The following is a 115,343-nucleotide window of genomic DNA, read 5'->3' on the forward strand; positions in this document are numbered from 1 at the left end:
CAACCACCGGATCCGAACCACCCGCGACGCCCACGGCGACCCGCGCGTCCCGGTCGGCCGTCGCGTCCACGGCGGCCGCACCCTCCGAGGCGGGTGCCGCGTGCGGCGCGCTCGGGGCGGCCGAGCCCACCGTCCCGCCCATCACCCCCGCCCGGCCGTGACCGCCGTCCGCGTGCTTCTGGAGGCGATCCCATGCGACTGACCATCACCGTGTCCGAGCCCGCGCGGGGGCGGCGGGAGTCGATCCTGGTCGACGCCCCGGCCGAGAGCACCGTTCGGGACCTGCTCGAACACCTCGCCGATACGCACGATTTGGGCGCGCCCGGCCTGCCCTGTCGGCTCGCGGACACCGTGCTCGACCACGACGAGCCGCTGTCCGCCTGCGGCATTCGCGAGGGCAGCGAACTCACGCTCGGGGCGGCCTCGGCCGACCCGCCCCCGTGCCCCGATCCGCCCCTCGTCGAGTTGCACCTCGCGGCGGGGCCCGGGGCCGGCCGGATCTGGCCGCTGCCGATGGGTACATACGACATCGGCTCGGCCCCGGAATGCGCGATCCGGATCGACGAACCCGGCGTACCGGCGCACGGGATCCGGGTCACGGTCGGCCCGAACGGCCGGGTGCGGGTCGCCGCGCCGGCCGGGAGCGAGATCCGGCTCGGGCGGGTGTACCGGACCGGGGACGACACGCCAGAGCAGCCAATCGACCCCAAGGAGAGGGAGTTCGCCGACGAGCCGCCGCCGGACCCGGAGGCGCCGATCGTCGACGAGGTCGCCTGGGACCTCGGCGTGGGCCTGACCGTGGGGCCGGTACTGCTGCGCCCCGCCGCCCCGTTCGACGCGGGCGCGGACATCGTGCCCTCGGCCGACGGCGCGGGCCTCGACTTCAACCGGCCGCCGCGGATCGTGGAGCCGGTCCAGGGCGGCCGGTTCCGGATCCCGACCCGGCCGCGCGGCTCGTTCCGGCAGCCGTTCCCGATGCTGGTCACGCTCGCGCCGATGTTGCTCGGGCTGGTCATGGTGAAGGTCTTCCACTCCTATTTCTTCCTGATCTTCGCGATCTTCAGCCCGATCATGGCGCTGGCCAACTGGATCTCCTCGCGACGCAGCGGGCGCAAGCAGTTCGTCAAGGACCTGGCCGCCTACCGGGTGCGCAAGGCGGAGGTGCTGGCCGATGTGGCCGCGAGCACGGAGATGGAGCGGCAGGGACGGGTGGACGCGATCCCGGACCCGTCCACGACCGGCCTGTTCGCCACCGGCCCGGGGCAGCGGTTGTGGGAGCGGCGCCGGGTCGATCCGGACCATCTGGTGTTGCGCGTGGGCACGTCGGCGCACACTTCGCTGAACGAGGTCGAGGATCCCGATTCGCGGTCGTTGGAGCGGCGCGCGTCGTGGACGGTGCCGGACGTGCCGACGGCGGTGGATCTGCCGCAGCAGGGTGTACTCGGCGTGGCCGGGCCCGGTGGGCCGGCGTTGCGGATGGCCGGGTGGCTGGTCGCGCAGGCGGCGATCCTGCACAGTCCTCGCGATGTGCAGGTGCGGTTGCTCACCGGGGCGGCGGGGGCCGAGGAGTGGGGGTGGCTGGCCTGGTTGCCGCATGCGCGCGGCACGGTGCCCGGCGGGCCCGAGGTGTTGCTCGGCAGCGATCCGGAGACGATCGCGACGCGGGTCGCCGAGTTGGTCCAGGTGGTTCGGGCGCGCCGGGCCGCCGCCGAGACGCTGTTGCGCAACGCGGTGTTCGCGGAGCCGGACATCGTGCTGGTCGTGGACGGCGCCCGGCGGTTGCGGGAGATCCCGGGGATGACCCAGGTGTTGCAGGAGGGCCCGCAGGTGCGGGTGTTCTCGATCTGCGTGGACACCGAGGAACGTTTCCTGCCGCAGGAGTGCACGGCGGTGATCGGCCTCGCCGACGCGGGTCCGGCACGTGGTCCGGTCGCGACGTTGCGCCGGCACGGGACGCCGACGGTCGCCGACGTGCGGCCGGATCTGCCGACGGTGGCGTGGTGCGAGTCGATCGCGCGGGCGTTGGCGCCGGTACGGGACGTGACCTCGCCGGACGAGGGCGCGCTGCCGGATCGGGTGTTGTTGCCGGAGTTGTTGGCGCTGGATCCGCCGGACCCGGCGACGATCGGCGAGCGCTGGCGGCGACGACCCGCGTCCACGCGGGCGTTCCTGGGTGCCGGCTACGACGGTCCGGTCTCGTTCGACCTGGTCCTCGACGGTCCGCACGCGTTGATCGCGGGCACCACGGGATCGGGCAAGTCGGAGCTGTTGCAGTCGTTCGTGGCCGCGTTGGCGGCGGCGAACCGGCCGGACGAGTTGACCTTCGTGCTGGTCGACTACAAGGGCGGCTCCGCGTTCAAGGACTGCGTCGAGCTCCCGCACACGCTCGGCATGGTCACCGACCTCGACGCCCAGTTGGTACATCGGGCGATGGCCTCGCTCGGCGCCGAGCTCACGCGCCGTGAGCTGCTGTTGGCGATGGTGGGGGCGAAGGACCATGCGGAGTATCGGGGCAAGCGCATGCGTGACGCGGAGTTGCCCGCGCTGCCGCGACTGCTGTTGATCGTGGACGAGTTCGCCACGCTGGTCCGCGAGGTGCCGGACTTCATCCCGGGTCTGGTCGGGATCGCCCAGCGTGGTCGTTCGCTGGGCATCCACATGGTGCTCGCCACGCAGCGTCCGGCCGGGGTGATCACGGCGGACATCCGGGCCAATACGAATCTGCGGATCGCGTTGCGGGTGACCGACGCCGGGGAGAGTTCGGACGTGATCGACACCAAGGACGCGGTGGCGATCTCCTCGTCCACGCCGGGCCGGGCGCTGGCCCGGACCTCGCATCACACGGTGATCCCGTTCCAGACCGCGTACGCGGGCACCGAACGGGTGGACACCAAGGCCGATCCCGAATCGATCCGGGCGCTGCCCGTTCCGGTGGAGCCGGTACGGCCGCAGACCTCGGTGTTGTCCTGGAGCCGGTTGGGTCGACCCCGTCCGCCCGCCGTCGAGGTGGAGGTCGAGCCGCAGCCGCAGCCGGGGGACGCCGAACCGACCACCGACCTCAAGGAGTTGGTCACCGCGATCTCGGCGGCGGCCGCGGCCCTGCCGGACTTCGTCAAGCCGCCGAGCCCGTGGCTGGACCCGCTGCCGCATCGGGTGCTGCCCGCGGACCTGCCGCCGGCCGCGCCGGGTGCCGAACGGCCGCCCGGCGCGCTGGAGCCGGTGGCGTGGGCGATGGAGGACGTACCGCATCTGCAGGCGCGCAAGCCGGTGTTGCTCGATCCGAGCACGTTCGGCCACCTGTTCGTGGTGGGCGCGCCGCGCACCGGGCGCAGCCAGTTGTTGCGCACGATGGCGGCGGCGCTGGCCCGCCGGCACTCCTGCGGTGTCGTGCACATCCAGGCGATCGACGCCGGGGGTGGGGCGTTGGCCGCGCTGGCCGATCTGCCGCACTGCGGAACGGTGGTACCGCGCAACGACCTGAGCCGGATCGACCGGTTGATCTCCCGGCTCGGCGAGGAGTTGAGCAGCCGTCAGGAGCTGCTGTCCCGGCAGGCGTGCGCGAATCTGACCGAGTTGCGGGCGAGCGACGCGCGGGGGTGTCCGGCGCATGTGTTCCTGCTGATCGACGGGTGGGATCCGCTGGCGCCGACGTTGTACGAGTACGACGACGGCCGGGTGATGAACGAGGTGGTGCGGCTCTTGCGCGAGGGTGCGGCGGCGGGGATCCATCTGGTGATGACCTCGGAACGCGCCTTGATCAACGGGCGGTTGTCCTCGGTCAACGACGACATGGTGTTGTTGCGGCTGGCCGATCGGGCCGAGTATTCGGGCGCGGGGGTGCCGCGAACCGCGATCCCGGGGTCGATGCCGCCGGGGCGGATCCTGGTGTCGGGTTCGTGGACCGAGGCGCAGGTGTGTCTGCTCGGCCCGGGTGAGAGCGGGCGCGAGCAGGTCGAGGCGCTGCGCCGGATCGCGGTGGACGCGCGCGAGCGGGACGCGGGGGTGGATCCGGCGCGGCGGCCGTTCGTCCTGGCGCCGCTGCCCACCTCGATCACCTTCGCCGAGGCGTACGAGGCGGTGACCGAGGAACAACGCCGCCCGTTGTGGGGGCTGTTGGGGATCGGCGGCGACGCGGTGGGCGCGGTCGGCGCGGATTTCGCCGACGCGCAGCACACCTTCGCCGTGGTCGGGCCGCCCGGCAGCGGGCGCAGCAACACGCTCGCGACGATGGCGGTGTCGCTCCTGGCGAGCGGAACCCGGGTGGTGGCGATCACGCCGCGCGATTCGCCGCTGCGTCTGTTGCGGGCGCATCCGCTGGTGACGCTGGTGGAGGGGGCCGACTCGGACGGGTCGCGGACCTCGGCGGCGGTGGCGGAACTGGCCGGTCCGGCGGTGGTGTTGATCGACGACGCGGATCTGCTGTCGGAGATGGGGTCGATGGTCGGGTACGCGCTGCGCGACGTGATCGGTTCCGGCCGCGACCGGGGCATCGGGTTGGCGTACGCGGCGACGGCCGAGACGTTGTTGCAGTCGCTCAGCGGGTGGTTGGGCGATGTGCGGCGCAACCGGCAGGGCATCCTGCTGTCCCCGCAGCTCGGTGGGGAGGGTGATCTGATCGGCGCCCGGTTGCCCACCGAGCGGGTTCGCCAGCCGCTGCGGATCGGCCATGCCTGGATCCGGGACCGGAAGGGTTTCCTGGCCCCGGTGCTCGTGCCGCAGACGCAACTGCGCCCCGCCGCCGAATGACGGCGGGGGGCGCGAGGGGCGGACGGCGCGGTTCCCGGTGGTCGATCCACGCGGGAACCGCGGGCCGGGTCAGGTGGTGTGCGCCGGCGGGGGCTTGACGTCCTCGCCGTCGAGGCTGCGCAAATTGCTCACCACGACCTGGAAGGTGTCGCTGAACTGCTTGATCGAAACCATTGCCTTGTCGAGCGAAGTGGTCAGCTCGTCATAGGACTGGGTCATCTGCGGGCTCGTCTTCCGCAGATAAAGGCCACCGTCGGGGTTCAGCAATGCCGTCACGACGCCGCGCAGGCTCTGCAATGCGTCCTGGGTGCTCTTCGCACTGGTCACCATGTCGGTGGCGACGTGTTCGACCTCGGTGATATTGACATCGACATCCGTGCCGGTGGGAGTGGCCATGTCCATCCTTTTCGTGGTGCGGGAGCGGGGGTGGTGGATTCGGTCAGCCGGACTTCTGCAGCGCCGCCTTCATCGACGAGTCGAGCTTCTGCGCCGCCTCGACAATCTTGTCGAATTGCTGGGAGAAGGTGATGATGTTGAGGATCGCCTTTTCCAGGTCCGCGCTCAGCGTCTTGTATTTGGTGTTCAGTTCGTCGCTGCTGAGCTTGAGCCACAGACCGGATCCGGGCTTCAGCAGCGCATCCACCTTTCCCTGGAGTCGGCGAATCTCCAGGACCGCCGCGTCGGACACCTTCTTCATTTCCAGCTGGGCGGTGTGCACCTGGTCGTAGGTAATCTTGAAATCGCTCGCCATGGAGAATTCCTCACTGCGCCGTGATGATGTTTCGAAAACGATTGCCGAACGTGGGTCGGGCTACCTCCGGTCCCGTCCGCCGCCGCCTCCACCGACCGGCGGTCGGTACGGGGGCTCCTTGACGACCTTGGTCCACGGGGATTCGGGGTCCTTGATGTTCGGGTTGGTATAGACCGTGGTGCCGTCTTTGTCGGTGATCGTCTTGGTGCCTCGACCGGCCCCGTCCACCTCGACCTTCTCGGTGCTCACCGAGCCGTCCCGACCTGTGGTGACGGTGTTGTAGGCACCGTTGTCGCCGTAGGTGGTGTGCTCGGTGTAGGTGGTGCCGTGGTCGGTGATGGTCACGGTCTGCTCGGTGACGTTGTAGTTGCCGTCGACCTTGACGGTGACGTCGGTGGTGACGCCGTTCTTGTCGGTGTTCGTGTAGTGCAGGGGTGGCTGGTCGCTCGGTTTCTCCGGCGCCGTCTCACCCTCCTTCGGCTTTCCGTCCGGGTGGGTCCTGAGCCATTCGTCCCAGGCTTTCTTCTGCTGGATCCAGCGATCCAACGGATTACGCCCCGGCGTCGCCGCGAATTGCGCCGCGACGCCGTCGTCCCACGCTTCCGCGCCGTCCGCGACATAACCGAGGAGTTTCGAAAGGGCACCCAGACCGTCCACCGCCTTGCCCATGGGTCCGGACCACGCGGTATAGAAGGAACCGAGCGGGGCGGCCACACCACCGATGTCCGCGGCCGGGATCGTACCGTATTGGCCGGGCACTCCGGTGCCGTAGGTACGAAACTTCGCGGCATCGTCCTTGAACGTATTGGCGAGCAGCGTCAGGGCGGTCGCCATTTTGCGAAGCTCGGTGTAATCGAGGGAAATATCGGGCAAAGCGAACTCCATTCGACAGATCGGCGTCGGGTTCGGTCCCGCACTGCACCCGAACACTGGCGCCGCGTCTCATCATCGGCCAAGATTGCCGGAGAATAAAGAGCCGCAGCGCCCCGTCCCGATATCGCCGATGCGCTGCACCGCCGCCACGAGAGCACCGACATCCGACGCGATCGAACTTCCGCCCGGAGGGCCCATGCCACGCAATGTCGATGCCGCGACGTTGAAAAAGCTGGGATACACGGGCGATCAGACGCCGGGTGATCCCGACTCGATCCGGGACGCCTCGCTGTATCTGGCCGCGTTGGCCAAGAAGGCCGGCGACGCCTCGCTCAAGCTGGCCGGACTGGTGCAGGACGACGCGAAGGCGCCGCTGATGGGCGAGGCCGCCACCGAGTTGCGCAGCCACGTCAAGGACCAGTTGAAGCTGTTCGTGGACAAGCTGGCCCAGGCCACCCAGATCGCGAGCACGGCGCTGTCGACCTACGCGACGGACCTGCTCGCGGCCCAGCAGAAGGGCCAGGAGGCGCTGAACGCGGCGGCCCCGCTGCCCGAGGGCGACCCGGGCCTGGCGGCGGCGAAGTCGACCATGGCCACGGCCCGGACCATGTACCTGGAGGCGGTGGAGAAGGCACGCAAGGCCCTGGCTCCCGCGACCGCGCTCAAGACCAGCCCGAAGACGGTGGCCGAGGAGTTCTGGGACTTCTTCAAGATCTTCACCATCGTGCTGACCGTGCTCGGCGTGCTCTTCGGCGGACCGCTGGGGCTGCTGGCCTTCGGCGCCAACCTGGTCGTGCTCGGCAAGACCATCGCGGACTTCGCCAACGGCAAGGCCACCGGGCTCGAACTGTTCCTGAACATCCTGGGCGTGCTGTTCCCCTCCACCAAGGCACTGCTGCCGGCGCTGCTCAGCGGCCTGAAGAACCTCCTGGTGGGTCTCGGCAAGGGCGCGGTCAACCTGTTCAAGGGGGCCGGCAACCTGCTGTCGCTGCTGAGCACCGGCCTCAAGGGATTCAACCTGTCCGGCTGGCGGTTCGCGCTCGCCTACGCGGGTCTGCTCACCGGCGCGCTCGCGTTCAAGGGCGGGGTACTGGTCGGCAAGTTGCTGGTGTTGCCGTTCAAGGCGATCGTGTGGGTGGGCAAGACCGCGTGGGCGGTGGGCAAGAAGGGCTTCGGCGAGCTCAAGGGTTGGGGCTCGCTCGGCATCCTCCTGCCGGTGGCCGGCGACGAGATCGCCAAGCTGGGGCTCGCTCGGGCACTGAGGATCGGCTTCTGGGAGCGCGGGGTCCTGGGCAGCCAGAAGGACTTCATCCGAGCCGGACTGGCCGTGCCGCCGGCCGCGGCCGGGACCGCGGGCAAGATCGGCGGGCACACCCTGGACAAGCTGCCGATGCCGCCGGGGCTCGGCGCCGGTCGGGACCTGTCCTCGTTCACGGGCTTCGGACTGCACGACATGCCCAGGCTCGGCAGCTCGTTCGACACCGCCGTGTTCGTGCCGGCCGCGAGCGGGTTGTACACCGCGCACCACGGGCTCGGCGTGTACAGCTTCGGCAACACCCTGCTCGGGCACGAGGGTCTGCAGTCGCTCGGCACCACGATCGGTCACGGCGTCACGCCGCAACTCCAGTGGAACTCGCTGCACGACGTGCTCGACCAGGCCGTGGGCGGGACGTCCGCGCTGCACGGCCTCGACGTGGGCGCCCTGTCCCCGCACACGCTCGGCGGCGCGGTGGAGAGCACCCAGTCGTTCGCGAAGAGTGCGATCGGCGTCGGCGAGGAGGTGCGGATGACGCCGCTCCCGGAGATCCGCCGGCTGACCCACGGCGACACCACGCTGACCACGTCCGGCATGGATCGGTTCGTGGCGACGCACACCGACGCGCTCACGAACAAGGTCACGGTCGCGAACGCGGTGCCTGCGCCGGCCCTGCCGAACGCGGTACACACGCCGGGCGCGCCCGCGTCGGTACACGCGCCGAACTCCGGGCAGACGCCGGGTGCGGTCCACACGCCCAACGCGGGCGCCGGAATCGGTGCGGGTGCGGGTGCGGCCAAGGTCGACGTCTTCGACCTGCTCGCGCCGGGAGCGGGCAAGGGCGGCTCGACTCCGCCGCCCCCTTCCGTACCGCCGACGACGCCGGTCGCGCCCGGTGTGTCCGCCCTGCACCAGGACAACGCGCTCAACCTGCTCGCCGGCGGATCCCGCACCGGCGATCAACTCCCGGCCGCCTCGGCTCGGTTCACCCCGGTGGATCTCGCCGGCGGCAACTCGGCCGGCGCCCTGCGGCCGGACCTGGCGGGCGGGCGGAAGGCGATCGACACGGTGTCGGCACTGGTCGGCGAGAAGATCCCGATGCGGGCCGACCCGCCGCCGGTCGGCCACACTCCCCCACCGCCGGCCACACCGACCGCAGCGCCCCCGCCGCCCGTCGTGCCCGGCCGCGAACCGCTGCCGCCGAACGCGCTGGCGAACTTCGGCGCGGAGCAGCGCACGGTCGTCACCAGGGCGCTGGACGACGTGGCGACCGGGCCGGGGCCCGGGGGCAAGTCCACGCAGGGGCTGCCCGGTTCACGGTTCGAGGCATGGCACGACTACTCGCGGGCCCAGTCGGCGTTCGACCGGGCCGCGACCACCGAGCAGGCGCTTCGGACCCGACTGCTCACCGGCGACACCAGTTCCGGCACGGTGCGGGCACAACTGATGCTCGCCACCGCGGAGCGGGCCAACGCCCGTCTGGCGCTGGAGGATGCCACGACGGCGTTGAAGGCGTGGGGCGTGGATCCCCTGCACGCGGCCCCCGCGGTCGCCGAGGCGGTGTCGAAGCTGCGCGGGCTGCCCGGCGGCATGACGCCGGTGGAGCACGTTCTCGACGCGCGGGTACGCGTGCCCGACTCGTGGCCGCGGGGCGGCGGTGCCGTCGGACGCAACGATCCCGTCGTGCACATGTTCCGCAGCGGGGATACGGTCGACCACTTCGAGGTGCTGGGTCCGATGGGCCCGGGTGGGACCCGGCCGCTGCTGCACGACGGCTATCTCCTGTCCGACGGCACCTACCAGGTGTTCCACGGGGAGTTCGGGGCCGACAGCGCCTTCGACATCTGGGCGGACACCTCCGGCACGCTCCGCGCCGCCGGCGAACTTCGCGGCGGGGGACCCAACTTCACGGTCACCGCGGTCGACGGAGACTTCCGGATCTGGGGGCCTCGCGGCGCCGACGGCGGCCACCCGCTGCTCGCCGACGCGCGGCTTCTGGACGACGGGACGTTCCGGGTCTCCGACGGCGCGCCGGGCGACCACAACGGCTTCGAGATCTGGGCGCACGCGGACGAGCAGGTGCTCAGGACCGCGTACCCGGGGCCGGACGGCACGTTCCACGTCCACGAGGGCCCGCGCGGCAGCAGCGACGACTTCGGCATCTGGGGACCTCGCGATCCCGACACCGGCCTCCATCCGGTCCTGGGCGAGGCGCGCCGCCTGCCGGACGGCACCTGGCGGGTCGAGAACCCGGCGAACCGTCCCGCGGGCGACTTCCGGATCCTGGGACCACGCGGCGCCGACGGCGCCCACCCGGTCCTGCGCGACGTGCACGTCGCGGGCAACGGCACACATCACGTCTACGACGGGCCCCTGACCGATCCCGGACGCAACTTCGAGATCCGCTCCGCGGCCGACGGCAGGCTGCTCGGCCGTGCCGAATTCCGGGCCGGTACCGACGATTTTCGCGTCACCAACGTCGGCGACCGGCACTTCCAGACCTGGGGACCCCGCGATCCCGCCACCGGCGCCCACCCCCTCCTCGAGGACGCCCGGGCCCGGGCCGACGGCACGTATCACGTCCATGCCGGCCCTCACTCCGCCCCCGGACAGAGCTTCGAGATCTGGTCCGACACCGAGGGCACCGTCCTCAGGAACGCCGAATACCGCGCGGCCACCGACGACTTCCATGTCACCAACGTCGGCGACGAGCACTTTCAGACCTGGGGACCCCGCGACCCCGACACCGGCGTGCACCCGGTGCGCGAGGACGGGTACGCGCTCGGCGGGGATCGTTTCCAGGTGTTCGAGGGGCCGCGCGGGAGCGCCGAGCGGTTTGGGATCCATGGTCCCGCCGACGCGAACGGTGTCCGGCCGCCGGCGACGCGGCACGGGTACGCGCTGGGCGACGGCACCTGGCAGGTCTACGAAGGAGCCGCGCACGGTCGGCTGGACGACTTCCGAATCTGGGGCGCGGACAACGCCCCGCTCCGGACCGGGACCCGCATCCGGGCCACCGAGCGTTTCCGGGTCACCGACGAGGGAGGCGACCACTTCCAGATCTGGGGCCCGCGCGGCGCGGACGGCACCGCACCCGAGGTGTTCAGGGACGCTCGCCGGCTGACCGACCGGCGGTATCAGGTCTTCGAGGGCCCGCCCACGGCCGCCGACCGCAACTTCGAGGTGTGGGCGAGTGATGCGTTCCGGATCGACCGGAACGGCACCGTGCACGGCGGCAAGGTCACGCACGTCGGGGAACGGGTGGGCGAGACCGGTCACTTCCGGGTCACCGACCGGCTGCGCGACACCTGGGAGAAATGGGACGGCGCCGACCTGGCGAACCATCGGCTGCTGGAGTACCCGCTGAACGGACCGATCCCCGGCGTCGTACGGCGCATCGACCACACGAACGGCACCTGGCAGGACGTACGTCCCGCCGACGCCCCGCTCGGCCACGACGTCGGCTGGGAGCACATGCCCTTCCGCAAGGGCACGGTCGAGCAGTGGCCCGCCGGGCCGAACGGTGAGTACAAGGGCATCCGCACGCTCACCGACGGCAACGGCAACATCGTGCACACTCGCGACCCCTCGGTCGCCGACGGCCACTGGATCGAGGCGGTGCGCGACCACGCCGGCAAGTGGAGGTGGCTGGAGAAGACCGGCGAGGGTCGCACGATCGCCTCCGGTCGGCGCTACGTGCGCTGGGACACCACCGCGTACGACGTGATCGACGGCGTCTTCGACCTCAACGCCCGGCACCTGTTCGGCGGCAAGGTCCGGGACATCTTCCCGCAGCTCGACGGGGGTCGGTTCGTCGCCGAGAAGAACGGCCTCACGGACTGGCGCTGGCAGAAGTGGGACGCCGACGGCGCGCTCCAGGCCAGGGGCCGGCTGGAATATCGGGTCGACCCGAACCTGGGGTTCCGCGCCCGGGTCGCCGAAGTCCGGCTCCCCGACGGTACGTTCCACCGGCTCACCGACGCCGACCGTCCCCTCGTCGCCTTCGAGCGGTTCGCGCCCATGCGCGGCAGCACCAAGGGCGACAAGTTCTTCTCCGCGCCCGACAAGGCCCGCGGCACCCGGCAGTTCACGTTCGACGCGAACGCGCGGCCCGCGGACCAGTTCAAGTACTCCGTCGAGCGCAACTACGTGAACGAGGAGGCGGCCACCTTCACCAAGTTCGGCGAGACCGAGCTGAAGGTCCGGCGGATCTGGCAACAACGCTTCGACACCCCGTTCTTCCCCGGGCGGGTGGACTTCCCCGGCAACCCGGTCACCGGCGACAGTCGGCTGTACCGGTACTGGACCGTCTCGGAGAAGAGCGGCGGGGAGACCACCGCCCGCACGCTGCGCGTGCAGCGTCTGGACGGCACCTGGCAGGACTTCACCGCGAACCGCGAGTTGGTGCGGGAGAGTCGGGTCCTGGCCGACGGCCGCAGGATCGAGTTCACCGCCGACGTCCCGGGGCGCGGCGGCACCTGGCGGGAGGTGGGCGGCACCGGCACCGGGCCGCGGGTCTTCGACGACAACCGGGGCTGGATCGACTACGCCGACGAGGCCCGCACGATCGAGGTCCGCAAGACCGTCGACGCCCAGGGCACGGTGCGCGAGTATCCCGGCGCCGCGGGCGACGCGGGCGCCTGGGTGGATCGCAACCGCTTCGGCCAACTGGTCGCGCGCCGGGACGAGATCACCGGCGGCTTCCTCGAGGCCCACATGCGGAAGGGGCCGGACGGCGAGTTCACCTGGACCAAGCAGGCCACACCCGGCAACCCGCCCTTCGAGGGACCGACCACCGGCACCCGCACCACCAATCGCGCCGGCGCGCGGATGTGGGGCGAGGGATTCGACGACGCGTTCAAGGACTACGCCCGGATCGACGGGCGGAACGTACTGGTCCACGAGCGCAAGTCGCTGGCCGACGGTCGCACCGCGATCATCGAGCGACACGGCGCCGACGACTACCGGACCACGGTCGTCGACCGGAACGGCGCCCCCGACCCGGCCCCCGGCGGTGGTGACGTGCGGCATGTCGGCGCCGACACGAAGATGTGGCGCGACGAGTACACCGACGCCGCCGGCAACGTGCACACCCTCCGCGAGGGGCGCGGCGACGCGATCCGCGAGTATCACGTCGTCGACGGCAGGGCCGATCCGCGGCACTGGGACGACGTCCGCAACGGCACCAGAATCCGCTCCTACGAGCCGATCACGCACGGTGGGCAACCGGTCGGCTACCTGGAGAAGGACATCGCCTACCTCCAGCAGCGCATCTACGACGGCGACGGCAACCTCGTGGTCCACCAGGGCCTGTCCACCCGGATCTTCGAGAAGACGCGGACCGCGGACCCGAGCGTGGTCAACCGGATCGAGTCCAAGCTGCACCCCGACAAGGCCCTGGCCAAGGGCGTCGACTCGCGGTTCAAGCTGGTCGGGCGCGGGGTGGACCATCCCGGCGCGCTGAACGACTTCCGCGGCTACAACCGGGCTCTCGCGGACACCAACCGGCGGCACTGGGGTGCGTACGACCGGCTGACCGGCTCGGCGGAGTGGACCTTCGAGCAGAAGGTGTGGACCAAGGTCGGCATGGAGTTCATGCAGGACTTCGGCTTCTCCGTGCTGGCCGGCATGATCACCGAGTGGATCAACGACGGGAGCATCTCCGGTTCCGACTGGGGGAAGATCTTCCTCAACTCGGCGGTCTCCGCGTCGTTCGCCGGTCTGATGGCCCGCTTCCACGAACTCAAGCTGAAGCCCGGGTCGTTCTCCCCCAAGCAGTTCAAGGACGGGCTCACCGCCAACGACTTCGGCAAGCCGTTCAACACGAACCCCTACTTCGGCGACAACTGGAAGACCGACTGGTCCAACTTCGACACCGCGTTGCGCTGGCGCTCGGGGATGTACAAGTACAGCCTGGGACTTGCGGTCAACCCGATCGTCGCGTTCGTCAACGGGTCGATCAACGCCGCGGTGTTCGGCGACAAGAACGGCGTCAAGCACTACGGCCTGGACGCGCTGAAGTTCGGCGGGGTCGCGGCACTCGGCTCGCTGGCCGGTTCGGCGTTCGGCCCGGGGGCGTTCAAGTTCGCCTACGACGCCTACGCGGCGGGCCGGTTCTGGCGCAAGTCCGGGATCCTGGACCTCGGCATCAAGTTCGGTGAGAAGTTGATCGACGCCCAGCTCAACAAGCTCTTCCAGAAGGCGCTCGGGCTGAACGAGAAGTATCTCTACCCGCCCACGCCCGAGAACGGACAAAAGCCGTGAGTGTGTTCGGCAACCGCGGCAATCGCGGCCCCCGGGGCGACCGCCCCCAGCGTGGTGGTCGACCCGTCACCACCGGTCGCACCATCGCGGAGCTGATCGGTGCCGCGCCCGACGGCGCCCGCGTCCTGATCGCCCCCGGCGAGTATCGCGAGCACGTCGTGCTCGATCGCGGCGTGGTCCTGGTCGCCGAACAGGGGCCCGGCAGCGTACGCCTGACGGGTGCTCACGACGTCGCGCTGACCGTCTCCGGCGGGGTCGGCGTCCGGGTCGAGGGGGTAGTCCTGATCGCGGCCGACGCGGCCGCCCCCGCCGTGCGGGTCACCGGTACCGCCGAGGTCGCCTTCGACGACTGCCGCGTCCTGGGCGGCCGGGTGGAGATCGTCGACACCGCCCGGGTCCGGCTGGGCGACTGCCGAATATCGGCCGCCGGGGTGGCCGGGGTGTCGGTGGCCGACGACGCGCGCCTGTCCATGACGGGCTGTCGGATCTGCGCGGTGGACGGCGCGGGTGTGCTCCTGACCGGGTCGGCCACGGTGACCCTCGCCGATTCGGTGGTCACCGAGGCCGGCGTCGGCCTGAACGTGCGGGACACCGCGAGCGTGCAGGTGCGCGGCTGCGCCTTCGTCCGCTGCACGCACAACGCCGTCCTGGTGGAGAACGAGGCCATGGCCGGCCTGGACGCCTGCCGCTGCACCGAGAGCGGCGAGGACGCCGTACTGGTGCGCTGCGTCGCGAAGTTGACCATGCGGGGCAGTGCGGTCGACCGCGCCGGGGCCTCCGGGGTGGCCGCGATCGGGCAGGCCTCGGCGAACGTCCTGGACTGCCAGATCGTCGGTGCCGCGCTCAGCGGCGCGGTCGCCGACGAGGAGTCCCGCCTCGACCTGGTCGGCGGCCTGATCCGGGCCACCGGCGCCAACGGCGTCTTCGCCCGCGGGTCGGCCCGGGTCGGCCTGGACGGCGTCGTGATCGCCGACACCGCGTTCACCGCCGTGCACCTGGACGAGCACGCGCACGGCGAACTGGCCGCCGTCGTGCTCGGCCCCACCCCCGAGCACGGCCTGTGCGTCGCGGGCGCGGCCGGCGTCACCGCGACCGGCCTGCTGGTGCGCGCCGCCGAGATGACCGGCATCCACCTCGGCGGCACCGGTACCGCCCGAGTGCACGCGTCCGCGGCGCACCGCTGCGGGATCGGGCTGCGCGTGGACGAGGGGATCGACGCGGAGATCGAGGACGGCACGTTCGCCGCCACCGGGCGGGCCGGGATCGAGGTGGGTCCGGACGCCCGGCCGACGTTGCGCCGGGTCCGGGTCGCCCGCGCCGGCACCGCCGGGGTGGTCGTGCACGAACGCGCGGCGCCCGTCCTGGAGGACTGCGCGGTCACGGACAGCGCGGGCTCGGCGATGGTGGTGTGGACGGACGCCGCGCCCGTGGTCCGGGCCGGCGCGCTCACCGGCGCGGGCAAGAACGGCGTGTACCTCAAGGGCGGCGCGGGCGGCGAGTTCACCGACTGCGTGCTGGGCGGCTCGGCCTATCCGGCGGTCTACGTGGCCGCCGGCGCGGCGCCCGTGCTGCGCGCGTGCACGTTCCGGGACTGCCCGGGCGACGCGACCATCGAGGATCCGGAGCAGACCTCGGCGGTGTTCGCGGACTGCGTGGCCCGGGGGGTCGCCGAGGTCCTGGTGTCCGGCCGGGGCACGGCGCCGCCGGCGGGCCCGAACGGTGTCGTCGAGGGCTCCGACGCGGCGGGCGACGCGCCGGAGCCGCCGGCGGATCTGGGCACGCTGCTCACCGAGCTGGACGCATTGGTCGGACTGGCCCGGGTCAAGCACGATGTGGCCACACTCGTGCAGTTGATGCAGTTGGTCCGCCGCCGCGAGGAGGCCGGTCTGACCCCGCCGCCGCTGAGTCGACACCTGGTGTTCGCCGGCAATCCGGGTACCGGCAAGACCACCGTGGCACGTTTGTACGGGCGGATCCTGGCCGCGCTCGGCATGCTCTCGCGCGGTCACCTGGTGGAGGCCGATCGCGGTGCGCTGGTCGGCGAGTACGTCGGGCACACCGCACCACGCACGACGGCGATCTTCCGCAAGGCGCTGGGCGGCGTGTTGTTCATCGACGAGGCGTACTCGTTGACGTCGGCGGGCGGCAGCGACTTCGGGCAGGAGGCGATCGCGACACTGGTCAAGCTGATGGAGGATCACCGCGACGACATCGTGGTGATCGTCGCCGGCTATCCGGACGAGATGCATCGCTTCATCGACTCCAACCCCGGTCTGGACTCGCGGTTCAACCGCACCGTGGTGTTCGAGGACTACGCGTCGGTGGATCTGGTGCGCATCGTCGAACACCAGGCCGCGGCCTACGAGTACACCCTCGACGAATCGGCACGCGCGGGCCTGTTGGCCTACTTCGAATCGGTCCCGCGCGACCGGCGGTTCGGCAACGGGCGTTCCGCGCGACAGGCCTTCCAGGAGATGACCGAGCGGCATGCCCGACGCATCTCCGCCATCGCCGAGGTGACCCCCGAGGATCTGGTCTCCCTGCGCGCACCCGACCTCCCCGATCTCGTTCCGGCCGCCGGCGATCCCGCCCGGGCGGCCGAACCGACTGCGAAAGGCTGAACATGGCCGAACCACCCAACCCGAACGCGGACTTCCAGCGCGCGTTCGCCCGCTCGGTGCGCACGCCGATGCGACCGCTGCGGCCCGGCCGCCGGGTCTGGGCCGTGAGCCTGGGCATGCCGGTGCTGGCCGCGGCCGGTCTGGCGGCGGTGACCGTCGTCTCCGCGATCGACCTCGGCGGCGACGACGGCGCTCGGCGCAAGCCGGTGGCGCAGGCCGCGCCGATGCAGGACAAGCCCGTGGAGGTGCTGCCGAGCGGTGGCTCGGCGGCGCCGCAGAGCGCTCCGAGCGCCGGGAGCGGCACCGGCGACCCCGGCCCGACCGGCGCGGGCACGCCCGGCGGCGGCGCGGCGTATCCGCCGGGCTATCCGTACCCGAACGGCGGCTCCTCCGGCGGGGGCGCGTCGGGTGGCGGCGGCGCGTCGGGTGGTTCGGCGGCGGGCGGCTCGACCGGCACGTTCGGCGGCGGCGGTTCGACGCCCGACGCGCGGAACCCGGCCACGGGTTCGCCCGGCGGCGGGGGCGGTACGGCGCCCGCGCCCGGTGGCGGCAGCCCCGGCGGTTCCGGCAACAAGCCGGCCCCACCGCCGGTGCAGCCCGATTCGTTGGCCCCGAAGCAGACCTTCGTGGGCACCTCGGGCTACGGCTGCGCGAACAACGGCGCGAGCGGTTTCGCCGAGGTCGGCCGCTACAGCGACGGCTCCAAGGGCTGGTACACCGTGGGCAGCGGCGGGTGGAACAAGGACGGCTGCAACGGGAAGTTCGACGCGGTCCCGATGTCCGGGGACAAGAACAAGGACGACTCGAGCGCGCGCGTGTTGTGGTGGTTCGACGTCGGCAACGCCTCCAAGCGCTGCCAGTTGAGCGTGTACGTGCCCTCGGGCAACGGCCGCGACGTCGGCGGGAACCCGGCCCAGTACTACGTGCTGCGCTCCAGGGACGATGACAAAACCGGTGCCTGGTACGGCCAGTTCCAGGTCGACCAGGTGGGCAACAAGGGACGTTGGGTGAGCGCGGGCACCTTCCCGGTGACCAACGGCAAGGTCGCGGTGAAGCTGGTCACGCGCGGCGTCGACTGGGGCGGCACCGCGGGTGCGCACCTGGCGGCCGGTCAGGTCCAGGCGAGCTGCACGGGCTGATCCGAGGACGCGGCCGGCGCCCGGCCCAAAACGACGATGTCCGTGCTCGATCCCCACGATCGGGCACGGACATTCGCACGTCTCGGTGTAGCCTCGGCCTCAGGACACCTCTTCGGCCAGCGAGTCCCCCGCGTGCCGCTGCGGGGGCAGCAGGCGGGTCGGATCCACCGGCGAGTGGGTGATCGGCCCGCTCCAGACGATGGGTCTGGGCAGCGGGAACGCGTCGGTGCGCGGGGTACGCACGGGCGCGGGGCGCGGCTGCTGCTTCGCCTCGGCCGAGGTGCCGGTCTCGGCCGAGGCCGGCACCGGGAAGCCCGGGTTGACCCCGCCGGCGGCGGTGATCCCGGACGGGCGCAGCAGTACCCCGACGGTGCGCCACAGGATGACCAGGTCGAGCCGCGCGCCTCGGTTGCGCACGTACCACAGGTCGTACTCGATCCGTACCGGCCAGCTGAGCGCGTTGCGGCCCTGGACCTGCGCCCAGCCGGTCAGGCCGGGGCGCACGTCCAGTCGGCCGCGCTGGCGTGGGCTGTAGTGCACGACCTGGCTCGGCAGCGTCGGCCGGGGGCCGATGATGCCCATGTCCCCGCGCAACACGTTGATCAGCTGCGGCAGTTCGTCCAGGCTGGTGGTGCGCAGGAGTTGCCCGACCCGGGTGATCCGGGTCGCGTCGGGTTCGTCCGGATATCGCTGGTCGAGCATGGTGCGGAACTTCAGGATCTCGAAGTCGCGGCCGTGTAGGCCGCTTCGGGTCTGACGAAACAACGCGGGTCCACCCATGGTCGCGCGGATCATCACGTGGATCGCGAGCAGTACCGGTCCCAGTAGAACCAGTGCCACCGCGGCCACGGTGATGTCGAACAGTCGTCGCATGCCATGCCCCTCCCCTGGTGTGGCGTTGGATTGTGGTGTTCTGCGGGCGCCGGTGGCGTCTCCCTCACCGGCCGGCGCCTCGTGTGTGCCTCAGTGCCTCGGTGCCTCACGTCCAGCCCAGGCCGCGGCGCGCGGCCACGGCCCGGTAGGTGTCGATCGAGACGCGGGCCACGCGTCGTTGGTCGAACTCGGCCAGCGCGCGGCTCCGGGCCGCGGCGCCGAGTGCGGCGCGCAGGTCCGGTTCGCCGATCAGGCGGTCGATCGCGGCGGCCAGGGAGCGGGACTCCCCGGCCGGCGCGAGCAACAGGTGTTCGCCGTGGGTGCCGATCTCGCGGCAGCCGCGGATGTCGCTGAGCACCATGGGCAGCGCGCACGAGGCGGCCTCCATGGCGGATCGTGAGAAGCCCTCGCGGTGCGAGGGCAGTACGAAGACGTCGAGCGCGTTGTAGACGGCGGGCATGTCGGCGCGCGCACCGACGAATTCGACGGGCGAGTCGTGCGCGGCCCGGGCGATCGCGTCGGGCTTGTCCGGGTCCTCGGGTCCGATCCAGACGAATCGGGCCTTGCCCGCGAGCAGTCCGGCTGCTTCCACGTATTCGAGGATGCCCTTCTCCGCGACCTGCCGCCCGACTCCGCCGACGAGGAGTTCGTCTTCGGCCACCCCGAGTTCGGCGCGGATCGTGGCGCGGGCGACCGGATCGGGGCGAAAGCGGGTGAGGTCGGTGCCGTTGCCGACCACGCGCGAGCGCCACCCGGGCACGGCCCGGCGCAGCGTGGCGTGGTCTGTGGCGTTCTGGTACAGCTCGGCGTGCGAGGCACGGGCGGCCAGGCTCTCGGTGCCGAGGACGAACGCGCGCCGGGCCCACGGGTCGCCGGGGCGGATCCACAGGCCGTGGCAGGTGTTGACCACGACGGGCACCTTGGCGGCGCGGCCGAGCAGGCGGCCGAGCACGCCGGTCTTGGGGTTGTGGGTGTGCAGCACGTCCAGGCGCAACCGGCGCAGCGTGCGCACGAGTTCACCGGCCGCGGCGGCGTCGCGGCGCGGATTCCAGGCCCGGGTGAGCGAGTTCAGCGGGACGTGGGTGACGCCCAGCGCCTCGATCCCGGGCACGTAGGGGCCGGCCGCGCTGATCCCGAAGGTCTCGAAGCCGGCGGCGACGTCCTCTTCCAGTTCGGTGCGAAGCAGCAGCGCCAGGCTCATGTCGATGGTGGTCAGGTGGGCGATCCGCAGCGGGCGCCCGCCCGGTCCACGTGGCTCACGCATGCGCACCGGCCCTCTTGCCGAGGCCGACCACGGCCGCGTAGGCGCGTTCCTGGCCGAGCCGGCCGCCGAGCTTGGCTCGGAAGAACGCGGGCGGATCGGTGCGCCGGACCGGGACCCGGCGCAGCCGGATCGGATCGCAGCCGGGCCGGTTGCGGCCGAGCACACCGGTGGCGGCGCTGCGGAACCGGCAGCGCAGCGCGTGTTCCATGTCCGGGACGGCGACGCCCCAGGTGTAGGCGAAGTGCGCGGGGCGGCGGCCGAGTCGGCGTTCGATGTCGTCGGAGGCGTCGTCGAGTTCGGTCGCGGTGAGCGCTTCGGGGCGGGCGTGGCTGCGGGTGTGGTTGCCGATGGTGGCCAGTCCCGAGTCGGCCAGTTCGGCCACCTGGTCCCAGGTCAGCGCGGCGGATCCGCCGCTGGTGCCGGTGGAGCCCTCCCAGCGCATCTCGGCGTCGATGCAGCCGGTGGCCAGGTAGAGGGTGAACGGCAGCTTGCGGGCCCGCAGTTCGGGCCAGGCGTTGGCGTACACGTCGGCGAAGCCGTCGTCGAAGGTGAGCACGATCGACGGGGTGGGGTCGCCGGCCGCGAGGCGGTCCACGGCGGTGTCCAGGGAGACCACGTGCCGGGCGGGCAGCAGGTCGAGCTGGGTGCGGAACGCGTCGGCGGGCAGGTCGAGTTCGTCCCGGGTGCCGCCGCCGACGCGGTGGTAGATGAGCAGGGTGGCACCGGGTGCGGGGTCGCGGGCGAGGGCGGTGGCGGCCAGGCCGCGCTTGAGCGTGGTGCGCACGCGGTCGCCGCTGATGGCGGTCATCGGGTCGTGCCCTTCGAGGTGAGGCGGGTCGGGCCGGTGCGGGCGACCGGCCACGGAACCGGTTCCGGTTCCCGGCGCAGGGGCGTGCCGGGGGTTCCGGCGGGGTCGGGCAGGTACAGGCGCAGCGTCTCGCCGAGGGCGGTGGCCACGCTGCGTGCGGCGTCCTGCGGTTGCCGGTCGTGCGGCCGGGTGCGGTCGGCGCCGAGGGCGGCGACGGTGTGCACGGTCCGGTCCGGGCCCAGGTGTACGAGGGTGTGCGGTTCCTCGCCGACCAGCCACCAGGTCTCGCCGCGGGCGCGGCCGGCGTCGACCGTGTCGGTGCCCCGGTAGCCGCAGGCGAGCGCGATCGCGCGGTTGTCGGCGAGGCCGGCCTCGTGTACCGGGTCCGGTTTGTCGCCGCCCTCGTGGGGATTGATCGCGGGTGGGATCACCGTCTCGGCGACCAGGTCCGGCTCGACCGGGGCGGTCTTGGCGCGCCGTACCCGCAGGTGTTGCTCGACCGACATCCGGGTGGCCCGGGCGAAGCCGCGCGCGGGCAGGGTGATCGCGAGCAGGCGTCGGTCGCGGACCGCCTCGACGTCCCACAGGGCGGGGCGTTCGGGGGCGAGTCGCAACTTCTGCGGGGTGCGGGTGGGCATCAGGTCGACCAGGCGCGGCCGGGTGCCGGCGGGCCAGGGTTCGGCCAGGACGAGTTCCTGGGCCTGCCACTGCACCACGGTGCCGATGCCCAGGGCGGCGAATCGTTCGTCGTAGGCGGTGGAGTGCCAGGTGGCCACGTCGCCGAGGCGGAACCACAGGTGCATCGCGGCCGGCACCCCGTCCACGCGCAGGATGTACAGCCGGGCCCAGTCGTGTCGCGCGGCGCGGGCAATCAGGTCGCGCCGCGCGTCGGCGGCGGCGGGTTGGAGCGGGCCCTTCCAGCTGCGGGCGAACAGGTCGGTGTAGACGGCGAAACCGGCGTCGAAGTCGTGTTCGCGGGTGCCGGGGCCGCCGATCCGGTCGACGGTCAGGTCCCACTGCGCGCGGACCCGGGTGGCGAAGCGGTGCGCGTAGCGGTCGAAGCTGCGGAACCGGGCCCGGTGGCCGGCCCAGCCGCCGTCGACCCCGGCGAGCATGTCGCAGGCCTTCTCCCGGGCGTCGACGGTGTAGCCGCAGGCGCGCAGCCCGGCGATCAGGCGGTGCGTCTCGGGGTCCCGGCTGGGCATGCGGTGCAGGCGCAGTTCGCGCACGCCGGTGCGGGCGAGGGCGTCGGCGATCGAGTCGGCGCCGTGCGGCTCGTCGGGGTGTACCACCACATGGCTGCGGGGACGGCGGTGTGCGGAGAAGACGCCCCAGCGGTCGGGGCCGATCCGCTCCAGCGGGAGCAGCGCGCGCGGTTGATCGGCGGCGTCGAGCACGGAGACCACGCGGATGTCGTCCAGCGGGTCGTGGTGGCCGTGCAGGGTGGAGGCGAACCAGGCGTGTGTGTCGAACGGGTCGGCGTGCACGCCCCGCGCGGCGACCAGGCGGTCCCAGGAGGTGGCGAAGGCGCCGTCGATCTCCAGGGGGTGCATCGGGCGGGCCCGCATCAGGCCCCCTCGGCCCGGCTGAGCGCGCCGGGTGCTCCGTGTGCTTCGGGGACGCCGGCTGCGTCGGGTGCTCCGGGGACTCCGTGCGCTCCGGGTGCGCCGTGCGCTCCGGGTGCGTCGGCGGCCCCGTGCTCGCCGTGTTCCCGGCCGCCGGGGTCGGCTTCGGCGTCCGGGGCGGCGGCCGCGTGGTCGGCGGCGTCGGGGTCGGCGTGACCGAGGGCGGCGTGGTCGACGACGCCGGGATCGAGCCCGGTCCAGGTGCGCGGCCAGCGCAGGCGGGGGTCGCGCACGGGTACCTCGTCCAGGTAGCGGACGGGCGACGCGAGCAGGTCGGCGAGCATCAGCGCGATCGCCTCCAGGGTGTATGCCGGGTCGTAGCGCACGACCTCGCGCAGGGTGGGCACCGGCTCACCGATGTCGACCCGGGCCACAGCGAGGGGGCCCGCGCCGATCCGATACCAGCGGTCGTCCGGTCCCCAGTCCGCGCGCATCTCCTCCGGGCCCCGGCGCGCGCAGGCCACGGTGAGCAGGCGCAAGGTGGGCTGGTCCAAGGTCAGTTCGGGGCTGGGTCGGGCCGGCACCTCGGTCGCCGGCCGCGCCTCCAGCCGGCGGGCGGTGCCGGCGTGGCCGGGCGGGACGGCACCGACCCGGGCGCGCAGCCGGCCCATCCGGGCGCGCGTGGCGATCGGTACGGCGCGCTGCACCTCGCGGGCGCCGCGCAGCAGCGGCAACACCCGGCGCGGTACCCGGGCCGCGCACACGTCGAGCAGCGCGGGTCGTTCGCTGCTGACCCGGTCCTTCAGCGGGCTCGCCCCCGGCAGCAGGTCGATCAGCGTCAACCCGCCCTCGGCGAAGGCGAGTTCCTGGGCGCGCCAGTGCACCACGTTGCCCGGCGACAGCAGCGCCGCGGCCGGGTCGTAGGCGACGGTGTGCCAGTGCATCACCGGGCCGATCCGCACGCCGAGGCAGGACGCGATCGCGCGGTCCTCGGCGTAGAGCACGTACAGCCGGGCCAGGCCGCGTTCGTCGAGCGCGCGGGTGAGCAGCCGGCGGCGTTCCGGGGCGGCGCCGAGTCGGCCCTTCCAGCTCAGGTCGAACAGTTCCTCGTGGTCGGCCAGTCCGGCGGTGAGCGGCGGGCCGCCCGGGGCGCCGTACGCGACGACCCGCAACTTCCACAACTGGCCGGCGCGGCGCGTGGTCTGTCCGACGGCGCTGTCGAAGCCGCGATGGCGCGCCCGGTAGCCGGACCAGCCGTCGGGGGTGGACTCGATCATGTCGGTCATGCGCTCGCGCACGTCCACCGCGTACCCGGCCTCGCGCAGCGCGCCGAGCAGCGCGTGTGTGGCCGGGTCGCGGCTGGGCACGCGGTGCAGCGTCAACTCGCGGATGCCGAGCCGGCGCAGTTCGCCCGCGAGCGCGCCCAGCACGTCGGGGCGCGGTTCGGGAGTGCCGATGACGACACGTGTCCGTTCGCGCTGGCCGCGGCCGAGTTCGTGGGCGCGGCCGGTCGAGTCGAGTTCGAGCGGCAGCAGGGCCAGTGGCCGATCGCCGACGAACACGGCGGGCACACGCACGTGTTCGGCGCGTCGTGGTCGGGTCGCCAACCACGACGACGCCCACGCGTGGGTGTCGAAGACGTCTGCCTGTACCCCCCGTCCGACCACCATTTCGTCCCACGCGCGAGCGAGATCGCCATCGATCTCCTCGGCGCGCAGGGTCGATGCACGATTCATCGCCCGGCCCCCACCTCGCGGTCCCGATGTGAGCAGCATCGGAACGTTTGTGCCCGACCGGCGCCGCCGCCCCCACACGGTCGGGGCTCGGGTCGCCCGCCGACCAGATTAGGCCGGATGGGTCACGCGTGAAGGGTGTTTCGCGATCCGTCCACGAGTCGTGGGTGATGTTCCGCGATATCCGACGTTCACGACCTTGCCATGACGTGGCGGGAGTTCGGGCGGATGTTCGGTGTCGGCCGGGCGGACGTTCGGTGTCCGGCTGACGAGAGGTGACCCCGCTGTTACGGTTCCGGCAGCGGGGGCCGAAAGGCCGGGGAGCCGCGGGACCGGGGAGGCGCGGGTGGGCGGTTCGAGGGTGGGGATGTTGCGGTCGTCGGTGCGGTCGTCGGTGCGGGGCGGTGGTGACGCGCTGTTGCGCCGGTCGCCGGCGCAGGTGTGGTTCGCCCGCCGGTCCCGGTTGCGGCTGGCCGTGCTCGGGTATCACGGGATCTCCGATCCGGCCGTGTTCGCCGGGCAGTTGGACCGGCTGCTGCGGATCGCCCGGCCGGTGTCGCTGGACGAGGTGGAGGCGGCGCTGGGCGATCGACGCCCGCTGCCCGCCCGGGCGGTGTTGTTGACCTTCGACGACGGCGAGCGCAGCATCCTGGAGCGGGGTCTGCCGCTGTTGCGCGAGCGCGGCATCCCCGGGGTGGCCTACGTGGTGGCCTCGGCGATCGATTCGCGCACGCCGTTCTGGTGGCACGAGGCGCACCGGTTGGTCGCCGCCGGGGCGCGCGTGGCGGGCGAGCCGGCGCGGTCCCCGAGCGGGTGGGTCGCGTATCTCAAGACCGTGCCGCAGGAGCGCCGGTTGCGCCTGCTCGCCGCGCTGCGCGAGGGGCACGAGCCGGTGCTCGGCGAGCAGTTGACCGGCGCGGACCTGCGCACGCTGGAGTCGGGGGGAATCCGGGTGGAGAACCACTCGCTCACCCATCCGCTGCTCGACCGCTGCTCCGACGCGGACGTGCGGGCCGAAGTGGTGGACGCGCACGAGCGGTTGACCGGGCTCCTGGGTCGGGCGCCGAGTTCGTTCGCGTATCCGAACGGCAACTGGGACGTGCGCGCCGAGCGGTTGCTCGACGAACTGGGTTACCGTTCGGGCTTCCTGTTCGACCACCGGCTCGGACCCCGGCTTCCCGACCACCCGTTGCGAATCTCCCGCCTGCGGGTCGGCTCGAACACCCGCCCGGATCGGTTCGCCACCATCGTCTCCGGGCTGCATCCGGCCGTGCACGCGTTGCGCGGCGGGCGGTGAGGGGTCCGGTCCGGTTCGGCGTCGGCTTCGAGGTCCGGGGGGATCGTCGTGCTTGCTCTGCCCACGTTGTTGCGCTCGCCCGGGGAGTTGGCGGCGCTGGTGCCGTCCTGGCGCGCGCTGGTCGCCGAGACACCCGGGACGTCGTACTTCACCACGCCCGACTGGGTGCTGGGCTGGACCGAGTCGCTGGGCCGGGAGCAGGCCGGGCGGGTACTGGTCGCGGTGTGGCGCGGGGCCGACGGCGCCGCCGAGGCGGTCGTCCCGCTGCTGCGCACCCGTGAGCGGCTGCATCCGCGGCTGCCCGGCGGGGTGCCGGTGTGGACGGTACTCGGCAGCGGGACCGGCGCCGCGGACCACTGCGGGTTCGCCGTGGCGCCGCACCTGCACGAGGACGTACGGGCCTGGTTGGCCGCGTTCGCCCGGCGGCGCAGCATGCTTTTCCCGCACCTGGACCCGGGCACCGGCGATCCGTATCTACCGCCCGGCGCCCGGGAGATCGAGCGCACCGCCTGTCCGGTGATGCCCGCCGACCCGGACGCGTTGGGCTCGGCCCGACACCGCCAGGGGGTGCGGCGCAAGGCGCGCCGGCTCGCGGCCGACGGGGTCGTGTTCACCTGGGCGGGGCCCGGCGAGCTGACGCCGCAGGTGTTCGACGACCTGCTGCGGCTGCATCGGCTGCGCCGGGACACGATCGGCGGCTCCAGCGCGTTCGACGCCTCCCGGCGTCCGCTGCACGCGGCGCTGGCGGCCCGGGCCGAGCCCGGGCGCGGGCCGTGCGCGCTGGTGGCCCGGGAGCCGGGGGGCGCGGTGGTGGGGGTCCTGTACGGGTTCCTGTGGCGGGACACGTTCGCGTACTACCAGTTGGGCTGGGATCCGGCCTATGCGAAGGCGAGCCTGGGCACGGTGTTGTTCCACGAGACGCTGACCGCGCTGGCCGAGCGCAAGGTGGCCACGTTCGACTTCCTGCGCGGCGCCGAGGAGTTCAAGCATCGATTCGGCGCGACCGATCGATACGACACGACATGGTTGGTGGCCCGCGGTGCGGCCGGCGCGCTCCTCGGCGCGAAGGCCGCGGCCCGCCGGGCCCGGGATCGCCGGCGGCGACCGGCGCGGGGGGAATCGTGAAGGAGCGGATCAGGCTCGTCCACGTGGTGTGGCGACTGAGTGTCGGCGGTGGCATCCCGCAGGTGAGCCGGCAGGTGCTCGCCGGGCTCGACCCGGAGCGCTTCGACTGCCACGCGATCAGCGCCCGACCGGCCTGGGAGGAGGACGAACTCGACGAGCTGGGCCCGAACGTGACGGTGCACGCGCTGGACCACACCGGGCCCACCGGGCCCCGGGACGAGGTGCGGCTGGGCCTGCGGATCGCGGCGAAGGTCCGGGAGTTGCGCCCGGACGTGCTGCACGCGCACAGCGGCACGGCCCGGCTCTCGCTGCCCGCCGCACTCGCCTGCCCCCGGCTGCCCCGGGTGATGGAGGTGCACGAGCCGCTGAAGGACGGGCTGCACTCGCGGTTGACCAACGGCATCGAGGTCGGCATGGTCAAGGCGGCCGGGTTCCGGCCGTTCGCCCACTCGACCCACGTCCGCGACGCGACGGCGGCGATCGTGCGCCGGCGGCCCGAGCGCATCCCGCTGGTCCCGCTGGGGGTGCCGGTCCACGAGCCGGATCCGGCCGCCGGGGCCGCGCTCCGCGCCGAGTTGGGCATCGCGCCCGAGGCGCTCGTGGTGGTCGGGGTGGGCCGGGCCGCGCAGAAGAACATCCCGCTGATGGTGCGGGTCGGCGCCGACGTGGTGCGCAAGCTCGGCGACGCCGGACCGCCGGTGGTGTTCCTGATCATCGGCCGCCAGGAACCGGAGATCCCGGCGCTGATCGAGCAGTTGGGGGTGGGCAGGCACGTGCGGGTGGTGCCGCCGCTGCCTCGGCTGGGCGACGCGTTCGACGCGGCCGACCTGTTCCTGTCCACGTCCCACTACGAGGGTTTCGGCCTCGCGGTCGCCGAGGCGATGGTCGCGGGCGTGCCCGTCGTGGGCACGGCGGTGGGCGGGGTCACCGACGTGGTCGCCGACGGGGTCACCGGGCGACTGCTGCGCGCGGGCGATCGGGGCGGACTGGTGATGGCCTGCCGGGAGCTGCTCACCGACGCGGACACCCGGGCCCGGATGGGCGCGGCCAGCCGGGAGCGGGTGCTGGCGCGCTTCACCCGGCAGCACATGCTCGACGGCTTCGCCCGGGTATACGAACGCGCGGCGCTGCGCCGGGACTAGGCGCCTCCCCGCGGATCGGAGCGGGCCCGGCGGCGAGGGGAACGTCGCCGGGCCCGGCTTCACGCGATCGGCGGCCAGTCCCAGTGCGGGACTTCGCGCAGCGGGTGCAGTTCGTCGTCGGTCTCGGCGTGCGAGTTCTGCTTGGCCACGTGGGTGCCGAACTCCACGTGCGAGCGCAGCGCCTCCCGAAACGGTTCGTCGGGGGGCAGTTCGGCTCTGTCGGTCGCGGCGAGATAGAGCTCGACGAAGCGTCGGCGCTGTTCCTCGGAGATCTTCAGGCCGCGATGGACCTCGATCAGATGGGTGAAGCCGCCCATGGTCCGGGTGAAGTCGTCCGGTCCGCCGAAGGTTTCGGCGGTGAAGGCGGTCAGATGGTCCACGTGCTCCGGGCGTCCCGCGCCGAACAGGGGCTGCAGGAGCGGGTCGGCCAGGACGTCGCCGTAGAAGATGTCGATGAACCGGCGCAGGCCCTCGTGTCCGCCCGCGTGCTCGAAAAGCGTCTCCATACCGCCTCATCCCAGACCGGGACGAAGCGGCTGTCAACGGCCGGCGACCGGCCGTCACCGAACCGCTATCCGCGCAGTTCCGCCAGAATGTGCGCGGCTACCGTCGGCCACGTCATCGTCGCCCGCAGTTCCTCGCCGCGGACCGCCGCACGTTTACGGAACGAGGGGTAGTCGGCGCTCAGTTGGCGCAGCGCGACGACCAAGGCGTCCTCGTCGCCCGGCGGTACGGTCAGGCCCGCGTCGCCGATGATCCAGGGCTGGTTGCCGACGGTCGACGCGACGCACGGCAGCCCCCGGATCAGGCCCTCGATCAGGGCTATCCCGAACGCCTCCATGTGCGTGGGGATGACCACCGCGTCGGCGGCGGCGTACGCGGCGCCCATCGCGGTGTGCGGCACCCGGCCCAGCGCGGTCACCCCGGCCGGCAACTCTCCCGCCGGACCGCTGCCGACCAGCGTCAGCCGATGGCGCGGGTCGCGGGCGTGAAGCCGGGCGAAGGCGGCGAGCAGGAGCGGGCCGCCCTTGAGCTCCCACTGGGTGCCCACGAACAGCAGCCGGGGCGGATCCGCGCCGCCCGGCCCGGGATCGGCCTCCGGCGCGGGCTCGGCGTTGGTCCCGGAGCCGACCACGTGCACCCGATCGGCGGCCAGGCCGTAGTCGCGCACCAGCACGTCGGCCGTGCTGGGCCCCATCACGAACACCCGGTGCGCGCCCAGCAACAACCGCCGCTCCCGGGCCAACCACCCGTCCGAGTACCGGGATCGGTGCACGCCGCCGACGGCCGCGCCCTCCAGGCCGACCCGGTCGGTGTACACGCCGTAGCGCACGCCCGGCGGCGGGGTCAGGGCGGGCAGCGTCTGCACGATCAGTACCTGCCGCCCGGGGTCGAGCAGTCCGCGCGAGCGCACCCGGCGGTCCAGCGCCGCCGTCCAGGCGCCGGTCTTGGTCCACGGCGTCCCGGGACCGGCCAGCCGCGCCTCGTGCACCGCCCGCAGCCGGGCGGCGGCCAGACCCGGCGCGCGGGCCAGCGGCATCAGGTCGTGCGCGGCCACCTCCGTGCGCTCGGCGAGCGCCCGGCACAACGCCGGCACCGACCCGGAGAAGGCCCCGACGTGCAGCAGGGTCAGCCCCGCCGGCCGGGTCATTGGGCCGAGGCTCCGCGCCCGCCCCGGGTGCGCCGGCGCAGTGCCTGACCGCGCTGCCCGGCCTTGAAGCCGACCAGGCGTCCGCCGACACGCACCGCCTCACCGACCCGGCCGCGGGCGGGCGGGTGGTCGGCACGGGCCTGTTCGTACCAGTCGACGAGTCGCAGCGCCTGGCTGTCCAGCGCGAAGCGCTCCCGGACCAGGTCGAGCGACCAGGCGCCGATGCGCTCGCGCTCGGCTTCGTCGCCCAGCAGCGCGGTCAACTGACCGACCAGCGGGTCCTGTTCGACGGGCATTCGGCCCGTGCCCAGGCCGTAGAAGCCGAGCCCGTCGAACCCGTCGATCGTCTCGGGTGTCACCGGCTCGCTGAAGCCCTGCTCGCCGACCACCACGGTGGGTTTGCCGAAGGCCATCCCGCGCAGCGCCGAACTGCCCATCCCGACCACCACGTCGGCCAGCGCGTACGCCGGTCGCGGGTCGGCCATCTCGCCCGTCAGGACGATCGCGCGCCGGCCCAGTTCGGCGTTCGCCGCCGCGGCCCGGGCCTGGAGTTCGCTCTCGATCGAGCCGCCGCCGACCAGCACCAGCCGCAACCCGGGCAGTTCCGGGGACAGCCGGGCCACCGCGTCGACGGTGCGTTCCAGGTGTTCCTGCTTGAGGTGGCGGGCCAGCCGCGAGACCAGCACCACGGTGGGCGCGGGCTTGAGCAGCCCGTGTTCGGCGGCGAAGGCGTCCACGTCCACCTCGGCGTCGGCCCCGTCCGCGACCGGGTGGTCGATCGCGGTGTCCACCGGCGGTTCGAGGAGGTGCACGCGCGCACCCTCCAGGCCGCGCACCTCGCCGGTCTCCTCGTACAGGTCGCCGTAGCCGAGGGTGAGCGGCACGCCGGTGCGCGGGAAGTACGGCGGCAGGCTGCCCATCGACATGATCGTGCCCAGCACGGGCGTGCCGCGCGGCACGAACGCGCCCAGGAACGCCTCGACCAGCGGCCAGTATTCGTAGGTGTGCACGACGTCGATCCGATGCCGACGCACCGCCGCCGCGATGGCGCGCGAGACGGCGGGCGAGGGACGTACGTGCGCCCGCTCGGGCAGCGCGAGCAGCGGCAGACCCGCGGCGGCGACCCTTTGTCGCAGCGGGCCCTGACGGCCCATCACCCACACCTCGTGGCCGAGGTCGCGCACCGCGCGGGCCAGGTCCACCGCGTTGATCGAGCTGCCGCCCAGTTGCATGTCGTGCGGACACACCAGGATGCGCACGGTCGTTCACCCCTCCCAGGTGTGGTCGACGTAGACCGGCGCGGCGAGCACGACCGCGCGCGGCGGGGTGTCGAGTTCGGGACCGGCCACGTCGAACTGTTTGGCCGGATGCCAGGCGGTCAGCGGGTGTCCGTCGCCGTCGTAGACGCCGATCCACAGCGCGTAGCGCCCCCGGGGCAGCGGCAGTCGGTCCAGGGTGCACTTGACCCGGGTGCCCGACGGGCCGAACCGCACGTCGCGGCGGGTGGTGAAGACCGGGCTCGCGGTGCCCTCGGTGACGCCGATGTGCACGGTGGCCGAGCCGCGGAAGTCGCCGACGAAGTCGGCCTCGACGACCATCGACCGGTTGGTCGTGGCTCCGGCGGTGTCCACCCCGCGCACGTCGACGTAGGTGGTGCGGATCGCCTCGTCGGTGCGGGTGCGCGCCTCCGTCTCCTCCTCGACGCTGTCCCGATATCCGCGCAGCGCCTGCCGGATCGGGCCGTCGGTGCGGATCTCGCCCTGCTCCAGCCAGATGCCGCGCGTGCAGATCGACTCGACCGACGCCAGGTCGTGCGAGACCAGGACCAGCGTGGTGCCCTGTTCGAGCACCACCCGCATGCGGTCCAGGCACTTTTGCTGGAACAGCGCGTCGCCGACGGCCAGTACCTCGTCGACGAGCAGCACGTCGGGCTCCAGGAACGCGGCGACCGCGAAGCCCAGGCGCATCTGCATGCCGGAGCTGTACCACTTGACCTGCCGGTCGATCGCCGTGCCCAGTTCGGCGAAGTCGACGATGTCGTCGAAGCGTTTGGCCACCTCGGCCCGTTTGAGGCCGAGCAACGAGCCGTACAGGAAGGCGTTCTCACGTCCGGTCAGGTCCGGGTGGATGCCCGCGCGCACCTCGATCAGCGCGCCGACCCGGCCACGCACCTGGAGGCGGCCGGCGTACGGGTACATCACGCCGGTGAGCATCTTGAGCAGCGTCGACTTGCCCGACCCGTTGGAGCCGATCAGGCCGACCGCCTCGCCGGGGTCGATGTGGATGTGGATGTCGCGCAACGCCCAGCGCCAGTCGGCCTGATCGCGGCCGGACAACTTGCGCGCGATGCGGCCCAGGTTGTCCCGGAGCAACATGCGTTGGCTGTCCGCGCGAAAGCGTTTCCACAGGTGCTCGGCCTGGATCGTGCCCGGCGCGAGGGTGCCCGGCTTGGCCGGCGCGAGCGTGGTCGACGTGCGGTCAGGCGACATCGGCGATCCCCGCCTCGAGCTTCTTGAAGATCTTGTACCCGACGATCAGCAGCACGGTCGCCGACGCACCGGCGGCGCCGGTGAGTTCCCAGTCGGGTTGTTGTCCGTACAGGATCGAGCGCCGGTAGCCGTCGATCACCGCGGCGAGCGGATTGCTGATCACGTAGGGCAGCAGCCAGTCCTTGGTGATCTGGTCCATGCCGTAGGCGACCGGGGTGGCGAACATGCCCATCTGCATGAGCAGCGGCAACACGTGTCGGATGTCGCGGAAGTAGACCACCGCCGCGGACAGCACGAGCACCACGCCGAGGGTGACCTCGAATTGGATGAGCAGCAGGATCGGCAGCGCCCACATGGTCGCGGCGGGCGGGGTGGTGTAGGCCGCGAACAGCACCACCAGCACGCTCGACGCGATCAGCATGTCGACGGTGGCCACGATCACGGTGGCGAACGGGAAGACCTCGCGCGGGCAGTAGACCTTGTTCAGCAGCGGTCCGTTGGACACCAGCGAGGACGAGCCCTGGGTGACCGAGGACATGAAGAACGTCCACGGGAGCAGGCCCAGGTAGCTGAACAGCGGGTAGGGCACGTCGTATTTGTGCGCGGTCTCGCTGAGGTTGCCCACCCGCTGGAAGACGATGGTGAACACCAGCATCAGCAGGACGGGCGTGATGATCGCCCAGGCGAAGCCGAGAACGGCTTGTTTGTAGCGGGCCTTGAGGTCGCGCTCGGCCAGCGTGCGGACGAGTTCGCGCGAGTGCCACAACTCCCGGATGCCGCGGAACAGGCTGGTGCGGCGCTTGAAGCGCAGTTCCGGCGGCGGTCCCTTGACCTCCGGGTCGGGCGCCTGGGCGGCGGCGATGCGGCCCGTGCCGCTGCCGACGCCGGCCGCGGGCGCGGCGTGTCGTCCGGTACCGGTGCGACTGTCGATGGTCGGCGTGGTCGCTCCCCCGTGGCCCGCGAGGGGCGCTCCGTTGACGTGTGTTCGGTGATCGGCGGGTTCGTCGACGCTGCCACCGGGCCGGGCGTGCCGGCTCGCCCGGCCGAGATCGCCGATTCTGCTCACGCCGTCGCCGGGCATGCCGACGGCACCCCCCACATACTCCCCCACGGACTCCCCCTCCCTGGTTCGACAACAACCTTGGCACATGCGATCTCCCCACGAGTCGCATTCGGCCGTACGGGAATCGGGGCTCGCGCCCCGTCCCGAGTCCTGCGTTCGACGCCGAGGCGTCGTCCCGATCCTTCCCTCGACGCCGCGGTGTCAGCGCGTGTGTTCGTCGAGCAACGCGGTCCACGCGTCCACCACGGTCTCCATCGCGTGTCGTTCCAGGCAATGGGCCCTGGCCGCACGCCCCATCGCTTCCCGGTCGGCCAGCACCCGGCGGATCGCGGCGACCAGAGGGGCCGGATCCCCGGCGCCGGGGCCCACCTCGGCGAGCGCCCCGGTGACCCCGTCCACCACCACGTCGCGGACGAACCCGACGTCGGTCGCGGCGGCCGGGATCGCGGTCATGCCCGCCTCGACCAGGACTCCCGGCACGCCCTCGCTGGTGCTGGAGAGCACCAGCACGTCGCCGGCGCGGTACACCGGGCCCAGGTCGGCGAGGTTGCCGGTGAAGGTGACCCGCCCCGGGGCACGCCGCGCGGCCAGCGCCTCCAGGGCCGCGCGCTCGGGGCCCTCACCGGCCACGAGCAGGTGGTAGTCCGGGAGTTCGGTGGGCCCCGACGTCGGGGTTTCGGCGCGCTCCGACGTCGGAGGCTCGGCGCGCTCCGTGGTCGTGAGTTCGGCGCGGTCCGAAGTCGGGGGTGCGACGGGCTCCGAAGTCGGGGGCTCGGTGGGCTCCGAAGTCCGGGGCTCGGCGGGCTCCGAAGTCACCTCGGGAGGCTTCGCTGCCACCTCGACGCGCTCCGAAGCCGCCTCCACGAGCCGTGCGAAGGCCTCGATGGCCAGCGCGACCCGCTTCTCCACGGCCAGCGCACCGACCACGACGAGCACCGTCGCACCCGTCGGCAGCCCCAACTCGGCGCGTGCCTTGGACCGATCGGTCGAGTCGGGTGGCCGGAACCGCTCCGGACGCCGCCCGTTGGGGATCGCCCGTACCCGCCCGGGCGCCAACCGGTAGGTCTGCAGCAGGATTTCCCGACCCGTCGGCGACACCGAGGCGATCGCCGCCGCCCGGCGCAGCAGCAGCCCCACCCGCGCCCGGCGCAGCGAGTCGCGCGCCCAGTGCCGGGGATCGCCGATGTTGACGTAGACGAACGGCGTGCCGGTGCCCGCGAGGGCGATCCCGCACGCGTCCAGCGTGGTCGAGCCGTGCGCGATCACCACGCCCGCGCCCGCCGCCCGCCGACGAAGTTCGCGCAGCGTGCTCGGGTGCAGTCGCCCCGGCCCGAGCACGGGGAAGTCCATCTCCCCGGTGCCGGACAGCGCGACGACCGCTGATGATCGCCCTCGTTCGCGCAGCGCCGCGTCCAGATCGTGCGCGAACGCCTGTGAACCCCGTCGTCGGGGGTCGGTCACGACGTGCAGGACCCCACGCCGACCCGTCGTTGTCCCCATGGGGTGACAGGTTGTCACGAATCCCGCCCCGCCGGGGGCGTATCGATGACATGCTCGGCGGTGCGGGGTGGGGGCGTCCCGTGACCGACGGCCGCGTCGGGAGAGCGCGGGGGATGGCAGGGGTGAGGCAGTGCACGTGCTGCAGGTGATCGACAGCGTGGATCGGGTCGGCGGCGCCGAACGCGCGGCCGTGGCGATGGCTCCGGGACTGATCCGGCGCGGCGTCACCCTGGATGTCGCGTATCTCCTGGATCTGGACGGTTTTCAACCGGAGTTGGTCGAGGCGGGCGCATCGCTGTTCGGGGTGCATCGCGGCTCGCGGGTCGGTTCGGTGCGCGGATTGGCGCGGGTGATCCGTGATCGCCGGCCCGATCTGGTGCACACGACCCTGTACGAGGCGGACATCGCCGGGCGAATCGCCGCACTGGCGACCGGTGTTCCGGTGGTGTCGAGCCTGGTCAACACCTCCTACGGGGCGGAGATGCGGACCCAGCCCGGCATTCGGCCGTGGAAACTGCGCGCGGCACAGGGTCTGGACGCGGCCAGCGGGCAGGGGGTGCGCCGGTTCCACGCGCTGACCGAGCACGTGGCCGACGTGATGTCGCGCCGATTGCGCGTGCGCCGCTCGCGGATCGAGGTGGTGCCGCGCGGACGCGATCCCGAGGCGCTGGCCGCCGCGCGCGAGCGACGGGCGCACACCCGAGCCGAGTTGGGCCTGGGCGCCGACGTCCCGGTGCTGGTCACCGCGGCCCGGCAGGAATACCAGAAGGGACTGGACGTGCTGCTCGCGGCGTTCGCGTCGGTGCGCCGTGAGGTGCCGGACGCGGTGCTGCTGCTGGCCGGTCCGCCCGGTGGGCAGACCGAGTCGTTGCGAAGGACGGCGGCCGGCCTGGCCGGGGATTCCCCGGACGGCGCGGAACCCGTACGGTTCCTGGGATACCGCGACGACGTGCCCGATCTGATGGGCGCGGCCGATGTGTTCGTGCTGCCCTCGCGCTGGGAGGGTTTGGGCAGCGTGCTGATCGAGGCGATGGGGGTGGGGACGCCGATCGTCACCAGCGACCTGCCCCCGGTGCGCGAGATCACCGGGGCGGGCGACTGCGCGGCCCTGGTGCCGCCGGATTCGCCCGAGGCGCTGGCGACGGCGCTGGTCTCGGCCCTGACGGAGCGGGAGAAGACCGCGATGCGCGCGGATGCGGCGTATCGACGTTTCGGCGAGGAGTACACGATCGACAGCGTTTGCGACCGGATGGTCGCGTTCTACACCCGGGCACTCGGCCCCGGAGCGGGCCGTGACGGGTTGTCAGGTCCGGTGCGGTGACGGCCGTGCGAACACGGCAGGTCGGATCTCGACGGAATCTCCACACTTCCGGCACAGTCGAGGGGTCGTTCGGCACCCCGCGTGCTCTACGTTTGGCCTGCCCCGCGGTCCCATCGCGCGGTGGCACCTCGAACCGGAGGGGGACCGGTGGAAACCTCTAGCTACTTCTCCGTTCTCCAGCGTCGTTGGCCGCTGGTGCTCGCCTGTCTGGCGATCGGACTGCTCGCGGGGCTGATCCTGACCCCATCGGACCCCAAGGGCACGGGCAACCAGTGGACCGCCTCGGTCAACGTGCTGCCCGCGCCCAACTCGGCGAAGGAGTTCAACCTCGCGCCGGTACAACTGATGACCGACGGCGGCGAGGTGGCCCGCCGGGTGGCGAAGCGGCTGAACAACCCCGATCCGGCGGTGCTCGCGGCCAAGGTCACCTCGCAACTGAACCCGAACCTGGGCCTGGTGACGATCTCCGCGAAGGCGCCCAACCGCAAGGCCGCCGAGGAGCTGGCGAGCGCGTGGGCCCAGGAGACGGTGGCCGCGTTCGGCGACTCGCAGCGCAAGACCCGGCAGGGTCAGGCGGACAGCATGACCGCACAGTTGGACAAGCTCAAGGCCGACATCGACGCGCTGGACAAGAACACCACCAAACGTGCCACCCTCCAGGCGGAGTTCGACGCGAAGCGGACCCAATACACCACCCTCGTGGGGCAGCAGCAGGAGTTGGTCAACCCGCTGAACGACCCCAAGATCGAGGTGATGGACGGCCTCAAGAGCACGGCGGACTCCACCACCAGCATCCTGGCGCCGACCTCGCGGCCGTTGCGGATCGCGCTCGCGGCGGCGCTCGGCCTCGCGCTCGGGTTGATCGCCGCGCTCATGGTCGACCGGATGGACGTGCGGCTGCGCGGACGGATCCAGTTGGAGGACGCGTTCGGCCTCCCGGTGATCGCCGAGGTGCCCAGGGCCCCGCGCCGGCAGCGCGCCGGACACGCGGTGTTGGTCGCGGGGCGTCCGGACAGCCCGGTCGCGGAGGCGTATCGCACGCTGCGTTCGGCGCTGCTGCTCACCGGTCCGCCCGGGCTCGCCTATCGGCTCGGCGGCACCGACCCGCGGCAGACCCGGGCCACCGCGATGCCGGTGCGCCGGGTCAGCGATCCGGCGCCGGTGATCCTGGTGGTGTCCTCGAAGCCGGGCGACGGGCGAACCAGCACGGTGGCCAACCTGGCCGCGGCGCTGGCCGAGGCGGGCCGCTCGGTGCTGGTCCTGGACTGCGACTTCCGCAATCCGGCCACCCACCTGTACCTGGGCGCCAAGCCGGGCAAGGGCATGTCGGAAGTCCTGCTCGCCGAGCAGGAGATCGACCTCGGCGACGTGGTGCGCGGGACGAACATCCCGAATGTGCGGCTGATCACCGCCGGGGCGCCGGCCGCCTACCCGGCCGCGCTGCTCCTGCGTGCCGGCGAGGTGGTCCAGCGGGCCCGACACCACGCGGACGTGGTGCTGGTGGACAGCGCGCCGCTGATGTACGCGAACGACACCAACGACCTGGTACAGCACGCCGACGCGATGCTGGTGGTGGCCCGCAGCGGCAACCTGACGGCCGATCAGGCGTCCCGGGTGGGCGAGCTGTTGACCCGGACCGGGGTACCGATCGCCGGCGTCGCGCTGCTCGGCGTGGATCCGACCGGGGCGATGGGCGGCGGCCTCAAGCGCGGGCCGCGGATCGGCTCGGTGGGCCGAATGGGCGCGGTCGGCGGCCTGGTGCTGCGCGGTCGCTCCGGCGGAGCGCCGACCGAGCCGGAGGAGGACGCCGAGCGGCCCGCGCCGAGTTGGGCCAAGCGCAACCAACTCACCGAGGGCGAGCCGGAGTCGACCGAGCACGGCCACGGCTCGCAGCGCACCGACCCGCCCGCCCCGAGCGAGGACGGCGGCGCCGGCTTCCGGGTGCAGTCGGCCGCCGAGCGGGCGCTGCACGGCGGCGCGGGAGACGGCGCCCAATTGGGTCCGCACTTCGACACGTGGTCCACCGTCGAACTCGGCTCGGAGGATCGCTGATGGGAGAGCGCGTTCGCGTCCTGTGGCTCGCCAAGGGTCTGGGGCGCGGTGGTGCCGAGCAGTTGCTGGTCAACTGCGCCCGTCACCTGGACGACGAACGCTACGAGGTCGAGGTCGCCTACGTGTTGCCGTGGAAGGACGCGCTGGTCCCGACGCTGCGCGGACTCGGCATCACGGTGCACTGCCTGGGCGGCGGCCGGACCTGGCCGCTGCGGCTGCGCACGCTGGTGCGGGCACGCGGCTACGGGCTGATCCACACGCACATGCCGGTCCCGGCGGTCGCCGCGCGCGTGGTGGCGGCCGGCGTACCGATCGTGCACACCGAGCACAACATGTGGCCGCGCTATCGGCGGCCCACCCGGCTCGCCAACGCGTGGACCTACCGGCGCAACAGCGGCGTGATCGCGGTCTCGACGGCGGTGGCCGAGAGCATCGTCCCGGGCCGGTTGCGGCCCGGAGTCAGCCCGACGGTGATCCACCACGGCCCGGATCTCGGCGATGCGTTCGCCGGTCCCGGCGCCCGGGAGCGGGCCCGCCGGATGCTGGACCTGGACCAGGACGCCTTCATCGTCGGCACGGTGGCCAACTTCACGCCCAAGAAGGACCAGTTGGGCCTGCTGGACGCGCATGCCCGGGTCCGCGAACGGCATCCGGGCGCGCTCCTGGTGCTGATCGGCTCGGGGCCGCTGGAGGCGACCCTGCGCGAGCGGGCCAACCGGGCCGACCTCAAGGGCTCGGTGGTCTTCACCGGCTCGCGCGGCGACGTACCGACCCTGCTGTCCGCCTTCGACGTGTTCGCGCTGAGTTCGCGTCAGGAGGGGCTGCCGGTCTCGTTGATGGAGGCGATGACGGTGGGCCTGCCGTCGGTGGTGACCGCCGTCGGGGGGATGCCGGAGATCGTCACGGACGGAATCGAGGGCGCGGTGGTGCCGCCGGGCGACCCCCGGGCGTTCGGCGACGCGCTGGCGGCGTTCGCCGCGGACCCGGCGCGCCGGCGGGCGTGCGGCGAGGCGGCGCACAAGCGTTCCGCCGAGTTCGACGTCGCGGGCGCCCAGCGACGGATCGAGGATGTGTACGCGAGAGTGCTGGAGGGGTCGCGGTGAGTGGGCAGGAACGCGGGAATTCGCCTTTCACCGTCCGGGAGTTGGGCAAGCACGACGAGCCCCGGGTGTTGGATCTGCTGGGCGCGGCGCTGTCCGGCGGGCCGACCGGCGAGCGCACCTCGGAGTTCTTCCGCTGGAAGCATCGGGACAACCCGTTCGGCGCCAGCCCGGGCCTGGTCGCGGAGCGTGCCGACGGTCGGGTGATGGCCGTACGGCTCTTTCTGCGCTGGGAGTTCGTATTCGGCGGCGAGGTGATCCGGGCGGTGCGCGCGGTGGACACCGCGACCCATCCCGACGTCCAGGGCCGCGGCCTGTTCCGCCGGCTGACCACCGATCTGCTGGAGCGGATCGAGGCGGACACCTCGCTGGTGTTCAACACCCCCAACGGCAACAGCCTGCCCGGCTATCTGAAGATGGGCTGGCAGGAGGTCGGGAAGGTGCCGATCGCGCTGCACCCGATCCGGCCGCTCGCCTTCGCGCGCGGGCTCAAGGAGTTGCGCGCCTCGGGTGATCCGACGGGCACTTCCCAATCCTGGAACTCGGACGACCCGGCGGCCCGTTGCCGCTTCCCCACCGCCCGTCAGTTCTTCTCCGATCCCCGGGCCGCGGTGGGCTTCGACGAACTGGTCGCCGAGGCCGACGCGGGCGACGCGGCGATCGGGCACGACAAGCTGCGCACCGCGCTCACCGGCGACTTCCTGCGCTGGCGCTACGGGGAGGCGCCGGGCCTGGACTACCGGGTCGTCGCCTCCTACAAGAACGGCGAGTTGACCGGCGTGGTGTTCGGCCGACCGCGCCTGCGCGGGCCGTTGGTCGAGTTCACGCTGTCCCAGATGGTGGTCCGCCCGGGCGACCGGGACACCGCGCGCAAGCTCTTCTCCGGGGTCGCCATGTCCGGGTGCGACCACGTCGCGACGCACCTGGCGCGCGGCTCGGAGGCGGCCCGCGCGGCCCGCTACGCGGGCTACGCCACACCGCCGCGCACCGGCATGCTCCTGGTCGCGCGGCCCGTGCACCCGCACCCGATCGACGTCCACGACCTGCGCTCGTGGCAGCTCTCCCTGGGGGACTTGGAGGTGTTCTAGCCCCGCGGTCGATGCCGCCGGTCCGGTCCGAGCCGGTCCGTGCGCCACCGCCGTCCTGCGTCGCGCCGGTTCGCCGTTCCTGCAAGGAGTTCCGTTGTCGTCCCGACTCGCGTGGTTCACCCGGTGGACGGGTCGTTCGCCGCGGCTGCCGTGGGGTTCGCTGCTCGCGCTCGCCGCCGTGGGTGTCTACGTCTCGGTGTTCGCGTGGGCGATGGAGTACCGCCCGTACGACACCTGGGGCGCGCTGATCGTCTTCCCGCTGCTGCTGACCATCAGTGTTCCGCTGCTGTCCCGGTTCTCCCGCGACGAGCCGCCGTGGGTACGGCGGTTGGTGATCGGCGCGCTGGTCGCCAAGCTGCTCGCGTGCTTCGCCCGCTACTGGATGTCCTTCGTGCTCTACGAGGGTCGCGCCGACGCGGCGACCTACGACCTGGTCGGGCGGGCCATCGCGCCGCACTTCCGGGACGGCGACTTCACCGTGGACATCGGCCGCAAGGTGATCGGCACCGGCTTCATCATGATCGTCACCGGGATCGTGTACGCGATCGTCGGCCAGTCCCTGCTCGCGGGCTACCTGGTCTACTCGTGGCTCGGGTTCTGGGGGCTGTACCTGTTCTGGCGCGCGTTCAACGTGGCCTACCCGGACGGCGATCGGCGCCGCTACGGCAAGCTGCTGTTCTTCCTGCCGTCCCTGCTGTTCTGGCCGTCGGGGATCGGCAAGGACACCTGGATGATGTTCACGCTGGGGATGGCCGCCTACGGCGTGGCGCTGCTTCTGGTGCGCAAGCGCGGGGCGTTCGTGTTCCTGATCCTGGGCGCGGTGGGCACCACGATGGTGCGACCGCACGTGACGGTGCTGCTCCTGTGCGGGCTGTGCGTGGGGTATCTGCTGCGCAACCGGCCGCAACAGGCTTCCGCACTCGGCCCGTTGCGCGCCGCCTTCGGCATCGTGGTGCTCGGGGTGGGCTGCGTGCTCGCGCTCCAGCAGGTGGGCACCTTCTTCGGTACGCCCGGCATCGGCGCCGCGCAGGCCAACCAGGTGATCGCCAAGACCCAGACGCAGACCGCGCAGGGCGGTTCGGCCCAGGCGGTGGACGACCAGGCGGCGTTGGCGATCTCGCCGGCCGCGTTGCCGCAGTCGCTGGTGACCGTGCTGTTCCGGCCGTTCCCGTTCGAGGCGCACAACATCCAGGCCCTGGTCGCGTCGCTGGAAGGCGTCGTGTTGATGGGCCTGTTCGTGGTGGCGTTGCCCCGGTTGAAACGCATTCCGGGTCTGCTGATCCGAAGACCCTACGTGGCCTTCGTGATCGTCTACACACTGGTGTTCGCGCTCGCGTTCGCGAACATCCGCAACTTCGGCATCCTCACCCGCGAACGGGTCCAGGTGTTCCCGTTCGTGCTGGTGTTGCTCGCGGTGTCGAAACCGGAACGGACCGAGACCGCGACGGGCGGTGGTTCGGAGCGGAGACGGCGGCGTGTGCCCGTGCGGCAGACGATGCCGGTCGCGGCCGATTCCGAGTCGGTGGGGACAGGTTCGACGGATCCGGGGTATCCCGGGGAATTCAGGGGGGATGGGACATGGCGGTGACCGGCAAGCCGGCGGTGCTCGGCGGAACGGCGCTGTTCGCGGAGGGCCTGCCGCTGACGCGCGTGCGGGTGCCCGAGCGGGAGGAGTTGGCGCGGCGCCTGGACACGATCTTGACGAGTGGTCAGCTGACCGACGGGTCCACGGTGCGCGAGTTGGAGGAGGCCGCGGCGGCGCAACTCGACGTGCCGTACGTGGTGGCGGTGTCGAACTGCACGAGCGGGCTGATGCTCGCGCTCCAGGCGATGGGGGTCAACGGCTCGGTGGCGATGCCGGGCTTCACCTTCTCGGCCACCGCGCATGCGGCGCACTGGGCCGGGGCGGCGCCGGTGTTCGCCGAGGTCGACCCGGACACGCTGACCCTGGACCCGGCGGACGCGGCGAAGTTGCTGGCCGAGTCCGGGGCTTCGGCGCTGATGGCCACGCACGTGTACGGAACCCCGTGTCGGGTCGAGGAGTTGGCCCAGGTCGCCGACGACGCGGGGGTACCGCTCCTCTACGACGCGGCACACGCACTGGGCAGCCGGCGCGCCGGCACCCCGATCGGCGGCTTCGGCGCGGCGGAGGTCTTCTCGCTCAGCCCGACGAAGGTGGTCGTCGCGGGCGAGGGCGGCCTGATCGCGACCCGCGACGAGGGCTTGGCCCAGGCGTGCCGATTGGGGCGCGGGTACGGCAACCCGGGCGACTACGACTGCGTCTTCCCGGGCCTGAACGCCCGGATGTCCGAACTCCACGCGGCGCTGGCCCTGGTCTCGCTGCGGGGTCTGCCGGAGCGGGTACGCACGCGCACCGAACTGGTCGCGGCGTTCGCGACGGCGATCCGGGACGTCCCGGGCGTGCGGTTGCCGGTGCTCGCCGAGGGCGACGTATCGACGTGGAAGGACCTGACGCTGGTGATCGACCCGGAGCCGTTCGGCCTCGACGTCCCCACGCTGGCGCGAGCGCTGAAGGCGGAAGGCATCGACTCCCGCCGCTACTTCCACCCACCGGTCCACCGCCAGAAGGCCTACGCCCACCTGCCGGCCCGGGACCTGCCGGTAACGGACGACATCGCGAGCCGGGTCCTCACACTGCCACTGTGGTCACACATGGACACAGCCACGGTCACCAGGGTGGCGGAGGCAGTGACCCGCCTGCACGAACACGCAACGGAGGTGCGGTCGACCCGGTAGGGGGTGGACCTCGGGGCCGGGTTCGGGCGAGCGACACCCCCCGCCCGACCCGGCGCCCGACCCGGCGCCCGACCGGCGTCCTCCCCGACTCGGCTCCGCCGAACCTGCCCGGCTACCCGGGTGGGTCGGTTACTCCCGGCGCTCGCTGCGCTTCCGGTGACCGGGCACCGGTGCGGGGTTGACCTGGGCCACGAGGCGGGCCGCCGCAGGCGTGCGGGACTCCGAGACTCCGGCTTCCGGCGAGATGGGTGTGTTGCTCACCGAAACCCGGCCTGCAGCGGCGGGGAGGGTGGGCGCTCGGGTCGAGGCTGCCGGGGCGCCTTCCCGGGTGGGTCGGCCATTCCCGACGAGCGTTGCGCCTGTGGCTGCGGAGGGCCGGTCCGGGGCTCGTTACAGTCGGTGGTGGGCCGCCAGGCGTGCGGGACTCCGAAGCCTGGGGTTCCCGACGAGACGGGCACGTTGCTCACCGAAAACCGGCCTGCAGCGGCGGGCAGGGTGGGTGCTTGGGTCGGGGCTGCCGGGGCGCCTTCCCGAGTGGGTCGGGTGATTTTGTGTGTGGTGGGTGTGTGGGTGGCGCCGGTTCACGAAACGGGATCCCGTGGGGTGCCGCAGCCTTTGTGTGAGAGAAAACCGCAGGTCAGCGTTGATGGGAGCAGTTTCGGGTGCCTTGAGATCCGGTTTCGACCCCCACCTGGCACTTTCGGTCTCCTAGACAGCCTCCGTGACGTCACGGCACGCGAAGTCGACTTCCACTACACAGTTTCGGTCTCCACACCGGCTTGACGGGGACGGCGTGCACGAAACCGGCACTCGGCGCCCGACTTTGCCCCCGACCACGCAAAACCGCAGGTCAACGAAGCTCAAAGCCCAGAGACACCCACCGCGATCCGGTTCCGAACCCCAACTCCTTCCCAAACGCCTCCGCAACTCCCCGACCCACTCGGGAAGGTGCCCCGGCGGACTCGACCCGAGCGCCCACCCTCCCCGCCGCTGCTGGCCGGTTTTCGGTGAGCAACACACCCATCTCGCCGAAAGCCGGAGTCTCGGAGCCCCGCACGCCTGCGGCGGCCCACCGTCGACGCTGACGAGCCCCGGACCGGCCCTCCGCAGCCACAGGCGCAACGCCCGCCGGGAACGCCCGACCCACCCGGGAAGGCGCCCCCGCAGCCCCGACCCGACCACCCACCCTCCCCGCCGCTGCTGGCCGGTTTTCGGTGAGCCACGTGCCCGTCTCACCGAAAGCCGGCGTCTCGGAGCCCCGCACGCCCGCGGCGGCCCACCGTCGACTCTGACGAGCCCCGGACCGGTCACCCGCAGCCACAGGCGCAACGCCCGCCGGGAACGCCCGACCCACCCGGGAAGGCGCCCCGGCGGCCCCGACCCAAGCACCCACCCTCCCCGCCGCTGCAGGCCGGTTTTCCCCGACCAACACACCCGTCTCACCGAAAGCCGGAGTCTCGGAACCCCGCGCGCCGGCAGCGGCCCACCACCACCCCGCCCCCGTTCCGCCCCCGGATGGGTGGCTGGGATCGCGCGGGGGCGGTGGGCGGGTGAGCGTGGGGGGATGGGTGTTGGTCGGTGGGTGGTGGTGCTTCGGGGGGTTGCCGCGCTGGTCTTGGTGCTGGCCGTGGTCGTGTTGGGCTCGGCCGGGATCGCTCGGAGCACCGTGCTCAATCGGGCCTTCTATCAGGGGGCGCTCGACGACGAGCGGGCCTACGAGCGGATGTACGACGAGGTGCTGGTCGATCCGGCCGCCGCCCGGGTCACCCGGGACCTGCTGGCGCGGATGCCCGTGCCGCCGTCGGTGGTCACCGCCAACCTCAAGACCGTGCTGCCGCCCGCGACCCTGCGCGGCATCGTCGACACGCAGATCGCGAACACGATCGGCTACCTGCGCGGCGAGCAGCCCGAGTTGCGGCTGGTCCTGGATCTGCGGCCGATCCTGGCCAACGTCGGCGGCGTCGCCGAGTTGTACCTCGGGGACCTGATCGCCAACGTGCAGGGCCGCCCCTCCGCCGACTTCGCCGCGTTTCGCGAGGGCCTGGACGCCACCCTCGACGACCTCGCCGCGGGCCGCCGGCCGGCCGACTTCCCCACCTTCGTGCTGGACGCTCCGAGCATGGCCGCCACCGTCGACGCCCTGGTCGCGGTGGTTCCGGCGGACGCCCGGTTCGGGGTGCGCGCCCAGGTGACCGCCGCGCTCGCCACCGGCGACATCGCCGGAGCGCTCGCCGTGGTCGGGCCGTACGTGCTGGGCGGCGGCGCCGGTTCGGCCTCCTCCGACCTGGCCGAGCGCACCGACGACGGGCAGTGGGACGTGCTCCCGGACCTGCGCCGGGCCGGCCTGAACCTGAGCAGCGTCTCCACCGCCCGCGGCTTCACCAAACTCGCCCTCGGCCCGATCCAGACGCTGGCCACCGTGCTCGGCATCGCCGCCGTGGCCCTGCTGTGGCTCACCGGGCCGCCCTCGTGGACACGCCGCGTGCCCGTGATCGGCTGGTCCCTGGCCGTCGGCGGAGCGCTGACCGGCGCGCTGGTCCTGCTCGTCCGCGGCCGGCTGCCGAACGTACTGGCCCAGCCGTCGCCCTCCTGGCCGCATTCGGTGAACACGCTGGTCACCGACGTGCAGGAGTCCGCGATCTCCTCGCTCACCCGTGTCGGCCTGTTCGTCGCGCTGGTCCCCCTCGTACTCGGCCTGCTCCTGGTCGCCGGCGCCTGGAGCTGGCGCCGCGCCGCCGCCCGCCGGGCGCTGAACCTGCCCCCGCGCCACCGCATCGCGCTCGCCGCGACGGCCGCCGCGCTCACCGTCGCGACCCTGATCCTGGGCGCCACCGTGGTCCCCGTCGCGGCGGGCAAGAGCGAGGAACCGCACTGCCTGGGGTCGATCGACCTGTGCGAGCTGCGCTACGACGAGGTCGCCTACCTGACCACGCACAACGCCATGGCCAATACCGCGGACCGGTTCATCGGCCCGCTCCAGGACCCGGACATCACCGCGCAGCTCAACGCGGGCGCGCGCGGCCTGCAACTGGACACCTATACCTGGGAGCAGCCCGACCAGGTCCAGCCCCGACTCAGCGTCTCCAGCTTCGCGCCGGACATGCAGGCCGAGGTGTTGCGGCTGATCGACCTGGCCAACCCGCCGCGCCCGGGCCTGTGGTTGTGCCACGCGCTGTGCCGCGCGGGCGCGATCCCGCTGGCTCCGACCCTGCGCGAGATCGGCGCGTGGCTCGACGACAACCCGGGTGAGGTGGTGACGCTGATCCTGCAGGACGACATCACCGGCGAGCAGACCGAACAGGCGTTCCGCGAGGCCGGCGTCGAGCGGCTGCTGTACACGCCGTCCGCGGACCCGGCGGCGAAGTGGCCGAAGCTGGGGGACATGGTCCGCGACGGCAAACGCCTGGTGGTGTTCGCCGAGCGGGCCAGTGGTCCGGCGCCGTGGTACCGCAACTTCTACCAGTACGGCATGGAGACCCCGTTCACCTTCCTCACCCCCGCCGACATGTCCTGTGCGCCCAACCGGGGCGGCACCGACAAGCGGCTGTTCCTGATGAACCACTTCATCACCAACCTGGGCGGCAGCCGGTTGGACGCCGGACAGGTCAACGAGCACCGATACGTGCTCGACCGGGCTCGCGCGTGCGAGGCGCAGCGCGGGCGACCGGTGAACTTCGTCGCGGTGGACTACGCGACGATCGGCGACGCGTTGGGGGCGGTGGACGAGATGAACGCCGCCCGCGCCCGGTCGAGGTGACCCGCTCCCGGGGTCAGTCGAGTTGCCCGGCCAGCGCGCCGGCGAGGTCGGCGACGCGCTCCGGTGTCAGCGTCTCCGACGAGACGTACATCGCCGCCGAGCCGGGCCCGGTCACCCGCAGCCGTACGGCCGCGACGTGCCCGTCGCCGACCGGGATCACCCGCTGCGGCTCGCCCGTCCCGATGTCGTCGGCGAACGGGCCCAGGACCGCCGACCTCGCGTTGGAGTCGCGCTGGATCACCGGCAGCGCGATGTTGAGCGGGAAGCCGCGCCGGGCGCCGTACGTGCCCACGTCGATCTTGTCGGCGCCGACGCGATAGGAGCAGGTCAGGGCGACGCCGTTGACCCGCTGGACCGGGGTGAGGTTCGACTGCGGGTCGCGGGCCGCCGCCTCGTCGTCGGACCACCCCTCGGCGCCGGACGCGGCCGGTTCGCCGGGGGTGACCGTGCCGTCGATGTGGACCTTGCGGGCCGCGGCGGCGACGTCGTACGGGAGCGGGCACACGGTGCCGTGCTCTCCGATCGGTCGGACCTGCTGTCGGAACTTCTCCACGTTCAGGCGTTTGCCGGACCCGCTCGGGCCGTCGTCTCCGCCGCACGCGCTCACCGCGGTGATGACCAGTGCCCCCGTCGCGAGCACGGCGAGGGTTCGGCCTCGGATGTGCTGCCAATCGATCATGCGGGCAGCGTACTCACGCCGGCGTGCCCGGGCTCAGCCCATGGGGTACACCTCGAACCCGGCGGCGAACCGGGTGCCCAGGCGCGCGCCCGCGGCCCGGCCCATGCCCTCCAGGAACTCCGCCGCGTCGGCCATCTGATGGCCCTGTCCCAGGCCGGCGAGGTAGGCCGTGTGCGCCTCCAGCGAGGCCACGCCCGCGGCGAAGTCGTCGGTGGTGTCCACCGCGTGCCCGGACTCCGGCGACCCGTTCGCCCACACCGCGCGCACCCCGCCCCACGGCTGGTGGCCCTCGTCGAGCAGCTCGCGGAAGATCCAGCGGTTGCCCGCGTCGCGCACCGCGTCCACCACGGCGCGGCCGACCGCGATGTGGTCCGCCTGGTTGAGGAACGCGCCGCCCCAGGTGCCCCGGAAGTTGCCGGTGATCACGATCTCCGGGCGGTGCCGGCGGATCACCCGGGACAGGTCGCGGCGCAGCGGCAGCCCGTACTCGACCACGCCGTCGGGGTAGCCGAGGAATTCGACCGTGTCCACGCCGACGATGCGCGCGGATTCGACCTGTTCGGCCTCGCGCAGCGGGCGACACTCGTCCGGGTCCAGGCCGTCGATGCCGGCCTCGCCGCTGGTGACCATGACGTACGTGATCCGCTTGCCCTGTCGGGCCCAGCGGGCGATCGCGGCGGCCGCGCCGTATTCGAGGTCGTCGGGGTGCGCGACGATGGCGAGCGCGCGCTCCCAGTCCTCGGGCAGTGCCTCGTACGGTTCGGGCCGGGACTCGGTGGTCATCGCATCGTCCTTCCGGGGAGGCCGTTCTCGGCCGATGTCACGCGAACTTCGACATCCTCGCACCGGCTCGCGTCGCCGCGGCCGATAGGATCCGTATCCTCATGAGCGCCACGATCGTCGTCAAAGACCTTGCCGCCGGACACGGTGACCGTGTCCTGTTCTCCGGACTGGACCTGGTGATCGCCCCCGGCGACGTCGTGGGCCTGGTCGGGGTCAACGGCGCGGGCAAGTCCACCCTGTTGCGGCTGCTGGCCGGCCTGGCCGCGCCGGAGGCGGGTTCGGTACAGCTGTCGCCGCCGACCGCGTCGGTGGGCCACCTGCCGCAGGAGCCGGAGCGGCGGCCGGGCGAGACGGTGCGCGCGTTCCTGGCCCGCCGCACCGGCGTCGCCGCCGCGCAGGCCGCGCTGGACGCCGCGACCGAGGGGCTGGTCGAGGGTCGCGCGGGGGCCGACGACGAGTACAGCGTGGCGCTGGATCGTTGGCTGGACCTGGGTGGCGCGGACCTGGAGGAGCGGGCCGAGGAGGTCGCGGCGGAACTGGGCCTGGCGGTGGACCTCGATCGGGAGATGACCGCGCTGTCCGGCGGCCAGGCGGCCCGCGCGGGGCTGATGTCGCTGCTGCTCAGCCGCTACGACGTGTTCCTGCTCGACGAGCCGACCAACGACCTGGACCTGGACGGCCTGGACCGGTTGGAGAAGTTCGTCACCGGGCTGCGCGCCGGCACCGTGGTGATCAGCCACGACCGCGAGTTCCTGGCCCGCACGGTGGACCGGGTGGTCGAGCTGGATCTGGCCCAGCAGCAGGTGCGCAGCTTCGGCGGCGGCTACGACGCCTATCTGACCGAGCGCGAGGTGGCCCGCCGGCACGCGCGCGAGGACTACGAGGAGTACGCCGACAAGCGCGGCGACCTCGAGGCCCGGGCCCGGATGCAGCGCGGGTGGATGGACAAGGGCACCCGCAACGCGCGGCGCAAGTCCACGGACAACGACAAGATCAGCCGCAAGACCCGGGCCGAGGCGAGCGAGAAGCAGGCGTCCAAGGCCCGGCAGACCGAGCGCATGATCGAACGCCTCGACGTGGTCGAGGAGCCGCGCAAGGAGTGGGAGCTGCGGATGGAGATCGCCGCCGCCCCGCGCGCGGGCGCGGTGGTGGCCACGCTGCACGGCGCGGTGGTCGAGCGCGGCGGGTTCACGCTCGGTCCGGTGACGCTGCAGATCGACTGGGCGGATCGGGTCGCGATCACCGGCGCGAACGGCGCGGGCAAGTCGACGCTGCTCGCGGCGCTGCTCGGGCGCACCGGGTTGACGGCGGGTCGGGGCTCGCTCGGCTCGGGGGTGGTGGTGGGCGAGGTGGACCAGGCGCGCGGGTTGTTCCTGGGCGACCGGCCGCTCCTGGACGCGTTCTGCGCGCTGGTCCCGGATCTGCCGCCGGCCGATGTCCGCACGCTGCTGGCCAAGTTCGGGCTCAAGGCGGCGCATGTGCTGCGTCCGGCGGCGACGTTGTCCCCGGGTGAGCGCACCCGGGCGGCGCTGGCGCTGCTCCAGGCCGAGGGGGTCAACCTGCTGGTCCTGGACGAGCCGACGAACCACCTGGACCTGCCCGCGATCGAGCAGTTGGAGTCGGCGCTGGAGTCGTACGCGGGCACCCTGCTCCTGGTCACCCACGACCGCCGGATGCTGGACGCGGTCCGTACCACCCGCCGGCTGCGGGTCGCGGACGGCCGGGTCACCGAGGTCTGATCGGGCGTCGGGGCCGGGGCGGTCCCGGTCCGGTGCGGGGTACGGCCGGGGTCGTGTCGGGGGTCCGGCCCGGCCGTGGGTCCGGTGTCGATCCGTGCCCGATCGACCGCCCATGATCCATCGTTAGAATCAGCGGCCATGAGCGAACTGCCGCCGGGCGCGAACCAATCCCTACCGGTCGGCGTCGTGCGGGTACGGGTGCCCGGGCCGTTCGACATCTCCGCGCTGATCACCGGTGAGGACCGACGGGTGTCCGGCGACGCCGACTTCGTCTTCTTCAACCAGGTCTCCGCGCCCGGGGTGCGGCTCGGCGGCGACACCGTCACCGTGGATCCCTCCGGCCTGCGCGCGGGCGCGACGCGGGTGACCGTGGTGGTCAGCCCGGCCGACACCACGCACACCCTCGGCGATCTGCCGCCGCCGGCGATGACGCTCACCGGCGCGAGCGGCACGCTGCTCGCGCGCTTCACCCCGCCGCGACCACGCACCGAGACGGTGTTGTTGCTCGCCGAGATCTATCGGCGCGGCGCGCAGTGGAAGGTGCGCGCGCTCGGTCAGGGCTACGCGGACGGCCTCGCGGGCATCGCCCGGGACTTCGGCGTCGACGTCGAGGAGGAGACGCAAACGCCGTCCGGTCTCTCCGAGTTCCAGCGCGGCGTGGTCGAGCTGACCAACGTCGAGCGGGCCCGGCACGGTCTGCGTCCGCTCGCCCCGCAGCCGCAACTGACGGCGTGCGCTCAGGCGTTCAGCGCGGACATGATCACCCGGGCGTTCTTCTCGCACACCGATCCGGACGGCCGCGAGCCGTGGGACCGGGCGATGGCGGCGGGCTACCTGTACAGCCGGATAGGGGAGAACATCGCCTGCGGCCAGCGCAGCCCGGCCGAGGTGGTGCAGGGGTGGATGGACAGCCCCGGACATCGCAAGAACATCCTCACCGCGGAGTTCACCGAAATCGGTGTCGGATATGTCACCGGCGGCACCTACGGCACGTCCTGGACGCAGGTCTTCGGCACCCCGCGCTGACCCGTTCCGGGGTGGCCCGGCGGTCTCCCCGTTGACCCGAATGGGTATAAAGACGATGCCGGGATCGACGTCGGCGGGAGTGGTGCGGTCCGTGTGCGGGCACCGGGGCACCCTCTCGCGTCGAACCGGCAACCGGGTGCGAGGAGGCCCGATGACGGTGCGTCATACTCGGTTGTTCGAGGCGAGGGAGATCACGTGCAGCTTGAGTTGGATCCGCCGTACGGCGTAGGGCCGATCAAGATCGGCATGTCCATGGACGAGGCAGAGGCCGCTCTGCGCGAACTCGGAGGAGATCTGTCGGGACGCACTCGTGGGTTCGCCCACTTCGGTGCGGACCTCTCGATTCATGTGGTGAGCGACAAGGACGGACTGGTCGAGGCGATCGAGGTACACCGGTCCGAGGACGATTTCGCCGACACGGTCCTGTGTCTGGGTATCGACGTCTTCGGCACACCGGCCGTGGACGTCACCCGACTGCTCGGCGAACTGACACCCGTCCGGGTGGAGACCGAAGGCGCGTCGCTGGTGGCCCCGGAACTGCTGGTGGCCCTGTGGCAGCCGTTCGTGCCCGGACACGGCAACAACAACGGCGTGGTCGGCGAGGGCCTGTATTTCCGCACCGCCCTGGTCGCCGGCCCCGGATACTACGACAAAAGCGGGCAACACCGGGCGATCCACGCCGGGTGAGCCCGACCCTGTGAGCGATCGGCTCGCAAGACGGGAACGACGAGCCGAAGTCGTGGATCATCGCCGAGAAGTGGCTCGGCGGGGTCCACGACCTCGTCGGCCGACGCTGCGGCCGCCCGAACTCCGCCGCCCGGTGTGTGAACTCGCCACCCGGGCCGACAGGGCGGCCGTGACGCGCTGGACAGGGGTTCGCGGCGGTAGGCGGGCGACGGCCCTTCCGGGGCCGCACGACGGCCCCGGGGCCCTTCGTGGACCCGGAGCCGCCTCGCTCAGACCCGGTTGCCCAGCAGGCGGTTCAGGACCGCGGCTCCCTGGGGCGCGTCGGACACGGTGACCACGAACTCGCGTCCGGAGACGAGGGTGAGCGTCAGCGCCTCGCCGGAGCGCTGCACGACCCCGGTCGCGCTCGACTTGATCCGGTATCCCCAGCCGCCGAACTCGCGCAGCGCCCGGACCTCGCGGTGTCCGGCCGTGCGGATCTCGCCCAGCGGCACCCGCTTGCGCGGCCACGGCAGCAGCCCGAACTCGACGGTCAGCCCGCGTTGGTCGACGTGCACCCGCACGACCGACAGGAACGCGCATAACACCGCGCCGCCCAAGAGCCCGATGCCCGAGCCGATGAAGCCGTACATGGCGCTGACCACGGCGGAGGCCACCACGAAGGCCCCGGTCAGGCCCACCATGACGGGTGAAACGGCGGTTTTGCTCCAGGACGAATGTACGAACGACGACATGGGACCCCTCTGTTGCCCGCTACCGCTGCCCTTGCCGTCCCGACGATATGCCGGCTCCCGCAAGCTGCGGGAGCCGACAAATCGTCAGCGCGCCGCCACGATCCGGCCGCTGACCTCACCGAACCCGAGACGCGTGCCGTTCGGGCCGGGGGCGGTAGCGGTGATCGTGACCTCGTCGCCGTCCTCCAGATAGGTCCGGCTCGACCCGTCCGGGAGCTTGAGGGGGTTCTCGCCGTTCCAGGTGATCTCGATCAGCGCGCCGCGCTCGCCGACCTCGGGCCCGCTGACCGTGCCGGAGGCGAACAGGTCGCCCGGGCGCAGCGAGGCGCCGTTGACGGTCATGTGCGCCAGCTGCTGCGCGGCGGTCCAGTACATCGACGCGAACGGCGGCCGGGAGATCACGTGTCCGTTGAGCCGGACCTCCATGCTCAGGTCCAGTCCCCACGGCTCGGCGGCACGGTCGTCCAGGTAGGGCAGTGGCTCGACGTCGCGCGCGGGGGGTGCCACGCGCGCGGCGTCGAGTGCTTCGAGCGGCACGATCCACGGCGATACCGAGGTGGCGAACGACTTGCCCAGGAACGGGCCCAGCGGGACGTATTCCCAGGCCTGGATGTCGCGCGCGGACCAGTCGTTGAGCAGACACACGCCGAACACGTGGTCGGCGAAGTCGCCGAGGCCGACCGGCGTGCCCAGCTCGGAGCCGGCGCCGACGACGAAGCCGACCTCGGCCTCGATGTCGAGCCGCCGGGTGGGCCCGAAGGACGGCACCGCGTCGGTCGGCGCCTTGCGCTGTCCGCTGGGGCGCACGATCGGGGTGTGCGAGACCACGACGGTGCCCGCGCGGCCGTGGTAGCCGATCGGCAGGTGCTTCCAGTTCGGGCTCAGCGGCTCGGTGCCGGGTCGGAAGATCCGGCCGAGGTTGGTCGCGTGGTGCTCGGAGGCGTAGAAGTCCACGTAGTCGGCCGGCTCGAAGGGCAGCCGCAGCACCACGTCCCGCCGCGGGATCAGGTGCGGCTCGACGCTCGCCCGCAGGCCCGGGTCGGTCAGCCAGGTGGTGATCGCGGCCCGTACGCCGCGCCAGGTCGGGCGTCCGGCGGCCATCAGCCCGGTCAGGCTCGGCGCGTCCAGCACGGCCGACACCTCGGGGGTCGCGCCGACCGCGTGCGCGGCGGCACCGGCGTCGAGCACGAAGTCGCCGATGGCCACCCCGACGCGCGGCCGGTCCGGCTCGTGGTCGGTGGTGAACACGCCGTAGGGCAGGTTGTCGATGCCGTAGCCCGAGTCGGTCGGCAGCGGGACCCAGGTGCTGGGCATGGGGTGCGGCTCCTCGTTGGATCGGTCGCGGTGGTGCGGGCGGTCAGTCCCGCCGGTGCGGGGGTTCGCCGAGCAGGCCGAGCGTGAGCGCGTCCTGGAGCGGCTCGGCGACGCTACAGGTTCCGTACGAGGTCAGGTAGCCGCGCAGGCGGGTGCGCTCGGGCACGGTGAGTTCGTGCGCCATGCGGGTGAGTTCGGCGCTGTCGCGGATGGCCAGCAGGTCCGCGAGCGCGTCCGGTTCGGCGCCGGCGACGGCGTGGTGGGTGGCGAGCATCAGGTTGAGGTAACCGTGGTGCTCGAAACCCGTGGTCGGGTCGGTGTGCCGCACGGCGTTGTGCAGCCCGGCCGTGACCTTGAACGGCATTTCGCGGACCCGGCACGCGTGTACGAACGCGGCCAGTTCGACCTCGTTCGGGAACGCGTGCGCGGCGGTACCACCGGTGCGGAACTTGGGCCGCCCGTACGTGCCGGCGAGATTGTCCAGGTCTGCGTCGAGGCCCGCGCCTTTGAGGACCTCGACGTAGCCCGCCGTCATCTCCGGCAGGTGTTCGTGCAGCGCCGCGACCGCCTTGCCGATCTCGCCGTCGCCGGCGACCTCGATGCCCTCCAGGAGCAACCCGGGGGTGTCCAGGATGGTGCGTACCGCGGGCCCCACCGTGGCCGGCCCGCCCGGCGCCACGAGCACCACGCGCAGCGGCGCTTCGGGGTCGGCGAGCGCGACCAGGTCGGGCAGGTGCGCGACGCCGACCAGGAAGTGCCGGACGAAGTCGGCGAACCATTCGGCGCGGTAGACCCGGTGCGCGGGCACCGCCTCGGCCATCGGGGCGTTCCCGGGCGGGAACAGCGCCGCGTCGTCCCACAACCCCGCGAACAGCGGCGGTTCGGATGGTCGGGTGTCCGTGCCCGGGTCCGCGTTCGTGCCCGCGCTCATGTCCGCGGCGCCTTCCCGGCCCAGGTCCACGCGTACGCCGGGTCCTCGCTCGCGAGGCCCCCCTCGCCGACGCCCAGGGGCCGGAACGTGTCCACCATGACCGCCAGTTCGTCGAAGAACTCGATGCCGATGCTGCGCTCGTAGGCGCCGGGCTGCGGCCCGTGCGCGTGCCCGCCCGGGTGCAGCGAGATCGACCCCTGGCCGATCCCGGAGCCCTTGCGGGCCTCGTAGTTGCCCCCGCAGTAGAACATGACCTCGTCCGAGTCCACGTTGGAGTGGTAGTACGGCACCGGGATCGACAGCGGGTGGTAGTCCACCTTGCGCGGCACGAAGTTGCAGATCACGAACCCCTGGCCCTCGAACACCTGGTGCGCGGGCGGCGGTTGGTGGATCCGGCCGGTGATCGGCTCGAAGTCGGAGATGTTGAACACGTACGGGTACAGGCACCCGTCCCAGCCCACCACGTCGAACGGGTGCGTGGGGTACACGTAGCGGGTGCCGGCGATCTCGCCGCCCAGGCCGCGGTGCTTGACCAGGACCTCGACGTCGCCGGCCTCGACCAGGAGCGGCTGTACGGGCCCGCACAGGTCGCGCTCGCAGAACGGCGCGTGTTCCAGGAGTTGGCCGAACCGGGAGAGGTAGCGCTTGGCGGGCGCGATGTGCGAGTTGGCCTCGATGCAGTACGCGCGCAGCGGCTCGTCGCCGCTCGGCACCCACCGGTGGGTGGTGGCGCGCGGCAGGATCACGTAGTCGCCGGGGCCGACGGTCAGCGCGCCGAAGACGGTCTCCACCGTCCCCGAGCCGGACTCGACGTAGACGCACTCGTCGCCGAGCGCGTTGCGGTACAGCGGGGAGGTGCTGCCGGCGACGACGTAGGAAATCCGCACGTCGGCGTTGCCGAGCACGAGCCGGCGGCCGGTGACCGCGTCGACGGCCTTCCACTCGTTGTCCGCGAACAGGTCGTGCAACTTGAGATGGCGCGGCTTGAGCGGGTGGTTGGCGGTGACCGTCTGGTCCGGGACCTCCCACACGGTCGCGTCGGCGATGGCCGAGGGGATCGCGCGGTGGTAGAGCAGGGAGGAGTCGGAGGAGAAGCCCTCCTCCCCCATCAGCTCCTCGTAGTACAGGCCGCCGTCCGGGCGGCGGTGCTGGGTGTGCCGCTTGGGTGGCACCTCGCCCACGCTGCGGTAGTACGCCATGACTGCCCGACTCCTCCGTCCGCTCCCGCGCCCTGTGCGCTTCGCTGCCCGTCCTCGACCGTGTCGGCCCGCCCGCCCGGCCGTGCCGGCCGGGCGGACGCGTCGCGGCCTAGAGGTTGCCGCGCCGCTCCTGCTCGCGCTCGATCGCCTCGAACAGCGCCTTGAAGTTCCCCTTGCCGAAGCCGAGCGAACCGTGCCGCTCGATCAGTTCGAAGAACACGGTGGGCCGGTCCTGGACGGGCTTGGTGAAGATCTGGAGCAGGTAGCCGTCCTCGTCGCGGTCGACCAGGATCTTGAATTCGCGCAGCGTCTCGACCGGTACCCGGGTCTCGCCCGCCCACTCCCCCAGCGTGTCGTAGTAGCTGTCCGGGGTGGACAGGAACTCGACGCCCATCTCGCTCATCGCGCGCACCGAGGCCACGATGTCGTTGGTGGCGAGCGCGATGTGCTGCACGCCGGGGCCGCCGTAGAACTCGAGGTATTCGTCGATCTGCGACTTCTTGCGGCTGATCGCGGGCTCGTTGAGCGGGAACTTGACCCGGTGGTTGCCGCTGGTGACGACCTTGGACATGAGCGCGGAGTATTCGGTGGCGATGTCGTCGCCGACGAACTCCTTCATGTTGGTGAAGCCCATGACGCGGTTGTAGAAGGACACCCACTCGTCCATCTTGCCCAGCTCGACGTTGCCCACGCAGTGGTCGATGGCCTGGAAGTAGCGCTTGGGGTGCGCGGCGGGCTTGCCGCGGAACAGCGGCTCGGCGGCGACGAAGCCGGGCAGGAACGGGCCCTTGTAGGCGGAGCGGTCCACCAGGGTGTGCCGGGTCTGGCCGTAGGTGGCCAGGACGGCGCTGCGCACGGTGCCGTGCTCGTCGCTGTCGTCGTGCGGCTCGACCAGGACGGTGGCGCCGTGCTCGCGGGCGTAGGCGATCGCCTTGTCCACGTCCGGGACCTCGATGGCCAGGTCGGAGACGCCGTCGCCGTGGGCGAGGAGGGCGGCGCCGATCTCGGTGCCGGCGTGTACCTCGCCGGTGATCACGAAGCGGGCCTTGCCGGAGACGAGGACGTACTCGGCGGCGTCGCGGGAGCCGGTCTCGGGACCGCGGTAGGCGACGCAGGTCATCCCGAACGCGGTGGAGTAGTAGTGCGCGGCCTGTTTGGCGTTGCCCACGAAGAACCGGACGTGGTCCATCGCGATGACGGGGAAGGGGTCGCCCGCCGGGTCGTGCTCGACGGCGCCGACGAGGATGTCGGTGTCTTCCAGGGTGTTGAAGGTGCTCATGACGGGCGATCCCCTCGGAAAGGAACGGATGCCGGAAGTACACTTCCGCTGACAACATCTGACAACATCTCGTCTGGGAGCTATACAGATTGCCTAGGTGAGAGAGCCATATGCGAGACGATCTTCAGGATTCGCGCATCACCCTGGACGAGTTGGACGTACGTCTCATTCGGGCGGGCCGGCAACATCCGCGCGCCGGCATGCTGGAGCTGTCCCGGTTGATCGGGGTCTCCCGCGCCACCGTCCAGGCCCGGCTGGACCGGATGGAGGCGGCCGGAGTGATCACCGGCTACGGCCCCGAGGTGGATCTGGTCGCCGCCGGATACCCGGTCCTGGCCTTCGTCACACTGGAGATCGCCCAGGGCGGCCTGTCGGGCGTGGCCACGGCGCTGGCCGCGGTCCCGCAGGTGCTGGAGGCGTACGGCACCACCGGCATCGGCGACGTGCACTGCCGCATCGCCGCCACCTCGAATCAGGACCTGCAACAAATCCTGATCGACATCAACCGTATCCCCGAGGTGGTCCGCACCACGAGCGTCATCGCCTTGTCGGAGGTGGTCCCCATGCGCACCCTCCCCCTACTCGAGGCCCAGAACCGCCCCCGCCCGAGCCGGGTACCGGCCTTTCGCGACCATTCGGCGTAGCGGGCGATCGGCAGCCGGGTCAGCGGCCGGAATCCGGGGAGTGATCGTCGAACTGCGCACCGCCGAGCGTGCCGGAAGGCAGCGGGATGCGGGGGAAATTGGCCTCGCCTCCGGGTCTGCTTCGCATGCCCAATCGTTCCCCCGACTCTCGGACCGAAGGCGGCAGCGTGGCGTCCTCCTCGGGCGGCACGACGCGTGATACCCAGTTCCCGTCCGGCCCCGGCGCGATCGACCGGATCTCGGGCCGGCCCTCCTCGTACGGGGAGTGTCCGACCATCAGCCAGACCCGATCGGAAACCCGGTCCCACCGGAACTCGGGCCCCTGTCGACTCTCCGGATACCAACGATCATCCGAATGCACGATCTTGCCCCGCTCGCCCTCCCCATATCCGTCCGGCTCGAAGGTGCGCACCAGAAATCGCGCCAGCCGCGAGCCCGGCCGCGCCGGATCGGCTTTGGTCTGCACTTCCATGGCGAACCGATCCCAGGGCGATCGCGCCCAATACTCCGGCGTGGCCACGCTTCCGGTGTGATAGCGGCTGTGCTGGCCGTACGGCGCGGTCTGCGCCGGCACCGGACTCGGACCCGCGCCCTCGCACCCGGCGACAACGACCGCGGCGGCCAGCCACCGGATCGCCCGTCCTCGAACCGGCCGCGACCGGCCGACTCGCGCCGGAAGCGCCCCGATACCCGCCGACCCGTTCACCTCTTCCCCGGCCCGCTCCTGACGACAGGCGGGCTGCCGTCGGCCGGAAACACCACGACCGCGTCGCGAGGCCAGGTCACGTGGAGGTCGTAGGACTCGGCTCGACCGAGAGTGACGACTTCGGCGACCTTGCTCTTCCAGCTGTCGGATTCGTACTTCTTGTTCGGATCTATCGTGTCGTTCCACGTGAGGTCGGCCTGGATACGCACCTCTTTGTCCCCGTTGGGCAACACGCTCACCACCGCGTTTCCCCGGGCATTGAAGTCCCCCACATTCTTGTTGGTGCCGTGCAGGTATTGGTAGCCGACGAATCCCTCACCATTCTCGACGGCCATGTGGCCCGTCACGTCGAATGTGGAGTACGTGGACCGGCGGTCGACCGCGCCCTCTGCTATCCGGAGGAAATACGGTGGCAACGTCGTGTCGTTGGTCTCGTCCCTGCCACCGGCTTCGAGCACCGTGTTCAGCTTGTGATTGCTGTTCATGTAGTCGTTCCAGTCCGGGTCGTCGCGGATCGTCCAGTCGCCGCCACCGCGCAGATATCGGGCGAGAATCTCGCGTCCGGCCCAGTCGTTGTTGAAGTTGAACCCCTTGCTTCCGGAACGACCGCCGTCACGGTCCATTCCCTCGCGCTGTTCGCCGGGATCCTGGCGCGTCAGTGCGTCGAAGCCCTTGTCCAGGGCCTCCAGTGCGGTCTGGATCGTCGTACCCATCGAGCGGTAGCGCCCGAAGTCCTTGGCCGCCTGCTCGATGTCGCGGGCCGCGCTCTCGGCGGAGCCGTCGTGTTGCTCCTTGAGACCCTTCGCCTGCCGAAGGATCGACGCGAGTTCGGCGCCGGCCGCGTCGGCCTCCGCCCCGAGTTGTCGCGCGTGGGCCTCATCGGCCTGGCTCGAACCGCCGCCGAAGATCATGGTCTTCGCGATCCGGTCCAAGGATTGTTCGGCGGCGTCCTTGCGCCGTCGGGCGGTGAGGGCCTGATCGTCCAGCGATTTACGGGTTTGCTGATAGAGGGTCAGCGCCGACAACCAACCCGCGAGGCTCAGTTGTACGGTCTGCAGCGAGTCGCGCAGGACACCGAGATGCGGCACCAAATCCGTGACCCGGCGCTGGAATTCGCTTCCCGCTCGCCCCTGCCAGGCTGCGGGTCGCAGCAGGGTCGCATCCAATTCGGTCTGCACCTGCCCCATCTGGACGACCACGCCGCGAACCTGCGCCAGGAGCGCGTCGACGGCGCCGGGGATGCCGGGGGTCGGGTCGAATCGCAGTCCCGGGAAGTCCTCCTTCGCCCCCATCAGGCGAAGAACTCCCTGATCCGCGGCGACCCGGTCGCGGGCGCCTCGTCGGTCGGCGCGGCCGTCGAGGCCGCCGTGACCGGCGTGGCCTGCGTGGCCGTCGTGGCCGGCGGCGTCTGCGGCGCGGTCATCGAAGTGGCGACGGCGTGCTCGGTCGTGCCGTAGTTGCGTCTCGCCACGCCCAGGCCCCGGCGTAATTCCGATATCTCCCCGCGGAATGTGTCGACGTTTTCCTGCCATTTGTGATTGAAGGCCGAGCAGGATCGATCCAGGCTCTTGTGCCCGGTACGAATCGGTCCGGTCTCCTCGAGTGCCTTCAGAACCTGCCCGGCGGCGTCGGCGCACGCCGCGAACCGCTCCGCCAATCGGTCGAGCCAGTCGAGATCGACCACGAATTGCTCGGACACATCGAACCTCGATTCCATCTGGACATATCACCCTCGGGCGTGCCCACTCGCCGACAGAACTGATGCGATGCAGACGGTAGTCGATCGCACACGCGTGCGTGAGGACGAACCGGTCTTCCCGGTGGGGCTGCGCGACAGCGGGGTGGGTGGGGCGGGAGAATGCCGGGGGATGGTTGGTGATGATGTGGATCGGGACGTGACGATGTCGGTGTCTGGGCAGCAGGGTTCGGAGCAGGGCACACAGCAGGACGTGCATCGGCTGATCGCCGAGGAGCTCGGGGTTCGCGAGGGGCAGGTCAGGGCGGCCGTCGAGTTGCTCGACGGGGGTGCGACCGTGCCGTTCATCGCCCGCTACCGCAAGGAGGTGACCGGGACCCTCGACGACACGCAGTTGCGCACGTTGGAGGAACGGCTGCGCTACCTGCGGGAGCTGGCCGAGCGTCGGGTCGCCGTGCTCGCCGCGATCGAGGCGCAGGGCAAGTTGGACGACACGCTGCGGGCGCAGATCATGGCGGCCGACTCGAAGGCCCGCCTCGAGGACATCTACCTCCCGTACAAGACCAAGCGCCGGACCAAGGCGCAGATCGCCCGCGAGGCCGGCCTCGAACCGCTGGCGCTCGGGCTGCTGGGCGACCCGTCGCGCGATCCGGTCGCCGCGGCCGGGGCGTTCGTCGACCCGGACAAGGGCGTCGCCGACGCGCAGGCGGCGCTGGAGGGCGCCCGCGCGATCCTGGTCGAGCAGTTCGCCGAGGACGCCGACCTGATCGGCGCGCTGCGCGAGAAGATGTGGACGCGCGGTCGTGTGGTGGCGAAGGTGCGCGAGGGCAAGGAGGAGGCGGGCGCCAAGTTCGCCGACTACTTCGACTTCGCCGAGCCGTTCACCCGGCTGCCGTCGCACCGGATCCTGGCGATGTTCCGGGGCGAGAAGGAGGACGTCCTCGACCTGACGCTGGCCCCCACGACGGACGCGGCCGAGGAGGGTGACGGTCCGACCGAGTACGAACGTTCGATCGCACACACCTTCGGTATCACCAACCGCGACCGCCCCGCCGACAAGTGGCTCGCGGACACCGTGCGCTGGGCCTGGCGGACCCGGATCCTGGTGCACCTGGGCATCGACCTGCGCGGTCGGCTGCGCCAGGAGGCCGAGGACGAGGCGGTCCGGGTGTTCGCGGCCAACCTGCGCGACCTGCTGCTGGCCGCGCCGGCCGGCACCCGCGCCACGATGGGCCTCGACCCGGGCCTGCGTACCGGGGTCAAGGTCGCGGTCACCGACGACACCGGCAAGGTGGTGGCGACCGAGACGATTTATCCGCACGAGCCGCGCCGCCGCTGGGACGAGTCGATCGCCACCCTCGCGCGCCTTGCCGCCGCCCACCGGGTGGACCTGATCGCGATCGGCAACGGCACCGCCTCGCGCGAGACCGACAAGCTGGCCGCCGAGCTGATCGCCAAGCACCCCGAGTTGGGCCTGACCAAGGTGATGGTCTCCGAGGCCGGCGCCTCGGTGTACAGCGCCTCGGCCTTCGCCTCGCAGGAACTCCCGGACCTGGACGTGTCGTTGCGCGGCGCGGTGTCGATCGCCCGCCGACTCCAGGATCCGCTGGCCGAGTTGGTCAAGATCGACCCGAAGTCGATCGGCGTGGGCCAGTACCAACACGACCTGTCCGAACTGAAGTTGTCGAGGTCGCTCGACGCGGTGGTCGAGGACTGCGTGAACGCGGTCGGCGTGGACGTCAACACCGCCTCCGCGCCGCTGCTCACCCGGGTGTCCGGGATCGGCGCGACACTGGCCGAGAACATCGTGCAACACCGGGACACGAATGGGCCGTTCAAGACCCGGCGCGACCTGAAGAACGTGGCGCGGCTCGGCCCGAAGGCGTTCGAGCAGGCGGCCGGCTTCCTGCGGATCCCGGCCGGCGACGACCCGCTGGACGCCTCCTCCGTGCACCCCGAGGCCTATCCGGTGGTGCGCCGGATCGTGGCGGTGGCCGGTGGCGACGTACGCGCCCTGATCGGCGCGGCGCCGAAGTTGCGCGCGCTGGACCCGAAGGCGTTCACCGACGAGAAGTTCGGGCTGCCGACGGTCACCGACATCCTGCGCGAGTTGGAGAAGCCGGGGCGCGACCCGCGACCGGCGTTCAAGACGGCCACCTTCAAGGAGGGCGTCGAGAAGTTGTCCGACCTGCGGCCCGGGATGCTCCTGGAGGGGGTGGTCACGAACGTGGCCGCGTTCGGCGCGTTCGTGGACGTCGGCGTGCATCAGGACGGGCTCGTGCACGTGTCGGCGATGTCGAAGACCTTCGTGAGCGACCCGCACGACGTGGTCAAGTCGGGGGACGTGGTTCGGGTCAAGGTGCTCGACGTCGACATCCCGCGCAAGCGCATCTCGTTGACGCTGCGGCTGGAGGACGAGGCGCCCGAGCGCGGGGGGCGTGACGGGCGATCCGGGGAGGGGCGGTCCGGGGACGGGCGGTCCGGGGACGGGCGGTCCGGGGACGGGCGCCAGGGTGGCCCGCGACAGGGGCCGGGTGGTTCGCGGCAGGGGCAGGCCGGCTCCCGGCAGGGTCAGGGTCAGGGCGGCGGGGCCGGCGGTGGCCAGGGACGCCGAGGCGCGCCGCCGAAGCAGAGCCGCGGGTCGCAGCCGCCCGCCGGCGGCGCCATCGCGGACGCGCTGCGGCGGGCCGGACTGGTCGAGTAGGCGGGGTTGTTCGGCTGATCGTGCGCGCGCCGGGTGGGCCTCCGGGCCTGCCCGGCGCGCACGCGGATCCCCGGGCCGGCGCCGGGCCGCTCGCGCTCCGCGCCGCGTACGGGCACCCGCCGCGTACTGGCGCCCCGGGCGTCAACCCGCCTGGGCCGTCGGCGGCGCCAGCGCCCGGAGTACCGACACGCGGGTCACCCCGTATTCGGCGAGCAGATCGGCCACCACCCCCGGGCCGGACGTGAGCGCGAGCAGGATGTGCTCGTCGCCGATGTGCTTGTCCCCGCGCTCCAGCGCCTCCCGCAGCGACCGCTCCAGCACCCGCTTGGCCCCCTCCGTGAACGGCCCGGGTGCCGACCGCCCGCCGAACGGCCACACCCGCCGACGTCGCGGCGCCACCGCCAACGCGCCCTCGCCGTGCACCTGTTCGACCCTGGCGACGATCTCGTCCACGTCGATCCCGAGGTCGGCGAGCGCGGCCTGATCGGCGGGCGACACCCCGCCGCGCCGGCGCGCCCGGGCCAGCGCCCGCGCCACCTCGTCACGATGGGCGACGAATCCGATCGTCGCCAGTGCGACGGCCGCCGACGTACCCTGCCCGTCCAGCAACGCCGCGAGCATGTGCTCCTCCCCCACCTCGGTGGCCTCGGCCCGTTGTGCGTGCTCGACCGCGCCACGCACGACGGCGCGGGCGTCGCCGGTGAACCTCTCGAACATCAGTTCCTCCCGTGCTTCTTGTGCACTGCCTGACGGCTTACTCCCAGCTCGGCGGCGATCTCCTGCCACGACCAGCCCTGCACGCGCGCACTGCGCACCTGCACGGCCTCGAGCTGTTCGAGCAGCCGCCGCAGCGCGGCCACGGCCCGCAGGCCCACGCGCGGATCACGGTCCCCCGCCCTACTGGCGAGGTCGGTTGCTTCGGTCATGTCTGTCAACGTACGTTGACGGACACCGCGTGTCAACCACAGTTGACACGCCAATATTCGACACACGGATTCGCCCGAGCCGATACGGTCGCCAACCATGCGCATTCTTGTATTGGGCGGCACCGCGTTCGTGGGCCGGGCGATCGTCGAGGACGCACTGCGCGAGGGGGCCGACGTGACCCTGTTCGGGCGGGGACGAACCGGATCGCACCTGTTCCCGGACCTGCCCCGGCTGATCGGCGACCGCGACACCGGCGACTACGCGGCGCTGCGCGACGGCGAATGGGACGCGGTGGTCGACGTCAGCGGCTACGTCCCGCGCCACGTGAACCAGGCCATGGCCGCACTCGGCGACCGCGTCGGCCGCTACCTGTTCGTCTCCAGCCACGCGGTATACGTACAGACCGGCGTGGGCCCCGGCTCGGACGAGGACACCCCGCGCCGCCCACCGCGCCGCGACACCGAAGTGCTCGACAACGACACGTACGGCCCGTGCAAGGTCGCCTGCGAGGACGACGTCCTGGCCCGGTACGGCGACCGCGCCACGATCGTGCGCCCCGGCAAGGTCGTCGGCCCCCACGACGTCCAGGAAACCTTCACCTACTGGGTCCGCCGAGCCGCCCGCGGCGGCCGCGTGGCCGTACCGGGCCACCCGGACCAGCCGGTACAGGTGGTCGACTCCCGCGACCTCGCCCACCTGGTCACCCGCCTGCTGACCGACGACCGCCCGGGCGCCTTCCACGCCGTCGGACCCGCCGAACCCACCACGCTGGGCACCCTGATCGAAACCTGCGCCAGGGCAGCCGGCACCGACGTCGAACTCGTCCCGATCCCCATCGACGCGGCCCCGGCCCACTTCCCCTTGGTCACACCAAGAGCCCAATGGCCCACCCGCCAACGCAGCGCCGCCCGAGCCCAAGCCGCCGGCATGCCCACCACCCCCCTCCCGATCACGGTGGCCGACGTCCTCACCTGGGACCGCAACCGCGGCGAACCCCCTCTCCCACACGGCCTGTCCCCAGAGGCAGAAGCAACCCTCCTGGCCACAACCACCCCCTGAACCCCACCACCCCCGACACCCCCGCCCCACCAACCGCCAATCCCCAGGTCAGCCACCCACCCCGGTCCGACCCACCCCCCGACCTTTGGTATGGTTCTCCACGTCACCGCAGCAACCCAGGGGCGGCGACCACCCGGTCCGGGTGGCGGAATTGGCAGACGCGCTAGCTTGAGGTGCTAGTGCCCGAAAGGGCTTGGGGGTTCAAGTCCCCCCTCGGACACGTAAGGGCCGCTCTTGTGGTGGCTCGGTTTTGATCGGCGAGATCCCGTTCGGCCCGTGTGGGTCGGGCGGGATCTCGGCGTTTCAGGAGTCTCGTGGATCCGTCGGGTCCCGAGGTTAATGCCGTCCCTACGGGCGGGAACCGTTCTCCCGCACGTGACCGCGCCGCCCAGCCGGTCAGCCCGTTGTTTAGGGTATGGCAGAAGGTGAACAGGTTGTCTCGGGGCAACTGTGGTCGCTGAGTGGGTCGTTATTGCCCAAACCGCCTCCGAAATGGACGCGTGGACATCCTCGACACGGCGTCTACCGCCTCCGCCTCCGATGGGAAGGCGTGACGACATCCACAAAGCGTTCGCGGGCGTCGCCGTCTGTTTCATCATCCACGATTCGTGAAACACCATGGTTGGGACCGCTGGGTCTGCCTACGGGCGTCAGGCCGTGAGTTCGCGGCACAACGCGAGAACAGTGGCTCTCCACGACTGGTGGTTCGCCGTCGCGGCCCACATCTCATTCAGTTCTGAGTCCGCCGCCACTGTGCGCTCCAGCGCACGAGCCGCGAGCGCGACGAGTTCCCGGGAAATCGGCGGCAGTCCTGCCGAGCCGAGGAACGCGATCGGCTCTGGGATCACGCCTTCCATTCCTGTGGCCCGGAACGTCCGCACGATCGCGGCGGCCACGATCGCAGCCTCGGCCTCGTGGCTGTCCAGGAAGTCGTCACTGGGGTCGGCCCCGATACGCAACGCGGCTTCGATCGCCGCGAGGCGTCCATCGGCGTCAGTGTCGTACAGGTCTCGGATGAAGTCCGCAGCCGCGTCCGAATCGAACGGACCGACTCTCTGGAAGTCCATTTCCGACGCCCTCCCGTGGATGCCCGTACCGATCGATACGTCTGCGATCAGCTTGCCAGTGAAAGGCGTCGGTAACGGCGGCGGGGGTACCGACCTGTAAATGCCCGGTCAACTCTTGGATCGAACTATCCCAGCGATCCGACGCGCGGCCTCGTCGGCGTCCTCATGTTCCCAAACCCGCACCACTGTCCACCCCGCCGCCTCCAGAGCGGAGGTGGTCTCCGCGTCACGGATACGGTTACCGTCGATCTTTTGCCGCCAGAAGGCGGTGTTCTTGGAGGATGGTCGATGGTGTTCGGGGCACCCGTGCCAGTAGCAGCCGTCAACGAACACCGCGACCTGGGATCTCACGAAGACTACGTCGGCGGTACGCCGCAGTTGTTCCTCCGGACGTACCGACACCCGGTAGCGCAGGCCTCGCCGGTGCAGGGCCGATCGCAGCCGCAACTCCGGCTTTGTGTCGCGTCCCCGGTTTCCGGTCATCGACCGTCGCACCGCCGGCGAGGACGCCCAAGACCCCTCGGGGAGCGGTTCCGTGGTGACGAGCTGGTCCGTTTGGGCCTTTCGCCACGCCTGCGCGAGATTCGCCGCACGGGTGGGCTGGTCGACCTCGCCGACATAGCGTGTACGGGTCCGTCCTTGATCCGACCAGCGCAGGTAAGCGCGGATGCGACGCGTCTTCGGGTACACCTTCAGCGCGATCGACGCTCGGGCGAAGTTGCCATCGCCCAGGTTCACGGCGCGCCGCTGGATGCCGCCGGCCGCGCGATCCTGCTCGGCCGACCGCGCCTGGGGGTTCATCCGAGCGCGCGCCCGCCACGCGCGGCCAGGCGGAGGTTTGTCCTTCCAGCGGCTCGGTGGGTCAACCTTTGTCGCGGGCACGGCGCTTCTTCGCCCTCTCCTTCGGCTCGACGCCGGCGGCCTCAAGCGCCACCGCGACCGCGTCCGCGAACACCTCGCCCAGTTTGACCGGCACCGCGTTACCGAGCTGGCGCATCTGCTCGCCTCGCGGACCCTTGAGCTTCCAGTCATCGGGAAACGTCATCACCCGAGCAGCCTCACGGACCGTCATGTAGCGGTAGCCGGTGCCGTCGTATGTCGGGTCGTCCAGCTCGATAACCGACTCGCCGCCAGGCACCCCGTGGACTCCCGCCTTGACCGTCTTCGCGGGGCGGTCGAGCACGTTGGGGGTGTGACCAGCGTATTTCCGCGCGCCCGGCCAACCGAAGTGCAGCGGGTCGATCGTCGGGTCGTCGTCGACGTGTCGCTTCGGCTTGAGATACTCCGCCGGGACCGGCGGCAACTCGCGTTCAACGTCCTTGCCGTTGTCATGCCAATCGATCCCTTTGAGCGCGTCGCGCAGTGTCCGCCACGGCTTCAGGTTGTCGGCCGGCAGGTCTTTCGGAAGCGACGCCACGACGCGCTCCCGCACCTCCGGAGGAACGTCCTGGTGCCGCTTCCAGTACTTGCCGCCGACGATGGAGTTGATGAGTGCGCGCTCCGAATACCGAGCGGTAGGCCTGTGTGACTCCCAGTCGACCCCGAGGTCGGCGCGGAACGCCACGATGATCACTCGGTGGCGGATCTGCGGCACTCCGAAGTCGGCGGCGTTCACCGGCATGGGATCGACAACGTATCGCCGGGCCGAGTTGAGCGGTTCGCGGGCAAGGGCGTCGCGTAGCGCGTCGTCGTGTTCTTCCCAACTCGAGTACCTCGCGCGAGCGACCCACGGGGCCTCCATCGCCTTGAGGATGTATTGGAAGTACGGAGCGAACGAGGCCCGCAACAACCCGCGCACGTTCTCGCAGATGACCGCCTTGGGGCGCATCTGCTCCATCGCTCGGAACATCTGCGGGAACATGTTCCGTTCGTCCTCATCGCCCTTGTGGACACCACCGAGGCTGAACGGCTGACACGGCGGGCCGCCGGCCAGGACGTCCACTTCCTCGTCCAGGAGGTAGTCGAACTCCAAGTCCTTGACGTCGCCTTCGTACAGCGGCCACCAGGTGTCCTCGGACTCCGGGATCGGGATATCTTCCTTGCCGAACCGCATGGCGTGGTTCTCGACCAGCGTCTCGCAGGCGCGCTTGTGGAACTCGTTCACCAGCAGCGGTCGAAAGCCCGCGTTGTGGACGGCCTGCGCGAGCCCGCCGCCGCCGGCGAACAGCTCGACGGAGGTACCCACCTTGCGGCGGTGATTTCGCTGATCAGACATGAGCAAAGCGTACCGCGGAGTAACGGGTCGGTTGACGTCGACACGACGGTAGCGGCGCGATCGAGTAGTGTCCCTGGCGCTTCGCTCGCGCACGATGGGGGAAGGGGCGATCGGATGACGTCGCACACGTACAGCGACAAGGCGAACACTCACCACGCGGAGTTCAAGCTCAGCATCACCAAGGCACTCGGCGACCAACTCGCCGCCGCACTCGCGGGCCTGAAGCCTGTGGTACTGACCCTGGCGAACATCCGGGGCCTACGCCCCGAACCCGGCGTGTATCAGCTCTACCTCGACGAAAGCCTCGTCTACGTCGGGAAGGCCGATCGGTCGCTGCCTCAGCGCGTCGAGAAGCACTTCCACAAGATCGCCGGCCGCAAGAACATCGACATCGCCGCGATGACGTTCACCTGCCTTTACGTCGACGAGGACTTCGGTGCCGTGGCACCAGAGCGTCTCCTCATCAATCGGCACCGGGAGCTGGGCGAGGTGCCCTGGAACTACAACGGGTTCGGCAACAACGACCCCGGCAAGCGCCGTGACATGACGGAGGTCGACGACACCCACTTCGATCGTTTTTACCCTATCGACCTCGACTTCGAGTTCACGACGCTGTCGTACGACACGGACACCCTGGACGGCACGCTCACCGTCGCGGACCTGCTCAAGGCCGTCAAGGATCAGCTGCCATACCTCTTCAGGTATCAGGCGGACAGCGTCTTCGAGACCATCATCGTCGATCCGCCGGGAGGCCCTGTCACCGCGCACGGACTCCTCGCCTTGATCGCGAGCCACCTCCCGGCCGGCTGGCAGATCACCGCGCTGCCCGGATACGTGATCATGTACCCCAAGGTTGAGGACTACCCCAGCGGGTCGCGGTACTACCGAGGCACGGAGATCGTCCACGGAGACTGAGGTCGCGCCCTCACGCACCTCGCACCTTGGTTTACGCCCCTACGGGGCGACCTTTCTCGCGGAGGAATGATGTCCACAACGCCACCGGGGCCGGCCTCGGAGAGCACACGGCCCGTGGCCCCCAAGCGCCCGTACAAGAAACGGCGCAACATGAAGATGTGGTCGACCACGGCACAGACTTTCACGCCGTTCAACCCACTCGAACTCGACAACTTGGGCCGTAGCGTGGAGGCGGAACTCCTCAAGCGTCCCGCCGAGCCACTGGGGCGGGTGACTCACACGTTTGGCGACGGCGTGTACGCGCTTTACTACGCGGGTCCGCACGGGCTGTACGGGCCGATCAGTTCCGAGGACTGCCTCGTCCCCATCTATGTGGGCCAGGCTCGCCCCAAGGGCACTCGCAAGGGCTCAGACGATCCGAGCCACGAGTCGACCTCCCTGTGGGATCGCATCCAGGAACACAAGGAGTCGATCGAGCAGGCACACGATCTGGAAGTCGACCACTTTCGCGTTCGCTACCTGGTCGCGATCGAGGCTTTCGTCAGCCTCGCCGAACGGGTGATGATCAAGCAGTACCGACCGGTCTGGAACAGCGTCGTGGACGGCTTCGGCAACCACGACCCCGGAGCCGACCGGCGCAAGACCGGCAAGAGACCCGCCTGGGACGAGCTCCACCCGGGTCGATGGTGGTCCCATCCGCTGAATATGCCGACGGGCAGTCTTACGCCGGCGAAAAGGTCCCGCGAACTCGTCCAGGCCCTTTTCGCAGGCAAGCTGTCGACCGAGGTAATCGAGGCTATGGCCGCCTCCGGCGACGAGCCGGAATAGCCGACCATAGTCCCGATGTGGAATGTCGGCGGTGTACGCGGTAGCTATGTAGGTTCGGACTTGTCACGACCGCAGCGTTGAGCTCATTCAGTCGACGCAGGGGCATTTCCACCGCTTGGGAGTCCGCCCGGGACAAGGGCCCTCCCGCTATCTGGCCGTGAATACCGAGGACCGAGCACGGGACCACGCCCGTCGCTGGCCGTGCCCGCTCGCGACGGTGCGCGGCTTCGCGACTTCATGGCCGAGAGGCTCGCCGAGGACTGGTCGCCGCAGCTGGTGGCGCTCGCGGATCAAGGGAGCAGTCTCGATCAGCGAGCGACCCGCCAAGGCGAACGATCTCGCGGTTCCTCGTCTCCGGGCAGGAGGCCTTCGCCTCGGGCACGCACCGAACCGAACCACCCCGTCGTGGAACGCTCCGCCCGCTTCACTATGCTCGTATACATTGTGGAAGCTTATTGCCTAATTGGGTGAAGCCGTCGTAATCAATTGGTACTTGCTCTCCTGAGACTCGAGGATGGTGAGCATTGGCCCACGGACGCGGGCGAGGCGTTCGGAGTCCGTAGAAGTCCTGGTAGCTCACCCGGCCAACCGGCCCTGGTGAGCGTATTGCAGGTCGTCGAGAATCTCACCGACCGTCAAGCCGCGCACGCGGTGCGGGCCAGAATCGAGGTGAGGTATCGGATCGGTCGGGAGCAGACCGATCCGGGCTTCGATCACACCGCAATGGGACTGGTCACCTCTGGTGGGCGGCAGCGCGCCGACTCCACGACGTGCCGACCGCAGCATGGATGGAACCGGAGTTGCAGGAACGCTACGGAGGGCTTATCGACGCATGCCGGCTCCCCGTCGACGAACGAGAGTGACGCTATGGCCCGGCAGATCGCCGCGGATGGACATCGGCTGCTCGAAGCGGTCTTCGCGCCGGCGGCACTTTCGTGGTTGCGGGAGATTCCAACCGCCACCGTGTAAGTGCCGCAGTTCACCCATACCATCGGTGACGGCGAACAGGATGTGACCTGGCAGGGGAAGGAGGATCTCCCGCCCAACGGAGTACTGCTCGCCTCGCCCCGTGATCCGCAAGCCCGGCACGCGAAAAAGCGCGTATCCGCCTGGGTCGGCTACAAGATCCACATCAGCGAGAGCTGTGGTCAACGACGCGATGTCCGTCGAGGATGTTCACGACCGTCTCACCGGCAAAAACCTGGAGCCCTCCGAGCACCTCTTGGACGCCGGCCGCACCTCTGCCGAACTGCTGTTGACGGCACCGTCTCTCCGCAATAACGACGTCGTCGGCCCGGTGCGGTCGAACAACACCGCCAGTTTCACGAAGCAAACCGCCTCGGCAAGATCGCCTACATCATCAACTGGCGGACTGAGCACGCCGCCTACCCGACCGGGCCAAGAGCCGACGTTGCAGCCGGTGGCGGCTGTCAGGGGTGGACCGGTGGGGTCTCCGGAGACGGTGGGGGTTGGGTGTGGAAGGTCAGGTCGGAGAAGTCGCGGCCCTGGAGTACCGGGCCGTGTTGGGTGCCGCCGGTGATGGTGTTGGTCACCGGGGCGGCGGGTGTCGCGGCCAGCGGGGTCAGTTCGTCGAGCAGGGCTCGGAGGTCGGCTGCGGCCGCCGGGTCGGCTTCCAGGGCTCGGCGTAGGCGGGTTCGCCATTCGGCTTCGATGTCGGCGGCCACGACGTCGTTGCCTTCGGCTTGGGCCGTGGTCAACTCGCGTCGGGCGGCGTCGAGTTCCTGTTCGGTGCCGGTCGGCTCGGAGCCGCCGCGGGTGAAGAAGGCGGCCAGGCGGGTGCGGGCCTGGGTCCAGGATTCGGAGACCATCAGGCCGACCAGCGTGGTTGCTCCGGACGCCGCCAGCGTCATCAGTTCCGCTTCCATCGGATCCCCCGGTGTTCCGCTCCTGGTGATGTGCCGTGTACGCATTGTCGCGTAGTGGGCGGGCGCGGGGTGCCGGTCGTGGGAAAAGATTGTGGTCAGGCCGGAGGCGGCGCCGCGCCGCCCTGGAGGCGTTCCAGGTCGGAGGCGCGGACCTGGATGACGAACAGGGCGATCACCGCGGCGACCACCGCGAAGATCGCGGCCACGACGAAGGCCGCGGAGACGCCGCTCGTGAGCACCTGGTCGCTCCACGGCGCGGGCAGCACGCCGGTGCGCTCGAACTCGGCCCGTTGTGTCGGGGTGGCCTGGGCGAGGAAGGCGGGGACCTGGTCCTTGGCCTCGTTGCGGTTGGCCGTGCCGAACACGGTGACCAGGATCGACAACCCGAGCGAACCGCCCACCTGCTGCATCGCGTTGAGCAGCCCGGAGGCCGCGCCCGAGTCGCGGGCCCGCACGCCGGAGACCGCCATCAGCGTCAACGACACGAACTGCATGCCCATGCCCACCCCGAACACCAGCGTCGGCCCGAGGATGCTGCCCAGGTATGTGCTGTGCACGTCGGTCCGGGTGAGCCAGCCCAGCCCCGCCGCCGCGAGCAGCGCACCGCCGACCATGAACGGCTTGGGCCCGTAGCGGGGCAGCAACTGCGAGGCGAATCCGGCGCCGACCGCGATCACCGCGCTGATCGGCAGGAACGCGAGCCCGGTCCGCAGCGGACTGAAGCCCAGCACGTCCTGGACCCACAGGGTCAGGAAGAAGAACATCCCGAAGATCGCCGCCGCCAGGCACAACATGATGCCGTACGTACCGGCCCGGTTACGGTCGGCGAACATCTTCAGCGGGGTGATCGGCTGCCGGGAGTTGCGCTCGATCGAGATGAAGAGCGCGAGCAGCACCACGGCCGCCGCGAACGCGCCGAGGGTGAACGCGTCGCGCCACCCCTCCTGCGCGGCCCGGATGAAGCCGTACACGAGCGAGCTGATGCCCAGCGTGGAGGTGAGCGCGCCGAGCAGGTCGAAGTGCCCCGGATGGCGCTCGGATTCCCGGATGTAGCGCGGCGTGGCCAGCGCCAGCAACACGCCGATCGGCACGTTGACGAAGAACACCCACCGCCAGTTCAGCCACTCGACCAGGACCCCGCCCGCGAGCAGCCCGATCGCGCCACCACCGGCGGAGACCGCCGCGAACACCCCGAACGCCCGGTTGCGGGTCGGGCCTTCGGGAAACGTGGTGGTGATCAGCGCGAGCGCGGTCGGCGACGCGATGGCGCCGCCGACGCCCTGCAGCGCGCGGGCGGCGAGCAACTCCGGTGCGCTCTGCGCGAGTCCGCCGAGCAGCGACGCGACCGCGAACAACAACACGCCGAAGACGAACACCCGACGCCTGCCCAGGATGTCGCCCGCGCGCCCGCCGAGCAGCAGCAGCCCGCCGAAGGTCAGCGTGTACGCGTTGAGCACCCAGGACAGGCCGGTGGTGGAGAAGTCCAACGACCGCTGGATGTGCGGCAGGGCGATGTTCACGATGGTGATGTCCAGGACCACCATCAACTGGCAGGAGGCGATCACCGCGAGCGCCGCGCCGTTGCCGCCGCTTCGCTTCGGTGCGGCGGCGGTCTGCGAGGGTGTCGCGTTCGGATGCGCCATGGTGTGTGTCCTGCGGGGTCCGGCGAGGGGCCCGCCACCGCCGAGGCATCGAGGACGCCCGCCCGCGGTGCGGCCGTGGGCGCGGGCCGTACGGGACGGGCCCACTCGTTCGACCGTAAACCCGCACCGGCCGGCCCACCACCGGGCACCGCGCGGGGTCGGGGTGGCGAACCCGCGCGGTGGAACCGGGTCAGGACGTCCTGGGGGTGGCGCGCACGCCCATGTGGACGTACTGACTGCCGTCGGCGAGGCGGTAGAAGACCACGTTGTCCCACAGCGTGGCGCCCTCGCGCTGCCCGACGAACGTGGTCTCGTCGACCGGGGTGAGCGTCAGCTCCATGTCCGGCGAGATGTCGGCCAGCTCGCCGGTGGTCTGGATGAGCATGTGCAGCCGACCGTCCCGGACCGAGACGGTGGTGCGGTTGCCCACCCGCTCGTAGACGCCGGCGTACTGCTCGACGTCCACCGCGACCGGGGTCTCCGGCGGGCCCAGCTGCGGCGACATGGTGACGCCCGCCAGCGTGGCGAACAGCTCGCCGCCGAGCGCGCGTTGCAGAGCCGAGGTCTCGCCGCCGTTGGCCAGCAGGCACACCACGGTGCCGGTGTCGGGCACCACCCACAACATCGCCGACTGGCCGATGGTGTTGCCCGCGTGCATGATCACCCGGTGGCCGGACCACTCGTCGAGGATCCACCCGATCCCCCACTGCGGCGCGAGCGTATACGGGTTCGGCAGGTCCACCTGCGGCTCGGTCATCCCCGTCGGCTCGGCCAACAGCTCGGTCCCCAGGTGCGCCCGGCCGAAGGCGACCACGTCGCTCGCCCGCGCGCAGATCAGGCCGGCCGGCCCCATCGCCCGCGGCAGACCCCACACGGGGGTCGCCTTGCCGTCCTCCACGTGCCCCGTCGCCGCGCCGAAGCGCAGTACGTCCTCGGGCAGCGTCCAGGTGTGGGTCAGGCCCAGGGGCTCGCAGATCTGCTCGCGCAGCGCCGCGTCCCAGGTCTTGCCGGTCAGCCGCTCGATGATCCGGCCGGCGATCACGAAGCCCGTGTTGCAGTAGGAGAAGCTCTCCCCGATCGGGTGGTTCTGGGTCAGGTCCGCGCAGGCCGCGACGTACTTCTCCAGACAGTCGTCGCCGCGCGAGGTGTCCAGGAACAGGTCGCCGTCTATGCCGGAGGTGTGGGTCAGCAGCTGCCGGACCGTCACCGACTTGGTCACCTGGGCGTCGGCGACCTTGAACTCGGGGAGCAGGTCGACGACCGGGGTGTCCAGGGTGAGCCGGCCCTGCTCGGCGAGGAGCATCAGCTGGGTGGCGGTCCAGACCTTGGTCACCGAGCCGATCTGGAACAGCGAGTCGGGCGAGACGGGCGTACCGGTGTCCCGGTTGAGCACACCGGCGGCGAAGCTGTGCACCTCGCCGCCGTGCCAGAACGCGAGGCTCGCGCCCGGCACGTCGAACTCGGTGATCAGCTCGGCGAGGCGGGCGTTCCAGTGCGCGGTGTCGACGACGGTTCCGGTCATGGGGCCTTCTTTCACGGGAGTCCGAGAGGCGTACGGGCACGCTACGCGGACGGCGCCCCGCTGCTGATGGCCGCGACGACGAACCCGAGCGCCGGTGTTCGTGCGAACGCACAATCAGCGGGCGCGATCGCCCCGCCCCGCCCGGACCAGGCCGGATTCGTACGCCACCACCACCGCCTGGGCCCGGTCCCGCACGTCGAGCTTGGTCAGCAGGTCCGCCTCCTGCCGCTCCAGTTCGGCCGGCTCCACCCGCAGCGCCGCGGCGATCTCGCCGTCGGCCTTGCCGGTCGCGAACAGGCGCAGCAGCGCCACCTCGGCCGGACTCAGCCGGGCCGGCCGCCCGGGCTCGGACACGAGACCGGCACCCGCCACCGACGCCGAAGCGGCCGCCGGCTCCGGCTCCGCCCCCGCCAGCGGCAACACCGCCGCGACCCGGAACCCGCCGTCGGCGGCCCGTCCCGCCTCGAACGACCCGCCGTGCACGGCCACCCGCTCGCGCATCCCGACCAGCCCGTGCCCACCACCGGTCATCGCGTAGTCGCCGACGGCCACCTCGCCGCCCCCGTCGTCGCGGATCTCCACGGCGACCGCGCCCGGCAGGTATTCCAGCCGCACCGTCGCCGTCGCCGCGTCCCCGGCGTGCTTGCGGGCGTTGGTCAGCGCCTCCTGGGTGATCCGGTACACCGCCAGACCCACCGGCAGCGGCAACGCGCGCGGCGCGCCCAGGACGCGCAGTTCGGTGGGCAGCCCGGCCAGGCAGGACTCGGCGATCAGTCGGGCCAGGTCGTCGACGCCGGGCTGCGGCGCGACCGACGCCGCCTGGTCCGGGTCGTGGTCGCTGCGCAGTACACCGAGCAACTGCCGCATCTCGCCGAGCGCCACCCGGCCGGACGCCTCCAGGGTGAGCAGCGCGGCGCGGGCCGCCTCCGGGTCCCGGTCCAGGCTGGCCCGGGCACCTCCGGACATCAGGTGCATCGTGGTGATGTGGTGCGCCACGATGTCGTGCAGTTCGCGGGCGATCCGGCGGCGCTCGTCGGACAGCGCCCGGTCGGCCAGCAGCACGCGGTTGACCTCGACCTGTCCCTGCCAGTTGCGCACCGCGGCGCTCACCCCGAGCACGAGCAGCGTCGCCACGAGGTCGCCGCTGAACAGCCAGAGGAAAGACTCGGACGCGTTTCGATATCCCGTCGCCTGGGCCACCAGCGTGGCCAGCGCCGCGAGCGCCACGGTCCGGGGCCGACCGGCCAGGCCGACCGTGTACAGCGCCACGGCCAGCGCGATCCCGAAACGTTGCGGCATCGCCAGGAGCAGGTTGAGCACCACCACCAGGGTGAGCACGAACGACAACACGCCGATCGGCGACCGACGGCGCGCGAGCAGACTCGCGGCCGACGCGAACATGAACAGCGTCCCGACGACCCGCTCCCCCGGTCCGGCGGAGGGAAGGGTGATGAAGAACCCGAAGGTGTCCACGGCCGCCGCGACCAGGCAGATCACCAGGTCGGCCCGGGTGACGGCGAGAAACGACCACCGCCCCGGCGTCGACCCGGGGGCGGATTTCGTGCCTGCGAGGTCACGCCCGGTGACGGCCTTGCCGAGCGCGGCCAAGGACTCGGGGCCGAAGCCCATCCGGGGTCTCCTTCCATGGGGAACGGCGTGCCAGTATTCCACCGTGGTGGAATAGGCACGAATCGCCGCAATCACCGCCCGCTGTGTACGGCGGGCGTCCCCATGGACATGCCCTCGTCGGCCCGGACCCGCGGCATGCGGGGCCGGGCCGACGAGGGCTCGCGGAAGGCTCGTGGGTCAGGCGCCCGCCGCCGCGCTCCCCGCCCCCGAAGGCGCGTCGGCGAAGGCCCCGGACAGCAGGTGTCCGGCGCCCGGCGCGAAGGCCGGCAGGTCGAGGGCGCGGAGCATCTGGTGCACCGTGCACACCGCCGCCGAGACGACCGGCTTGCCCAGCCGCTGTTCGGCGTCCTCGATCGCGGCGAGCGACGGCATCTGTACGCACGCCGACAACACCACCGCGTCCGCGTCGGCGTGTTCGAGGCGGTCCGCGATGTCGGGCAGGCGCAGCGGGTCGTGCGCGGCCACGTCGAGGTTGTCCGGGATCTCCAGCGCCTCGAAGTCCAGCACCTCGATCCCCTCGTGTCCGAGGTATTCCACCACCGTGCGGGTCAGCGGCAGCATGTACGGCGCGACCAGCGCGACCTTGCGCGCGCCGATCGTGTGCAGCCCGTGCACGAGGGCGCCGGCGCTGGTGACCACCGGCGCCGGCGCGCCGTTCTCGACGGTGCGGCCGTGCAGGCGCTCCTCGGAGACCCGGTGGTAGCCGAGTCCCATGCTCATGATCGCCACCAGGCACGCGTAGCCGAGCACGTCCACCCGAGCGTCGGACAGTTCGACGGCGCAGCGGTCGGAGTCGGCGTCCATCGCGGCCAATTGCTCGGGGGTGACGTGGGTCATCCGCATCCGGCTGGAGTGGAACGTGAAGCGCTCCGGAGCGACCGTCTCGCGGGCCCGCAGGATCGCGGGCACCTCGGTTTCCATCGTGACATTGGAACTCGGCACGATCTGGCCGACGCGGTAGGGGTGTTGACGCACGGGAGGGGCCTCCTGCTGGTGCCGGGAAAGCTGATGCCGGGAAAGCTGATGCCGAAGCAAGGGAACGGGGCGGGTTCGCGTCAGCGGGCGTCGATCACCGGGTTGGTCAGCGTGCCGATGCGCTCGACGGTCGCCTCGACCACGTCGCCCGGCCGCAGGTACTGCGGCGGGACCTGGGCCGCGCCGACCCCGGACGGCGAGCCGGTGGAGATCACGTCGCCGGGCTCCAGGGTCATCCCGGACGAGATGTCGGCGATCAGCCGAGGGATGTCGAACAACATGTGCCGGGTGTTGGACTTCTGCTTGACGTCGCCGTTGACCCGCAGCGACAGGTCGAGGGCCTGGGCGTCGGGGATCTCGTCGGCGGTGACCACGGCCGGGCCGAACGGGGCGTAGGAGTCCTGGCCCTTGGAGAAGAACCACTGCCCGGAGCGGCGCTGGTCCCGGGCGCTGATGTCGTTCATGATGCTGTAGCCGAACACGTGGTCCCACGCGTCGGCTTCGCTCACCTTGTAGGCGGTTCGGCCGATCACCACCGCGAGTTCGCATTCCCAGTCGAGCTGTGCGGTCAGGGCCGCGTTGTGCAGGATCGGCGCTCCCGGGCCGGTCACCGCGGTGGCGGGCTTCCCGAACAGCACCGGACGGTCCGGGAGTTCCTTCGCGGTGTCGAGGGTGCGGCTGGATTCGGCGACGTGCTCGACGTAGTTGAGCCCGATGCCGATGATCTTCCCGGGGCGCAGCGGCGCGAGCAGCCGCACCTCGCCCGTGGCGTGCACGGTGCCGGCCGGGCGGTCGGCGGGCGCGCCGGCGAGCAGTTCGCGCGCGGTGTCGAGCGCGTCGGCGCCCGCCCGGACGAACGACAGCAGGTCGCCGGGGAGTTCGACGCCCGCGGCGGCGGCCAGGGCGGCCAGATCCGTCACGTGCGCGCCGTCCTCGGCGCCCAGGCGGGGCGACGAGTCGCCGACGGTGTAGGTGACCAGGCGCATGGGGTGTCCTCACTGTCTTGCGTCCGGGCGGCGCGGTCGCGGCGCCTCGGGTGGTGGGTGTGCGGGATGAACCGGCTCAGCCGGCCGGCGTCGGCTGGTGGCCGTCGTTGTCGACGTAGGCCTCTTCGCGGAAGAAGCCCAGCGAACGCATCACGGGGAAGTCGTCGAACGAGAACAGCACCGCGTCCTCGCCCTGATCGAGGTTGGCGTGCTCGTGCCACGCCCACGCGGGCACCGCGAAGACGTCGCCCTCGTGCCACTCGAACCGCTGCCCGGCCACGATCGAGACGCCGTGTCCCTTGGCCGCGGTGTACACGACCGAGCCGGTGTGCCGGTGTGCCTTCGTCGCCTGGCCGGCGCGCAGGAGTTGGATGTGCGCGCCCATCGTGGGCATCACCGAGCCGCCGGTGGCGGGGTTGGTGTACTCCATGATCAGGCCGTCGTACGGCGATCCCTCGCTCGCCTTCGCCAGGTCGAGCAGCGCCTGGTAGGTGGGCTCCCACGGCCAGGCGAGCAGCGGCGAGTAGGGCCGGGTCCACCGTTCGACGCCGTACGGCACGAGGTTGCCGCCGTAGGTCAGGACGGAGGAGTTCACCACCTTGCCGGGCACCTGGTAGACGTCCGGGTGGACCTCGTAGAAGCCCGCGTCGAGCGCGTTGACCAGCGGGATGTCCAGGCCGTCCTGCCAGATCACCGGCGTGTCGTCGGACTCGTTGCCGTGCTCGTGCCAGGTCCCGTTCGGGGTGATCGCGAAGTCGCGGGCGCCGACCCGCAGTTTCTCGCCGTCCACGATCGTCCAGGCGCCGGTGCCCTCCAGGACGAACCGCAGCGCGGCGGCCTGGTGTCGGTGTGCGGTCATCGACTCGCCGGGGCCCATGATCTGCAGGCCGGTGTAGAGCAGGCCCGCGGCGGCGCTGACGTCCCGGCGGCCGGGGTTGACCAGCATGACCACCCGGCGGCCGGCGTCGTCGGCCTTGACCAGGTCGAGCGCCTTGCGCACCAGCGGGCGCAGTTCGGCGTAGCGCCACAGCGTGGGTACCGACTTGGGCTGCGGGTACCAGGGTTCGATCTCGTTTGCCACGGTCCACAGCGCGCCGGCCTCGCGGTCGGCCAACTCGGCGTAGTAGGCGCTCAGTTCCGGGGTGTCGGTGACTCGGGCCCGGCCCAGCATGTTGTCGTCCTGGGTGGTCATGTCTCCTCCTCGGGTACGGGGGTGGCGGCGGGGGCGAGGGGCGTCGCGGTGGCGGGGTCGTGGGTGAACGTGATCGGGGACCGGGGCCGGTTGTCCACGTTCAGCGCGAAGACGTCGAAGCGGTTGTAGTGGCCGACGATGTCGTGCATCTGCTTGGGCTGGATGCACCTGGCGAGGTCGATGTCGGCGTAGACGATGCCCTCGTCGTCGATCAGCGGTTCGCCGACGGGGCGGCCGTCCGGGCCGAACACGCCCGAGTAGGCGCTGCGTTCGCGGCCCAGCTGCTTGCGCACCTCCTCGTCGTCGCCGGCGATGGCGTCGACGATCTCGGGCGAGATGGTCGAGCAGGCCACCACCGAGAACACCTTGCCCTCGAAGCTGTGCGCGGCGGTGCGGACCGCGATCGCGTCGGCCATGTCGTAGTCGGCGGGCGCCACGGGCAGGGCGATGTAGCTCGCGGCGTGTACGAGTTCGCCCTGGGCGAGCAGGGTGAAGCGGGCCAGCGTGTTGGTGTTCTCGCCGCACGCGAGCACGCCGAGCGGGCCGATGCCGGTCGGGTGCACCCGCAGCGAGCTGCCGTCGCCGCCGGTCCAGGTCAGCTTCTCCGCCCAGGTGGGCACCAGCTTGCGGTGCACCCCGATCAGTTCGCCGTCGGCGTCGATGGTCAGCATGGTGTTGTAGAGCACGCCCATGCTGTGCGGGCCGCGCTCGTTGACGCCGATCACCACCACCGCGCCGGCCGCCCGGGCCGCCGCGCGCAGCGTTTCCACGTGCGGGCCCGGTACGTCCACCGAGGACCGGTACAGGCGTTCGTACCAGGGTGAGCCCTGGACCGGGTTCATCGTCCAGTTCCAGTACGGATATCCGGGGACGAACGCCTCGGGGAAGACGATCAGTTCGGCGCCGTTGCCGGCGGCCTCGCGGATCAGCGCGACCGCCTTGGCCACGGTGGCGGCCGCGTCCAGGTAGACCGGCGCGGCCTGGACGGCGGCGGCCTTGAACCGGGGCGGGTCGTCGCGTTGGGCGCCGGTGAGCACGATCGGTGGGGTGGGACCTGTCATGGCGGGCTCCTCGTGGTGCGCTGTTCGGTCGGCGGATACGAGGTCGGGGTGTCGGCTCACCTCCGGCCGGGTGCGGTGACCAGGCGGGGGTCGGTCTCCGGCCGCCACCGCCGCGGCACGGTCTCGACCTCCGCGCGCGACAGGTGCAGCCGGGGCGGCACTCGATCACTACCCGCGCCGGGCGGTTTGCGACTGCCGGGCCGCCAGGCGTTCGGCCAGGGCGCGCCCGGTCCGGCGTAGCCCTGGTCGGCGGCGGCGTGCAGCGTCCACAGCGGGTCGTACAGGTGCGCGCGGCCCACCGCGCACAGGTCCGCCCGGCCCGCGAGCAGGATCGAGTTGACGTCGTCGTAGGTGGAGATCGCGCCGACCGCGATGGTCGGCACGCCGGTCGCGTTGCGGATCAGGTCGGCGAACGGCGTCTGGTAGCCGCGTCCGTAGGCGGGTCGCTCGTACGGCACGACCTCGCCCGAGGACACGTCGATGGCGTCCGCGCCGGCCGCCGCGAGCGCCCGGGCGATCCGCACCGCCTCGTCCTCGGTGGTGCCGCCCTCGGCCCAGTCGCTCGCCGAGATCCGCACCACCAGTGGCTTGTTGCTCGGCCACACCGCCCGCACGGCGGACAACACCTCGATCGGGAAGCGCAGTCGGCCGGCGAGCGAGCCGCCGTATTCGTCCTCGCGCAGGTTGGTCAGCGGGGACAGGAAACCGGAGAGCAGATGCCCGTGGCCGTACTGGAGTTCCAGCGCGTCGAAGCCCGCCCGGTCGGCGCGTGCGGCGGCGGCGGCGAACGCGGCGGTGATCGCGTCCAGATCGGCCCGGTCCGCCTCGCGCGGGCGGAAGTCGCCCTCGGCATCCCAGGGAATCGCGGACGCGGCCACCGTCGGCCACCCGTCCGGACCCAGCGGCGTCCACGCGCCGTCGGCGTTGGGCACCGAACCGGCCGCGCGGCGCCCGGCGTGCGTGAGCTGAATGCCCAACAGGGACCCGTTCGGGGCCTGTTCGCGCACCCGGGTGACCACCTCGCGCCAGGCCGTCCCCTGCGCGTCGGACCACAGGCCCGGACAGGCGGCGGTGGCACGGCCGTTGGGCAGTACGGCGGTCATGCCGGCGAAGACCAGGCTCGCCCCGCCGAGCGCGAGCGCGCCCAGGTGGGCGGCCTCGAACGGGCCGGGGAAGCCGTCGACGGCCGTGTAGGTGGCCATCGGCGGGACCACCACGCGGTTGCGCAGCCGGACCGAGCCGAGCCGGAAGGGCTGGAACATCGGTGCCGCGTCCACCCGGTCCGGTCGCCCGGCGGTGAACGCCGCGTCCACCTGCGCCACGAACGCCGGGTCGCGCTCGGACAGGTTGGCGTGGGTGACCCGGCGGCTGCGGGTGAGCAGGTTGAAGGCGAACTGCTCGGGCGCCTGGCCGACCGCCCGGTCGATGTTCTCGAACCACTCCAGGCTGGCCTGCGCGGCGCGCTGCGTGGAGGCCACCACCGGCTTGCGCTCGGCCTCGTAGGCGGTGAGCGCGGCCGGGATGTCGGCGTGTTCGTTCAGGCACGCGGCCAGGGCGAGGGCGTCCTCCATGGCGAGTTTGGTGCCCGAGCCGATGGAGAAGTGCGCGGTGTGCGCGGCGTCGCCGAGCAGGACCACGTTCTCGTGGTGCCAGGTGGCGTTGCGCACCGTGGTGAACCGGATCCACCGCGAGTTGTTCGGGATCAGCCGGTGTCCGTCCAGGTGCTCGGCCAGCAGCGCCTCGCAGCGCGCGATGCCCGCCTCGTCACTGGCCCCGCGCGGCAGCTCGCGACCGGCGAACTCGGCGAACCCGCCGCGCCGCCAGGCGTCTTCGGCCAGTTCGACGATGAACGTGCTGCGCCGGTCGTCGAACGGATACGCGTGCACCTGCACCACGCCGAAGTCGTGCTTGTCGACGATGAAGGTGAACGCGTCGAAGACCTTGTCCGTACCCAGCCACATGTAGCGGCAGCCGCGCTCGTCCAGATCGGGCCGGAACACGTCGGCGTAGCGCTCGCGCACGGTGGAGCGCACCCCGTCCGAGGCGACCACCAGGTCGTGCGTGCGCGCCAGTTCGTCCACGGGCGGGGCCTCGGTGCGGTAGCGCAGGTCGATGCCGAGCGCCGCGCAGCGCTCCTGCAGGATGCGCAACAGCCGCTCCCGGCCGAGCGCGGCGAACCCGTGCCCCCCGGAGGTGAGCGTGCGTCCGCCGTAGCGCACGTCGACGTCCGTCCAGCGGGCGAAGCCCTCGGACATCGCGGCGAAGATCTCCGGGTCGGCCTGGGCGATGCCGTCCAGGGTCTCGTCGGAGAACACCACGCCGAAGCCGAACACGTCGTCGGGTGCGTTGCGCTCCCACAGGGTGATCTCCGACGCCGGCGAGAGCTGCTTGGCGAGGGCGGCGAAGTACAACCCGCCCGGCCCGCCGCCGATGACTGCTATGCGCACAGCGTCCTCCAATATTCCCGGCCTATCCGAGCGTATGTAATAAATTCCACGGTCGTCAACATCACGCGATATCCGAAGGTTCGGATCGCGGGTGCGATCCGCCCGATCACGCGGGGTGCGCGCGGTTCAGGTGTAGGACTCCGGGCGCTGCGGGCCGCCCCGGGACAGCGCGGTCCTGACCTCGTCCGGCCACGGCGACGCGCCCTTCTGATCCGGCGGACAGTGCACGACGGACAGCCGGCCGGTCGCGGCCACGCCGTGCTCGCCCCGCACCTCGAACGAGTAGTGCAGCGAGCTGGTACCCACCCGGTCGATGCGCAGCAGGATGTACGCGGCCTCGCCGAACCACAGTCGTTCGAGGTAGTCCGCCTCGAAGTGCACCCGGGGGATCCGACCGAACAGGTCGCCCACGCCCAGTCGGCGCAGCAGTACCGCCTCGGTCGCCTCGACCCAGCGCTGTACGGCCGAGTGGTGGTAGTGGCCGGCCGCGTCGGTGTCCTGCCACTCGACGCGGCGCTCGACCACGACGGAGGGCGGTTCGGCGCGGTCGTCGACGGCCGGGTCGGTGGGGTCGGTCACGGTGGGCCGGATCGGGCCGGTCGGGCCGGTCGGGCCGGTCGGGCTGTCTTCGGGCATCGTCGCGCCTTTCACGAGGCTTTTGGGGCAGGGGAGTTCGGCGCCGGTTCGCCGGCGTTGGCGGCCCAGGCGCGCAGTTCGGCGCGGCGCAGCTTGCCGTTGCCGGTTCGGGGCAGGGCGGTCACGAACTCGACGGCGCGCGGGTACTTGTACGGCGCGATCGTGCTCTTGACGTAGGACTGGATGCGCTCGGCGGTGTCCGCGTCGGCCGCGATCCCCTCGCGCAGCACGACGTACGCCTTGACGATCAGCCCGCGGCGGGGGTCCGGCGCGCCGACCACGCCGCACTCGGCGACGTCGGGGTGTGCGGCCAGGGCCACTTCGACCTCGGGGCCGGCGATGTTGTAGCCGGAGGAGACGATCATGTCGTCGCTGCGAGCCTGGTACCAGAGGTAGCCGTCGGCGTCCCGGACGTAGGTGTCGCCGGTGATGTTCCAGCCGTCGCGCACGTAGCCAAGCTGGCGCGGGTCGTCCAGGTAGCGGCAGCCGGTCGGGCCCTTGACCGCGAGCTGCCCCGGCGTGCCGTCGGGGACCGGCTTGCCGTCGCCGTCCAGGACGACGGCCTCGAAACCGGGTACGGCCCGCCCCGTCGCGCCGGGCCGGATGTCCCCGTCGGCGGCGGAGACGAACACGTGCAGCAGCTCGGTCGCGCCGATGCCGTCGATCAGCTCGATGCCGGTGGCCGCGTGCAGGTCGTGCCAGGTCTCCGCGGGCAGCGTCTCGCCCGCCGACACGCAGCGCCGCAGGCCCCGGAGGAGATCGGCCAGGCCCGCGGCCATGATCGCCCGGTACGCGGTCGGCGCGGTGAACAGCACGGTGACGCCGTGGTCGGCGACGATCCGGGCCAGCCGCTCGGGGGTGGCGTGTTCGAGCAGCAGGGTGGCCGCGCCGACGTGCAGCGGGAAGACCACCAGGCCGCCGAGACCGAAGGTGAAGCCGAGCGGCGGGGTGCCCGCGAACAGGTCGTCCGGGGTGGGCTTGAGGATGTGCCGGGAGAAGGTGTCGGAGTTGGCCGGCACGTCGCGGTGGAAGTGCATGGTGGCCTTGGGCCGACCGGTGGTGCCGGAGGTGAACGCGATCAGCGCCACGTCGTCGGCGGCGGTGTCCACGGCCTCGAAGCCGGCGCTCTTGGTCGCGCAGCGCCGGGTCAGGTCGTCGGTCGTGTCGCCGCCGTAGGCCACGGTGGTCAGGCCGGGGACGGCCGCGGCGGTCAGTTCGTCCAGGTAGCGGTGGTCGCACAGCGCGACCGTGGGCCGGCCGATCTCGCACAGCGTGGTCAACTCGTGCGCCCTGAGCAGCGGCATCGTGGTCACCACGACGCCGCCGGCCTTGAGCACGCCGAACCAGCAGGCGACCAGCCACGGGTTGTTCGGGCCGCGCAGCAGGACGCGGTTGCCCGGCACCAGGCCGAGGTCCTCGGTCAGCACCCGGGCGACCTGATCGGCCCTGGTTCGCAGGTCGCCGTAGCTCCACTGCTCGTCCAGGGTGACCAGACACCGTCGCTCGGCACCGAGCCGATCGATGGTGTCGTCGAGCAGGACCCGGGCGCAGTTCAGCCGGGTCGGATAGCGCAATTCCGGTAGTTCGAAACGCAGTTCGGGCCACTGCTCGGCAGGTGGCAATCGATCACGACAGAACGTGTCGACGTGAGCGGAACGGGACAGCTCCATGTGCGCGCACCTCATCCTGGTGTCAGCGGGAGTCGCGGAGCCAGTATCTATCAATTATGACGACAGTCAATGTTGCGCGATATATTTCCTTCGGCGGGACCGTCGGGACGGGCGGGATCGGCAGACGGCGGGACCGGCTGGACCGGCGGACGGCGCCTCCGGCGAAACGAGGGTCGACGGGCCCGGGCACACGAACGCCCACCCCGGCGGGCGGTATCCGGGCCGAGGCCGGGATACCGGGGTGCCGAGGTGGGCGGGATCGACGCGATCGACGCGATCGATGCGATTGACGGGACATGGTCGCGAGAGTCCCCCACTCGGGGGCTCGTACCACCGTGCTTGGACCTTTCGGGTGAGCCGAGAGGCGCCGAAGCCCGGCTATTCGACCGTGACCGACTTGGCCAGGTTGCGGGGGCGGTCGATGTCCTCGCCGAGGGCTCGGGCCGCGTGGTACGCGAGCAGTTGGGTGGGGATGGTGAGCAGGATCGGGTCGAGTTCGCGTTCGTTGCGGGGCACGGTGATCCGGTCGGCCTCCAGGTCGCCGAGGTCCACCCCCGGGTGGGTGATCACGGTCAGCCGGCCACCGCGCGCGCGGATCTCGTGCGCGGCCGCGAGGTTGCGTTCGACCAGGTCGTCGTCCGGGACGACGGCCACGGTCGGCAGATCGGCGTCGATCAGCGCGAGCGGCCCGTGCTTGAGTTCGCTGCTGGGGTACGCCTCGGCGTGCCGGTAGGTGATCTCCTTGAACTTCTGCGCCGCCTCGCGCGCCACCGGATACCCCCGGACCCGGCCGATGAAGAACAGGCTGCGCGCGTCCGCGAGCCGCCGCCCCGCCTCGGCGATGGTCTCCTCGTCCGCCAGGATCTCGGCGATCTGGCCGGGCAGCGCCTGGAGGCCGGCCAGGATCCGCGCGCCGTCCGCGTGCGAGAGGTCGTGCACCCGACCGAGCGCGAGCGCGAGCAGCGCGAAGCCGACCGCCATGTGGGTCAGCGCCTTGGTCGAGGCGACCGAGACCTCCGGCCCGGCATGCAGATAGATCCCCCCGTCGCACTGGCGCGCGATGGACGAGCCGACCACGTTGACCAACCCGACCACCCGGCCGCCCTTGCGCTGGATCTCGCGGACCGCGAAGAGCGTGTCGGCGGTCTCGCCGGACTGGCTGACCGCGACGTACAGCGTGTCCGGCTCGATCACCGGATTGCGGTAGCGGAACTCCGAGGCGGGCTCGGCGTCGGCGGGCACCCGAGCCAGGTCCTCGATCAGCGTCGCCCCCAACTGGCCGACGTAGTACGCCGATCCGCAGCCGAGCACCTTGACCCGACGGAATCCGCGCAGCTCGCGCAACTCCATCCGCAGGCCGTCGAGGCGGGCCGAGCCGAACCGGTCGTCGAGCCGGCCGCCGAGCATGCGCTCCACGGAGGAGGGCTGTTCGTGGATCTCCTTGTGCATGAAGTGGTCGTGACCCGCGAGTTCCAGTTCCTCGACGGTGAGTTCGACCGTGGTGGGCGTCTTGGCGACGTCGTCCCGCTCGCGGGTGAAGGTCCGGAAGCCGGTGGCGGTCACGCTGGCCAGTTCGCCGTCTTCCAGGTGTACGACCGAACTGGTGTGCCGAACCAGGGCGGACACGTCGCTGGCCACGAACATCTCGCGCTCGCCGACGCCGATCACGAGCGGCGAGCCGTTGCGGGCCACCACGATCCGGTCCGGTGTCGCGGTGTCCACGACGGCGATGGCGTACGTCCCGGTCACCTGCGCGAGTGCGGCCAGGACGGCGGCCTCGAGGGTGTCCCGCGTCCGCGCCGCGCCGGCGATCAGGTGGGCCAGGACCTCGGTGTCGGTGTCCGAGGCGAGGTCGACGCCCTCGGTCGCCAGGCGGGCGCGCAGTTCGGCCGCGTTGTCGATGATGCCGTTGTGGACGACCTGGATCCGGCCGTCGGCGGAGGGCTGCGGGTGGGCGTTCGCCTCCGAGGGCGCGCCGTGGGTGGCCCAGCGGGTGTGCCCGATGCCGACCCGCCCGGCGATCCTGGCCGGCACCGCAGCGGCGAGCGCGTGCACCCGGCCCACCCGGCGGACCACCTTGACCGTGCCGCGCCCGCCGAGCACGGCGATGCCGGCCGAGTCGTAGCCGCGGTACTCCAGTCGTCCCAGGCCTTCGAGGAGGATGGGTGCGGCCTGTTGGGCGCCGATGTATCCGACAATTCCACACATACTGATGCGCTCCTCGGCAGGTCGACGGGCCGACCGGCGGAGCGGTCGGGGGGATGGGGTGTTGACGGGGCCGGGCCGGTCGGCCCGCGGGGCGGGTGGACGGGCCCGCCGGGTGCCGCGCCGACACGACGGCGGTCGCGGCCGGGCGGCGGTCGCACCTCGGCGCACCCCGCCCGGTCGGCTCAGCCGTAGATCACGCGGCGCAGTTGGCGTTCGGTCAACTCCGGTGGCGCGACGAGGCGTTCGCCCAGTTCGTCGGCGATCAGGCGATAGATCTGCGCGTTGCGCCGACCGTAGACCCGGTGATGGCGATGCCGGCGCCGCACATAGTCCTCGACCGGCTCGCGGTACCAGGCCAGCACGTCGTCGACGATTCGCGCCACCTCGCCGGGTGCGAGGCCGGTCGTCGCCACGATGCGCTCCACCAATTCGCCGTCAGCCACCCCTCGATCCTGGCCCCACTCCGCCCCTACGGCAAGAATCTGCCCGAATTCGGGCAGATCCGAGCCGGGCGGTCGGCTCGGGCGCCCCGCCTGCCGGTGGGGAAGGGGCTCCCGGGCTCAAAGGGGCGCGTCGGTACCGGTGGGCCCAGGCCGCCTTGCCCCCGGGGCGCCCACGTCGGCCAGGAGCTTCGCCGTGCCCTCGGGGGACTCCACCGGGAAGTGGTGGCTGCCCAGGTCGACGAGCACGATGTCGAGGCGGTCACCGTACCGGTCGACGGCCTCGCGGGTCACCAGGTCGCGAACGCCGTACACGGTGATCGGCTGCTTCGTCTCGCGCAGCGCCGCGTCCATGTCCCAGTGCACCAGGCCCTCCATGGCGCGCAGGCCCGCGGGCTGCCGTACCGCGACCATCTTCTCGAAGTAGGCGTCCTTGCGGGCCGGTTCCGTTCCGGCCGGTGAGCCCCCTTCGACGAGGCCGCGCACCGCCGCGGCGAAGTCGTCGCGGAAGGCGCCCACCACGGCTTCGGCCTGTTCCGGGCTCTGCGCCGGGAACAGGGACAGGTAGTGCAGGCCGTCGAGCGCGACCACGTGCGAGACCGTGTCGGGGAGCAGCCGGCCGGTTTCCACGGCGACCGCCGCGCCGAGGGAGTGCCCGACCACGACGGCCCCGGTCGCCGACTCGGCCTCCAGTACCGCCGCCACGTCGCGGGCGAACTCCTCGATGGTCCACACTTCTCGCGTCGATCGGGACTCGCCGTGCTCGGCGAGGTCGACGGCGAGGACCCGGTGGCCGTCGGGCAGGTGGGCGGTCACCGCCTCGAAGTCGCCGCGGTCGCATCCCCAGCCGTGGACGAGGACCAGGACGGGCCCGTCGGCCGGGCCGTCGGCGGTGTACCGGATCGTCGTGTGGTCCGAGCGCCGGACGGTGAGGTCCCGGCCGGTCCTGCTGCTTGCGGTCGTCACGGTGTCTTCCTCTTTCTCGTGCACGGCTACGGGTCGGTCCTCGGTGCGGAAGGGCGCGGCGGATGCCGCGGGATCGGGGGGTGTGGAGGTCGTCGCGGGGGCGATGGGCGCGGCGGTCGCCGGGCGGTGCCTCACGTGCCAGGGGCCGTGACGGCGCGACGCCGCGCCCGCAGTTGGTTCAGGCGCAGGAGGAAGGCCGCGAAGACGATCACCACGATCGCCGCCGCGTAGATCTCGGTGGCGGTCCGCAGTCCCAGGGCGGTGACGGCGATGCCGCCGAGTACGGCGGGCACGCTGTTGCCGAGGTAGTTGACGATGTTCGCGGAGGCGAAGACCGCGCTGCGCTCGTGTGGTTCGGCGATCCGGGCGAAGGTGCCGAACGTCGCCAGTACCGAGGCGCCGAAGCCGACGCCCGCGACGACCGTGCCGAGGGCGGCGAGCCAGACCAGGTCCGCCGTGATCCCGGCGAGCGCGATCAGCACGCCGAGCCCGAGCAGCGCGGACGAGGGGGCGAGCAGCGAGGCGGCGGAACGGGAGCGGAGCACGGCGATCGCCAGCGCCCCGGTGCCCGCCAACAGGGTCACCACGACGCCGCCGATCAGCCGGCTGTGCAGCCCGAACAACTGGGCCGCGACGGAGGGGCCGAGGGAGAGGAACAGTCCGGCCAGCGCCCAACTCGCGATCATCGCCGGGACCAGCGGCACGATGTCCGCGCGCAGGTGGGCGGGCAGCGCCGCCCGTGGGCGCAGGGAGGCGACGGCTCCCGGTCGGCGCGGGGAGGTCTCCGGCAGCAGGGCGGTGACCGCCGCCGCCGATGCCATGGCGCCGAGCAGCAGGGCGTAGACCAGCCGGGTCGGGGCGGGGGCGAACTCCACCAGTGCACCGGAGCCGAGGGCGCCGAGGGCGAGCCCGGTCAACGGGGTCACCGAGGTGACGACGCCCGCGCGGCCGGGGGCGTGGGGTGGTTCGAGGTCGACCAGGGTGGCGCTCAGGGTCGTCGTCGCCGCCCCGGTGGCGACGCCCTGCACCACCCGGGCGGCGGCCAGGACGAGCACGTTTCCGGCGGCGAGGAACAGGACGAGCGCGACCGTTTCCAGCGCGATCGCCGCGGCGAGCACCGGACGGCGGCCGAGGTGGTCCGACAGCCCTCCCACGACGAGCAGCGAGCCCAGCAGGCCAACCACGTACAGGGCGAAGACGACGGTCAGGACCCAGGCCGAGAAGTGCCATTGCCGCTGGTAGATCGGATACAGCGGGGACGGCACGCTCGACGCGGCCAGGAAGACGACGAAGACGGCGGCCACGCCGGGGAACGCGGCTCGGGGGAGCACCCCGCGCGTGCCCTCGTCGAACGGCACGGTGGATGCGGCGGCGGATACGGCAGGGTCGATGGACATACACACTCTCGCAGTGATCGATGCGTTAGTGGCTGCACGCTAACACAAACGCAGCGATCACTGCGTTTTTAGCGCAGCGATCAATGCGATAATGGTCGGGTGTCCCCTACTGCCGCCCCTCGCTCCCCCCGCTCCCCCGACGCCCGGACCGAGAGCAGGCCCGGAGGCCGCTCCGCCCGGGTCCGCGCGGCCGTGCATCGGGCCGTCCAGGAACTGGTCGCCGACGAGGCCAACGACTCGCTGACGATCCCGATCGTCGCGGCGCGTGCGGGCGTGCACGCCACCACCGTCTACCGCCGTTGGGGCACCGTCGCCGACCTGCTCGCCGACGTCACGAGCAGCCGCTTCTCCGGCGACATCGTGGTCCCCGACACCGGCAGCCTCCGCGGCGACCTGGAGCGCTACGCGTACGACCTCGCCAAGGACCTCTGCGACCCGGACACCCTCGCGCTGGTCCGCGCCACCATCGGCACGGGCGGAGAACAGGGCGCCGCCGCCTGCCGAGGCGAACGCCAACGGCAACTGGAGGCCATCCTCGAACGCGACCGGGCCCGCGGCGAGAACCCCCCGACCCTGGAGCGCACCACGGACGCCCTGCTGGCCCCCCTGTACTACCGAGCCGTCTTCACCGACGACCCCCTCACCCCCGATTGGACCCGCGCCCTCGTATCCCACCTACTACCCGACTGACCGCGCCCCCTCCGGGTGCACCCGTCCGCATTCGACCTTGTGGGCGACCGGCCCCATCGGCCAGGTTGAGGGAATGATCCTGCCGTTCGTACGCGAGGGAAGAACCGGCTCGGTGGCGGTGACCGTCGAGCGTGTCGACGACCCCGCCGCCATCGGACAGACCGTCGAGGCCCGGGACTTCCCCTGCCTGACCGCCCGGGTCACCTACCCGGAACACGGCTACGGCGCCATGTTCGGCTGGGTGCAAATGGTCCGTTCCACCGACGGCGCGGCGGGCGGCGACGCGTTCGGGATGGACCCGTTCGTACTCTTCCCCGATTCCCGCTCGCCCTACTGCTACTTCGGCCTGAACCCGACCCTGTTCGATTCCCCGGCCCGGCTCGACCGCGAGCCGATGTCCTGGCTCGCGCACACCTTCCTGGCCTGGACCCCGATCGCCGAAACCATCGAACGCCACGTCGTCCCGCTGGTCGGCTTCGACTGGGGCTTCGACGTCGACGCCACCGGGGACGTGGCGATCCGCGACGCCGCGCCCCTCCCCGACAGCGCCTGGACCGACCACCTCCCCTTCCTCGTCGCGCGACATCCGACGTGGACCTTCGCCCGACGACCCACCCCGGAAGCCGATTCCGAGTAGCGCACTCCCGTCGTGGGAGCGCGCGGGAGTGGGGGGTGGCCTGCTTCGCGCGCCGGGTGTCGGGGCGGGGTGTCGCGGTGCCACGCTGGGGGCATGGATCGCGCACCCGACATCCACCTCGTCGTGACCGGTACCGGCCTGAACGCGCGGATCACCGACCAGGCCCTCGCCGTCGTCGACGACGACCTCCGCGCCGACTACGAACGCGCGGTCAGCCAGGGTCTGAAGGCCGCCGTCGCGGCCTGGGACGCCCACCGTTACGACGACTTCGCCATTCACCTCGCCGCGGCCGCCGACACCCTCACCGAGATCCAACGCATGGCGGTCACCTGCAAGAACCGCGCCGGCTACGAGGCCCTGACCGCCCGAGCCCGCCGCCTCGTCACCCTCGATCCGGACGCCCCGGACGCCGACTGAATCGCCGGCGGTCCCGCCATACGCCACCCTGTCCCCATGAACGACCGGACACCCCACCGCACCATCCACATCGGCGGCCCGACCCACCCGACCCCCGCCGAACTCCGCGCCGAACTCCCCGACGACCTGCGCATGGACTTCGAGGAGGCGTACCAGGACGCCCTGGCCGAGGCCAACGCCAACGGCACCCTGCGACCGTTGGCCGACACCCTCGCGACGTGGCAGGCCGAACTCGCCCACCGGCGCGCCCGAGCCGCCGACTGACCCGGGCCCGGCCCCGGCCCCGGGCGAACACATCACCGCCGCCGCGGCGTTCACCCCGAAGCGATACCCAAGGATGGCCACGCCGCTCGGGGCATCGGCTCCGGGGCCTGTTCTACACGTGTCAACCGGCCGAAATCCGCCTAGGCACGGGGGAGATCGGGGCGGGACGATGTGTGCGCAAAGCCGAGTGTCAAGGGTGACGACTGCGGTCGAGGCGGACGAGGCAAGGCCGTTCCGGCTCGGGCATCCCAACGGGGGACGCGGCGTCCCCACGTCTTCCGAGGAGACCCGCCCGTGCTTCCCATGCCTCGCACCATCGCCGCCGTGGCCGCCGCCGTGGCCGCAGCCGCCATCGGAATCGTCGCACCGAGCGCCCAGGCCGCGCCCGCGACGACCTACGCCACGAACTACGCCGCCCTGGGCGACTCGTACAGCTCCGGGGTCGGCACCGGCTCCTATCTTCCGGACAGCGGCTCGTGCAAGCGCAGCGCCAAGTCCTATCCCGCCCTGTGGAATCAGGCCCACCCGGGCGGCACCTTCGCCTTCGCCGCCTGTTCCGGTGCCAAGACCGCCGACGTACGCTCCAGTCAACTGTCCGTCCTGAACAGCGCCACGCAGTTGGTGACCATCAGCGTCGGCGGCAACGACGCCGGATTCGTCAGCACCATCACCACCTGCGTGCTCAGTTCGGACAGCGAGTGCGCCGCCGCCGTGAACAAGGCCAAGACGTACGCGACCACCACCCTGCCCGGTGATCTCGACGCCACCTACGCGCAGATCCGGGCCAAGGCCCCCAACGCCCGTCTCGTCGTGCTCGGTTACCCGCGTCTGTTCGAACTCGGTTCGTGCTTCCTGGGCTTGAGCCAGGCCAAGCGCACCGTGATCAACCAGGCCGCCGACACCCTGGACGAGGTCACCCACCAGCGCGCGAGCGCGGCCAACGCCGACTTCGCCGACGTACGCTCCCGGTTCGCCGGACACGGGGTCTGCGCGTCCAACGCCTGGGTCAACGGCGTCACCCTGCCGATCGACGAGTCGTACCACCCCACGACTTCCGGCCAGAGCCAGGGCTACCTGCCCGCGCTCCAGGCCGTGGTGGGCGTGCGCGCGCACTAGAACCGGTACGAGAAGCGGCACGAGAACCGCCGAGCGACACCGTCCGGGGCGGCCCCAGGTCGCCCCGGACGCGCGTCGTCACCCCCGGCGCGCCACCAGGTAGCCGGCCTCCCGGTCGAAGTCGATCACCCGCGCCCCGGCGTCGAGCAGCCCGCCCAGCACCTCGCGCAGCGCCGACCGCCAGGCCGCGGCCGCCTCGGGGTCGACCCGACGCAGGGTCTCGATGTCGGAGGGCACCGCGACCCGTACCACCTCGGCATCCGTGCGCACCGGCACCGGCCGGCCGTCCCGCTCCACCAGGGCCGACTCGGCCCGCGCGCCCGCATCCGCGTCCCGCACCGCCGGCTCCGCCTCCCCCACGGCCGCCCGCACCCGGGGGTCGGTCAACCGCCACACCGCCAGCACCCGGTCGCTCCGATCCCCGCTGTTGACCGCGTCGACCATGTCGTCGCCGTAGAAGTTCGGCAGGTACTCCTCCGGCCGCGCGCCCAGCTTGACCAGGTTGAAGTACGCGTTCCGCCGGACCAGCGGATCGAACGTCCAGGTGATCCGGCGCAGCCCGCGCGCGAGCGCCCAGTCCCGCTGGTGCCGCTTGAGCGCGAAACCCACCCCGCTCCCGGCCACGGCGCCGGTCGCGTGCGAGTGCAGCGTCTCGCCGATCGGCGCGCCGAAGAAGGCCACGGTCGCGCCGACGAGCCGGCCGTCGCGATACGCCCCGGCCACGTAGTTGCCGGCATGGTCCAGCGCCCGCATCAGCTCGACGGTCAGCACCCGGCCCTGGCCCGCCACCTGCGGCCAGATCTCGTCGTACAGCCGCTCGACCTCCCGGAACTCGTCGAGCTCGTGCAACTCGCGCACCACCGGATCGCCCATCCCGCCGCCGCCCTTCGCCCGCCGACCACCGCCGTCGCGGTCATGGGCTACCCCGCCACCGGGGCCGCCGAACGGAGCCCTCACCCCATCGGCCCCCGGATCCCCCGCCCGGACCGACCCTCTCGTGACGTGCTTCACACGCAAACCAATGCCTCCCAGATCGCCTGGGCAGCAAAATCTTTGCGTCTTTCGAGGGAAAACTCGCAAGGTACTTGCGTCTGGGTCGAGCCGTTGGTGTGCTTACCGCACCCCACCCCACCATCCGGTTTCGACGGAGGCTCCCGTGCGCGCAGATCAGGCTTCCCCGTCGGTGTCGTTGGACGACAAGTACGCCGCCGGCCAGGGCCGCGTGCTGATCTCCGGCGTACAGGCGCTCATCCGCCTGACCCTCGAACAGCGTCGGCTCGACACCGAGCGCGGCCTGGACACCCGGGTCTTCGTCAGCGGCTATCAGGGCTCGCCGCTGGGCGGCGTCGACCTGGAGATGGGGCGCGCCAAGCGGTTCCTGGACCCGGCCGGGGTGGTGTTCCAGGCCGGACTCAACGAGGAGCTGGCCGCGACCGCCGTGGCCGGGACCCAGTTGGTGGACCAGACGCCGGGCGCCCGGCACGCCGGGGTGACCGGGTTCTGGTACGGCAAGAACCCGGGCCTGGACCGGGCCGCCGACGCGATTCGGCACGCCACGATGGCCGGCACCGCACCCCTCGGCGGTGCCGTCGCGTGGATCGGCGACGACCCGGGCAGCAAGTCGTCAACGGTGCCCAGCTCGTGCGAGCCGATGATGGAAAGCCTGTCGATGCCGCTGCTCGCCCCCGGCACGATCGGCGAGATAGTCGAGTTCGGGCTGCACGCGGTGGCCATGTCGCGCGCCTGCGGCCTGTGGACGGGCCTGAAGATCGTCGCCGACATCGCCGACGCGTCGACCACGGTGGACGTGTCCGGGTGGGGCAGGGACATCCCGGTCCCGGCCGCGACCAAGCGCGGCACGCTGCCCACCCTGGTCGGCCCGGCCGCGCTCGACGCCGAGCACGACCTGATCACCCGCCGGCTCGACCTGGCCCGCGCGTACGCCCGTGAGCACGGCCTGAACAAGGTCGTGCACGACACCCCCGGCGCCCGGCTGGGCATCCTCGCGGCCGGCGTGTCGTTCTCGGTGGTGCGCCGCGCCCTGACCGACCTCGGTCTGACCGACGACGCGGCCCCGGACATCCGGCTGATCCGCATCGGCATGCCGTTCCCGCTGGACGACGCGGAACTCGCCGAGCTGACCGACGGCCTGGACGAGGTCCTGGTGGTCGAGGACAAGGTGCCGTTCCTGGAGGCCCGGCTCAAGGAGGCGCTGTACCGCCGCCCGAACGCGCCCCGCATCGTCGGTCGGCGCGACGACACCGGCCGCCCGCTGCTCACCGCGCGCGGCACGCTCGGCGCGGACGACGTGGCCCGCGCGATCGCCGCCCGGCTCGGCGCGGACCTGCTGCCCGAGTCCGCCGGCGCCTACCTCGCCACGCTCGCCCCCAAGCGCCGCGCCCGGATCGCGCTGCCGATGCTGGCCTCGCGCACCCCGTACTTCTGCTCCGGCTGTCCGCACAACGCCTCCACCCGCACCTCCGACGACACCCTGGTCGGCGTCGGCATCGGCTGCCACGTGATGATCGCGCTCGACGGGAAGGGCCGCGGGCACCAGCTCGGCCTGACCCAGATGGGCGGCGAGGGCGCGCAGTGGATCGGCCTGGCGCCGTTCACCGACGACAAGCACTTCGTGCAGAACCTCGGCGACGGCACCTTCCACCACTCGGGCTCGCTGGCCATCCGCGCCGCCGTCGCGGCCGGCACCAAGATGACCTACAAGCTGCTGTACAACGACGCGGTCGCGATGACGGGCGGCCAAAAGGCCGAGGGCCGGTTGGACGTACCGGCGTTGACCCGACTGCTCGCGGTCGAGGGGGTGCGCCGCGTGGTGGTCACCACCGACGACCCGCGCGGCTACCGGGGAGTTCGGCTCGACCCGATCGCGAGCGTCCGGAACCGCGACGAACTCTCGGACGTGGAGCGCGAGTTGTCCGCCCTCGACGGGGTCACCGTGCTGATCCACGACGACCGGTGCGCGGCGGAGGAGCGCCGGCTGCGCAAGCGCGGGCAGTTGCCGACCCCGGCCGAGAAGGTCGTGATCAACGAGCGCGTGTGCGAGGGTTGCGGCGACTGCGGCGACAAGTCGTCGTGTCTGTCGGTGCAGCCCGTGGACACCGAGTTCGGCCGCAAGACGCACATCCACCAGGGTTCGTGCAACTCCGACTTCAGCTGCCTGAACGGCGACTGCCCGTCCTTCCTGCTGGTCGAGCCGGGTACCCGCAAGACCCGGGCGATACCGGACCTGCCGCTGGAACCCGCCCTGCCCGAGCCCCGGTTCGGCGCGGACGACCTGCTCGTGCGGATGCCCGGCATCGGCGGCACCGGCGTGGTCACCGTCTCCTCGATCCTGCAGATGGCCGCCCACCTGGACGGGCTGTACGCGTCCGGCCTGGAGCAGACCGGTCTGGCCCAGAAGGGCGGACCGGTGGTGTCCGACCTGCGCGTGTCCACCCGGCCGATCACCGGCGCGCTGCGCGCCTCGCGGTCCGGCGCCGACGTGCTGATCGGCTTCGACCTGCTCGGCGCGGCGGCGGAGAGCAACCTGGCCACCGCCGACCCGGAGCGCACCATAGCCGTGGTCAACACCGCGATCGTGCCCACCGCCGCGATGGTCACCAACCAGATCGCGCTGCCCGGTTCGCCGACCGAGACGCTGGAGCGGATCGACACCGCGACCCGGCGCGCCGACAACCTGTACGTGGACGCGCTCGGGTTGTCCGAGGCGCTGTTCGCCGACCACATGCCGGCCAACATGATCCTGGTCGGCGCCGCTTTCCAGCACGGCTGCCTGCCGCTGGGCGCGGCGGCGATCGAGCAGGCGATCACGCTCAACGGCGCGGCGGTGGAGAAGAACCTGGCGGCGTTCCGGTGGGGTCGGGCGCTGGCCGTGGACCCGGCCGCGGTGCTGGCCGCCGCCGTCGCCGCGCCGCCGCTCGCGGTGGTCCGGGTGGACGCGGCCTCGGAGGCTCTGGCCGACCGCACCGGCGGCGACGCCGCGCTGCGCGAGGTGCTCGGGACCCGGATCGCCGATCTGACGGGGTACCAGGACGCGGCCTACGCCCACCGCTACGCCGACGACGTGCGCGCGATCCGGACCCTGGCGGTCGAACGGGCGGGCGCCGAGGGCGGCGAGCGGGTGGCGGTGGCGTACGCGAGGGCGCTGCACCACCTGATGGCCTACAAGGACGAGTACGAGGTGGCCCGCCTGCACCTCGACCCGGTCGAACAGGCCCGGCGCGACGCCGAGTTCGGCCCCGACGCGGCGGTCTCGGTGCTGCTGCACCCGCCGGTGCTGCGCTACCTCGGGATGAAGCGCAAGATCCGGCTGCGGCGCACGGCGGTGCCGGCCTTCAAGGCGCTGCGCGCGGCGCGCGGCCTGCGCGGCACCCGCTGGGACGTGTTCGGCTACGCCGAGGTGCGTCGGGTCGAGCGCGAACTGGTCGCCGAATACCGGGCGTTGGTTCACAGCGCGCTGCGCGAGCTGACCGCCGACAACGTCGACGCGGTGATCGCCCTGGTGGCGCTGCCCGAGACGATCCGGGGCTACGAGGACATCAAGCTCGCCCGGGTCGCCGAGTATCGCACCGCCGCGCGCACCGCCCTGGCCGAACTCACCGCGCCCGCCGCGGCCGCCGATCCGGCCGGTTCGCCGCTGGTCCCGGCGAGCTGACCGCGGCCCACCCCCGCCCCACCACCCGCCGCCGACCTCCCCGACCTCCGGAGCAGCCGTGACCGTCGACCGCCTCCTGCCCACCCGGGACGCCGAGGACCTGCTCGACCTCACCCGTACCGTCGCCGACCGCGAACTGGCGCCCGTGGCCGCCCGGCACGAGCGCGAGGAGTCCTACCCGGAAGGGTTGTTCGCCGTCCTGGGCGAGGTCGGTCTGCTCGGCCTGCCCTACCCGGAGGAGGAGGGTGGCGGCGGTCAGCCGTACGAGGTCTACCTCCAGGTGCTGGAGGAATTGGCCGCGCGCTGGGCGGCGGTGGCGGTGGCCACGAGTGTGCACACGCTGGCCTGCTTCCCGGTGGCCACGTACGGCTCGGCCGAGCAGCGGGAGCGCTGGTTGCCCGACATGCTGGAGGGCCGCCTCGTCGGCGGCTACAGCCTGTCCGAGCCGCACGCGGGCTCCGACGCCGCCGCGATCGTGTGCAAGGCGCGGCCGATCGCCGACGGGTACCGGATCACCGGCACCAAGGCATGGATCACGCACGGCGGAAAGGCCGACTTCTACGCCCTGTTCGTCCGTACCGGCGAGGGCGGCCGGGGCATCTCGTGCTTCCTGGCGCCGGGCGAGGCGGAGGGGCTGGCCTTCGGCCGGCCCGAGGCGAAGATGGGCCTGAACGCGGTCCCCACGACCAGCGCGTTCTGGGACGGCGCGGTCCTGGACCGGGATCGGCTGATCGGCGCGGAGGGCCAGGGGTTGGCGATCGCGCTCAGCGCCCTGGACTCGGGCCGCCTGGGCATCGCGGCCTGCGCCACGGGTCTGGCCCAGGCCGCCCTGGACGCCGCGGTCGAATACGCCAACGAGCGCACCACGTTCGGCCGCCGCATCGTCGACCACCAGGGCCTGGGCTTCCTGCTGGCCGACATGGCCGCCGCCGTCGACTCGGCCCGCGCCACCTACCTGGACGCGGCCCGCCGCCGCGACCTGGGCCGCCCGTACAGCCGCCAGGCCAGCGTGGCCAAGCTGATCGCCACCGACGCGGCGATGAAGGTCACCACGGACGCGGTCCAGGTCTTCGGCGGCGCGGGCTACACACGGGAGTTCCCGGTCGAGCGCTACATGCGCGAAGCAAAGATTATGCAAATCTTCGAGGGCACCAACCAGATCCAACGCATGGTCATCGCCCGGGGCTTCACCCAACCGGAGAAGTAGCAGGCGGGCCCGGCGGCCCGCTGCGGAAGCAACCGGCCTACAGGGCGACCATGCGCGTGACGGTGACGACCAGGACGCCCGCGCTGACCGTGTAACGCACGAACACTTCGGTGATCGTGGCCTCCCGGCGGTCCGGGTCGCCACCGACCTGCGTGGAGCCCGCTCCGTAGGGGGCCCGGCCGATCGTGGCGTCGACCGCGTTCTTGAAGGCTCTGATCCGTCCGGACGACAACGGCTTCAGGCCGTCTTCGGCCTCGTTCGTGTACTGCACGCGGTAGCTCAAGGGATCGCGTTCCCATCCCGATCCACGCAGTCGGGGAAGTCGCCGGCCTTGAGACGGGCGTGTACGGCCTCGTCGTCCTCCTGGGCCTCCGGGGGAAGTGCCCAGTGCAGGATCGCGTCGCGTTCGAGACGATCCAGCGGGGTCTCGTACATGACCTTGTCGAACTCCTCACGGCGGTCCTCGGGCAGCGCCGCCCGGATCTCGGCAAGGGTGTTCGGCAGTTCGATGCGCTCGCCGCGGACCACGGTCGTTCTGGGCATGCACGCCTCCTCGGTGTGAGGGTTCCAGGGTGACAGCGGATCGGTTGCGCACGGTACCCGGCGCGCGCCGGCGGAGGACTCGTCCCGGTCCTTGCACCGGGCGCGGGCCGATCGGTGGTGCGCCGGGGCGATGTCTCGCGCGCCCCCGCGAGAACGACGAACCGCCCCGGCCTACCCGCCGGGCAGGTCAGGGCGCAGGCGTTGCCAGGTGGGGTGGCGCAGTCGGCCCTCGGGTGTCCAGCCCGAGGCGGTGACCTCGGCGGCCAACCGGGGGTCGACCCACTGGGCGCCGGGCACGTCCACCATCCCCGCGAACGGCGAGTCCGCACGCGCCAGCGCGCCCAGGTATTCGCCGAGTTCGCCGCGCTCCGCCAGGGTCGGGCCGTCCTCGACCGTGCCGACGTAGCGCAGGCCGTCGGGTGCGGCGACGCCGACCAGCAACGCCCCCGGCAGGCCCCGCAGATCGCCCCGGCCCTCGATCCAGCCGCCGATCACCACGTCGTGGGTCTCCACGTGCTTGGTCTTGATCCAGTCCGGGGAGCGTCGACCGGGGTGGTACTCGGAGGCCAGGCGCTTGGCGACGACGCCCTCGTGGCCCTGGTGCAGGCTGGTCGCCCAGGCCCGCTGCGCGTCGCCCTCGATCCACTCCGGGGTGGACCAGCGCGGGCCCGCCAGGTCGAGTCCGGCCAACAACATCCGCCGTTCGCGGTACGGGGTGCGCAGCAGCGGCCGGCCGTCCAGATACATCACGTCGAAGAGCATCAGATGCACCGGCGCGTCGATGGTCAGCCGGGCCACCTTGCGCGGGTTCACCACGCCCATGCGCCGGCGCAGTCGCGCGTGGTCGGGGCGTCCCCGGTCGTCCAGGACCACGATCTCGCCGTCCAGCACGGCCTGCCGCTGTCCGTGCTGCTCCCCCAGACCGGCCAGTTCCGGGTACACCCGGGTCACGTCCGCCCCGTCGCGCGCCACCAGGCGCAGTCCCCCGTCCCCCGCGCAGTACGCCACCGTACGGGCCCCGTCCCACTTGACCTCGAAACCCCAGTCGAACTGGTGTCCCTCCCCCGGCAGCGACGCCGCGGTGGCCAGCATCGGCGGAATCTCGGGCAACGCGGCATGAACGTGATCGTGACCGGCCATGCCTCGATCATCGACGGGGCCCGACACCGCCGCCGGCCGAGCGGACGCGCCCGAATGCCCCGAATGGCCGATCCGTCCGGGCGGCCACCCGCCGACCCGCGTGTTCCGGACCGCCCGACGCCCCTCGAACCCGGGCCCGGGTGGAACCCATTCGAGCGAGCGCCCGGCCGACGGGCACGCCCCTCGGGCCGCGCTACCCCTGTCCGGTCGCCGCCGTGATCGCGTCCGTGATGCGCGCGGTGACCGCCGCCTGGTGGTCGGTCAGATAGAAGTGGCCGCCGGTGAAGGTGTGCAGCGCGAACGCGCCGTTCGTGTGGTCGCGCCAGGCCGTCGCCTCGTCCATGGTGACCTTCGGGTCCCGGTCGCCGACCAGCACGGTGATCGGGCACTCCAGCGGCGCGCCGGGGGTGCACCGGTACGTCTCGATCGCGCGGTAGTCGGCCCGCAGCGCCGGCAGCACCATCTGCAGTACCTCGTCGTTCGCCAGCAGGCTCGCGTCCGTGCCGCTCATCGAGCGCAGCTCGGCGGCGAGGCCCGCGTCGTCGAGCAGGTGCAGCCGTTCCTCGCGCTGCCGGTCCGGGGCCCGGCGCCCGGACGCGATCAGCGCGGCGGGCGGGACGCGCAACCGCCGGGCCACCTCGAACCCGAGGACCGCGCCCATGCTGTGCCCGAACAGGATCAGCGGAAGCCGCTCGTCCAGCCAGGGATCCAGGGCCTCGGTGATCCGCTCGGCCAGTGTGTCGATGTCGTCGATGAGCGGTTCGGCACGCCGGTCCTGGCGCCCCGGATACTGCACGCCCAGCACCTCGACGCGCTCCTTGAGCGCCGCCGACAGCGGGAACCAGAAGCTCGCCGAGCCGCCCGCGTGCGGCAGGGCGACCAGGCGCGGCACCCGATCGGCGGCCGGATGGAACCGGCGGATCCAGGTGTCCGATACGGCGGAGGCGGTACTCATGGCAGGGCCTTTCTGATCGTCACCGAATGATCGTGCTGCGTGACCGTCAGCCTGCCATCGAGTCCTTGCGCGCGCCCAGCGGTTCGGCCCCGGTGAGCACCGCGTGCTGGATCTCACGCAGCGCCCGGGACGGTTCCAGGCCCAGCAGTTCGCGCAGCGCGGTGCGGGTGTCCCGGTACACCGCGAGCGCGTCGCCGCGTCGGCCGCAGTGGTACAGCGCGACCATCAGGTGCCGTGCGAAGTTCTCGTGCAGCGGATACTCGCCGGTGAGCGCGTACAGCCGGGCCACGGTCTCCCGGTGCCGGCCGAGCGCGAGGTTCGCCTCCACCAGCAACTCCAGGCACTCCAGCCGGGACGCCTCCAACCGCGCGGCGTGCGCCCGGACGATCGGCCCGAGGCTCACCCCCGCGTAGGCCGGTCCGCGCCACAGGTCGAGCGCGCTCGTGTACACCTCGGCCGCCTCGTGGTGCCGGCCGGCGCGCGCGCCCGCCCGGCCACGTTCGACCAGGCCGTGGAAGGCGTCGGCGTCGAGGCGGTCGGCGCCGGTGTGCAGCACGTAGCCGCCGGCGCAGGTGGCCAGCGGGCCGGTGCGGGCCGGTCCCGGCGCGCCGAGCATCGCCCGCAGCCGGGAAACGTACACGTGCACCGTGGACTTCGCCCGCTGGGGCCCGGCGTCGGTCCAGATCTCGGCGACGATCTGGTCGACCGTCAGCAGTTGGTCCCGCCGCGCGAGCAGGGCGGAGAGGAGGGTTTCCGGCTTGGGCGCCGCGATCGTGCGCGGCGTTGCGCCGTCGACGATCCGCACGGGGCCGAGAATCTCGTACCGCAACGGCTCTTCCCTCTCTGTGGCGCTACCTCTGGCGTCCGGTCCTGCTCTCTCACGACGGTGACATATGCCGGGCGTATGGCGTACCCCTGACCAACCCCTACGCCGCCTTGCGCCGGGCTTGCGCAGGCCACCCACTCGGCCGCGTCGGCCTTCCCTCGACGGCCCGAATCCGCCTATGGTCGATCGATGAGCACTGCCCGTTCGCCCGAGCGCGCCCTGTACGCCGTCAGCGACCTGCACTCCGCCATTCCGTCCAACCGCAGACTCGTCGAGGGCATCCGGCCGGGGAACGACGAGGACTGGATCCTGGTCGCGGGCGACGTGGCCGAGCACGTCGAGGAGACCGCCTCGACCCTGCGCCTGCTCGCCGAGCGCTTCGCCCGGGTGATCTGGGTTCCGGGCAACCACGAGTTGTGGTCCACCAACGACGACCCGGTGCAACTGCGCGGCGAGGAGCGCTACCGACATCTCGTGGCGATGTGCCGGGAGTTGGGGGTGCTGACCCCCGAGGATCCGTTCCCGGTCTGGGACGGCCCGGGCCGAACCGTCACCGTCGCGCCGATGTTCGTGCTCTACGACTACACGTGGTGGCCGCCGGGCGCGACGACGCGGCAGCAGGCGTTGGACGCCGCGTACGAGGCCGGCGTGGTGTGCAGCGACGAGTTCATGCTGCACCCGGATCCGTACCCGACCCGCGGCGACTGGTGCCGGGCCCGGGTGGCGTACACCGAGGACCGGCTCGTGGCGGCGGCCGATCCGGCGGCGCCGTTCCTGATGGTCAACCACTTCCCGCTGGTCCGGCAGCCCACGGACGTGCTGTGGTACCCGGAGTTCGCCCAGTGGTGCGGCACCGACCTGACCGCCGACTGGCATCGGCGGTTCCCGACCGCCGCCGTGGTGTACGGCCACCTGCACATCCCGCGCACCACCTGGTACGACGGGGTGCGCTTCGAGGAGGTCTCGCTCGGCTATCCGCGCGAGCGCAAGAACGGGCTGCGCAGGCCGATTCCGCGCCGGATCCTGCCGGCCGAGGTCGCCGGGACCGCCGGAGCCGACCGTTCGGGGCAATCGGCGGGTGCCCGATGACGATGATCGATCGCATCCTGCCGCCCGAGGTGTTCGCCGAGGAGTGCTTCGACGACCCCGACGGGCCGCCGCTGTACCCGGCCGAGGAGGCGCTGCTCGCGAACGCGGTGGACAAGCGCCGCCGTGAGTTCACCACGGTCCGACGGTGCGCGCGGCGGGCGTTGGCCCGGATGGGCGTCCCGGCCGCGCCGCTGCTGCCGGGGCTGCGCGGCGCGCCGGGCTGGCCGACGGGCGTGGTCGGCAGCATGACGCACTGCGACGGGTATCGGGCCGCGGTGGTCGCGGACGCCGCCGCGATATCGACCCTCGGCATCGACGCGGAGCCGGCCCAACCGCTGCCCGACGGCGTCCTCGAGGCGGTCGCGTCCGAGACCGAGCAAAAACATCTGCGCGAACTCGCCGCGGATCGGCCGGAGATCGCGTGGGACCGGCTCCTGTTCAGCGCCAAGGAGTCCGTCTACAAGGCGTGGTTCCCGCTCACCTCTCGCTGGTTGGACTTCGCCGAGGCCGAGCTCGAATTCGACCCGGCGGCGGGCACGTTCGACGCCCGGCTGCTGATCGAGGACCGACCGCTGGACGGCTTCGCGGGACGGTGGCGGGTGGACCTGGGTATCGCGGTGACGGCGATCGTGGTGAAGCGGGGCGACTGATCCGCTCGGGCGGGGCCGTCGCCGGCCCCGCCCCGGTCCGCCCGTCGGCGTCGCCGTCGGGGTCAACTCCGCGCGAACCGCGCCAGGTTCTCCGCCGTGGGCCGCCACGCCTCGGCGAATTCCGCCGGCAGCTCGACGGCGTCCAGGATCGGATGCCGCGGTACCGAGACCCGATACCTGATCCGCCAGCCGCGCGGGGTGTGTTCGAGGATGTCGTAGTAGTCCCCGCCGTGTACCTCGCCGTCGATCAGCGTCGCGATGTATCGGCTGCGGGCCCGGACCGTACCGCCGGCGTCCACCAGGAGCACGGTGTCGAGCGTCTGGTGGTCGGGGGTGTCGGGACTGCGTCGGCCGGTGAACTGCCGGGCCGAGGCGATGCCTTCGATCGTGTAGCCGGCGCCGATGGTGTTCTCGATCACCGCGTTGTCCGTGAACACCCGGTCCAGTTCGCCGACTTCGTCGTTGTCGAAGACGTGCGCGAACCGGGCGAGGGTGTCGTGGATCTCCGCGACGTCCGCCGCGCTCAGCGCGGGTCCGCCGGTCACGGCGCGACCGCTTCCGCGAGTCGGACCGCGAGCGGGAAGCCGACCCCGGTCACGCCCGCCCCGGCCTCCCGGGGTGCGCGCGGCAGGCTCAGCCGATAGGCGATCCGCCAGCCGGCCGGGGTCTTCCGGAGGATGTCCAGGAACTCGCCGCCGGTGATGCGGCCGGCCGGGTTGATCCCGATGTAGCGGCTGCGCGCCTGGACCCGGCCGTGCTCGTCCACCTCGACGATCGTGTTGACCGTGTGGTGATCGGGCGTCGCCGCGCTCTTGCCCCGGGTGTACTCGGCGAACTCGGCGATGCCGCGGAAGGCCCGCCGCGGCCCGGCGCCGATCTCGACCACGACGTCCTCGGTGAACACGAGGTCGAGTCCGTCCACGTCACCGTTGTCGAAGACGTGCGCGAACAGCGCGAGCGTGCGGTGGATCTCGGCGAGGTCCACCGGGTTCAATACCTTCGTCATGAATGTCCCAGCCTCGAAGTGATGTCGTATCGCAGTGGCAGTGGTGGGGTTGGGGGTGGGCTCATCGGGCCAACCCGGCGGCCCAGTCGACGATGGTCGCCGCGGTCAGGTCGGCGTGGTCCTCCAGCACGGTGAAGTGGTCGCCGGTGATCTCGATCAGGTCGTGCGGCAGCGGCCAGTACGCCCGCCAGTCCCACCGGCCCTCGGGGTCGATGACGGTGCCCGCCACCGGCGTATCCGCCTGCGCGACCAGGGTCGGGGTGGCGATCGGCCGCGGCTTCCAGTCCGCGAACAACCTTTGGTAGAGCCCCATCGTGCTGAGGTTGGTGTCGTCGAGCGTCATGTCGTACTGCGCGACGCGCCCGAGCATCCCCTCGATCATCGCGGGCAACCACCAGTCCATGCCCGGCACCAGCGCGGTGTCGATCGGGAAAGTGTCGACCAGGCCGAGTCCGACCGGGTACACCCCCTCGGCCTCCAGACGTCGGGTCACCTCGTGCGCGACGCATCCGCCCATCGAGCGGCCGACGACGACGAACGGCTCGTCCCCCACCGCGGCGCGTACGGTCTCCACGTGCATCCGCAGCAGCGCGTCCGCGTGGTCCGGCAGCGACTCGTCGGCCGCGAACCCCGGCGTCTGGATCACGAACACGTCCCGCTCGCCCTGGAACACCTGCCCGAACCGGGCGTATTCGTGCGGCCCGGAGATCGCGCTGAGCGACGGGAAGCAGACGATCTTCGGTCCGGCCGCGCCGGTCGCCAACCGCAACACCGGCTTGACGTGCCGATCCCGTTCGGACTCCGGGAAGGACGGCCGCAGCCCCGCCGAGGCCATGATCACCTCCGCGGCCGTGGTGTACTTCTCGGCCGCGCACAGTTGCACGTAGAACGACGCGAGCGCGCCCTGGACCCGGTCGGACCCGGTCGGCGTCGAACCCGGCTGTTCGTCGGGTGACGCGCCCTGCTCCGCGAGCGCGGTGCGCAGATGCCGGGCGAGGGCCCGCGGGGTCGGATGCGCGATGGTCACCGTCGCCGGCAGCCGCAGGCCGGTCGCGCCGGCGAGCCGGTTGCGCAGTTCGACGGCGGTCAGCGAGTCCAGGCCGACCTCCAGGAACGCCTGCTCCGCGTCCACCGATTCGTCCGCGGCATGGCCGAGGACCACGCCCAACTCGGTTCGGACCAGGTTCACCAGGATCTCGTCCCGCTCTCCCTCGGCGGCCGCCGCGAGCCGCCGCCCGAATCCCGACTCGGCGACCACCGGGGCGGTACCCGCGACGCGCCGCTTCCGCCGCCCGGCACCGGCGTCGGCCGCCCGGGCGCGCGAACCGGTCCCGTCCGCGAGCGGCCCGGCGGGCACCGGACGCGACGTCAGCGACCCGACCGAGAGCACCGGCGCGCCGGTCTCGTCCCACGCCGCCACCGCCACCGTGTCCGGCCCGGCGGGAGTGAGCCGAACCCGCAGCCGGGCGGCCCCGGTCGCATGCAGCCGTACCGCGTTCCACGCGTAGGCCAGGCTCGTCCCGACCTCCTCGCCGGCCGCCTCGGCCCGCCGCAACGCATCGACCACCGCCACATGCAGCGCCGCATCCAACAGCGCCGGATGCAGCCCGAACTCCGCGGCCTGCTCCGCCCCTTCCTCGGCCGCCCCGACCTCGGCGAACAACGCCTCTTCGGTCCGCCAGGCCGCCCGCAGTCCCCGGAACACCGGGCCGTAGTCGATCCCGGCCGCGGCCAACACCTCGTACGCGTCCTCGACCGGTACCGACACCCCGTCGGCGGGCGGCCAACTGCCCGCCTCCGGCGCGACGTCGTCCTCGGCGGTCCCCGGTGCCAGGAAGCCGCCGGCATGCCGCGCCCACTCCGCGCCGTCCCCCGCCGCCTCGTCCCGGGAGAACACCGCGAATCGCCGCCGCCCGTCCCCGCCCGCCGCGCCGACCGCGACCTGGATGTGCACGCCGGCATCGGAGTCGGCGGCATCGGCATCGGCATCGGCATCATCGTGGGCAAGGATCAGCGGCGCCTCGATCACGAGTTCGTCCACCACGTCGAGACCGACCTCGTCACCGGCCCGCACGGCCAGCTCCAGGAAGGCCGACGCGGGCAACAACACCGTGTCCCGGACCGCGTGATCGGCCAGCCACGGATGTGTACGGAGCGACAGCCGTCCGGTCAGCAGGACATCATCCCCGTCGCCGGTGCCCACCGAGGCTCCGAGCAGCGGATGCCCCACCGACCGCAGACCCAGCGACGACGCGCCGGCGGCGGGCCGGTCCAGGGTCTCGCGCCAGTACCGCCGACGCTGGAACGCATACGTGGGCAACGCCACGCGCCGGGGCTGGTGTTCGGTGAAGGCGGCGGTCCAGTCCACCGGGACTCCACGCACGAAGGCTTCGGCCAGCGAGGTGTACAGGCGCTGCGCGCCGCCCTGGTCGCGACGCAACGTACCGACCACTACGGGGTGTTCCGGGCCGGCGTCCTCCAACGTGGCCTCGATCGCGGCGGTCAACACGGGGTGCGGGCTCGTCTCGACGAACACGCCGTGTCCGGACTCGGCCAGCCCGCGCACCGCGTCCTCGAAGCGCACGGTCTCGCGCAGGTTCGTCGCCCAGTACTCGGCATCCATCCCGGCGGTGTCCAACCAGTCCCCGGTCACCGTCGACCACAGCGGCACCGACCCCGAAACCGGCACGATCCCGGCCAGATCCGCCACGATCCGGCCCCGGATCTCCTCCACCTGCGCCGAATGCGACGCGTAATCCACCGGAATCAACCGCGCCCGACCACCCTCGTCCGTCACGACCGCAACCAACTCGGTCAACGCGTCGGGTTCACCGGACACCACCACCTGCCCCGGCCCGTTCACCGCCGCCACCGAGATCCGCCCACCCCACGCCGCGATCCGCTCACGAACCGTCGGCTCGGGCAACGCCACCGACGCCATCCCGCCACGCCCCGACAGCGCCACGATCGCCCGACTCCGCAACGCCACCACCCGCGCACCGTCGTCCAGCGACAACCCGCCCGCCACCACCGCCGCCGCGATCTCACCCTGCGAATGCCCCACCACCGCATCCGGAACGACCCCGAACGAGCGCCACACCTCCGCCAGCGACACCAACACCGCCCAGAGCACCGGCTGGACCACATCCACCCGATCCAACGACGGCGCACCCGCAACCCCGGTCAACACATCCACCGCCGACCAGTCCACGAACGGCTCCAACGCTTTCGCGCACTCACCGAACCGCGACGCGAACACCGAAGACTGGCCATGGAGTTCCGCCGCCATACCGACCCACTGCGAACCCTGACCCGGAAACACGAACACGGTCCGACCCACCGGACCGACCGACCCCGTGACCACCCCGGTCGCCGATTCGCCGTGCCGCACCGCGTTCAGGTTCTCGATCAACCCGCCTCGGTTGCCGATCACGACCGCGCGCTCCGCGAACGCCGCCCGCGTGGTGACCAGGGAGAAGCCGACGTCGGCGGTCGGTGTCGAGGCGTCCCGGTCGAGCCGGTCCAGCAAACGCGCGGCCTGGGCCCGCAACGCCTCCGGCGTCTTCGCCGACAGCACCCACGGAAGGACGTCGTCCGTCACCGGTCGCTCATCGGTCGGTTCGCCCTCGGTCGAGGGCTGTTCGAGGATCACGTGTGCGTTGGTCCCGCTCACCCCGAACGCCGACACCGCCGCCCGCCGAGGCCGATCCACCTCCGGCCACGGCCGAGCCTCGGTCAACAACCGCACCCCGCCCGACGACCAGTCCACATGCGGCGTCGGCTCGTCCACATGCAACGTCCGAGGCAACACCCCGTGCCGCAACGCCTCCACCATCTTGATCACCCCGGCCACCCCCGCGGCAGCCTGCGCATGACCGATGTTCGACTTCAACGACCCCAACCACAACGGCCGATCCACCGACCGATCCCGCCCATACGTCGCCAACAACGCCTGCGCCTCGATCGGATCACCCAACGTCGTCCCGGTCCCGTGCGCCTCCACCACGTCCACCTCGTCGGCGGACAGGTCGGCACCGGCCAACGCCTCCCGGATCACCCGTTGCTGCGCCGGGCCGTTCGGCGCGGTCAGGCCGTTGGACGCGCCGTCCTGGTTGACCGCACTGCCGCGTACCACCGCGAGCACCTCGTGGCCCAGACGTTCGGCGTCGGAGAGCCGTTCCAGGATCAGCACGCCGACCCCCTCGGCCCAACCCGTGCCGTCGGCCGACGCGGCGAACGCCTTGCACCTGCCGTCCACCGAGAGGCCGCGCTGCCGGGAGAACTCGACGTAGCCCATCGGCGAGGCCATCACGGTGGCCCCGCCCGCGAGGGCGAGATCGCACTCCCCGCCGCGCAGCGACTGCGCCGCCAGGTGCAGCGCGACCAGCGAGGACGAGCACGCGGTGTCCACCGTCACCGCCGGGCCCTCGAAGCCGAAGGTGTACGAGATCCGGCCCGACGCGACGCTGCCGAGCGTGCCCGTGCCGAGATAGCCCTCCAACTCCGCCGGTACCCGGTCGAGCGCGGGCGCGTAGTCGATGCCCGCGATCCCGGTGAACACCGACGTGCGACTGCGACGCAGCGCGGTGACGTCGATACCGGCCCGCTCAAAGGCGTCCCACGCGGTCTCCAGGAGCAGCCGCTGCTGGGGGTCGGTGGCCGGTGCCTCGCGCGGCGAGATCCCGAAGAACGCCGCGTCGAAGTCGCCCGCGTCCGGCAGGAAGGAGCCGGCCACGGTGTAGGTGGTGCCCGGCCGGTCGGGATCCGGGTCGTAGAGGTCGCGCAGGTCCCAGCCGCGATCGGTGGGGGCCTCGCCGACCGTGTCGGTGCCGGATTCGACCAGCCGCCACAGGTCCTCGGGCGAGGTCACCCCGCCCGGCAGCCGGCAGGCCATCCCGACGATCGCGATCGGCTCGCGCCGACTCGCCTCCACCTCGCGGACCCGCTTGCGGGCCTCCCGGACATCGGCCAGCGCACGTTTGAGATATCCCCGGAGCTTGTCTTCGTCGGACATGGAGCTGCCTTCCTGAATGATGGTGGGGCCTGGGGTGGTCGGTCGGTCCGGGGATCAGAAGGATTCGACGTTGCCGTCGAGCAGGCCGAACAGTTCCTCGTCGGTGGCACTGTCCAGATCGATCTCGTCCGGGTCGGCGGACGCCGAGCCGGGTGCCGGGCCGTCCCACTTGGCGGCCAGCACCCGCAGCCGCTCGATGATCGCCAACCGCCCGCCGGAGTCGCCGAGATCGGCGGTCAACACGGCGTCCAGCCGGTCGAGTTCGGCCAGCGCGTCGGGCAGGGGCAGGCCGGGATCGGCGGCGGAAAGCCGCTCGGCGAGGAATTCGGCGACATCGGCCGGGGTGGGGTAGTCGAAGATCAACGTGGCCGGGAGCTCCAGACCCGAGCCGGTGTTCAGCCGGTTGCGCAGCTCCACGGCGGTCAACGAGTCGAACCCGAGTTCGCGGAAGGCACGTTCGGGCTCGACCGAGGCCGCGTTCCCGTGCGCGAGCACGACCGCCGTTTCGGACCGCACGAACTCCAGTACGGCAGCGACCCGTTCGGTGCCGGCCAGACCGACGAGGCGCCCCGGGAGTACCGGGCCGGCCGCAGGGTCGGCACCCGATTCGGCCGCGCCCGGCAGCCCGATCGCGCTCGTACCTCCACCCGCCGCCGTTCGGCTCCCGTCCAGCCAGAAGCGTTCGTGCTGGAAGGCGTAGGTCGGCAGCTCGACCGGCCGGGCCCGGAATCCCGCATAGGCCACGCTCCAGTCGACCTCCACCCCGCGCACCCACGCCTCGGCCAGCGAGGTGTACAGGCGCCGCACGCCACCCTGATCGCGACGCAACGTACCGACCACCAGGGAGCGGCCCGACGTCGTGGCCTCCAGGGTCTCCTGGATCGCCGCCACCAGCACGGGGTGCGGGCTCGTCTCGACGAACACGCCGTGTCCGGACTCGGCCAGCCCGCGTACCGCCTCCTCGAAGCGCACGGTCTCGCGCAGGTTCGTCGCCCAGTACTCGGCATCCATCCCGGCGGTGTCCAACCAGTCCCCGGTCACCGTCGACCACAGCGGCACCGACCCCGAAACCGGCACGATCCGGGCCAGATCCGCCACGATCCGGCCCCGGATCTCCTCCACCTGCGCCGAATGCGACGCGTAATCCACCGGAATCAACCGCGCCCGACCACCCTCGTCGGTCACCACGGCCACCAACTCGGCCAACGCGTCCGCCTCCCCGGACACCACCACCTGCCCCGGACCATTCACCGCCGCCACCGAGATCCGCCCACCCCAGGCCGAAAGACGCTCCCGAAGCACCTCCACCGGCTCCGCCACCGACGCCATCCCGCCCCGCCCCGACAGCGCCACGATCGCCCGACTCCGCAACGCCACCACCCGCGCACCGTCGTCCAGCGACAACCCGCCCGCCACCACCGCCGCCGCGATCTCACCCTGCGAATGCCCCACCACCGCATCCGGCGTCACACCGAAGGACCGCCACACCTCCGCCAGCGACACCAACACCGCCCACAACACCGGCTGGACCACATCCACCCGATCCAACGACGGCGCACCCTCGACACCGGTCAACACATCCACCGCCGACCAGTCCACGAACGACTCCAACGCCTTCGCGCACTCACCGAACCGCGACGCGAACACCGCAGACTGGCCATGGAGTTCCGCCGCCATACCGACCCACTGCGAACCCTGACCCGGAAACACGAACACGACCCGACCGAGGGTGCCCGTCGCGGACCCGGTCACCACACCGGCGGCGGAGTCGCCCCGGGCCAGCGCGCCCAGTTCGTCGGGCAGCGTGTCCGAGGCGCCGATCAGCACGGCGCGCTCCTCCAGGGCCGCGCGCGAAGTGAGCAGCGCCGCGCCGACGTCCACCGGATCGAGGTCGGTCCCGGCCTGCGTGTCGATCAGCCGAGCGGCCTGGCCGCGCAGGGCCGGTGCCCGCTTGGCCGAGATCAGCCACGGAAGGACCACGTCGGGATCGCGGTGTGGTTCGGCGGTCTCGGGCTCGGCGTCCGTCGGGGCCTGCTCCAGGATCACGTGTGCGTTGGTCCCGCTGACCCCGAAGGACGAGACTCCGGCCCGGCGCGGGCGCCCGGTCTCCGGCCAGGGGCGGGCCTCGGTCAGCAGCCGTACCCCGCCCGACGACCAGTCCACATGCGGCGTCGGCTCGTCCACGTGCAACGTCCGAGGCAACACCCCGTGCCGCAACGCCTCCACCATCTTGATCACCCCGGCCACCCCCGCGGCAGCCTGCGCATGACCGATGTTCGACTTCAACGACCCCAACCACAACGGCCGATCCACCGACCGATCCCGCCCATACGTCGCCAACAACGCCTGCGCCTCGATCGGATCACCCAACGTCGTCCCGGTGCCATGCGCCTCCACCACGTCCACCTCGGCCGCCGGCACGCCCGCGTTCGCCAACGCCGCCCGGATCACCCGCTGCTGCGCCGGACCGTTCGGCGCGGTCAGGCCGTTGGACGCACCGTCCTGGTTGACCGCACTGCCGCGCACCACCGCCAGTACCCGATGCCCGTTGCGTCGCGCGTCCGACAGCCGTTCGAGGAGCACCAATCCGACGCCCTCGGCCCAGCCGACGCCGTCCGCCGCGCCGGCGAACGCCTTGCAGCGGCCGTCCACGGACAGTCCGCGCTGGCGGGAGAACTCGGTGAACGCACCCGGGGACGCCATCACCGCCACCCCGCCCGCGACCGCCAGGTCGCTCTCGCCCAGCCGCAACGACTGTGCGGCCAGGTGCAGCGTGACCAGGGACGACGAGCACGCCGTGTCGATCGTGACGGCCGGGCCCTCGAAGCCGAACGAGTACGAGATCCGGCCCGACGCGACACTGCCCGCGTTGCCGTTGCCGACGTAACCCTCCAGGGCTGCCGGGACGTTGCCGGGGTGCGGCGCGTAGTCGTGGTACATCACCCCGGCGAACACACCCGTCCGGCTGCCGCGCAGCGTGGTCGGGTCGATCCCGGCCCGCTCGATCACCTCCCAGGTGGTCTCCAGGAGCAGCCGCTGCTGCGGGTCGGTGGCCAACGCCTCCCGGGGCGAGATCTCGAAGAAGCCCGCGTCGAACTCGGCGGCGTCGTAGAGGAATCCGCCGTGCCGGGTGTACGACTTGCCGGCCGCCTCCGGATCCGGGTCGAACAGGTCCTCGACGTCCCACCCACGATCCTCGGGGAACGCCCCCACCGCGTCGGTACCGGACGCCACCAGCCGCCACAGGTCGTCGGCGGACGAGACACCCCCCGGCAGCCGGCAGGCGGTGCCGACGATCACGATGGGATCGTCGGCACCCGATACGGGTGTGGTCACGGCCGGGGTCGACTCGGGCACTCCCACCGCCTCCCCCAGCAGCTCGCCGCGCAGGAACTCGGCGAGGGCGGCCGGGGTCGGGTGGTCGAAGACCAGCGTCGCGGGCAGTCGCAGGCCAGTGCTCGCGCCCAGCCGGTTGCGCAGCTCGACCGCCGTGAGCGAGTCCATGCCCACCTCGCCGAACGCACGTCGTGCACCGAGCGTTTCGGGGTCGGCGCCGAGTACGCCCGCGACCTCGGCGCGGACCAGGTCGAGCAGTTCGCGCTGTTGGTCGGCCGGACTCAGGCCGGCCAGTCGGGCGGTCGACGCGGCGCCGCCCGCCGACCGGGCCGCCGCCGTGGCGACGCGTCGGCTCGGCCGGACCAGGCCGCGCAGGAGCGCCGGTACCGCGTCCGGCCGGGCCCGCAGACCGGCCAGGTCCAGCGGCGCCGGAATCGGCACCGCCGAGTCCGGCCCGTCGGCTCCACCTCGTGGTCGCACCACATGATCGAACAGGCGCAGTCCGTCCGCGGTGGCCAGCGGCCGGATACCGGCCCGGGCCGCACGGCGCCGGTCCGCCTCCGCCAACCCGGCGGTCATCCCGCCGGCCTCGGCCCACATCCCCCACGCCAACGACACCGCCGGCAGCCCGAGCGCCCGCCGGTGCAGCGCGAGCGCGTCCAGGAAGCCGTTGGCCGCCGCGTAGTTGCCCTGCCCGGGCCCGCCGAGCACACCGGCCACCGAGGAGAACAGCACGAAGCCCGCCAGGTCCTGATGCCGGGTCAACTCGTGCAGGTGCCATCCGGCGTCGACCTTGGGCCGCAGTACCGCCGCCAGCCGCTCGGGCGTGAGCGCGTCGACCACGCCGTCGTCGATCACGCCCGCCGCGTGCACCACGGCGGTGAGCGGATAGGCCGCCGGCACACTCGCGACCAGTGCGGCCACCCGGTCCCGGTCGGCCACGTCGGCCGCCGCGACGACGACCTCCGCGCCGAGTGCGGTGAGTTCGGCCGCCAGATCGGCCGCCCCCGGTGTGTCGAGGCCGCGTCGGCCGGTCAACAGCAGTCGCCGCATGCCGTGTTCGGTCACGAGGTGACGGGCGACCAGGGCGCCGAGCACCCCCACACCGCCGGTCACCAGGACGGTCCCGTCCGGATCCCAGCCGCGCACGTCGCCGACCTCCGCCGAACCGACCGGCACCGAACCGACCGGCGCCGACTCGATCCGGCGCAACCTCGGTACGTACCAGGCCCCGCCACGCACGGCCAGTTGCGGTTCGTCGGCGTCGCGCCCGTGCGTGGAGGCCGCGCCGAGCGCGGCCTCCGAGGCCGGCTCCCCGTCGTGGTCGATCAGTACGATCCGGCCGGGCTGTTCGGCCTGCGCCGATCGCACCAGACCGGCGACCGCGGCGGCGGCCGGATCGGGGTCCTCGCCCGCGGTCACCGCGAACGCGCCGCGCGTGAGCACCACGATCCGTTCGGCCTCCGACCGCAGGACCTCCAGCACCCGCACGGTCTCCCGATGGGCCGCAGCCGACGCGTCCTGCTCCGTGGGTGGCACCGCCACGACCACCGCGCCGGCGCCGAACTCCCCGCGGTCCTCGCCCGGCTCCCCGAACGGCGCCGCCCCCTCGACCCACTCCACCTCGAACAGCGCGTCGTGCTCCGGCGTTCGGGCTCCCTCCAACTGATCCGCCGTCACCACCCGGGTGGCCAGGGACTCGATCGAGACCACCGGCGTGCCGTTGCCGTCGGCGGCCACGAAGGTCAGCCCGCCCG

The 115,343-nt window shown here is 71.9% G+C and carries 84 protein-coding genes, 1 tRNA gene and 2 pseudogenes (1 of these 87 running past the window's edge); 33 read left to right on the forward strand and 54 right to left on the reverse strand.

Going from position 1 to position 115,343, the window contains the following annotated elements; genetic code table 11:
• Nucleotides 1–192 precede the first annotated feature (192 nt).
• Nucleotides 193–4,746: an FtsK/SpoIIIE domain-containing protein gene (locus EMA17_RS34405; RefSeq protein WP_126641094.1), complete on the forward strand. Its 4,554-nt coding sequence runs from the start codon at nucleotides 193–195 to the stop codon at nucleotides 4,744–4,746.
• A gap of 69 nt (nucleotides 4,747–4,815) precedes the next feature.
• On the opposite strand, the gene EMA17_RS34410 is transcribed toward EMA17_RS34405, so the two are convergent.
• From EMA17_RS34410 to EMA17_RS34420, 3 genes are read right to left on the reverse strand one after another with little or no spacing between them, the layout of a single operon-like run.
• Nucleotides 4,816–5,142 carry a hypothetical protein gene (locus EMA17_RS34410; RefSeq protein WP_126641095.1) on the reverse strand — a complete coding sequence of 109 codons (327 nt, stop codon included), beginning with the start codon at nucleotides 5,140–5,142 and terminating at the stop codon, nucleotides 4,816–4,818.
• A gap of 43 nt (nucleotides 5,143–5,185) precedes the next feature.
• Nucleotides 5,186–5,497, reverse strand: a complete 312-nt coding sequence (locus EMA17_RS34415) for a hypothetical protein (protein ID WP_078974492.1) — start codon at nucleotides 5,495–5,497, stop codon at nucleotides 5,186–5,188.
• A 60-nt stretch (nucleotides 5,498–5,557) separates the two neighbouring features.
• Complete coding sequence (locus EMA17_RS34420; protein ID WP_126641096.1) at nucleotides 5,558–6,331, reverse strand: hypothetical protein; 774 nt, start codon at nucleotides 6,329–6,331, stop codon at nucleotides 5,558–5,560.
• Between the two features lie 235 nt (nucleotides 6,332–6,566).
• On the opposite strand from EMA17_RS34420, the gene EMA17_RS34425 reads away from it, so the two are divergent.
• From EMA17_RS34425 to EMA17_RS34435, 3 genes are read left to right on the forward strand one after another with little or no spacing between them, the layout of a single operon-like run.
• The gene (locus EMA17_RS34425) at nucleotides 6,567–13,889 is read left to right on the forward strand and encodes an RHS repeat domain-containing protein (protein ID WP_126641097.1); all 7,323 of its coding nucleotides are present in this window, start codon (nucleotides 6,567–6,569) and stop codon (nucleotides 13,887–13,889) included.
• Complete coding sequence (locus EMA17_RS34430) at nucleotides 13,886–16,510, forward strand: right-handed parallel beta-helix repeat-containing protein (protein WP_126641098.1); 2,625 nt, start codon at nucleotides 13,886–13,888, stop codon at nucleotides 16,508–16,510. Before EMA17_RS34425 ends, EMA17_RS34430 begins: the two co-directional genes overlap by 4 nt.
• A gap of 2 nt (nucleotides 16,511–16,512) precedes the next feature.
• On the forward strand, nucleotides 16,513–17,649 hold the full coding sequence (locus EMA17_RS34435; protein ID WP_126641099.1) for a hypothetical protein: 1,137 nt from the start codon (nucleotides 16,513–16,515) through the stop codon (nucleotides 17,647–17,649).
• 99 nt (nucleotides 17,650–17,748) lie between these two features.
• Here EMA17_RS34435 and EMA17_RS34440 read toward each other — a convergent pair whose 3' ends face one another.
• The 5 genes from EMA17_RS34440 to EMA17_RS34460 all read right to left on the reverse strand — a co-directional run bounded on the left by EMA17_RS34440 (nucleotide 17,749) and on the right by EMA17_RS34460 (nucleotide 23,895).
• Nucleotides 17,749–18,522: a sugar transferase gene (locus tag EMA17_RS34440; RefSeq protein WP_126641100.1), complete on the reverse strand. Its 774-nt coding sequence runs from the start codon at nucleotides 18,520–18,522 to the stop codon at nucleotides 17,749–17,751.
• A gap of 106 nt (nucleotides 18,523–18,628) precedes the next feature.
• Nucleotides 18,629–19,786, reverse strand: a complete 1,158-nt coding sequence (locus tag EMA17_RS34445) for a glycosyltransferase (RefSeq protein ID WP_246127094.1) — start codon at nucleotides 19,784–19,786, stop codon at nucleotides 18,629–18,631.
• Nucleotides 19,779–20,594: a polysaccharide deacetylase family protein gene (locus EMA17_RS34450; RefSeq protein ID WP_126641101.1), complete on the reverse strand. Its 816-nt coding sequence runs from the start codon at nucleotides 20,592–20,594 to the stop codon at nucleotides 19,779–19,781. Before EMA17_RS34450 ends, EMA17_RS34445 begins: the two co-directional genes overlap by 8 nt.
• Nucleotides 20,591–22,162, reverse strand: coding sequence for a GNAT family N-acetyltransferase (locus EMA17_RS34455; RefSeq protein ID WP_126641102.1), 1,572 nt, complete (start codon nucleotides 22,160–22,162; stop codon nucleotides 20,591–20,593). Before EMA17_RS34455 ends, EMA17_RS34450 begins: the two co-directional genes overlap by 4 nt.
• Complete coding sequence (locus tag EMA17_RS34460) at nucleotides 22,162–23,895, reverse strand: GNAT family N-acetyltransferase (protein ID WP_160161671.1); 1,734 nt, start codon at nucleotides 23,893–23,895, stop codon at nucleotides 22,162–22,164. Before EMA17_RS34460 ends, EMA17_RS34455 begins: the two co-directional genes overlap by 1 nt.
• Before the next feature lie 343 nt (nucleotides 23,896–24,238).
• Here EMA17_RS34460 and EMA17_RS34465 point away from each other — a divergent pair, with 343 nt between their 5' ends.
• Genes EMA17_RS34465 through EMA17_RS34475 form a run of 3 tightly spaced genes read left to right on the forward strand, consistent with a single transcriptional unit; the run spans nucleotide 24,239 to nucleotide 27,456 of the window.
• Nucleotides 24,239–25,189: a polysaccharide deacetylase family protein gene (locus tag EMA17_RS34465; protein ID WP_246127095.1), complete on the forward strand. Its 951-nt coding sequence runs from the start codon at nucleotides 24,239–24,241 to the stop codon at nucleotides 25,187–25,189.
• A 48-nt stretch (nucleotides 25,190–25,237) separates the two neighbouring features.
• The gene (locus EMA17_RS34470; RefSeq protein ID WP_126641104.1) at nucleotides 25,238–26,314 is read left to right on the forward strand and encodes a GNAT family N-acetyltransferase; all 1,077 of its coding nucleotides are present in this window, start codon (nucleotides 25,238–25,240) and stop codon (nucleotides 26,312–26,314) included.
• Complete coding sequence (locus EMA17_RS34475) at nucleotides 26,311–27,456, forward strand: glycosyltransferase family 4 protein (RefSeq protein WP_160161672.1); 1,146 nt, start codon at nucleotides 26,311–26,313, stop codon at nucleotides 27,454–27,456. Before EMA17_RS34470 ends, EMA17_RS34475 begins: the two co-directional genes overlap by 4 nt.
• A 59-nt stretch (nucleotides 27,457–27,515) precedes the next feature.
• On the opposite strand, the gene EMA17_RS34480 is transcribed toward EMA17_RS34475, so the two are convergent.
• From EMA17_RS34480 to EMA17_RS34505, 6 genes are all read right to left on the reverse strand, one after another.
• Nucleotides 27,516–27,962 carry a group II truncated hemoglobin gene (locus tag EMA17_RS34480; RefSeq protein ID WP_126641106.1) on the reverse strand — a complete coding sequence of 149 codons (447 nt, stop codon included), beginning with the start codon at nucleotides 27,960–27,962 and terminating at the stop codon, nucleotides 27,516–27,518.
• A 65-nt stretch (nucleotides 27,963–28,027) separates the two neighbouring features.
• Complete coding sequence (locus tag EMA17_RS34485) at nucleotides 28,028–29,107, reverse strand: glycosyltransferase family 4 protein (protein WP_126641107.1); 1,080 nt, start codon at nucleotides 29,105–29,107, stop codon at nucleotides 28,028–28,030.
• Nucleotides 29,104–30,366, reverse strand: coding sequence for a glycosyltransferase family 4 protein (locus EMA17_RS34490; protein WP_126641108.1), 1,263 nt, complete (start codon nucleotides 30,364–30,366; stop codon nucleotides 29,104–29,106). Before EMA17_RS34490 ends, EMA17_RS34485 begins: the two co-directional genes overlap by 4 nt.
• Before the next feature lie 6 nt (nucleotides 30,367–30,372).
• Nucleotides 30,373–31,596: an ABC transporter ATP-binding protein gene (locus tag EMA17_RS34495; RefSeq protein WP_126641109.1), complete on the reverse strand. Its 1,224-nt coding sequence runs from the start codon at nucleotides 31,594–31,596 to the stop codon at nucleotides 30,373–30,375.
• Complete coding sequence (locus EMA17_RS34500) at nucleotides 31,586–32,707, reverse strand: ABC transporter permease (RefSeq protein ID WP_246127096.1); 1,122 nt, start codon at nucleotides 32,705–32,707, stop codon at nucleotides 31,586–31,588. Before EMA17_RS34500 ends, EMA17_RS34495 begins: the two co-directional genes overlap by 11 nt.
• A 153-nt stretch (nucleotides 32,708–32,860) precedes the next feature.
• On the reverse strand, nucleotides 32,861–34,120 hold the full coding sequence (locus EMA17_RS34505; RefSeq protein WP_160161673.1) for a glycosyltransferase family 4 protein: 1,260 nt from the start codon (nucleotides 34,118–34,120) through the stop codon (nucleotides 32,861–32,863).
• A 169-nt stretch (nucleotides 34,121–34,289) separates the two neighbouring features.
• Between EMA17_RS34505 and EMA17_RS34510 the strand changes: the two genes are divergently transcribed.
• The 7 genes from EMA17_RS34510 to EMA17_RS34540 all read left to right on the forward strand — a co-directional run bounded on the left by EMA17_RS34510 (nucleotide 34,290) and on the right by EMA17_RS34540 (nucleotide 46,234).
• On the forward strand, nucleotides 34,290–35,480 hold the full coding sequence (locus tag EMA17_RS34510) for a glycosyltransferase family 4 protein (protein WP_126641111.1): 1,191 nt from the start codon (nucleotides 34,290–34,292) through the stop codon (nucleotides 35,478–35,480).
• A gap of 147 nt (nucleotides 35,481–35,627) precedes the next feature.
• Nucleotides 35,628–37,532 (forward strand): tyrosine-protein kinase domain-containing protein, encoded by a 1,905-nt coding sequence (locus EMA17_RS34515; RefSeq protein ID WP_126641112.1) that lies wholly within the window; start codon nucleotides 35,628–35,630, stop codon nucleotides 37,530–37,532.
• Nucleotides 37,532–38,635, forward strand: a complete 1,104-nt coding sequence (locus EMA17_RS34520) for a glycosyltransferase (RefSeq protein WP_126641113.1) — start codon at nucleotides 37,532–37,534, stop codon at nucleotides 38,633–38,635. The genes EMA17_RS34515 and EMA17_RS34520 overlap by 1 nt, the downstream gene beginning before the upstream one ends.
• Nucleotides 38,632–39,720, forward strand: coding sequence for a GNAT family N-acetyltransferase (locus EMA17_RS34525; protein ID WP_126641114.1), 1,089 nt, complete (start codon nucleotides 38,632–38,634; stop codon nucleotides 39,718–39,720). The genes EMA17_RS34520 and EMA17_RS34525 overlap by 4 nt, the downstream gene beginning before the upstream one ends.
• 94 nt (nucleotides 39,721–39,814) lie before the next feature.
• Nucleotides 39,815–41,308, forward strand: coding sequence for a hypothetical protein (locus EMA17_RS34530; RefSeq protein ID WP_126641115.1), 1,494 nt, complete (start codon nucleotides 39,815–39,817; stop codon nucleotides 41,306–41,308).
• Nucleotides 41,299–42,477 (forward strand): DegT/DnrJ/EryC1/StrS family aminotransferase, encoded by a 1,179-nt coding sequence (locus EMA17_RS34535; protein WP_126641116.1) that lies wholly within the window; start codon nucleotides 41,299–41,301, stop codon nucleotides 42,475–42,477. Before EMA17_RS34530 ends, EMA17_RS34535 begins: the two co-directional genes overlap by 10 nt.
• Nucleotides 42,478–44,041: 1,564 nt before the next feature.
• Entirely contained in the window at nucleotides 44,042–46,234 is a 2,193-nt protein-coding gene (locus EMA17_RS34540) for a phosphoinositide-specific phospholipase C-related protein (protein ID WP_126641117.1), read from the forward strand.
• Between the two features lie 13 nt (nucleotides 46,235–46,247).
• Here EMA17_RS34540 and EMA17_RS34545 read toward each other — a convergent pair whose 3' ends face one another.
• Together EMA17_RS34545 and EMA17_RS34550 are read right to left on the reverse strand one after the other, a co-directional pair.
• On the reverse strand, nucleotides 46,248–46,913 hold the full coding sequence (locus tag EMA17_RS34545; protein WP_126641118.1) for a hypothetical protein: 666 nt from the start codon (nucleotides 46,911–46,913) through the stop codon (nucleotides 46,248–46,250).
• Between the two features lie 33 nt (nucleotides 46,914–46,946).
• Complete coding sequence (locus EMA17_RS34550; protein ID WP_126641119.1) at nucleotides 46,947–47,696, reverse strand: PIG-L deacetylase family protein; 750 nt, start codon at nucleotides 47,694–47,696, stop codon at nucleotides 46,947–46,949.
• A 101-nt stretch (nucleotides 47,697–47,797) separates the two neighbouring features.
• Here EMA17_RS34550 and EMA17_RS34555 point away from each other — a divergent pair, with 101 nt between their 5' ends.
• The 3 genes from EMA17_RS34555 to EMA17_RS34565 all read left to right on the forward strand — a co-directional run bounded on the left by EMA17_RS34555 (nucleotide 47,798) and on the right by EMA17_RS34565 (nucleotide 51,148).
• Complete coding sequence (locus EMA17_RS34555; RefSeq protein ID WP_126641120.1) at nucleotides 47,798–49,435, forward strand: ABC-F family ATP-binding cassette domain-containing protein; 1,638 nt, start codon at nucleotides 47,798–47,800, stop codon at nucleotides 49,433–49,435.
• A gap of 138 nt (nucleotides 49,436–49,573) precedes the next feature.
• Complete coding sequence (locus EMA17_RS34560; protein ID WP_126641121.1) at nucleotides 49,574–50,461, forward strand: CAP domain-containing protein; 888 nt, start codon at nucleotides 49,574–49,576, stop codon at nucleotides 50,459–50,461.
• A gap of 195 nt (nucleotides 50,462–50,656) precedes the next feature.
• Nucleotides 50,657–51,148, forward strand: a complete 492-nt coding sequence (locus EMA17_RS34565; protein ID WP_126641122.1) for a hypothetical protein — start codon at nucleotides 50,657–50,659, stop codon at nucleotides 51,146–51,148.
• 269 nt (nucleotides 51,149–51,417) lie between these two features.
• On the opposite strand, the gene EMA17_RS34570 is transcribed toward EMA17_RS34565, so the two are convergent.
• From EMA17_RS34570 to hppD, 5 genes are all read right to left on the reverse strand, one after another.
• Nucleotides 51,418–51,882 (reverse strand): hypothetical protein, encoded by a 465-nt coding sequence (locus EMA17_RS34570; RefSeq protein ID WP_126641123.1) that lies wholly within the window; start codon nucleotides 51,880–51,882, stop codon nucleotides 51,418–51,420.
• An 84-nt stretch (nucleotides 51,883–51,966) separates the two neighbouring features.
• On the reverse strand, nucleotides 51,967–53,196 hold the full coding sequence (fahA, locus tag EMA17_RS34575; RefSeq protein WP_126641124.1) for a fumarylacetoacetase: 1,230 nt from the start codon (nucleotides 53,194–53,196) through the stop codon (nucleotides 51,967–51,969).
• 43 nt (nucleotides 53,197–53,239) lie between these two features.
• Nucleotides 53,240–54,127: a hypothetical protein gene (locus EMA17_RS34580; RefSeq protein ID WP_126641125.1), complete on the reverse strand. Its 888-nt coding sequence runs from the start codon at nucleotides 54,125–54,127 to the stop codon at nucleotides 53,240–53,242.
• The gene (locus EMA17_RS34585) at nucleotides 54,124–55,326 is read right to left on the reverse strand and encodes a homogentisate 1,2-dioxygenase (RefSeq protein WP_126641126.1); all 1,203 of its coding nucleotides are present in this window, start codon (nucleotides 55,324–55,326) and stop codon (nucleotides 54,124–54,126) included. Before EMA17_RS34585 ends, EMA17_RS34580 begins: the two co-directional genes overlap by 4 nt.
• 109 nt (nucleotides 55,327–55,435) lie before the next feature.
• Nucleotides 55,436–56,515, reverse strand: coding sequence for a 4-hydroxyphenylpyruvate dioxygenase (gene hppD, locus EMA17_RS34590; protein ID WP_246127105.1), 1,080 nt, complete (start codon nucleotides 56,513–56,515; stop codon nucleotides 55,436–55,438).
• Between the two features lie 200 nt (nucleotides 56,516–56,715).
• Between hppD and EMA17_RS34595 the strand changes: the two genes are divergently transcribed.
• The gene (locus tag EMA17_RS34595) at nucleotides 56,716–57,249 is read left to right on the forward strand and encodes an Lrp/AsnC family transcriptional regulator (protein ID WP_126641127.1); all 534 of its coding nucleotides are present in this window, start codon (nucleotides 56,716–56,718) and stop codon (nucleotides 57,247–57,249) included.
• A 19-nt stretch (nucleotides 57,250–57,268) separates the two neighbouring features.
• Here the strand turns inward: EMA17_RS34595 and EMA17_RS34600 are convergent, their stop codons facing one another.
• The 3 genes from EMA17_RS34600 to EMA17_RS34610 form a co-directional block, all read right to left on the reverse strand.
• Nucleotides 57,269–57,823: a hypothetical protein gene (locus EMA17_RS34600; RefSeq protein ID WP_126641128.1), complete on the reverse strand. Its 555-nt coding sequence runs from the start codon at nucleotides 57,821–57,823 to the stop codon at nucleotides 57,269–57,271.
• A gap of 128 nt (nucleotides 57,824–57,951) precedes the next feature.
• The gene (locus tag EMA17_RS34605) at nucleotides 57,952–59,247 is read right to left on the reverse strand and encodes a WXG100 family type VII secretion target (RefSeq protein WP_126641129.1); all 1,296 of its coding nucleotides are present in this window, start codon (nucleotides 59,245–59,247) and stop codon (nucleotides 57,952–57,954) included.
• A complete protein-coding gene (locus EMA17_RS34610) occupies nucleotides 59,247–59,672 on the reverse strand; it encodes a DUF6317 family protein (protein ID WP_126641130.1) in 426 nt (141 codons plus the stop codon). The genes EMA17_RS34605 and EMA17_RS34610 overlap by 1 nt, the downstream gene beginning before the upstream one ends.
• A 184-nt stretch (nucleotides 59,673–59,856) precedes the next feature.
• Between EMA17_RS34610 and EMA17_RS34615 the strand changes: the two genes are divergently transcribed.
• Nucleotides 59,857–62,355 carry a Tex family protein gene (locus tag EMA17_RS34615; protein WP_126641221.1) on the forward strand — a complete coding sequence of 833 codons (2,499 nt, stop codon included), beginning with the start codon at nucleotides 59,857–59,859 and terminating at the stop codon, nucleotides 62,353–62,355.
• Between the two features lie 141 nt (nucleotides 62,356–62,496).
• Here the strand turns inward: EMA17_RS34615 and EMA17_RS34620 are convergent, their stop codons facing one another.
• Both EMA17_RS34620 and EMA17_RS34625 read right to left on the reverse strand, forming a co-directional pair.
• The gene (locus EMA17_RS34620) at nucleotides 62,497–63,072 is read right to left on the reverse strand and encodes a Clp protease N-terminal domain-containing protein (RefSeq protein ID WP_126641131.1); all 576 of its coding nucleotides are present in this window, start codon (nucleotides 63,070–63,072) and stop codon (nucleotides 62,497–62,499) included.
• The gene (locus tag EMA17_RS34625) at nucleotides 63,072–63,281 is read right to left on the reverse strand and encodes an RNA polymerase sigma factor sigma-70 region 4 domain-containing protein (protein ID WP_026218136.1); all 210 of its coding nucleotides are present in this window, start codon (nucleotides 63,279–63,281) and stop codon (nucleotides 63,072–63,074) included. Before EMA17_RS34625 ends, EMA17_RS34620 begins: the two co-directional genes overlap by 1 nt.
• 97 nt (nucleotides 63,282–63,378) lie before the next feature.
• On the opposite strand from EMA17_RS34625, the gene EMA17_RS34630 reads away from it, so the two are divergent.
• Together EMA17_RS34630 and EMA17_RS34635 are read left to right on the forward strand one after the other, a co-directional pair.
• Nucleotides 63,379–64,341: an NAD-dependent epimerase/dehydratase family protein gene (locus EMA17_RS34630; protein WP_126641132.1), complete on the forward strand. Its 963-nt coding sequence runs from the start codon at nucleotides 63,379–63,381 to the stop codon at nucleotides 64,339–64,341.
• A 136-nt stretch (nucleotides 64,342–64,477) separates the two neighbouring features.
• Nucleotides 64,478–64,561, forward strand: a tRNA-Leu gene (locus EMA17_RS34635).
• A gap of 430 nt (nucleotides 64,562–64,991) precedes the next feature.
• Here the strand turns inward: EMA17_RS34635 and EMA17_RS34640 are convergent.
• From EMA17_RS34640 to EMA17_RS34650, 3 genes are all read right to left on the reverse strand, one after another.
• Nucleotides 64,992–65,408, reverse strand: coding sequence for a DUF4259 domain-containing protein (locus tag EMA17_RS34640; RefSeq protein WP_126641133.1), 417 nt, complete (start codon nucleotides 65,406–65,408; stop codon nucleotides 64,992–64,994).
• Nucleotides 65,409–65,516: 108 nt separating this feature from the next.
• Nucleotides 65,517–66,209 carry a very short patch repair endonuclease gene (locus tag EMA17_RS34645; RefSeq protein ID WP_126641134.1) on the reverse strand — a complete coding sequence of 231 codons (693 nt, stop codon included), beginning with the start codon at nucleotides 66,207–66,209 and terminating at the stop codon, nucleotides 65,517–65,519.
• 61 nt (nucleotides 66,210–66,270) lie between these two features.
• Nucleotides 66,271–67,623, reverse strand: a complete 1,353-nt coding sequence (locus EMA17_RS34650) for a DNA cytosine methyltransferase (protein ID WP_126641135.1) — start codon at nucleotides 67,621–67,623, stop codon at nucleotides 66,271–66,273.
• Between the two features lie 114 nt (nucleotides 67,624–67,737).
• Here EMA17_RS34650 and EMA17_RS34655 point away from each other — a divergent pair, with 114 nt between their 5' ends.
• The 3 genes from EMA17_RS34655 (at nucleotide 67,738) to EMA17_RS53450 (ending at nucleotide 70,335) form a co-directional block, all read left to right on the forward strand.
• Nucleotides 67,738–68,538, forward strand: a complete 801-nt coding sequence (locus EMA17_RS34655) for an Eco29kI family restriction endonuclease (RefSeq protein WP_126641136.1) — start codon at nucleotides 67,738–67,740, stop codon at nucleotides 68,536–68,538.
• Nucleotides 68,539–68,652: 114 nt separating this feature from the next.
• Entirely contained in the window at nucleotides 68,653–69,366 is a 714-nt protein-coding gene (locus EMA17_RS34660) for an Eco29kI family restriction endonuclease (RefSeq protein ID WP_246127097.1), read from the forward strand.
• Nucleotides 69,367–69,963: 597 nt separating this feature from the next.
• The gene (locus EMA17_RS53450) at nucleotides 69,964–70,335 is read left to right on the forward strand and encodes a transposase (RefSeq protein ID WP_218043161.1); all 372 of its coding nucleotides are present in this window, start codon (nucleotides 69,964–69,966) and stop codon (nucleotides 70,333–70,335) included.
• Between the two features lie 461 nt (nucleotides 70,336–70,796).
• On the opposite strand, the gene EMA17_RS34670 is transcribed toward EMA17_RS53450, so the two are convergent.
• From EMA17_RS34670 to EMA17_RS34740, 15 genes are all read right to left on the reverse strand, one after another.
• Nucleotides 70,797–71,252, reverse strand: coding sequence for a hypothetical protein (locus tag EMA17_RS34670; protein WP_126641137.1), 456 nt, complete (start codon nucleotides 71,250–71,252; stop codon nucleotides 70,797–70,799).
• Nucleotides 71,253–71,347: 95 nt separating this feature from the next.
• Complete coding sequence (locus tag EMA17_RS34675; RefSeq protein WP_126641138.1) at nucleotides 71,348–72,895, reverse strand: MFS transporter; 1,548 nt, start codon at nucleotides 72,893–72,895, stop codon at nucleotides 71,348–71,350.
• Nucleotides 72,896–73,085: 190 nt separating this feature from the next.
• Entirely contained in the window at nucleotides 73,086–74,417 is a 1,332-nt protein-coding gene (locus tag EMA17_RS34680; RefSeq protein WP_126641139.1) for a serine hydrolase domain-containing protein, read from the reverse strand.
• A 114-nt stretch (nucleotides 74,418–74,531) separates the two neighbouring features.
• Nucleotides 74,532–76,046 (reverse strand): helix-turn-helix transcriptional regulator, encoded by a 1,515-nt coding sequence (locus EMA17_RS34685; protein ID WP_126641140.1) that lies wholly within the window; start codon nucleotides 76,044–76,046, stop codon nucleotides 74,532–74,534.
• 177 nt (nucleotides 76,047–76,223) lie between these two features.
• Nucleotides 76,224–76,967, reverse strand: coding sequence for a maleate cis-trans isomerase family protein (locus EMA17_RS34690; protein WP_126641141.1), 744 nt, complete (start codon nucleotides 76,965–76,967; stop codon nucleotides 76,224–76,226).
• A gap of 134 nt (nucleotides 76,968–77,101) precedes the next feature.
• Nucleotides 77,102–78,007, reverse strand: coding sequence for a fumarylacetoacetate hydrolase family protein (locus tag EMA17_RS34695; protein WP_126641142.1), 906 nt, complete (start codon nucleotides 78,005–78,007; stop codon nucleotides 77,102–77,104).
• 76 nt (nucleotides 78,008–78,083) lie between these two features.
• On the reverse strand, nucleotides 78,084–79,199 hold the full coding sequence (locus EMA17_RS34700; protein WP_126641143.1) for a cupin domain-containing protein: 1,116 nt from the start codon (nucleotides 79,197–79,199) through the stop codon (nucleotides 78,084–78,086).
• The gene (locus EMA17_RS34705; RefSeq protein WP_126641144.1) at nucleotides 79,196–80,260 is read right to left on the reverse strand and encodes a carbon-nitrogen hydrolase family protein; all 1,065 of its coding nucleotides are present in this window, start codon (nucleotides 80,258–80,260) and stop codon (nucleotides 79,196–79,198) included. The genes EMA17_RS34700 and EMA17_RS34705 overlap by 4 nt, the downstream gene beginning before the upstream one ends.
• A 56-nt stretch (nucleotides 80,261–80,316) precedes the next feature.
• Nucleotides 80,317–82,707 (reverse strand): oxidoreductase, encoded by a 2,391-nt coding sequence (locus EMA17_RS34710; protein WP_160161674.1) that lies wholly within the window; start codon nucleotides 82,705–82,707, stop codon nucleotides 80,317–80,319.
• A gap of 126 nt (nucleotides 82,708–82,833) precedes the next feature.
• Nucleotides 82,834–83,343: an acyl-CoA thioesterase gene (locus EMA17_RS34715; protein WP_126641145.1), complete on the reverse strand. Its 510-nt coding sequence runs from the start codon at nucleotides 83,341–83,343 to the stop codon at nucleotides 82,834–82,836.
• Nucleotides 83,344–83,354: 11 nt separating this feature from the next.
• Nucleotides 83,355–85,013, reverse strand: coding sequence for an AMP-binding protein (locus tag EMA17_RS34720; RefSeq protein WP_126641146.1), 1,659 nt, complete (start codon nucleotides 85,011–85,013; stop codon nucleotides 83,355–83,357).
• Nucleotides 85,014–85,391: 378 nt separating this feature from the next.
• Nucleotides 85,392–87,221: a glutamine--fructose-6-phosphate transaminase (isomerizing) gene (gene glmS / locus EMA17_RS34725; RefSeq protein WP_126641147.1), complete on the reverse strand. Its 1,830-nt coding sequence runs from the start codon at nucleotides 87,219–87,221 to the stop codon at nucleotides 85,392–85,394.
• A 182-nt stretch (nucleotides 87,222–87,403) separates the two neighbouring features.
• On the reverse strand, nucleotides 87,404–87,664 hold the full coding sequence (locus EMA17_RS34730; RefSeq protein ID WP_126641148.1) for a hypothetical protein: 261 nt from the start codon (nucleotides 87,662–87,664) through the stop codon (nucleotides 87,404–87,406).
• Nucleotides 87,665–87,781: 117 nt separating this feature from the next.
• Entirely contained in the window at nucleotides 87,782–88,627 is an 846-nt protein-coding gene (locus EMA17_RS34735) for an alpha/beta fold hydrolase (RefSeq protein ID WP_126641149.1), read from the reverse strand.
• 131 nt (nucleotides 88,628–88,758) lie between these two features.
• The gene (locus EMA17_RS34740; protein WP_126641150.1) at nucleotides 88,759–90,024 is read right to left on the reverse strand and encodes an MFS transporter; all 1,266 of its coding nucleotides are present in this window, start codon (nucleotides 90,022–90,024) and stop codon (nucleotides 88,759–88,761) included.
• A gap of 99 nt (nucleotides 90,025–90,123) precedes the next feature.
• Here EMA17_RS34740 and EMA17_RS34745 point away from each other — a divergent pair, with 99 nt between their 5' ends.
• The 5 genes from EMA17_RS34745 to EMA17_RS34765 all read left to right on the forward strand — a co-directional run bounded on the left by EMA17_RS34745 (nucleotide 90,124) and on the right by EMA17_RS34765 (nucleotide 93,148).
• Entirely contained in the window at nucleotides 90,124–90,714 is a 591-nt protein-coding gene (locus tag EMA17_RS34745; protein WP_126641151.1) for a TetR-like C-terminal domain-containing protein, read from the forward strand.
• A 73-nt stretch (nucleotides 90,715–90,787) separates the two neighbouring features.
• Complete coding sequence (locus EMA17_RS34750) at nucleotides 90,788–91,351, forward strand: hypothetical protein (protein ID WP_126641152.1); 564 nt, start codon at nucleotides 90,788–90,790, stop codon at nucleotides 91,349–91,351.
• A 93-nt stretch (nucleotides 91,352–91,444) separates the two neighbouring features.
• On the forward strand, nucleotides 91,445–91,768 hold the full coding sequence (locus EMA17_RS34755) for a hypothetical protein (protein WP_126641153.1): 324 nt from the start codon (nucleotides 91,445–91,447) through the stop codon (nucleotides 91,766–91,768).
• A 36-nt stretch (nucleotides 91,769–91,804) separates the two neighbouring features.
• On the forward strand, nucleotides 91,805–92,032 hold the full coding sequence (locus tag EMA17_RS34760; RefSeq protein ID WP_126641154.1) for a DUF6247 family protein: 228 nt from the start codon (nucleotides 91,805–91,807) through the stop codon (nucleotides 92,030–92,032).
• Nucleotides 92,033–92,335: 303 nt separating this feature from the next.
• Nucleotides 92,336–93,148, forward strand: a complete 813-nt coding sequence (locus tag EMA17_RS34765) for an SGNH/GDSL hydrolase family protein (protein ID WP_126641224.1) — start codon at nucleotides 92,336–92,338, stop codon at nucleotides 93,146–93,148.
• A 78-nt stretch (nucleotides 93,149–93,226) separates the two neighbouring features.
• Here EMA17_RS34765 and EMA17_RS34770 read toward each other — a convergent pair whose 3' ends face one another.
• The gene (locus EMA17_RS34770) at nucleotides 93,227–94,021 is read right to left on the reverse strand and encodes a GNAT family N-acetyltransferase (protein ID WP_126641155.1); all 795 of its coding nucleotides are present in this window, start codon (nucleotides 94,019–94,021) and stop codon (nucleotides 93,227–93,229) included.
• Between the two features lie 283 nt (nucleotides 94,022–94,304).
• Between EMA17_RS34770 and EMA17_RS34775 the strand changes: the two genes are divergently transcribed.
• Nucleotides 94,305–97,820, forward strand: a complete 3,516-nt coding sequence (locus EMA17_RS34775) for an indolepyruvate ferredoxin oxidoreductase family protein (protein WP_126641156.1) — start codon at nucleotides 94,305–94,307, stop codon at nucleotides 97,818–97,820.
• A 58-nt stretch (nucleotides 97,821–97,878) separates the two neighbouring features.
• Nucleotides 97,879–99,027: an acyl-CoA dehydrogenase family protein gene (locus EMA17_RS34780; RefSeq protein ID WP_126641157.1), complete on the forward strand. Its 1,149-nt coding sequence runs from the start codon at nucleotides 97,879–97,881 to the stop codon at nucleotides 99,025–99,027.
• A 37-nt stretch (nucleotides 99,028–99,064) separates the two neighbouring features.
• Here the strand turns inward: EMA17_RS34780 and EMA17_RS34785 are convergent, their stop codons facing one another.
• The 5 genes from EMA17_RS34785 to EMA17_RS34805 all read right to left on the reverse strand — a co-directional run bounded on the left by EMA17_RS34785 (nucleotide 99,065) and on the right by EMA17_RS34805 (nucleotide 102,494).
• Nucleotides 99,065–99,310 carry a hypothetical protein gene (locus EMA17_RS34785; protein WP_246127098.1) on the reverse strand — a complete coding sequence of 82 codons (246 nt, stop codon included), beginning with the start codon at nucleotides 99,308–99,310 and terminating at the stop codon, nucleotides 99,065–99,067.
• Nucleotides 99,307–99,570, reverse strand: coding sequence for a hypothetical protein (locus EMA17_RS34790; RefSeq protein WP_126641158.1), 264 nt, complete (start codon nucleotides 99,568–99,570; stop codon nucleotides 99,307–99,309). Before EMA17_RS34790 ends, EMA17_RS34785 begins: the two co-directional genes overlap by 4 nt.
• A gap of 171 nt (nucleotides 99,571–99,741) precedes the next feature.
• Nucleotides 99,742–100,710, reverse strand: coding sequence for a non-homologous end-joining DNA ligase (gene ligD, locus EMA17_RS34795; RefSeq protein ID WP_126641159.1), 969 nt, complete (start codon nucleotides 100,708–100,710; stop codon nucleotides 99,742–99,744).
• A gap of 193 nt (nucleotides 100,711–100,903) precedes the next feature.
• Nucleotides 100,904–101,665: a thioesterase II family protein gene (locus EMA17_RS34800; RefSeq protein WP_126641160.1), complete on the reverse strand. Its 762-nt coding sequence runs from the start codon at nucleotides 101,663–101,665 to the stop codon at nucleotides 100,904–100,906.
• 46 nt (nucleotides 101,666–101,711) lie between these two features.
• A complete protein-coding gene (locus EMA17_RS34805; RefSeq protein WP_246127099.1) occupies nucleotides 101,712–102,494 on the reverse strand; it encodes an AfsR/SARP family transcriptional regulator in 783 nt (260 codons plus the stop codon).
• A 186-nt stretch (nucleotides 102,495–102,680) separates the two neighbouring features.
• Here EMA17_RS34805 and EMA17_RS34810 point away from each other — a divergent pair, with 186 nt between their 5' ends.
• Both EMA17_RS34810 and EMA17_RS34815 read left to right on the forward strand, forming a co-directional pair.
• Nucleotides 102,681–103,580: a metallophosphoesterase family protein gene (locus tag EMA17_RS34810; protein WP_126641161.1), complete on the forward strand. Its 900-nt coding sequence runs from the start codon at nucleotides 102,681–102,683 to the stop codon at nucleotides 103,578–103,580.
• Between the two features lie 2 nt (nucleotides 103,581–103,582).
• Complete coding sequence (locus tag EMA17_RS34815) at nucleotides 103,583–104,230, forward strand: 4'-phosphopantetheinyl transferase family protein (protein ID WP_126641227.1); 648 nt, start codon at nucleotides 103,583–103,585, stop codon at nucleotides 104,228–104,230.
• A gap of 62 nt (nucleotides 104,231–104,292) precedes the next feature.
• Here the strand turns inward: EMA17_RS34815 and EMA17_RS34820 are convergent, their stop codons facing one another.
• The 4 genes and pseudogenes from EMA17_RS34820 to EMA17_RS34835 all read right to left on the reverse strand — a co-directional run.
• A complete protein-coding gene (locus EMA17_RS34820; RefSeq protein WP_160161675.1) occupies nucleotides 104,293–104,775 on the reverse strand; it encodes a nuclear transport factor 2 family protein in 483 nt (160 codons plus the stop codon).
• Nucleotides 104,772–105,236, reverse strand: a complete 465-nt coding sequence (locus tag EMA17_RS34825) for a nuclear transport factor 2 family protein (RefSeq protein ID WP_126641163.1) — start codon at nucleotides 105,234–105,236, stop codon at nucleotides 104,772–104,774. Before EMA17_RS34825 ends, EMA17_RS34820 begins: the two co-directional genes overlap by 4 nt.
• Nucleotides 105,237–105,297: 61 nt before the next feature.
• Nucleotides 105,298–110,208, reverse strand: a pseudogene (locus tag EMA17_RS34830) (beta-ketoacyl synthase N-terminal-like domain-containing protein); the annotation flags it as partial.
• A 357-nt stretch (nucleotides 110,209–110,565) separates the two neighbouring features.
• A pseudogene (locus EMA17_RS34835) lies at nucleotides 110,566–115,343 on the reverse strand (type I polyketide synthase) (its annotated part continues 3,556 nt past the right edge of the window); the annotation flags it as partial.

The sequence above is a fragment of the Embleya hyalina genome (assembly GCF_003967355.1).
Taxonomy (GTDB): Bacteria; Actinomycetota; Actinomycetes; order Streptomycetales; family Streptomycetaceae; genus Embleya; species Embleya hyalina.

Bases quoted from the DNA above. Each gene is read 5' to 3' on its own strand.
- EMA17_RS34405 (WP_126641094.1), top strand. From the start codon at position 193: ATGCGACTGACCATCACCGTGTCCGAGCCCGCGCGGGGGCGGCGGGAG.
- EMA17_RS34410 (WP_126641095.1), bottom strand. From the start codon at position 5,142: ATGGCCACTCCCACCGGCACGGATGTCGATGTCAATATCACCGAGGTC.
- EMA17_RS34415 (WP_078974492.1), bottom strand. From the start codon at position 5,497: ATGGCGAGCGATTTCAAGATTACCTACGACCAGGTGCACACCGCCCAG.
- EMA17_RS34420 (WP_126641096.1), bottom strand. From the start codon at position 6,331: ATGGCGACCGCCCTGACGCTGCTCGCCAATACGTTCAAGGACGATGCC.
- EMA17_RS34425 (WP_126641097.1), top strand. From the start codon at position 6,567: ATGCCACGCAATGTCGATGCCGCGACGTTGAAAAAGCTGGGATACACG.
- EMA17_RS34435 (WP_126641099.1), top strand. From the start codon at position 16,513: ATGGCCGAACCACCCAACCCGAACGCGGACTTCCAGCGCGCGTTCGCC.
- EMA17_RS34440 (WP_126641100.1), bottom strand. From the start codon at position 18,522: ATGCGACGACTGTTCGACATCACCGTGGCCGCGGTGGCACTGGTTCTA.
- EMA17_RS34445 (WP_246127094.1), bottom strand. From the start codon at position 19,786: ATGCGTGAGCCACGTGGACCGGGCGGGCGCCCGCTGCGGATCGCCCAC.
- EMA17_RS34450 (WP_126641101.1), bottom strand. From the start codon at position 20,594: ATGACCGCCATCAGCGGCGACCGCGTGCGCACCACGCTCAAGCGCGGC.
- EMA17_RS34455 (WP_126641102.1), bottom strand. From the start codon at position 22,162: ATGCGGGCCCGCCCGATGCACCCCCTGGAGATCGACGGCGCCTTCGCC.
- EMA17_RS34460 (WP_160161671.1), bottom strand. From the start codon at position 23,895: ATGAATCGTGCATCGACCCTGCGCGCCGAGGAGATCGATGGCGATCTC.
- EMA17_RS34480 (WP_126641106.1), bottom strand. From the start codon at position 27,962: ATGGAGACGCTTTTCGAGCACGCGGGCGGACACGAGGGCCTGCGCCGG.
- EMA17_RS34485 (WP_126641107.1), bottom strand. From the start codon at position 29,107: ATGACCCGGCCGGCGGGGCTGACCCTGCTGCACGTCGGGGCCTTCTCC.
- EMA17_RS34495 (WP_126641109.1), bottom strand. From the start codon at position 31,596: ATGTCGCCTGACCGCACGTCGACCACGCTCGCGCCGGCCAAGCCGGGC.
- EMA17_RS34520 (WP_126641113.1), top strand. From the start codon at position 37,532: ATGGGAGAGCGCGTTCGCGTCCTGTGGCTCGCCAAGGGTCTGGGGCGC.
- EMA17_RS34535 (WP_126641116.1), top strand. From the start codon at position 41,299: ATGGCGGTGACCGGCAAGCCGGCGGTGCTCGGCGGAACGGCGCTGTTC.
- EMA17_RS34540 (WP_126641117.1), top strand. From the start codon at position 44,042: ATGGGTGTTGGTCGGTGGGTGGTGGTGCTTCGGGGGGTTGCCGCGCTG.
- EMA17_RS34545 (WP_126641118.1), bottom strand. From the start codon at position 46,913: ATGATCGATTGGCAGCACATCCGAGGCCGAACCCTCGCCGTGCTCGCG.
- EMA17_RS34550 (WP_126641119.1), bottom strand. From the start codon at position 47,696: ATGACCACCGAGTCCCGGCCCGAACCGTACGAGGCACTGCCCGAGGAC.
- EMA17_RS34555 (WP_126641120.1), top strand. From the start codon at position 47,798: ATGAGCGCCACGATCGTCGTCAAAGACCTTGCCGCCGGACACGGTGAC.
- EMA17_RS34560 (WP_126641121.1), top strand. From the start codon at position 49,574: ATGAGCGAACTGCCGCCGGGCGCGAACCAATCCCTACCGGTCGGCGTC.
- EMA17_RS34570 (WP_126641123.1), bottom strand. From the start codon at position 51,882: ATGTCGTCGTTCGTACATTCGTCCTGGAGCAAAACCGCCGTTTCACCC.
- fahA (WP_126641124.1), bottom strand. From the start codon at position 53,196: ATGCCCAGCACCTGGGTCCCGCTGCCGACCGACTCGGGCTACGGCATC.
- EMA17_RS34580 (WP_126641125.1), bottom strand. From the start codon at position 54,127: ATGAGCGCGGGCACGAACGCGGACCCGGGCACGGACACCCGACCATCC.
- EMA17_RS34585 (WP_126641126.1), bottom strand. From the start codon at position 55,326: ATGGCGTACTACCGCAGCGTGGGCGAGGTGCCACCCAAGCGGCACACC.
- hppD (WP_246127105.1), bottom strand. From the start codon at position 56,515: ATGGACCACGTCCGGTTCTTCGTGGGCAACGCCAAACAGGCCGCGCAC.
- EMA17_RS34595 (WP_126641127.1), top strand. From the start codon at position 56,716: ATGCGAGACGATCTTCAGGATTCGCGCATCACCCTGGACGAGTTGGAC.
- EMA17_RS34605 (WP_126641129.1), bottom strand. From the start codon at position 59,247: ATGGGGGCGAAGGAGGACTTCCCGGGACTGCGATTCGACCCGACCCCC.
- EMA17_RS34610 (WP_126641130.1), bottom strand. From the start codon at position 59,672: ATGGAATCGAGGTTCGATGTGTCCGAGCAATTCGTGGTCGATCTCGAC.
- EMA17_RS34615 (WP_126641221.1), top strand. From the start codon at position 59,857: ATGTCGGTGTCTGGGCAGCAGGGTTCGGAGCAGGGCACACAGCAGGAC.
- EMA17_RS34620 (WP_126641131.1), bottom strand. From the start codon at position 63,072: ATGTTCGAGAGGTTCACCGGCGACGCCCGCGCCGTCGTGCGTGGCGCG.
- EMA17_RS34625 (WP_026218136.1), bottom strand. From the start codon at position 63,281: ATGACCGAAGCAACCGACCTCGCCAGTAGGGCGGGGGACCGTGATCCG.
- EMA17_RS34630 (WP_126641132.1), top strand. From the start codon at position 63,379: ATGCGCATTCTTGTATTGGGCGGCACCGCGTTCGTGGGCCGGGCGATC.
- EMA17_RS34640 (WP_126641133.1), bottom strand. From the start codon at position 65,408: ATGGACTTCCAGAGAGTCGGTCCGTTCGATTCGGACGCGGCTGCGGAC.
- EMA17_RS34645 (WP_126641134.1), bottom strand. From the start codon at position 66,209: ATGAACCCCCAGGCGCGGTCGGCCGAGCAGGATCGCGCGGCCGGCGGC.
- EMA17_RS34650 (WP_126641135.1), bottom strand. From the start codon at position 67,623: ATGTCTGATCAGCGAAATCACCGCCGCAAGGTGGGTACCTCCGTCGAG.
- EMA17_RS34655 (WP_126641136.1), top strand. From the start codon at position 67,738: ATGACGTCGCACACGTACAGCGACAAGGCGAACACTCACCACGCGGAG.
- EMA17_RS34670 (WP_126641137.1), bottom strand. From the start codon at position 71,252: ATGGAAGCGGAACTGATGACGCTGGCGGCGTCCGGAGCAACCACGCTG.
- EMA17_RS34675 (WP_126641138.1), bottom strand. From the start codon at position 72,895: ATGGCGCATCCGAACGCGACACCCTCGCAGACCGCCGCCGCACCGAAG.
- EMA17_RS34680 (WP_126641139.1), bottom strand. From the start codon at position 74,417: ATGACCGGAACCGTCGTCGACACCGCGCACTGGAACGCCCGCCTCGCC.
- EMA17_RS34685 (WP_126641140.1), bottom strand. From the start codon at position 76,046: ATGGGCTTCGGCCCCGAGTCCTTGGCCGCGCTCGGCAAGGCCGTCACC.
- EMA17_RS34690 (WP_126641141.1), bottom strand. From the start codon at position 76,967: ATGGAAACCGAGGTGCCCGCGATCCTGCGGGCCCGCGAGACGGTCGCT.
- EMA17_RS34695 (WP_126641142.1), bottom strand. From the start codon at position 78,007: ATGCGCCTGGTCACCTACACCGTCGGCGACTCGTCGCCCCGCCTGGGC.
- EMA17_RS34700 (WP_126641143.1), bottom strand. From the start codon at position 79,199: ATGACCACCCAGGACGACAACATGCTGGGCCGGGCCCGAGTCACCGAC.
- EMA17_RS34705 (WP_126641144.1), bottom strand. From the start codon at position 80,260: ATGACAGGTCCCACCCCACCGATCGTGCTCACCGGCGCCCAACGCGAC.
- EMA17_RS34715 (WP_126641145.1), bottom strand. From the start codon at position 83,343: ATGCCCGAAGACAGCCCGACCGGCCCGACCGGCCCGACCGGCCCGATC.
- EMA17_RS34720 (WP_126641146.1), bottom strand. From the start codon at position 85,013: ATGGAGCTGTCCCGTTCCGCTCACGTCGACACGTTCTGTCGTGATCGA.
- glmS (WP_126641147.1), bottom strand. From the start codon at position 87,221: ATGTGTGGAATTGTCGGATACATCGGCGCCCAACAGGCCGCACCCATC.
- EMA17_RS34740 (WP_126641150.1), bottom strand. From the start codon at position 90,024: ATGTCCATCGACCCTGCCGTATCCGCCGCCGCATCCACCGTGCCGTTC.
- EMA17_RS34750 (WP_126641152.1), top strand. From the start codon at position 90,788: ATGATCCTGCCGTTCGTACGCGAGGGAAGAACCGGCTCGGTGGCGGTG.
- EMA17_RS34755 (WP_126641153.1), top strand. From the start codon at position 91,445: ATGGATCGCGCACCCGACATCCACCTCGTCGTGACCGGTACCGGCCTG.
- EMA17_RS34760 (WP_126641154.1), top strand. From the start codon at position 91,805: ATGAACGACCGGACACCCCACCGCACCATCCACATCGGCGGCCCGACC.
- EMA17_RS34765 (WP_126641224.1), top strand. From the start codon at position 92,336: ATGCCTCGCACCATCGCCGCCGTGGCCGCCGCCGTGGCCGCAGCCGCC.
- EMA17_RS34770 (WP_126641155.1), bottom strand. From the start codon at position 94,021: ATGGGCGATCCGGTGGTGCGCGAGTTGCACGAGCTCGACGAGTTCCGG.
- EMA17_RS34790 (WP_126641158.1), bottom strand. From the start codon at position 99,570: ATGCCCAGAACGACCGTGGTCCGCGGCGAGCGCATCGAACTGCCGAAC.
- ligD (WP_126641159.1), bottom strand. From the start codon at position 100,710: ATGGCCGGTCACGATCACGTTCATGCCGCGTTGCCCGAGATTCCGCCG.
- EMA17_RS34800 (WP_126641160.1), bottom strand. From the start codon at position 101,665: ATGAGTACCGCCTCCGCCGTATCGGACACCTGGATCCGCCGGTTCCAT.
- EMA17_RS34810 (WP_126641161.1), top strand. From the start codon at position 102,681: ATGAGCACTGCCCGTTCGCCCGAGCGCGCCCTGTACGCCGTCAGCGAC.
- EMA17_RS34815 (WP_126641227.1), top strand. From the start codon at position 103,583: ATGATCGATCGCATCCTGCCGCCCGAGGTGTTCGCCGAGGAGTGCTTC.
- EMA17_RS34825 (WP_126641163.1), bottom strand. From the start codon at position 105,236: ATGACGAAGGTATTGAACCCGGTGGACCTCGCCGAGATCCACCGCACG.